We start from the raw sequence: 115,343 nt of genomic DNA on the forward strand, positions 1-115,343 counted from the left end.
ATGCTTAATTAAACTGCCTAAATTCATATGGGTGACTGGTGCATATTCACACCAACCGACGTCATTACTAGGTGCGTAGTCATATTTAAATTGAATATTAAATAATAAGAACACTTGGTTTTTGAATAAAAAGATCAAGAAAATACAGCTGCCTGCTTGACCGGAACTTTCTAATAGGTGACCCTTTTTGTTCTGCAAGTGGAGAAATTAACGGCGATAGGTTTAATTTTCGATTTGGTATGTTTTCTAATACACAAAAAAGGTATACCTCTTGCGATGTTAAAATTGATTTCAAGAAAAGAATTATAGAATCTCCTGTTAAAGCACGTAAACAGGTGACAGAGGCTCTTTCCTATATTCGGTCTATAAAAATCTAAAACTATTCGAGTTTGGTCAAAATAGCAGCTTAACAATTGAATTGTTATCAATTAATTATCTTTATGGGCTTTAGGCTGTTCGCTATCTGCCATCGAAATCTTAAATATATTAAACATTACAGATATAATTTCTATTAATGCGAGCATAGATATAACGATTATTATTAATTCGGCAGTAGTGTATATAGAATCCGATGAGGGTATATATTCCCCTGTAGGCATTATAATAAAAGGGATGCCTACAACTCGTAAATACGGTAAAAGAATAGATAAAGTAAGACAGCCAATTAAAATCATTACATCAGATTTGAGGTTGTCGATAAACGTTATAAATCTAGCGTTATTATTAGAGATGTTAGGGGTAGTCCCCTTTAAACTGGTTAAGGCTGCGAATATGATTGAAATACCAGCCGTAATACCGCCTAGAACACTTCCAATAATTCCTGATGTTGTATTTTCAATTAATTTAATTGCTTGAGGGTCATCCGTTGCAAGCGAAAAACAGAGAATAGCAATTAGTGATAAATAGAGTATTACTTTAATCATCATCGGTATTATCTTTGTATGTATATTCATTTTGGTAATGACTAATCAAGTGGGCAAGTTCTGTACTATCATACCCTTGAAGATCAGCCTCCGATAATTGTCCATTTATAAACGTAATCTTAGCAGATTTATAACTTGATACGTCTGTAACGGGGCTATTTGCAACTTTTCTTCCCCACATTTTCCAATCGCCACCTCCTTTTTTTATCCATCGCACTGCATTATTAACCCAGCCTTTTGATGAAAGTTTTAATTTACCGCTCACATTTTCAAAGGTTGTTTTAATATGGTTTGCATTTGTTTGTTCAGTTATATCATTCAAAGCATCTTTCATAGATTGCTCTGTTTCTCCGAATAGATTAGGAGGAATTAATTCGAACTCAATTTTTTCAACAAACTCAAAATTATCATATTCAGACCAAAAGTCGCATTTAGCGTCATCAAGAACAGGTTTTAATTCTACCCGTAAGCCTATTTCAGCTAAAATAATATTATTAGCTAGTTTTTCAAAACATTTACATACAGCATTAGGAGTGCGAAATACGTTAGCTTTTTTCTCAACCAATAACACTTGCTCTACACGATCCCAAATCCAAATTAAAGGAGGATAGTTATCAATATCATACTCTTCAAACCCCGCATCATGACCATGAAACTTATTTGCTTTTGAAACAACTCCAGCCATAACATTATTAGAATCAGGTTTTACAGAAATTTTTAAAGAATATTTTGGTTCGTTTTTTTCATTGACTGGTATTGAGTTGCTATTTTTGACTTGTGTTGCGGCTTCTAATAAAGCTTTTTCAAACCAAGTGATTTCTTTAGGGATACTGCCTTGATCAAATAATTCCTTATCTTGCGCTAATAAAGAAACTCTCAGCGTATACATATTCATACTTACTGTCCCTATAATACTAATTAGAGTCATTCGCCTAAGTTAGTGTTTAATACGTAATATTTATAAAATCAAAAATAGAAGATTATCGCTTTTTGATAACTCCGTCTTTCAAAAAAGAGTGAGTAATAGAACTATAACTAGAAAGGCTTTCAAAAACGCTTTTATTAATAGTCTATCTAATTAGAAATTAGGATGATACCCATCTAAATTATTCTGGGATATTACTTTATTACACGAAGTAAACTCGCGCCTAAAGGTTTGCCATTATGCTTGTAGACGCCGATTTATACCGTGTTTTTGGTTTATGGGGAGATTAGGATGACACCCACCTAAATCATTTTCTATTACATCAAATTATATTAAATGATTTATCAAAAAGTCCTTTTCATATCTTTAGCTTGTATCCTATACCACCTTTACAAACTCCATTAAAATAACATTATAACGGATGCCTTGCCCCAGCAAATTTATTACCACAAATGCATTCGTATCTATTCCCTGTACCTTCAATTGGTTTTGCATGTTCACCGCACCTACGACAACTGAGGCTGAACTTTCTAATATCCTCGGAGTGACTTTGTAAATTTCTTTCATGTCCGGAACCGGAACCACTTAAAGCTTTAAACGCAAGACCTGCAGCTATACCCCAAAAACCCATAATTATTCTCCGCAAAATTTTAACTATATATTTATTTACGATATTAAATAACAAACAACAACCTTTGTAAATAGTCCACTATATTTGCTATGAAAAAAATACATGACTTTAAGGATGATATACTTAATTTAAAAGTCACTACAACGTAAAATAGATGCTTGTTATAGATGATGATTCATGCATTGATTGCCTACACTTTAGTTAAATTTAGATATTTAATAGGCCTAAAACAGTAATTTTAACGCTGCACCTCTTGGCGTTATATTTTTAGGTGTGGCTTTATGCCGCATTTTTGCTTTCATTGCGCGCGAGGTAAACTCGCGCCTACAAAAGAATAACAATTAATTAGTCGATTAACTCCCTAAAAAAAGGCGCTTCCTTTACGGTAAGCGCCCTTCTCTAATCTCACTAATTACTTATTTTACGATTGTCATTTCGTCTAACAAGTTTTGTGCATTATCTACTTTATCCATTACCCACAGCATGTAGCGTGAATCAACATGGATTGAGCGATTAAGCTCAGGGTTGTAATCCCAGTCACCAATGATACTTTCGTAAACACCGTCGAACAGTAAGCCTACAAGCTCTGCTTTACCGTTAAGTGTTGGCGAACCTGAATTACCACCGGTAGTGTCTACATTTGATAAAAAGTTAACGGGTACTGTATTCATGCCGCCCGTGTAATCACCATAAAGCTTGGCTTTAATTTGCTCTTGTAACTTTTTAGGTGCATTAAATGGGTCAACATCGGTGTTTTTAGCTAGTAATCCTTCAAGCGATGTAAACGGTGTTGCTACCAAGCCGTCTTGAGGTGAGTAGCCGCCTACAGTGCCATAGGTTACTCGTAGTGTGCTGTTGGCATCGGCGTATACAGGTTTGTTTTTAGCTTTGTTAAACGCAATTATTGCGCTCATTAACTCTGGGCGAGCTGCTTGTAATTTACCTGCAAGTGCTTTTGATTTATCTTCCTGTGCTTTCATTACTTTAAAGATTGCTTTAGCGTACTGCACAAATGGGTCTTGGCTTTGATTTAGCTGGCTAAACGATTGCTCAAATAATGAATTGCGAACAGTGGCATTATCGAGTCTTGACTGCTCATACATGCTATCAAGTAACGCGCTTAGGGTTGCTTTATCAAACCCATTTTGTACTTTAAATACGTTATCAACGTCGCTAAAACGTTCTTCTTTTGGAAGTGCTGCATACAGTTCTAAAAAGTGCAGTAAAATAGCTTTGTCTACTTTGCTATCATAACGGCGCGTCATGCGCTCAAGCCCTGCTTTAATGCGAGGTAAGTCACGTTCTTGATAACCAGATTCACGTTCGCTATTTGGCTGTTGTTTTTCATAAGCTAGGCGGTATAAACGTCGTGCTGTACTGATCATTTGTGAGCGATGTACATAACCTAACATGCGGTCGCGTTCACTGTGCTCTTGTGATTGCGCAATTAGCTCAGATAGCTCACCTAATACGCTTCCGTATTGTTCTTTACGCTCACCATCACTATTGATCCATTGTGTTAACTCTTGCTCAAACTGTTTTTTGCGCTCAAGCATAGTGCCTTTATTGAAGCTTTCGATCATCGAACCATAGTTTTTAATATAGTTGTTATAACCTGCAATGGTGCTTTCGTAAGCAATACGCGCTTTACTGCCGTCTTCTGAATTTTCTTCAATAAGCGACACGTATTTTGAGTTATGAACGCGTGCTTTAGGGTAACTGTCGTTAAATACGTTATCTACCTCTGTTGCTATACGGTAGCGGTTAGTACGCCCTGGGTAGCCTGTAACCATTACAAAGTCGCCTTCTTGCACGCCTTTGGCACTTACTTTTAGGTAAGAGTCAGGTACGTAAGGTACGTTGTCTTCGCTGTACTCTGCTGGTTTTCCATCTTTGCCTACATAAGCGCGGTAAAAACCAAAGTCGCCTGTGTGGCGCGGCCACATCCAGTTATCTATATCGCCGCCGTATTTACCTACGCCCATTGCCGGTGCATAAGTTAAGCGTACGTCTTTAATTTCAAGTGACTTAATTAGGTAAAACTCTAAACCACCATGAAACGAATACACATTACAACGATAGCTTTCGTCGGCTTCACACTGGGCTACTAGCGCTTTTTCATTTTTTTCGAGTGCGTCGTAGCGTGCTTTTGCTGTTAACTCGTTAGTACCTTTAATTACTTCATCTGTTACGTTGGTAACCGTTTTTGTTACATAGACGCGTGAGCCCGGCGCTGCAGGTAAATCTTCTGTAGGACTTTTAGCTAAAAAGCCATTTTCTAAAATATTGTTTTCAGGTGTTGAGTTGTATTGTACCGAGCCATAAACACAGTGATGGTTTGACACAACTAAACCCTTAGGCGATACAAACGATGCTGTACAGCCACCTAGGCTAATTACCGCATTCATTGGGAATTCGGTTAATTTAGAAATAGATTCAACATCAATTTCAAGCCCTTTGGCTTTTAAAATTGATTCTAACTCTGGAAGTTGGTGCGGTTGCCACATGCCTTCGTCGGCTATGGCACTACTTGAAAGTGATAAAGAAAATGTGGCTACTAATGTAGCTACAAGAGGTTTTAAACGCATTATAGAATCCTTTTTATTTGTTTCTATAACAGGTTACTCGCGATGGGACAATAAGGTCAATAGCCGTGCAATGAATTGTTACAATCGAGTGTTTAATCTTACTTTTTATCAAAATTCATCGAAAAATCAAGAAACTGTTTTGCTGGTATTGGTTTACTAAAATAGAAGCCTTGCATAAAATCACAACCCAATTCGTTCAATAAAGTATGCTGCTCTTTTGTTTCTACACCTTCGGCTACCACTGTCAGTCCTAAGCTGTGCGACATGGCAATAATTGCCTTTACGAGATTACAGTCTTCATTGTTTAGTACAATACCGTCAATAAAACTTCTATCTATTTTGAGTACATTAAAAGGGTATTCTCTCAAATAACTTAATGATGAATAACCTGTACCAAAGTCATCCATTGATAAGTTAATGCCTAATGCAGTAATTTCAGTCAGTATATCTACAACATTAGTGTGGCAACTCATCAATACACCTTCAGTTATTTCAAGCTCTAAACTTTCGGGATTTACGTTTGCTTCACTCAATGAGTTTTGAATGAAACTGAGCAACCCTACGTCTCTAAATTGGCGAGGAGATAAGTTAACAGCCATTGTATATTTTTGTTGGCGTTTACAGGTACTTTGCCATGTGTTTAAAAAGTGTAATGCTTGGCTAATTACAAACTTGCCAATAGGTACAATTAATCCTGTATTTTCGGCAATAGGTATAAACTCATCGGGTGTTACATTACCTAGCACAGGGTTATGCCAGCGTAATAACGCTTCTGCACCAATGATGTGTTTATTTTTGGCGTCAAATTGGGGCTGGTAGAATAACTCAAATTCATTACGCTCAAGGGCGCCACGCATCTGCTCTTCTATTACGAGTCGGCGCTGAATAATTACGTTCATCTTTTTAGTAAAAAATGAATAAGTATTACGACCATATGATTTTGCTTGATACATTGCAGTGTCAGCATTTCGTAATAAATCAGCAACGGTTGTACCATTTTCTGGGTATATGGCTACACCAATACTCGCTGTTAGTATGTGTTCCCGGCCCTCAATTTTAAAAGGGGCTCTAAAGTTATTGACCAGTTTTTCAGTGATTTTTAGCGCTGCATGGTGATCAGTTATACCTCGTAGTAATACGATAAACTCATCTCCACCTAGGCGCCCTACCGTGTCGTCTTTTCGCAGTGCCTCTTGCAGCCTTTGCGCTGATTCAATTAAAAGTTTGTCTCCTGTTTCATGGCCTAAAGAATCATTTATTTTTTTAAAATCATCTAAATCCAAAAACAGTACCGCCGCTTTCTCGTTATTTCTTTGTGCTTCAATAAGTAATTGCGACAAACGATCAAGTGCTAAAAAACGATTTGGGAGTAAAGTTAGACTATCGTAATACGCTTGATGTCTAATTATTTCATCTGATTTATGCTGTTCTGTAATATCTCGAATAATAACCATTAACTGGTTATGTTCTGTTATTTTATTTATTCTTGCTTCAAAAAAAACGAGCCCATGGGGCAAAGCTAGCTCGTATTTAAAGCTCATCATCTGCTCTTTTTCTAATACAAGGCTGATATAGGTTTCAAATTTTTTGGCTACATCTTGAGGGAGTACATCACCCATTTTTTTACCAATAAATTGCTTTGGCTTGGTGTAGAGATCGGTCTCATTACTGGCATGATACTCAATAATAGTTCCATCGTTTTCCATCAAGAAAAATAAGTCAGGAATTGCTCCAAAAATAGTTTTTAGCATATGCTCATTAAATGACGCATCTGCTTGTGCCTTTTTAACCTCAGATAAATCAATATCAATACAGTACATTTGTTTTGTATTATATTGATTTGTAAACATAACATGGCTGGAAAAAACCGATACATTGTTTCCATCTTTGTCTTGTAAGATAATTTCAGATGCTGGAATTTCTATATCTTTTTTTACCCAGTCACTATGTGCGTTAATAACTAATTCACACATTGGCTCTGGAATTATAAGGTCTTCTATTTTTTGTCCTATGGCTTCTTCTTTGGTATATCCATAAAGTCGCTCACTGCCTTCATTCCAATAAATAACACGACGTTCATTGTCATAACCTTGAACAGAAATAACATTTACCGCATCAAATAACTGATGCAAATAGTCGTTAATTACAAATTGATGGGTTAAGTTTGAAGTCGGGTTATCTAATTTCATTTGAGGCTATATCCATAAATAATTTTATTTAATAATAGAGAAATACTAAATAATAATTAAATTTAATTTTAATATTAAATTTAATTTCCATGTACATTATATACGCCATTATACAAAACAAAAAAAGAGCCGAAGCTCTTTTTTAATAATTGTTAACTATATTTAAACGCTATAAAAACTGAATTTATTTTTTTGTCACATCATTTGGATGTTCCACGCCAATCCATGCTTTGAATAGTGCTTTTTGCTCAGGCGTTGCCTCTTTATCAGCAACTACTTTTTTAGGCTTATCAAAATCTTCTGATAATACTAATGTTAAGCTTTCAAGAGCATCGCGACGAAGATAGTCAATGGTTACTTTATCGCCTTTTTTAAACGTTTCTAAGCTGGTTTTTAAATCTTTACCTACGTGATGTTTATTTATAGCGACAATTTTATCATCGGTAGTTAAACCTGCTTTCCACGCACTGCCACCACGGCGAACGTAACTTAACGTAAGTAACTCGCCTGTGTTTTTAGCGGTAGCATCAATGCTTGCAAGGGCTTTTGCTTTTTCAGGGCGCTCAAATTTCAAGCCTACTTTAGTAAGTAAGTCGTCAAAGTTGATACTTGCAGGTGATTCTACATTTTCCTGCCACCAGCTTGAGTAATCACGCCCTGTTAAATCTTTTAAGATATTAAGTACATCTACATCTGTAAAACCAGCTGGCATTTTATGATTGTTATAAAGTGCTTTGTGTACGTCTCGGTAGCTTATTTTACCTTGGCTTTTTTCTAGCAAGTCGATATCTAAAACTAATGAAAGTAATGAACCTTCTGAATAAATATTAGTGCTGTAGTTACGTGCATGATCGCCACCTTGGTTAATCCATTTATCAAAGCTTGTTTCGCTTGCGCTTTGCACTTCACGGCCCGGTGTTTGTAAATGACGATTAATGGTTTTACTCATCACTTTAAAAAATTCATCTGTGGTTTCAATACCAGAGCGAACCATTAAATGATCTTCAAAATAACTTGTTGAACCCTCTGCAATCCAAAGCAGTTTAGAGTAATTCATATTAGTGTAATCGTACGGCACTAAACCTTGAGGGCGGTATGCTTTAACATTCCACGTATGAACAAACTCATGCGCAGCGGTGCTAATAAAGGCTAGGTAATCTTCGCGGCTACCAAATCTATCGCGTGGACGTTGAATAATTGTTGAGTTTAAATGCTCTGTTGCACCACCAGCACCCGACGTAGCATGAACCATAAATACATAACGTTCATACGGATAGCCATCCCAAATTACATTACCAGTAGCAACTAATTTTTTAAGATCGGTAAGCATTTGCTCTACATCGTAGTTACCGTCGCCCCATATAACTAAATCGTATTCACGGCCATCTACTTCAAATGTGTGTAGTTGGTTAATACCCGTTTCGATTGGTGAATCAACAAGTACGTCGTAATCTGCTGCTTTAAATGAATTTTTGCCTTTTAAATTATCCATACCCGATACAGAGCGCCACTTTTTAGGCACCTCTAAGTTAACGGTTACTGGCTCTTGGCGAAATGATTCACTAAACATAAAAAAGCCTGATGCATCTATAAATGCATGGCTGTCGTCAATGTGGCGAGCGCGCTTACCAAGCTCATTTGCATACACCTGGTAGTCAATATTAACTTCGGTTGGCTCATTAAGGTGTACACGCCATGTACTGTGATCAATTTTTTCCCATTTTAACTCTTTGCCATCTTCATCTTTAGCTTTGAAGTAACGAATGCCATTGGCAAGGTTTAGCATTTCATAGCGACCCGTTCGCCATGCAGGAAGTTTTATATCAAGATGTGCTTGCGCTGTTTTTGGAAACTCAACACTTACATCGCCTAAATGATGTTGTGGTTGCGAAATTTCTAAAGAATAATTTACGTCGGCAAATACAGGTGCTGAACATGCAGCTAAAATAGATAGGGCTAATAACTTTTTCATAGAAACTCTTAGTGGAAACTTAATTGCCTGCAAGACTAGCAAGCCCCTATTTAAAAGTGAATTAAATACGACAAATTGCCCCGTATACGAGTTTATACGTAGTAGCTTATTAAAATTTCTAAGTTTTTTACTAGATAACTACACATAATAAAAATTTGTTGTAAACTGAAGATAATAAAATTAATTTGATGGCGGTACGCTTAGGTGTCTGAAAGATCTAATCCAACAGATAAAAAACTCAAACAAGCAATTGATGCTCGTATGGCTATTGAGAGTGCACGCAAACATCAAGTGGATATTTTGTGCGACTTTGCAGCTAAACTTTCGCTAAGCTGTAAAGGGCTTGATATTGAGTTAGATAATCGCCTTGCTAAATTTAGAAGTGCACTCAATAAAGGTATGAGCTTTGAAGACCTCTCTCCCCTTGTTAGTGAAACTTTGATATTACTTAAAAATCAAGAATCGATTCAGCAAGCTCAGCAACGTGATTTATTCAACAGTGTACAAAATGCAGGTAAACAGTTACAAAAAACTAAAGGTTTACCTGACGATACTCGCAGAGCCCTGAGAAATTTACTCGATCAAGAGATTAATAACGTTCAGTCAACCCATGGGTACATTCCGCTACTTGATCAACTTATTAGCTTTTATCATGAAGCATTACTTACCAAGCAAGACCCTCAAGTAGATCAGCAGCGCCCAGTAAAACAAGCTCGTGCAAAAAAACTGCTTGAGCTAGCTAACGAACTTATACTTGAAGAAGAAGCTACACTACAAATTAATAGTATAAAAAATAATATTACGGAAAGTGACACAATCGATGCATTACTCGATGTTGCGATTAACATAATTGAAGTCGTAGTAAAAAACATTAGCAAAGAGCGTAAATCTGCACAAAGCTTTTTAGTTTCATTAAATCAAACCCTCGAAGATCTACATAATTCTATTGTCTCTACTAGTAGACACTCAGAATCGATGAGTATTGAGTTTGATTCGTTGAATAAAAGTATTGAACTAAAAATTAAAAACCTCAACGAACAAACACAAAAAGCAACGTCAATCTCATCTTTAAAAGAACTCGTAGATAACGAATTAAAATCACTAAGCGAAGATTTTCTAGCAAAAGAGAAGTTAGAGCGAAAAGACAGAGAAATGCTTAGCACTAGCTTTAGTGAAATAAATAAACGAATTGTTACTTTAGAAGATAAGTTAACAACGTATAAAAAACGCTTAAACGAACAGCGCTTTAAAAGTTTACTTGATGGGCTCACAAAACTGCCTAACCGAGCTGCATTTGATGAACGTTACAATCACGAAATGCATTTGTTTAATGTGCAGCCATCAGATGTTACGCTTGCGGTTATTGATGTTGACCACTTTAAATCTATCAATGATAGATTTGGCCATACCGCAGGTGACATTACCTTACAGGTTATATCAAAAGCGTTGCAAAAATCGGTAAGAAAGTCCGATTTTATAGCGCGTTACGGCGGTGAAGAATTTGTATTGTTAATGCCAGGTGTGTCGCTTGAAAACGCAACATTACCTCTGGATAAAGTAAGAAAGGTAATTAAAAATATACCTTTTAAATTTAGAGAAAAACAAATTGAGATCACTATCTCGGTAGGTGCAACTCAGTTTAAAAAAGGCGATACTCTGTTAAAGGCATTTGATAGAGCAGATGATGCTCTTTACGAGGCCAAAAATTCAGGACGAGATAGACTTTGTACCAGTAAATAATGTCATAGCCATTATAAATTTTATGACAAGTAGTTTTTTACGATTTAGCAGTAAGGAGAACGTCTATGTTAATACAGTTAAACCCAACTGGGGTTTTAGATTTACTGTCGCAATTAGAAGTTGATTTATTAGAGCAATCTTCTGCTAGTGAGCGTTATAAGTTATTTAGAAACTGCGTACTAGCAGTGCTTAATGTAGGTAGCCATACCGACGAAAGTAGCGATATATACGACAAATACAAAGATTTTGATATTCGTTTAGTAAGCCGCGAACGAGGCATTAAAATTGAGCTTGAAAACCCACCCGAAACCGCATTTATTGATGGCGAAATAATTACCGGAATTCACGAGCATATATTTTCTGTTATTCGCGATATTTTGTTTATTTGTCAAAAATACGAAAAAGATTTAAAAGAGCAAAAAGCCATTACTCATATGGTATTCGATATGCTCAGAAATGCAGGTGCTTTGCGTGTTAATAGCGAGCCAAGTATGGTTGTATGCTGGGGCGGACACTCAATAAACGAAGTTGAATATAAATACACAAAACAAGTAGGTTACGAACTGGGCTTACGTGGATTAAATATTTGTACTGGTTGTGGCCCTGGTGCCATGAAAGGCCCAATGAAAGGTGCCACTATTGGCCATGCAAAACAGCGCAATACCAATAACCGTTACTTAGGCCTAACAGAGCCAAGCATTATTGCTGCAGAGCCACCAAACCCTATTGTTAACGAATTAGTTATTTTACCTGACATTGAAAAGCGCCTTGAAGCTTTTATAAGAACAGCTCACGCTATTATCATTTTTCCTGGTGGCGCAGGTACTGCTGAAGAATTGCTATATTTATTAGGCATATTACTTCATCCAGATAACACCAAACAATGTTTGCCTGTGATTTTAACTGGCCCTAAAGAAAGTGAAGCGTACTTTAAAGAGCTGTGTGAATTTGTTGAAATGACGCTTGGTAAAGAAGCATTAGATAAGTTTGAAGTTATTATTGATAATCCTGAGTTAGTTGGACAAAAGCTAAGATCGGCTATGGCCAATGTTCGTGATTACCGTAAAAGTGAAGGCGATGCCTACTACTTTAACTGGACGTTAAAAATCGATAACGATTTTCAACAACCTTTTGCACCAACACACGAAAATATGGCAAGTCTTGATTTACATCTTGATCAACCAAAGCAGTTATTAGCGGCTAATTTACGCAGAGCTTTTTCAGGTATTGTAGCTGGAAATGTAAAAGACGAAGGCGTTAAAGCCATTAAGCAAAACGGTCCATACATTTTAAGTGGCGAGCCTGCCCTTATGGAAAATATGGATACGTTATTACAAGCATTTGTTGATCAAGGCCGTATGAAACTCCCTGGCAGCAAATACATTCCGTGTTACAAAATAAAAGCATGAGTTTTATAGTTTGAAACCCCATTTACTTCTTATTGATGCGCTTAATTTAATTAGGCGCATTTACGCCGTTGACGCTAATCAAAAACATCACAGCGATGAACAAATGATACAAACGTGCTGTGCACGTGTAGCTCATGCGTGTAAAAAGCTTTTAGATACAAGTAATGCAACCCATGCGATTGCGGTATTTGATGGTGACAAAAGCTGGCGTTATCATTTTTATAAAGACTACAAACACTCCCGTGCCCCAATGCCTCAAGTGCTAAAAGATGCCTTAGAGCACTTTAAAACCGCAATAGAAGAAACCGGTATTGTTGTATTTGAGCCTATTAACGATGAAGCCGATGACATTATTGCAACGCTTGCGTTTAAGGCATCAAATAATCAAATAGCTAATACTGTTGTTTCTACTGATAAAGGCTTTTTACCCTACTTAGGCCCCTACATTACAGTTTATGATTACTTTAAAAAACTCTATTTAGATGAGACAAGTATAAAAGAGCGTTTTGGTGTTGAGCAAAATAAGCTCGTTGATTTTTGGGCTTTGGCTGGTGATAAAACAAATGATATTCCGGGAGTAAAAGGAATAGGTACTAAGTCTGCGCAGCAAATAGTTAATAACTATAATTCAATTGAGCATGCCGCAGAAGATGAGTCTCTAAGCCCGAGTATTAAAGCAAAGTTAGCCGCTAATATGGATATGTACGTAATCTCAAAGCACTTGGTTAGTTTACGCACCGATATAAATTTAGGCTTTAGTTTAAAGCAGTTAAGACTTAATTAGTCGCAAGTTAATAGCCTCTAAACATTACAAAACGTATACTATTATTAGTTACCGGAGTCAGAGTAAACCATATTGAAAAAATTTATCCGATATTTAATCTTAGGTTTAGGGCTATATGCACTGATAGCAGCGTTGGTGATCACTTTTTATAAAGACGATCCTCAGGCTATGATCTGGCAAGACCGAGAAGCTTTTAATAAACGTTATATCGAAAAACTATCACTTGAGCAGCCAACAACACTAAATACTGTGCTTGATTATTTAGGCAGCCCCGACCTTACTTATGCCAAACGAGATGGTGAACAGGTATTTCAGATTGTTTTTTACCGTACACAGCATAAAACATCTGACGGTATAACCACTATGGATGAATGTACTGGGTTATTATTTAAAAATGGGCAGCTATTTTTATGGGGTCCTAGTGCATATAATAAATATCAAGAACAAAATTAGGTGAAGGTTTAATGGATGAAGCTGTTTCAACTACTTTAGAGCAGCTGCTTAATAATACGCAGCTGTTTTTAAGCTATTATAACAATAAACAAAAATGGACAGCCTTATACCCCATGGCAAGTAAGCTAGCTGAGCAATATAGAGTGCTCTATAGCGAACAGCCATTCGCATTACAAGCTCGTTTAACACTTTATAATCCTAATTATTCTTATGCCACCAACTTAGTTGTTAGTCAGAGTGTAATAACCGCTGCACTTTGTAAATCTCAACACTATAACAATGCCCTAAGCGAGCTATACATAACGGCTTCACTCATTGAGCATTTATGTGTTGGAGCGCAATTAAACAAGCTCTGTGAGCAAACACCTTTTCAAGACTCTGATAAAAACATATGGAAAATGCGTCATCAGTTAGCTGCAAAAGTAATGTTATCCAGTGGCGATTCTGCCAAACCCGTTACGCAATTATTAGCTAAGTTAAGTAAATATAAACAAGCATTGGTAAGTGCTCCTAAAATAATGCTTTACGATGGGGGCATAACACTAATTGCTTTAGCAAATATTATTAGTATGAACATTACTAGTAATACGGCTAATAAACACATGAGTTTATTTAAAGCACTTACTGACTTGTACATTCGCACACCAAATTTGTTTGCACTGCAGCTAATCAAATCACTTATAGCCCATTTGGGGCCACTGTTACCGGGAAGCCGCGTTTTTTATGCCGAGCAAACCATGATTTATTTAGCGACTGATGCGCAGCAAAAACATATTTTAATTAGTACCGCTAATCCAAATAAATTGGCTTGGTTTAGCGTTAAAGCAACCCTTAACGACAACCCAAAACAATGGCATTGCGCTGATAAAACCATTAGCTTCAAAGTGTTTAACAGTGAACATGTTAAGTCAAAAAGTGTGGTTGGCGTTGATAAAGCACAGTCTTTACTTGAACTAATAAGTAATATTAAGTCACAGCACGAATATAGCTATAAAGGGCTAAGCCAGCTAATGGCGGCTCACCCTCAGGTAGTTGCTAATTTATGTGAGGCAGTAAAACCTTATAATAAGGAGCATCAGGCCGCTAAAGACTTAAAGCATAGTTTATCGATGGTCGGTTATTATAATGCGCCCGCGATAATTCAAAGAGTTGTTTTTGAGCAATTAGTTAATGTTACCCCACACCCTCTACAAGCCTACGTTACTAACAGATTAAATGGTTTAGTGAAAATAATGGCCTTATTAGTCAGTAAAAATAAACACGACCAGTTTGAACACATTACATTACCTTTATATGCTTATGCTCATTTTTTATTAACGCAATGCAGTACACAGCTTTCTCGTAAAACGCTGATTGACGACACACCAAATAAAACATTGAGTGCCCCTATTTGCTCATTTTTTGGTGTGGATTCAATTAATAACGAGCAACTAACGCAACAGCTTACTCATTTATTAAGTGACAACCCATGGACAACGGCACTTTTAGAAGCAGAGCAAACACCTAAAAAACACTTAACTGATTCTCATAAACTCTGGATCACACTTAAAATTGTTGCACAGAGTGTTTTTAAACCAGAACTTGCGCTAACAGCGTGGCAACTGCAAACATTAAACGAACAGCTGAAAATACTAAATTGGCAAAACCCAACTGATTTTAATCAAAAATTAGAATCTCTCGCGTTATTTAATAGTATTTAATTTATGGAAACCTATTTAACGTCTTTATACCCATTATAACTTTGGTGTATACCCAGTATTTCTTGTATAAACTAGCAAAATGGGTGATAAGTTGATATAAATGCGCCCTTAAATTTTCAAGCACGTTCACATAAATGATCTAACAAGCGATTATCCTCTCAGGGTAATAATTTATGTGCAAATCAAACTCTTTAAAGGAAAAGTCAATGGCCAAACAAACCATCACAGTGATCAAAGGCGACGGCATCGGTCCGAGCATTATAGACTCAGCACTTGAAATATTAAAAGCCGCAGGTTGCGACTTTGATTATGAATTTGTTGATGCTGGCCTAGCTGCACTTGAAAAAACAGGTGAGTTACTTCCACAAGACACGGTTGATACAATAGCTAGAAACAAAATCACTCTTAAAGGCCCATTAACAACGCCTGTAGGTGAAGGTTTTACGTCTATTAACGTAACACTTCGTAAGCAATTTGGTTTATACGCTAACGTACGCCCTGTTAAATCATTTGTTGGCACTAAAGCGCGTTACGACGATATTGATATCATTACTATTCGTGAAAATACGCAAGGTATGTACTCAGGTGCAGGCCAAATAGTAAGTGAAGACGGTAATGAAGCAGAAGCAAAATCGATAATTACGCGTGAAGGCGCAGAAAAAATCGTAACTTTTGCATATGAGCTAGCGGTACGTGAAGGTCGTAAAAAAGTAACTGCTGTTCATAAAGCTAACATTTTAAAATCAACATCTGGTTTGTTTTTAAAAGTAGCACGTGAAGTAGCTGAGCGTTACCCACAAATTGAATCAAATGAAATGATTGTTGATGCAACGTGTATGAAACTGGTAATGACACCTGAAGAGTTTGACGTAATTGTTACGACTAACTTATTTGGTGATATTTTATCTGACCTTTGTGCTGGTTTAGTTGGCGGTTTAGGTATGGCTCCAGGTGCTAACATTGGTGAAGACGCTGCAATTTTTGAAGCTGTACACGGTAGTGCACCAGATATTGCTGGCAAAAACCTAGCTAACCCAACATCTGTAATTTTAGCGTCTATCCAAATGCTTGAGCATTTAGATATGGGCGATACAGCAGAGCGTATTCGTAGTGCTGTTGCTGATGTAATTAAATCAGGCGACCGTACAACTCGCGATTTAGGCGGCAGCCACGGTACAACTGATTTCACTCAATCAGTAATTGACCGTTTATAATTAATATTTGTTATTAATTTAAAAAGCCCGCTAATTTAGCGGGCTTTTTTTTATTTGCTAGCTGCGCTTTATCCTAGGTAAGCATAAAAGTAATAACACTAATAAACCTGCCAATGATCCGCCACTTGAACCCGAACTACTTTGTTGCTTTTGCACTGTAAGAGATAACTCTTTAGCAAAAGTGTCATTTGTTTGAGTGTCAGTAACATTCAACGTTACACTAAATGCCCCGCCAGTCTGATAAGTATGCCTTGGGTTTTGTAAGTTTGATACCGCACTGCCATCACCAAAATCCCAACTGTAATTATAACTATTAAAGCCGCCGGTTACTTGCGCATTAAATTGAGCGCTTAAATCATTTACTGTAACGTTTGCGTCTATGCTAAGCGGAACAGTTGCCGTTACATCAACCGCTTTAGTTTGCTCCGTGCCTTCGTTATCTGTCACTGTAAGCGTTACTTGGTAATCACCAGAGTATAAATAATTATAAGTGAGCGATTGCGTCGTTAAAGTACTTCCATCCCCTAGCTGCCAATTATAAGTATAAGGTGCGACTCCACCTGTAAACGAAGCTTGAGCTGTTAATATTCCTTGGATTATTTCATATTCAATTTCATTTACAGATAATGGCTCAACTAATGTAACTTGAGCTACAGCTACTTGCTGTGAAGTATCATTACTTGCCATAAACTCAACGCTATAGGTGCCATAGTCTTGATATTCATGAGTAGGCGTTAACTCTGTGCTTGAGCTACCATCGTCAAAATTCCACGTGAATTTATCCGCTGGCGTGAGTGCAAAACCTTCTACATTAAAATTAACGATTAAACCTGTTTTGGTAAAACTAATACCCTTAGTAACATCGTAATTAAGCTCTACTTCTATATCTTCACTATCAGCTGACTGGCTTATAATATTAAACCCAAAGCCAACCTGTGGAAGCACAACGCCCGATGGCTGTTGCGCTGAAAAACTATAGTCGGTTTTATCAGTAAACTCTGTAATAGCTGATAAATCATCATCACCTAATCCAGCTCGCTGTGGATATAAACTAAAAGCAGCATCACGAATTTGAATTGCTGAAGCAGCCGGAGTTTGCGTACTGCCTTTATTTATCGAGCGCTGATCAGCATCTACCACTAATGCAAAACCACTACCTGGATGCTCTGTCGTGTTGTTATCTGCTTGAGATTCATTGCTATACCACAATAATAATCCCGGTGAGTACTGCTCTGCTTGCAAACTACTATCAACGCCTGTGTATGAACGCAATTGTAAATAGTAATGTGATGGCGATGCATATGTGTAACTACCTATTTTTTCAAAGCCATTAAACTCGGTGTTAATTTGATCTTGTGCATTATTTTGCCAAATTAAAGTATCACTTTGCACAATACGCATATCATCCACAACAAAACCATAATAATGTGTGTTCGCATCTGTTATGTATTCAATTTTTAGATCAATGATTTGCCCAGAATAAGCAGATAAATCAAACTCATGAGTTAAATAGCCGTTAGGCTGCTTAGCATCACTATTAAAAAATGAATCACCTGATATATACGGACCAATGTCACCATAGTATGGGTTAATTGCTTGGGTATAATTACTAGCAATAGGCTCCCCATTTACTTTTACCTGTACTAAATCATAGTCGCGCTCAATACTATAATAAGCAATAAAGCTTAAAGTAAGTGCCTCAGTTGTGTTTGGTAGCGTTACTGTATTAACTAGGCTGTTACTAACATTGTCGCCCGTATTTGAATAGTATTGAAAATCGCCTTCTACTGGCGTTTTAAATTTTTCGAGTCGAGATGGCAGTGTTATTTTTATTTGGCTTTGTAGTTGTGAAGTACTCGCAGTATTAATTAATGTTTGCTGTGCGTTAGCATCTATCTCATCCATATCAAGCGTGAGCTGATTAGCCCAATTACCCTGGTATCGATTTTGTAAATATTCAAGCGCATAAGGACTAAACATAACAGGCTCTGAACCTCGTGGCGAACCTGCCCAACTTCCTGTCGACATAACTGACCAAGACGCAACAGGCTCACCTACCGTGTTAGATTGTAAGTCGTATTCATCTAATAATCCCAAGTCATGCCCAAACTCATGTACCACCACGCCAATCCCAGCATCAATTGGATTAATTGTGTAACCAAAGAGTTTAATACTGCTGCCTGTAATCTCGCTCGGCCCGCTATTTTCATCAAATACATAGTAGCGGTGCGACCAAATAGCGTCGGTGCTTAGGTAGCCACCACCCGCTTCCTCGCCAATACTTGAATGAAAAATCATTACATGGTCAATAATGCCGTTGGGTTCATTAATAATTCCGTCGCCATCAACATCATCTAAATCAGTTAAATCATAGTCCGCTAAATTAATATTAAACTTTGCAACCGCCTTCTCCACAGCCTCTTTGACTAAAGCGGGCGCATTTTTATCACGCGTACTGCCTTGGCGTTCACCATATATTTTTGCATTACTATCAGCAGTTACCCAGCCATATACCTGCCCGTTAAAGTTTAAGCTATTACCAGACGCTGCTTTATAATAATCTGCAGCCGTTGATAAGCTTTGTCCATCAGGGCCCGCATAACCTTGAGTATTAAAAAGCATTTGCTGATAGTGTTCAGTTGAATAATCAGCGTAAAACATATCTGTGTCTTGCTCTACAAGTCGATTATCGTCATGTTTGAGGTCAGGAAAATCAATTAAGATAGCTAACACTTTTACATCATTAACGCTTTGATCAGGCACTAGCGACGTTGAAAAAGCGGCTTGTTGTTTATTTGTGTTTGAAAAATCCGTAGAGGAAGATTTAAATCGCCTAAAGCCATTTTTAATTGAGTGATTGGCAACGTCTTTGTTACTCATATATGACTTAAATGAACTATCTAACTCACTAGAGGATATTTGGTCTCTTTTTTTAAGCCAATATAAAATACGTTCTTCGTTAGTTATACCAACATCATGCGGGCTTAAATTATTAGCCGCTACTATAGGGCTTAATAGCGTAGTTAAAAGCGCAATTAACGTCACTTTTTTCACTGTGTTTTCCTCAAACATAATTATGTAGTAATCATACCTAATAATAGAAATTTAAACATGCGATAAAAACATATAGTTAACATGTGCAATAAAAGTTAATGGTCTTTCACACTCTTTTATAACTAAAATCAAACACACAACCTAAAACGCATAATTTCTGCTAGTTAACTCAGTTAAATACAGTATTTCCGCAGATTTAAATTAAAAAAAGCTACAAAACGAATTTAAAATGCAAAAAACCACTTTCAAGGTTGACATAAGAGTTCAAAACCCTTAAAAATAAACCTATACAGAATTTTTAATTTAAAAGCAGTGTTTTGCTAAGTAGAGTAAAAACTATGAACACACAAATTAACCTTTTAGTCGTACTCGTACTGGTCTTAGTTATAAGCCCAGCGGGGATGTATTAAAAGGTGATACTGCTTTTTAAAAACCCTCGCACTACGCGGGGGTTTTTTTATGCATAAAAAAGCGCACAGAGGAATGAGGATGAGCAAACAAGAATATAATGGCTCTGAACTAGTAGTTCAGGCATTAAAAGAGTTAAAGGTAAAATACATATTTGGCTACCCCGGTGGTTCGGTTTTAGACTTATATGATGCACTTTTTCAGCAAGATGATATTGAGCATATATTAGTACGTCATGAACAAGCTGCCACACATATGGCTGATGGTTATGCTCGTGCTACTGGAGACGTCGGTGTTGTACTTGCAACCTCAGGCCCTGGCGCTACAAACTGTATAACGGGTATTGCAACGGCCTACATGGATTCAATTCCTATGGTTGTATTATCAGGCCAAGTGCCTACAAGTTTGATTGGCGATGATGCATTCCAAGAAACTGATATTGTTGGCTGTTCTCGCCCTATAGTTAAACACAGCTTTAACTGTAGAAGTGCTAAAGAAATCCCAACAATCTTAGCTAAAGCCTTTTATATAGCCAGTACAGGTCGTCCTGGACCTGTTGTAGTTGAGCTTCCTAAAGATATGCTTAACCCTGCTATAAAGTTTGAATACGAATTTCCTAAAACAACAGAGCTAAGAACATACAGCCCTAATACTAAAGGGCATTCAAAACAAATTCGTAAAGCGGTAACAACTATTCTAGAGGCCAAAAAACTGGTTATCTATTCTGGCGGTGGTATTGTTATTTCAAATACGTCAGAGCAATTAACGCATTTAGTTGAATCGTTAAATGCGCCCATTACCAATACACTAATGGGGCTTGGCGGCATATCAGGTGTACATCCAAACTTTGTAGGTATGCTAGGCATGCACGGCACGCTTGAGGCTAACAAAGCAATGGCAAACGCCGATGTGATTTTAGCGCTTGGTGCACGATTTGATGACAGGGTAACTAATAACGTTAAAAAGTTTTGTCCAAATGCCACAATTGTACATGTAGATGTTGACCCAACTTCAATTTCAAAAACAATCAAAGCACACATACCAGTTGTAGGTTGTTTAGCAACCGTACTTGAACAACTACAAACGGGTATTGATAAAAGCCCAATTAAAATAGATCGCAGCGCGCAAGAAGATTGGTGGCGCCAGATTATCAGCTGGCGTGAACAAAAATGTTTAAGCTACAACACAGATGGCGACAAAATTAAGCCACAAGCCGTTATTGAAGCTGTTTATAAAGCCACTAATGGCGATGCTTACGTAAGTTCTGACGTTGGTCAGCACCAAATGTTTGCAGCGCAATATTACCCATTTAAGCATCCTCGTCAGTGGATAAATTCTGGCGGCCTAGGCACTATGGGCTTTGGCTTACCTGCTGCTATGGGCGTAAAATTAGCCTTTCCTGATAAAGAGTCTGTATGTATTACGGGTGATGGCTCTATTCAAATGAATATTCAAGAGCTATCTACCTGCTTGCAGTACAACCTAGCTGTAAAAGTTGTATCACTCAATAACCGCTCTTTAGGTATGGTACGCCAATGGCAAGATATGGTTTACGGCGGTCGTCATTCATCATCTTACATGGACTCACTGCCTGATTTTGTTAAGTTGGTTGAAAGCTACGGGCATGTGGGTATTAAAGTAAACACACTTGATGAGTTACAACCTGCAATCGATAAAGCTATGAGCATAAACGATCGTTTAGTCTTTTTAGATATTCTTGTAGACGAAAAAGAACATGTATACCCAATGCAAATCAAGTTAGGTGGCATTGATGAGATGTGGTTACGTAAAGGAGTGAAAGCATAATGCGTCGTATTTTATCTATTTTATTAGAAAACGAACCAGGTGCACTGTCGCGTATTGTTGGGCTTTTTTCACAACGTGCATACAACATTGACAGCCTAACTGTTGGCACAACTGATGATCAGTCGTTATCACGTATTACCATTACCACCATGGGTGATGACAGAGTGGTTGAACAGATCACAAAACAAGTTAACAAATTAGTCGACGTGCTTAAAATTATCGATTTAACAGAAATGAGTCACATTGAGCGAGAGTTATTGCTTGTTAAGGTATTTGCTCAAGACGAGACGACTCGTGCAGCGGTTACCCGCGTAGTTGATGTGTTTCAGGGTGTTATTTTAGATATGGGCCGACAAAGCTATAGCCTGCAACTAGTGAGCAGTACAGACAAAATAGAATCGTTTTTAGACACACTTCGCCATGAAACCGATATTATTGAAGTTGTACGTTCTGGTGCTGTTGGCATTGGCCGAGGCGATAAAGCCTTAAAAGCATAAATTTATAATATAAAGGCATCAATTGATGTCTTTATTAAACATAAAAAAAAAGAGCTAAATAGCTCTTTTTTTATTTTAATTCGTTAAACCTATTAAGGGTTTACTTGGTCTTTAAGACCTTTACCTGCTTTAAAGCTTGGGATAGTTGCCGCTGCGATTTGGATCTCAGCACCCGTTTGTGGGTTACGGCCAGTGCGAGCTGCACGTTCTTTTACTGAGAAAGTACCAAAACCAACTAATGCTACTGAATCACCTTCTTTTAAAGAAGAAGTTACAGCACCTGTAAACGCGTCAAGAGCACGAGTAGCAGCGGCTTTAGAGATTTCTGCATCAGTAGCAATTTTTTCAACTAATTGAGCTTTATTCATTGTTAGATTCCTATTCGTTATTATTTTGCCTTCGCAAAACCTATCTTTATGCATTTTTAAAGAGTTAGCAACAGCAAATTGCATTTTTTGCTTAAATTCTTAAAAAATGAGTAAAATTTAAATAATTCTCGGTAGAATACAGCGTGTTGGGTTAACAAAGACTTAATTTGAGTACAATTTTGGCGCAAGTTAAGCAACTGGGTAAATAAGCTATATTTTTTCGATAACTAAGGTCACTTCCCCGACCTCGACTCCAAACTTAACAATAGATGTGCGGTTTATCAAGCGCGATTGTGTAACCAGGTACATCCAATCGTCAAAATTCACTTCTAAAGTACTGCCATCGTATGGAAGCTCTACATCATAATTCCAATGAAATACGCTGCCGTCACTTTTGCCTTTTGCTGTACCTATAACATCAGCTGCTGTCCCCGTTAAACTATTGTCTTCATTTAACGTTATTTTCCAGATTCGCTTTTGGGTTTCGCCATCATCATAAACAAAGTCTTCTTCAATAACGCCCTGGTTACCGTCCCAAGTCGCATTCATATCTACGACAAGCTTTCGGGTCAATTCGCCTTTAAAGTCTTGTACAACACCATAGGCTTTCAAATTTCCGCTAAAAAACGTTTTAAAGTCGAAATTTGGCGATGTATTTTTATAATGTTCAACATTTGGTGCCGAACAGCTAATTAAAAGTAGAGCCGAGAGGCTCATAACAGCTGCTTTTAACGTGTTTAATATGTTCATATTAATTCCCTAATAATTGCTTTCGTAATTTTGGTTCAGAGGTTTTTTCATCAAGCCAAATAGCTAAAAAGTCACTCGAAAATTGAGGTTCATCAATTTCACCCATTTTTTCATCATTATGATAAAAAGTGCTCATACCTTGCTCATTTGTCACTAATGTTAGTGAGTCACCCTTTTTTATATCAGGCCAAATAGACAACAATTTACTGTCGTATTTATCTGCCAGCCCTGTTTTTCCAAGATGTTCCCACTGCTCATTTGTTGCTTTTACTATTTCTTTAGCGTCAAAGTCACGTAAATAGGTAAGCTTAAACTTAACAGGATGTGTTTCTGCGCTGTAATTACCTGAAGGGGTAAATAGCACAGCGTCATATACATCCCAAAATAAATACTCCATTCGTGCTTCGCCTACTTTATTAAATTGTGTGTTAGCTAAAACAATTGAAGTGGTAAGCAAATAAAAAGTAACTGCCTTTAGTAAAAATTTCAAAATAAGCTCCCTTTGAGTCAATGGGTAATGTTACGAAATAGAAATTGTGGAAGATCAGCGATTGATGAATAACTTGATTTTTTGGTTTATAAAAAGAATAACAGTAAACACTGTAGACCAAAGCGCCCCGTAAACGAGCCAGAATTGCCATAAAGGTAAACCTAAACTTATTACTTCAAAGCGCGCTCCAGCCCAATAACTTGCTGGCGCAAATGCCATACATACCAAAAAGGCCTGCCAAAGCTTTAATTTACTCAAAAAAAACATTGAGGTATTTAAAGAAAGTAGTAATGCAGCCCATAAAAACACGAGCCATAGAGGGAAGGGATAAACTTTAAATTCTAACAAGCCTAACTTTACCGCTATAAATTCTAACAATAGTGCTAAAGGTAGGGCTTTAATTAATAGTAAGGAGTCTTGTTTTTTCTGCTTTGACAAACAAAACATTAAAACAATAATCAAGCCACTAAAAAGTAGCAAATTGGCTTCAAGCAGCAGTGATAAAAACCACACTGCTTGAAATAAAACAAAATTAGTAACCGAGCGCAATATCATCGTTATCACTAGTAAAACGAGGTTTACGCGCCATTAAATGTACCGTACTTGTTGCTCTGGCTCTAAACGCACCTTCACAATAAGCAAAATAAAATAACCATAAACGATAAAAGCGTTCATCAAATTTAGAGCGGTCTAAATCAGGCCAGCTTTTTATAAAACGAGTTCGCCAGTCTGCTAATGTTCGTGCGTAGTGAGCGCCAATATCATTAACAGTATGAATAACCATATCGGTATTATTTTTAATCTGCTCACTCATTTCGTTAAGCGATGGCAAACATCCGCCCGGAAAAATATACTGCTGAATAAAGTCAGAGTTTTTTAAGTAGTGCTTATAACGCTGATCGCCAATAGTAATTGCTTGAATAAGCATGGCGCCATCGTCTTTTAGGAGCTCACCACACTGAGTGAAAAAGCTAGGTAAATAGTCGTGACCAACCGCTTCTATCATTTCAATAGAAACAAGCTTGTCGTATTTACCTTTTAGTAGTCTGTAGTCGAGCTTAAGTAATGTTATTTTACTTTCAAGACCAAGTTCAACAATCTTGTTAGCTACATAATCATGTTGCTCATCAGATATGGTTGTTGTTGTTACATGGCAATCGTAATGTGTGGCTGCATATATAGCAAATGCCCCCCACCCTGTACCAATTTCAATTACTGAATCATTTTTTTGAAGCTCAACTTGCTCACAAATGCGTTTAAGCTTGTATTGCTGAGCCTCTTCAAGTGTGGCTTCTTTTGTAGGATATACAGCACTTGAATAAAGCATTTCTTTACTTAAAAATGATTCGTACAAATCATTACCTAAGTCGTAATGAGCAACAATATTTTTCTTAGAACCCGATTCTGAATTTTTGTTTTTTATGTGATTAAATCGGTGTGCGATATTACTAAAAAATGCGAATTTTTTTTCAAACTCATCGAGTTGCTTTTCGTTTATAGCAAATATCTCAATGAATGAAGTTAAGTTGTCACAAGACCAATGTCCCAAAATATACGCTTCACCAGCGCCAACGCTCCCAGATAACGCAAACGCTTTATACATAGCTTTATCATTAACTGTTACTGTTGCTTTTAACGCAGACGATACATCACCAAAAACTGTGCGCTCATTTCCTTCAATTAAAACAACTTGACCTGTTTCAATTGACGAAAAGGCTTTAGTCACTAATTTTTTATATATATTAGTTAACCAACTAGTGCTTTGTTCGCAATTTAAGCTCGACACTTTATCCATTAAAATACCTATTAATTGTCCTGACTACCTATGTGCTTTATGGCTTACCTGAGTGACCTAGAAAAGGTACTCGCTTTATAAACAACTTTAATGCTTGATAATAAATACCTTTGAAAATAGACCATGTCATGGCCGGAAAACGTTTAAACAACTTATTAATCTCTTCGTTAGTGAGTTCTTTACGTTTCAAGCGAAGTGTTGCATCAAATAATAACTCTTCATTTCGCTTATTTTCAATGTGTATCAATGTTTTATCAGGCGATTGTTTAACATGCCAATGATAGTTCATATCTAGATTCATAAAAGGTGATACGGAAAAAACCTTCTTAAAGTTCACTTTTTTTTCTAAAGGGACTAAATAATAATGACGTTCGTTCCATGGTGTATTACTCACTTCAGCTATCATGTACTTAAAACGGGTGTCGTTGTGGCCAAAAAAGTAAAAATTAACAGGGCTAAAATACACACCAAAACAACGAAGCTGCCCTAACATGTAAATATGAGAAAAGGTTTCAGTAATACCTAAATTGGCAAGTTGATCATGCGCACGCTCAATAAGAGGTCGTTTAGCAAGTTCTGAGGTGTCTTTAAGATAATCAGCTTCATTAAATTTTAACGCTTTTAAGCCTGACGTACCTATGTGCTTATGCACACCATTTAGTTGTTGAGGATTATTTAAATCTACCCACATCATATACAAAGGGTAACTAAAACGATGTTCTTTAACAGCAAAACGGCGATGTTTTACATCGCCTAAATACACTGCACTAGTCAAATTCGACCCCAAGTTGCTTGGCTACATCTACACCACTGTGTACGCCATCTTCATGAAAACCATTGTACCAATAAGCACCACAAAAATAACTATTGTTTTGTCCATCAATACTGTGTTTAAGCTTTTGAGCAGCAATTGACTCTTGGTTAAATACAGGGTGATGATAAGTAAACTCGCGCAAAATTTTACTTTGGCTTATTCCTTCAAGGTGATTAAGCGTTACACAAAACTGTGTATCCGATTGTATACCTTGCAAAATATTCATTTGGTAAGTAACAACAGCTGCTTTATCAGTGTTGTTATTAAGTAGGTAGTTCCAACTTGCCCATGCCGCTTTTCTATCAGGTAAAAGGTTTGTATCGGTGTGCAGCACAACTGAATTCTCAGTGTAAGCTATTGCACCCAATACTGACTTTTCTTGCTCAGTCGCATCACCAAGTAGTGCAAGCGCCTGATCTGAATGACAAGCAAATATTACTTTATCAAACTTACTTAATTCACCATTGGCAAACTCTATTGTTACTTCATCATTTTGACGCGTAACAGATTTAATATCTGTATTAAGTTTAATTTTATCAGCAAAGCCTCTGATCAGTGGCTTAATATACTGACGAGAGCCACCTGGTACTACATACCACTGTGGTCTATTTGTTACATCTAAAAGGCCATGATTAAAGAAGAACTTAACAAAAAATTCAACGCCTACATTTTCCATTTCTTTAATACTGGTAGACCAAATAGCTGCGCCCATCGGAAGAATATAATGGTATTTAAAAAAGTCATTAAAGTGATTGTCACTAAGCAATTGCCCTAATGATTGATCAGACTGGTAATCATCTTTTTCATGTAGTGCTTTACACAATTTGTTAAACCTAACAATGTCGTACAATAATCGCCAAAACTTAGGTCTAAAAATATTACGACGCTGTGCAAACAGGCTTGTAAACGTATGGCCATTGTATTCAAAGCCAGTGGCTTCGTTATGAACACTAAAGCTCATCTGCGTTGTTTGTTTATCTACACCAATACGCGATAGTAACTTTTCAAAGTATGGGTAAGTTCTGTCATTAAATACAATAAAACCAGTATCTATTGCGTATTTTATGCCGCACACATCAACATCAACCGTTGCAGTGTGGCCACCTATATAATCATTTTTTTCAAATACGGTTACATCGTAATGTTTATGAAGCAAATGCCCACATGTTAAACCAGATACACCAGTTCCTATTATTGCTATTTTTTTCAACGGGCTAATCCTTTTGCGATTTTAAGCCAAATTGGGAGTGGCAAAATACGTAATGCTTTTAATATAAGAGTAAAACGGTACGGAAAGTGAACATCTTTTCGGCGCTTATGTATTCCCTTAATCATATAGTCTGCGGCTTTTTCAGCGGTAACAGCCATAGGCATCGGGAAATCATTTTTATTAGTAAGCGGAGTTTTCACAAAGCCAGGGTGAACTAAAGTCACATCAACATCATCTAAATCAACAGCTAAGCTTTTTGCTAAGTAACTTACACCCGCTTTTGATGCACCATAAGCTTCTGAACGAGGTAGCGCAAGATAGGTAACACTTGAGCTGACCAAAACAAGCTGACCACCTGAATTTATTTTAGGAAGTAGCGCCTCAAGGCAATACCCCATAGAGAGTAAATTTACGTTTATTACACGCTCAAACAATGCACTATCAAAATTTCGCGCGTCATCTATGTATTCACAATTACCGGCGTTTAAAATAACACGGTCAAAATGAGGAAAGCCAATAGTAGACTCTTTAATGTCTTGTAGATTAGTTGCATCAAATTTACACGCTTGAATATTGTCGTATTTAGCAAGCTCAGCGAGCTTTTCACTATTACGGCCACAAGCTATAACAGTGTCTCCCAATTGCGCATATTTAATTGCTAACTGCTCACCAATACCAGAAGTAGCACCCGTTATAAGTGTGATCATAATTAACCTGCCCTTTTATCAATTAGCTTTATAACACTACCAAGTAAAGGAATATGTTTGTACAGCAACTCGCCCACATTCAAGTAGTCTCTGTGCTTGATAATTTTGCCATTTTCAAAAATAAGCTTGCTATGACCTTCTACCGATATAGTTTTACCTGATGAAAGCTTTGGATGTGCATAGTGCATAGTCCAATAGATAAAAGCATTGTTGCCGCTATCAAACGAATCGCTAATATCAAACTGACAATGCTTAACATTGCTATATAAGTTAGCAAAGTACCTGCGCAATTCTACAATGCCATTAATTTCATGCATCGGGTCTATAAACTGTATGTTGTCACAGTAAATATCACTCAATAAATCAAGATTAGTGCTATCAAGCTGTTGGTATATTTCAACAAATTTATCTACTGGTAACTGGTTATCCATATCACACCTTAAATGCAGCAAGTGCACGTTCTCGTGCCGCTTTATGATCAACTATTGCTGGCCAGTAACATTCCTTATCTTTACCTATTGCGGCTAAATAAGTGTGTGGAAAATGAATGTGTTTATCTGGCACGTTTTCAAGCTCTGGCAAATACTTACGGATAAACTTGCCAGTTGGATCAAAGCGCTCGCTTTGTCTGATAGGGTTAAAAACTCTAAAGTAAGGCTGAGCATCACACCCAGTACTTGCAGCCCACTGCCAGCCACCATTATTAGAGGCTAAATCGCCATCAATTAGGTGCTGCATAAAAAAGCGCTCACCTTCGCGCCAGTCTATTAATAAATGCTTAGTTAAAAAGCTCGCAACAACCATACGTAAACGATTGTGCATCCAACCGGTTTGCTTTAGTTGTAGCATTGCAGCATCCACTAACGGGTAACCTGTACGCCCTTCACACCATGCTGTAAATTCATTTTCGCTTTTACGCCACACTACGGCGTTATACTTTTCGTTAAAGTTATCACCGCGCGAAAGCTTCGGAAATTCAGCAATTAAATGCCTGTAAAATTCGCGCCAAACAAGCTCGTTAATCCACGTAAACGTTTTACTTTTTGACGTAGTTAAAATATCAGGATAACGCTGCTGAATATTAATAAGCAGCTGTTTTGTGCTCACAATACCAAGTGCTAAATACGGGCTTAAACCTGATGTGCCTTTTACGCTGGGTATATCACGCTGATCGTCGTAGCTTGTAAGTTTGTCACATATAAAATTATCAACTACGGTTGAGAGTGTTTCGTCGTCAACCGGCCACTTATCCGAGCATCCATCACTTTTTAGTAAGTCGCTTTCATCAAATTTTATTGGATCAGAAGTTAGAGGCCATTGAGGCAAACTAAAATGTGTATCTTGATACTGCTTTAGCCATGCTCGCTTAAATGGAGTAAACACTTTATACATTTCATTACTTTGATTTTTAACCGTTCCAACAGGTGCAATTAAATCACCTTCGTACAAAGTAAAAGTAATTGAAAGCTCATCGCATTCGTGCAAAATTGCTTTATCGCGGTTTACTTCATTAAGCTCATATTCTGTATTAGCAATTACGTGTTTTACATCGTTTGATTTACAAAAATTAATAAGCTCACGCGTACAATCACAAAAGCTTGGCGCTTCAATAACATGTAAAGTAATGCCGTAATCAGCAAGCTGAGATTGAAGATAAGTAACTCGGCGCTTGAGTAAGTCAATCTGAATAGGCGCAGTTTGGTGCTGTTGCCACTGTTTTTCAGACACAAAAAAAATGGCGTGTTTAGCGCCATTATTTAGCGCTTGAATTAACGCTTCGTTAGAAAAAAGGCGCAAATCGCGCCTAAACCAAAATAATGTATCCATTAAATACCAAATCGTAGTTTTAAATCGTGAGGGTAAGGGTTAAAAAACACTTGTTTTTCAAGGTACTCATTTGGGTGAACCTTCAAATGATGTTTTAACAAGGTAAGTGGTACATACAATGGCACCAACCCTTCGCGGTATTCATCTATCGCATCACGAAGTTCTTGTTTTTCAACCTTCGATAAATCAGTTTTAAAGTAACCTTGTAAATGCATTAGCGTGTTGCAATTATTTCTGCGAGAAGCCGGTTTTTTAAGACCCGTCATCAAACCTAGAATATATTCATCAGCAACTGCATTTATATCATCACCTACATAAGTCCCCAGCAGGTTACCCAAATCACGATAAGCTTGATAGTTATGAGCCATTAACAAGTACTTATACTGAGAGTGAAATTGAGTAAGCTTGTGAACCGTAAGCGGCTCTTGTGCTAATTTTTGCCAGTTTTTAAATACGTAAATTCTCATTACAAAGTTTTCACGTAAATGCATGTCGTTTAAACGTCCGTTTTCTTCACATGGCAATAATGGGTTGTGCTTCATTATTTGCTCAGCAAAAAAACCAACGCCTTCTGAGGTATTACCTGTTCCTGCTTCATTGTATATTTTAATGCGCTCCATACCGCAGCTTGGGCTTTTTGCACAAAATACAAACCCGCTTAATTCTTTAGCTTGTTCAGTTGCAACTTTTTTACCATATTCAGTAAGTTGTTGGCCTACTTCGCCGGTGCCATCTGGGCGGCATACTTTAATAGTATCGCCCACTTTAACTTGGCGAATAGTTGGACGAGGTATCGGTAAACCAACAGCTACTTCCGGACAAAACCGTGTGTATTCAACGTGTTTGCCTAGTTCATCCATACAAAAATTTGACTTTTTATGTCCTGTGTCAAATCTAACTTTTTCGCCTGCTAAGCAGGCGCTTATACCTATTTTTATTATATCTGTGTGCATATATTCTCTTAGTAAATCAAATTACCTATTGGATTTAGTAACTTGCTGAAGCCCTTATTAAAATGTAGCGCACTACTGACAACTGTAAAGCATAAACATCCATCTTTCGTTAAAGGTGTATGTTGATGACTACCATCTTGCCAAATAAAATCGCCTGGTACGTAATTACCATCTTCATCACTAAACTCACCGTCTAGTAGTAAAGTAACTTCAAATCCGGTATGTGTATGCTCAGGAATTTCGCCACCAGCATCAATATGTAGCAAGCTAGAACGCAGCGCACCATCATCAAGCGAAACGCGAGATCGTGCCAACTTACCAACTTGTGTAAATTTGCTATGAGAAATACGTGTTAAAGCACGTGGAAGCTGATAGTTATGCTCATTCACTTTAATAGATACAGGCTCTACTTTGTAAACTTCATCAATAGAATCATCAGACATGATCATATCAAGTACGTTTAATTCAAATTCTTCAAGTAAATCAGATTTCTCAGTTTGAGGTTTCTCAAATTGAGCAGGCTCTTCATTAAATAATGCATTTGCATTACTTGCTTCAATTTTAGCTACTTTAGCTTGGCACACAGGGCACATGTCTACGTGAATAGAAACGGCTAAACTCAATGATGTAGCAAGTGATGCATCGCAATACTGTGTCAGTAAAGTTTCACTCGGGTGATGTTTAATCATGCTGATCTCCCATTTCATTACGTAATTTTTGCAAGGCCAAACGTAACCGTGATTTTACCGTGCCTACTGGAATATTAAGTTGATGTGCAAGTTGCTCTTGCGACATATCTTGAAAATAAACGCCTCTTACCACTTCGCGTTGAGCAATTGGTAATTTGTCTAAATAGCGCTTAATTTGTTTATCTTCTAAATGATCACTGTATTCGTGATGCGTATCTTGTGAGTCGTTTAGTAACGGCCAAATATCTTCGCTTATATTTTCTTCTTTATTACTTTTCATTTTACGAAGCATATCGAACGAAGCATTACGCATAACGGTATAAACCCACGTAGTCGCAGCGCCTTTTTCACTATGATACAAATGTGCTTTACGCCAAACAGACGTTAATGTCTCTTGCACAAGCTCCATGGCTTGGGCTTCAACACCAAACTGCTTAATTCCAAAGCGTTTAATTTTTGGCGCAAAGTATTCAAATAAATATGAAAACGCTTTTTTATCGCGTGATTGCGCAACATCTATAAGCGCTTGCATGAGCTCTTTACTCGGCGTTTCTGGCATGGCAGTGTACTTACCTGTATTAGGTTCACAACGTGGTGACTGTTGTTGACTTACCATAATAATTTATCCCGTTATTGCTTTTGTATTAAGTAATACGGGCAATAATTAATTTAGGATCATAAAATTTAGGCAAATTCGTTATTAATCACAGTATGGAGGAAATTCAGTAAGTTATCAAAATTCGTTTCAAACGCAAGTTGCTGTTTTTTCTCAATAGAAACAGGTAGGAGTTCAAGCCAACGTGCTGCAATCCATGGAAGCTTGTCAAAATGAGTTTTCTTGTACAACAAATTAAGTTCCGGATTACCTTGAAACACGTTTTTAAGCGCATCGTGTAGTAGGTAATGTTCACCAATTTGGTTGTTAGAATCTTTGTACCAATACGGCGTATTACAAGGCGATACCAAGCCATGACGTAATTCGTCTTCGTCTTGATAAACATCATTAATTTGCACATTTTGCGATGCAAATACATCAATTAATAATACATCGTTATCGTCTTGGTCAAAATCAATAATATCAACAAGGCAACCTTGCGCGCTTATATTAAAAGGCGTGTCATGCTCAAACGTACAAAGCACAAACCCTGTATTATTTTTTAATGCGGTTTTAACCATATTTAAGTAGCGAGGCTCAAATATGCGTAATCGCGTATAACCTTCAGGTAACATAAAAATGGGTAATGGAAAAATCGCACGTTTCATAAAGTCTACTTATTTCAAACACTCTGCCTTTATTTACGTGCGCTTTTGCTAAGTCGATCAGCTTTGTATGAATCGAATTAATTACCAGCTATATAATTGGCTAAAGATTAAACCAACCTCCCATAGCTTTAAACACTTGAACCGAGTAATAAGCGCTAATCATACTGACTACGGGTGCTAACATTAATGCAAATAATCCAAGTTCACTGCTCATCGTTTTAATCCTTTAAATGATTTATTTTACGTTTTTTATACTAGTGTCAGTATTTTTAAGCGTTGTGCTATCTGTTAAAACGGGCTCATCTAATAACCCCTCTAAAACAGTTTTAGCATCAAAATAAAGCGTTTCCTTTAGTGATTTTTCAAGCTCGATTGTGGTTTGCTTAACATAGCTTGCTACACTTTGAGTTAATATATCAGTTACATCTAGGTCCACCTCTGTTGCGTGTACTTGCGCAGAACCTAATACTAATAAACTTGCCATAGCGATTTTAATTGAATGTTTCATAATGGTATTCCTTGTTTGTGTATTGTTTAGACGTAGTTATATACTCAAGGGTTGTGCCAACATAAAAACAAATCTTAACCAGTTGTAATTAAACAACTTTACACGCATCACTTTAATTTGAAAAATTCATACCTCGTTAATTTAACCATTTAATTTAATTTTTTGACTACTTTTTAGTTAATAAATAAAAGGGTTTTAATGTATTAATACCGTCACACTAAATACATTTAGCGTTTATAAAAACGTCATATCTAATCGTTAAAATACGCACCACTATAAATAATTTAAAAAGTGCAGTATGACTCTTTCATCACGTCGAAATTTTTTAAAAACCTCAGCAGCAAGCATATTTACCGTCGCAGTATCGAGTGCCATTACAGGTTGTGCTCAAACATTAATAAACAAACCTCTATCGGCTATTGAATTTAAACACGGTGTAGCGAGTGGCGACCCGCTTAGTCATGCTTTAATAATTTGGACACGTGCAACCACTTCTCAATCAAATTTTGAAGTTACTGTTGCTTGGGAACTGGCAAGTGATTCTCAATTTAAAAACATCATTCGCAGCGGGCAAGAACAAACAGATAAAAGCCGAGACTTTACAATAAAAATAGATGTGCAAGAACTTGCTCCAAACACAGAGTACTTTTATCGTTTTATGGGTGTGAATACACAAAGCCCAATTGGCCGGGCTAAAACACTACCAATTAACAATGTTGAACAAATTAAAATGGCTGTTGTGTCGTGCTCAAACTACCCTGCTGGGTACTTTAATGCCTACACAGATGCCGCTAAGCAAAAAGATTTAGATGTGGTCCTGCATTTGGGGGATTACATTTACGAATACCCAATGGGCGGATACGCTACCGAAAATGCTGAAAAAATTGGCCGCCAATTAGCAGCCGATAACAGCGGTGAAATTATTACCCTTAGCGACTATCGTAAACGTTATGCTATTTACAGAACAGACCAAGGCCTTCAAGCACTTCACGCTGCAGCGCCTTTTATCGCAATATGGGATGATCACGAAGTTACTAACGATACCTATAAAAGTGGTGCTGAAAATCATACCCCTGATGAAGGTGATTTTTTTAAGCGTCGCGCAGCAGCTATTCAAGCCTATTACGAATGGCTGCCAATTAGGCCACCTATGGGCGAACAAAGCCCGCAAATATATCGCACCTTCGATTTTGGTAATTTAATAAGCTTACATATGCTAGATACGCGCGTAATAGCACGCGATAAACAACTCGCTTACAGCGACTACAAAAACCCCGAGACTAAGCAAATGGATGTTGCGCGCTTTGTCAGTGATTTAAATAATCCAAAAAGGCATTTACTAGGTAACACACAACTAAACTGGCTCACCAGTGCAATAACAAAATCAAATGCAAAATGGCAAGTATTGGGCCAGCAAGTATTGATGACTAAAATGTGGCTACCTACTGAAATATTCTCGCAATCCGATCGCACTAAAATACCTCAGGTGTTAAAAGAGCTTGTTACCATTAAAAAAGCAGTGTTAGCTCATAAAGCGGTAACACCCGAGCAACTCGCACGCGTAAATACTTTAATGCCTTATAATTTAGATGCGTGGGATGGTTACCCAAGCGAGCGCGAAGCATTATACAAAAGCATTACCGCATTAAATAAAAAGTTAGTCGTGGTTGCAGGTGATACGCACAATGCGTGGCATGGCACATTAAAAAATGCAAAAGGCGAAAGCGTAGGAGTAGAGTTTGCAACACCTGGTGTTACATCCCCGGGTATGGAGCATTATTTAGCGCTTAATACAGCACAAGCAAAGCAAATGGCTGACTCGCTTACATTGCTAATAAACGACTTAAATTATTGTGACTTATCACACCGTGGATATATGTTACTGACTATTACTAAAGAGCAAATCACAACCGATTGGCGCTATATAGATAACATAAACTCTCCAAGCTACAACATTGCTGCTCAACACCAAAGTGTCTATAAGGGCTAACATTTTGTATAAAAAGAGAAGGTAAACACATTATTTACCTTCTCGTTTATTTTATTAAACGCGCTTAATTACAAGTATAAAGAAGCGTCCACGAAGCATCACTTCCTGGAAGGCTGTTTGTATACCAATTTGCGCTGTATGCATTGCCTTGATATTGCATTTTATCGTCAGTGTTATTGTGAGTAAACGGACCACCTGAGTAATCTTTGTTCACCCAATTAGGGTATGCATTAATACCATTACAATCTGTTGAACTTACAACACTGCATCCGTTTGTATCAACACTTGTACCAGCGGGTGTATCTGGGCACTGATCAATATCATCATTCACACCATCGTTATCCGCATCGCTTTGTGGCTCAACTACTTCAACAACACAACCTGTATTATTAACAGTTTCACCTGCAGGTGTATTAGGGCATTGATCAACATTATCGCTAATACCATCGGCATCGCTGTCAGTTACTGCACAACCAATACTATCAACCGTTGTACCTGCGGGAGTATTATTGCACTGATCAAGGCTGTCACTTACGCCATCCCCGTCGCTATCTAAATCAACATTGCTACTACCACCACCCCAACCTTGAATGATCTCTTTAACTTTAGAGCCTGACGATGTTAGTGAATTCCAACTACCGCCTGGAGTAAATAACGATGCACCTTCGTTTTTATCGTTTAAAGCCCAGTTAGCGTGGCTAATATTGTTTGTTTTAAAAAATGCCATCCATGCATCGGTTTCATTGATATTAACACCACCATTACCATCAGCATTGACTGTTCCCCACTCTGTAGCAAATAGTGCAATGCCGTTATCGAGTGCTGTTTGTGCTTTATTTCGATACGATTGACCATGCGTGCCAGCATAAAAATGCAGAGTGTAAGCAATATTGGCGCGATCAATTGGGTTTTGTGATGCCACATCAACATCTTGCGACCACGTAGGCGTTCCAACCACAATTAAGTTATCAGGGTCGATTGCTCTAATTTTATCAATAACTGTTTCTGCGTAAGGCTTAATATCGTTAACCCATGAGATTTGTAACGGCTCGTTATAAATTTCATAAATAACATTGTCGTACTGCCCATATTTGGTAGCTACGTCTTCAAAAAAGCGAACTGCAGTTGCTTGATCGGTATGTGCTTCATGGCTATGAAAATCAATAATAACGTACATATCTTCGCTAATAGCTGCGTTTACAACAGTATCAAGACGGCTCATATTGCCCTCCCAATCAAAGTTCAAACTACCACCAGTACTCGTACCATGGCCAATAGCGGCACGAATTAATGTTGCATTAAATTCAGTTTTTGCCTTTGCTACTGTTTCTGCTGTATAAAATTTTTCAGCGCCCCACCCCGTGTTACTCCAAAATAGGCTAGGTCCTGCAAAGCTTGTGTTTTCTCCGCCCGCAAGAATTTGATTCCCACTCACCGTTAACTTCTCAACAGCGGCATTGGCCATTGTTGAGCATCCTAATAATAAAGCTAACGATAAGCTCGCCACTTTAAAATCCTTTCTTTTGTGATTATTTGAACTGTTATTCATCGTATTTCCTTAAATTGAAATTATCAGTCGTCATTGCTTGACGTAATAAATTGATAGCAAACCAATACTTAATAGCTAAACAAAGTTAATTTGGCGAGCAGAAAGTATCATTTATTTATTAACATTAAATGAATAAAAAGGTACAAGGAGAAGGATTTCAATTAACTAAATATCAACAAGTGAGCGATTTAACGAGGTTTGAGGATTTTACTGGGTATATACAGGCATTTACACGATATTTACATGGTGCTGGCAAAAAATCTCGGTTACAAAAAATATGTATAAAAATGAAAAGGCGGTAATAATAATTATTACCGCCATCAATAATAGCTAAATATCAGGGTGAAATATTAATAAGCCAACCAAACCGAGTTCTGATTAAGTGGCTTATTTTTTAGTGGGTAGCGCTTTTCTGCCCAAACGGTATGCATCCATCATGCTCAGCACCCAAATTATAATCATTAAAGGTACATACTTATATTCAGCGAGTTGAGCGCAAGCGTCAGATGGTTGTTGCGCGGCTTTTAAAATGGCCGTAACCGACATGGGGATTTTTCCGTGTACAATTTCATTTGCAGTACACTGTGCAATCGCAAATATATCTTGAAGGGTTAAAATTAAAAGAACAGAAAATACACCCGCAAAAATAGCGCCTATAAGGTGTTTTTTTAAAGAAAAATGCCCCGCTCCAGGATAAACAATGGCGGTAAGTAAAGCAGCTTTTAGATCTTGTTTCATTTTTACCTAATATAAATTCACTTTAACGTGATCACATAAAAAAGCCACTTTGCAGTGGCTCAATTAAAATATCAAGTAGTTAAATGTATTATTGTCCACCAAACCCGAGAGTTAACTCAATACCAACAAAGCGAGGTGCTCCTGCAACAAATGTTGGGTTGCCAAATCCCCCTCCAGTATTACCTGCATCAACTAAATACTCTTTATCTAATAAGTTACTAGCAAATACACTAACAGCCCAGTCATCACCATTTGCGATACCTAAGCGCGCACTGACTAATCCAAGCCCAGGTTGGCTAATATCTAAGCCTGATATTGGCGCATTTGCTGGCTCAAAAAACACTTCAGAGCGGTAGCTATATATTAAAGAGCTCGTTAAATTAAGTGAGTTCGACAATTCTGTTGAATAAAACAGCCCCGTACTAAACGTCCACTCTGGTTGTAGTCTAAATTTATTGCCTGCGAGGTTACCGTTATTACTATCATCATCTATTTCAGCATCGAGGTAAGCCGCATTGGCAAAAACCTCAAACTCATTATTAATTAACGCCCTTACCTCAGCCTCTGCGCCAACATTAGTGGCAGAGCCCGCATCAGCAGAAAACGCAACGCCTTCATCATCCTGTAACGTAACCTGAAAGTTAGAATAATCTTGATAAAATACAGCTACAGAGTAATCTAAACGCCCGTCAAGCGCTTTGCCTTTAATACCGGTTTCGTAGTTCCAAATAATTTCCGCTGGGACTTCTGATATAGAGGCTTCGACATTTCCTTGTTCGTTGTTAGCCGAACTCACTTCTAGTACTTCCGAACGACGCCCTTTTGAAATAGTCGCATACATATTTGTAGTAGGGTTTATTATATAAAGCGCATTAAAACGTGGCAGCCAATCATCATAATCAGCATCGCCATAAAATGTTTCACCATTTGTATCAACCGTAAACAATGGCGCTTGTGTTAAAACACTATTGGGTGCAGCAGAGCTATAGCCACTGCGCTTTTCTTCTTTTATATAACGAAGTCCCACTGTTAACTCTAATGCTTCAGTAGTAGCATAAGTTACATCAGCAAACGCTGAGTACGCTTTGTTTTCACCATAGTTTGTAAACTCTAGTGAATATGGCAACTCGTTTACTACACCACCTGTTAATGCTGGCGTTAAAATATTAACGCTACCATCATTATTAATACAAGGAACACCAGAACCCAATACGCCTAAGCAATTTAAAAATATAGACTCCTCTGTACTAAATGGAATACGCTGGCTACCATCTTCTTCAAAGTAACTCACACCAAAAATACTAGTGAACTTATTCTGCGTATAAACAGCGCGTAATTCTTGGCTAAATTGATCGCCCTCAGCAGCTTCTGCAAATTCTAAAAACCATGCTTGCGTACCATCAGCATCAAACACTTCTAAAGAATCAAAATTACGCCCTGCAGTAATTGAGGTGATTGTTAAATCGTTACTTACATCCCAATTTACAGTCAAATTTAAATCGTTAACTGTGCGCTCCACACCTAAGTCTTTTTTTCCAAACACAGACTCTGCATACGGACTACCTGGCATTTCAACAAAGCTATATGGACTTGTATCACCACCGGTTGGTGCATAAAGCCCATTTTTAAAAGATGTACCCGAGTCATCATTTTTTTCATACGTATACACCAAATCAATCGTTACATCGTCACTAGGTGTAATACGTAAAGACGGACGATAAGAAAAACGCTCAATAGCATGCATATCATCTTGCTTAAACCCAGCCGGATTTTGGGAGTTACTATTTCCTGCAATATTTTTTATAAACCCATCACGTTCACGATAAGTAAAAGCAACACGGCCTTGCATTAAATCATTACCACCCGTTACAAAACCACTAACACCTTTGGCCGAGTAATTACCAACGGATGCTTTTAATTGAGCCGAAAAATCTTTTTCTGGTTTACGTGTTGCTACACTAATAGCCCCCACAGAAGCTGCTGTTCCAAACAGTGTTGCTTGTGGTCCCTTAACAACTTCAATCCCTTCTACATCAAAAAGCTCAAAGTATGAACCACGAGAGCGTGATACATCTGCTCCGTTATAATAAATAGACACACGAGGTGATGATTGAGACGATCCACTATCAGACGTAATACCACGAATTACAAAGCCTGGGTTATTAGGGCTTTGCTCTTGAATAACAAGCCCTGGTGTTATTTCAGATAAAGTGTCGAGTTCGCCAATACCTAAGCTCTCTAAAAAGTCGCCATCGTAGGCACTTATTGTTACAGGCACATCTTGTATTGATTGCGCACGCTTTTGAGCAACAACCACTATTTCATCAAGTTCTTTATTTATGGTTTGATCTGCAAAACTATTTGTTGATGTAACGCAAATCATCGCAACAGACAATTTAGTAAGTTTAAGAAAAGGCCGTGTCGTTAATTGATTTTTCATGTTTTTCACTGTTCGTCCGATTAATTGTTTTTAGGAATTACCAATAATCTAACGAACTATTACGACTTTTTTACGTCTTATTAATTACGCATTGGTTAAATTGATGTTTCAACTTTATGAAAAATAATAAATTATTGTATTCATATAAAAATTATAATATTGAAAAACTCAGCGTACACTTGTACACTAAAATTCATTCAAATAGTGGTAGGATCTGTCATGTCGTTAGAAGCGCCCTATTCTAAAAAAGAAGAACAACTAAACGTAATTAGCCATGCACTTGGTATTGTATTTGCCGCATTTGTTATGTGGGATTTATTTAGCCAAGCCACCAGCACTAAAGCGTATGTAAGTACTGTAATTTATGGCAGCAGTCTATTTGTGCTGTTTTTGTCGTCCACTTTGTACCACGCCAGTATTCAACCGCGCTTAAGAGCCTTTTATAAAAAGTGCGATCACTGCGCCATATACTTATTAATTGCTGGCACCTACACTCCCTTTTTATTAATCTCATTAACCGGTGCTTGGTCATGGGCAACACTTACATTTATTTGGGCGGTGGCACTGGCGGGCGTTGCGTACAAAGTATGTGTAAAAAACGGTAATAAAAAAATATCACTCGCCACCTACTTGCTCATGGGTTGGTTTGCACTGGCTATTGTATATCCGCTCTACTCTAGTGTTGATGTAAAAGCACTTTACTGGCTACTTGCCGGCGGTATTTTTTATAGTTTAGGCACTTTTTTTTACAGCGCTAAAAGCACACAATTTAGCCACGCAATTTGGCACTTATTCGTTATTGCTGGGTGTATTTGTCATTATATTTCAATTAGTAATTATGTTTATTGATAACGACTTAAAGTGTACAACAAGCAGCACATCGAAATGTTTAGAGGATCACATATGTAAAATCGATATAAAGTCAGGCTCTATATCGATTTAAAATACACTAAATTATATAAATTCAAAAATAATGAGGTCTTTACCCAGCATTATCAACTTTTAAAACCAAAGCAAATCGACCGTCTTTATGTGTAAAACCCCAAACAGAGTTATTGTTATAATTATAACCCCACAAATAAGTCCCACAACTGCTGCTTACATCACTTGGCGCACTACCAGCACCCGATTGGAACATAACACTAAAGTCATCCGAGTAAGAGGTAGCAGTAAAGCAGTTTTCATCTAAAAACGCGTCCCAAACACCCGTTTCTTCATTGTATCGACCAATAGTTAAAGTAGATAAATCAACGCCTTCGGGAGCTGTTATTGCAATCGCCATTGCATCAGCGTCATCTTCAGCGGTGATCACACCATCTCGAATAACATTTGTTGGATTATCGGTTTCCACTGCATCTTTATCAAAAAACAACTCTGAAGGAGAGCTGGTTTGCACAAATCCGTTTGTGTTTTTATATGAGCCATCTTGGTTTAAATTACCATTAATGTACAAAATATCAGATACAGTTGTAGCATCCTCGTCAGTAAACCAGCTTAATGACAACAATTCATTCATTGCTTGCTCTTCTCGAGGAATACTATAAGCATCAGCAAAGATTGTATATTCACCTTTACCTGTCCCTAAATCATCTTGATAGTTTGCATCAACGCCCACCTGCTTTTTATCTTGGGTATCGGTAGTTAACACTTCAACACTGTTATACGTTAAATTAAAACCATCTAAAATAGCCGCTTGCGTACCAATATAACCGGCTTCATCAGGTGTTTTTGTTGTTGCCCAATAAGATTCGTAAGGAGAAACAACACGCTGTAGCGCATCGCTCGTATAGCTTGCACTATCACCTACATTCCATTCAATAGGGATAATTTCTTCAATGGTTTTACCAGTAGAATCAACATCATATTGCACCCAAGAATTTTGAGGTTCATCCCAGTATGTCCCCATGTTCATATCTGCTTCTGAGAAATTAACCGGTGCATAATAGTTCTTAAACGTAATTTGACGACCATTAACTTCAACAATCACGAATGATATTTTGTTTGATTTTTCATACTTAGTTAAATCTTTAGTGTACTGACTATTTGTTCCTTCATAGTCACCTACTTGAGCAAAATTATCCTGCGCTAAACCCGTTTCATATTTATCATGAATACCATAACGATTGTTATACGCTTTCCAAGATGCATTACCGGCAACAATTTGCGTAAAGCCAACGGATGGATTCGAATTATCTGGATGAATTAAGCTACGAGAGTATTGATGATCGTGCCCAGCAATATAGTTAACTTTATATTCACTCAATAAATTAAGGACGTTATCCATTAAGCCAGGTGAAGACTCATCTTGCAGCTGTAAATAACCTAATTGACCAGTATCAAGCCCTAATATACCTGGCTCAGTTTCATCCTCATCTCCACTTGTACCATCGCTTTTTAACGAACTAATATAATCAAAATATTCATCATAATTATAAACAGACGGACGCTTTTTGGTTGATAAAGCTTCATGACCAAACATAACGATATGATCAACCGTAGTCCCTTTTGTTTCTAAAACATTTTTTAACCAATCGTAAATAAGAAGCCAAGTACCTTCATAGTTAACAGACACTAAATCACTGGCATAAAAGTCTATAGCAATAAATAGGGTATTGTTTTGAACGGTATAGTACATAAGATCTTCAATACCTTCGTAACCCACTATTTCGCCGCTTTCTAACCCTTTGCTTAATAGTTTTCCTGGGTATTGTTGATACAAATTGTACCCTTGATCGAATTCCTGTGAATCTGCATCGGTATATGCATCAATACCATTATCCATATTATTAACAGAGCGATTGTCTGTCGTATCCACTGAAGTAGTAAACCAACTTAGCCAATCATAACCATCTACAATTTCGTGATTACCACGCACAGGTAAAACAGTCATTCCGGCTTCAGTTAAAGGCGTGCCAACCTTATTCATCCATTCAACATATTCATTTTCTGTGCGTACATCGGTCATATCACCTACTGCGAGTACAACTGAAACCCCCTCTTCTTTTATCTTAGAAACAATAGGGTCAACTAATAAAGCAGGAAGGTGTTTAAAATCATAAGGCGTATCTGAACGTTCGCTACTTGCAATTTCGACCGGCACGCCGCCAGCAACAAGCGGATCTCCATTTTCATCAACAAAAATAGCATTATAAGGGTCAGACACGTCAATCTTCCAACCTTCACCATCAAAAATGTCATCATTATTAACGTCATAACCAATATCGACAGATAACGTTATACCATCGTAGGTATGTGTAATTGTTTGTTTATAATCATCATCATCTCGGCCTTGAGTATCGGGTATAACAGCAAAGCGCCAAACATTATCGCTATTATTTTCTGCAAGTTTATTAGCCCCTTGCGTCACCGTAGTACTTACAGTAGTACTTACCGTACTTTCATTTTCAACTTGATCAGAATTTTCTGTTGAATCTAAATTATCAGAACCACATGCAAAAAGAGCATTGGAAATAACAACTATTAAAGCGGTTTTGCTTAAAGCCTTCATTAGGGTATTTACCTATTATTTAATTATAATTTTATGGCAACTTAGCTTCACAGCAGCCAAATAGAAATAAAGTAAATAAGGTACAGGGGAAATATTACAATTTTATAGAAATTAACGTGATATAGACCTGAAATGAAAATTATTAATTTGGGGACAATAAGGAATACGCAAACAAATTAAACAACAATTAAGCAAGACAACCACACCAAAATTTAGGATAGGTGTCATTGTTAATTTGCCGGCACCTACCCCCCTTGTTATTAATATCATTAGCTGGTGCTTGGTCATGGGCAACACTTACATTTATTTGGACTGTGGCACTGGCAGGCGTGGCGTACAAAGTATTTGTAAAAAACGGTAATAAAAAAATATCACTCGCCACCTACTTGCTCATGGGTTGGTTTGCACCGGCTATAGTGTATCCACTTTATTCTAGTGTTGATGTAAAAGCACTTTACTGGCTACTTGCCGGCGGTATTTTTTATAGTTTAGGCACTTTTTTTTACAGCGCTAAAAGCACCCAATTTAGCCACGCAATTTGGCACTTATTCGTTATTGCTGGGTGTGTTTGCCATTATATTTCAATTAGTAATTACGTTTATTAGGCTGGTTAAGCCATTTAAAATGGTCAGGTTTGAGCGATAACCGGTCATTGAGATTGGCTAAATATCGTCGTTAATTGATTGGTTAAACTGCTCTTTGCGCATATATTCATGAAAATAAGCGACGCGAGCATATTGTTCTATTAAACTTTACTTTAAAGCTTTAAAAAGCTTAGTGGTAGTAATGCTTTAGGTTATTTGTTAAAACTATATAATGTAGGAAAATGAGCGTAGCGTCGGCAGAAGTATATGCGATGAGCGCACTATTAAATAGTTATACGAACTGGTTACCAGAACCAAAAAATATTAAGGAACAATCATGTCTTATGAAGCAAAAGTGTTTCGCATTCTCATCGCCTCTCCATCTGACGTTGATGAAGAACGAGAGATTGCCGTAAAGACAATCCAAGAATGGAATGATCTGAATTCAGCTGAACGGCAAATAGTCTTGTTGCCTTTGAGGTGGGAAACACATACTGCCCCTGAGTATGGTAAACGTCCACAGGAAGTTATTAATAGGCAGATGGTAGATCATTGTGATCTCGTGATAGGAGTTTTTTGGACAAGAATAGGTAGCCCAACTGGTGCTGCTGATAGCGGAACTCTTGAGGAAATTGAGCGGGTTGCAGGCCAAGGGAAACCCGTTATGTTGTATTTTTCTCAGGTAAAAAAAGATCCAAATCAAATTGATTTAGAACAGTTTGCCAAGCTTAAAGAATTTAAAGAAAAGACCTTCCCAAAAGCGCTGGTGGAGAGTTTTAATACTCAAATTGAATACAGAGACAAGTTGGCAAAGCAAATCGAGATTCAGCTTCGAAACTTAATAGTGACCGACGGTAAAACTTCGGAAGAAGACTCTGAGCCTGGTTCGTCGAATATTTCATTGGAATTTTGTGATCTGGAAACTGGTGATAATCTAGGTCAAGAAATCAACCTTGAAACTACATATTTTGATGTAACTGGACTTGAAGATGTCCCTGATTACAAGCCTAATTTACCTGAAGAGTCCTCCAATAAATCCATCAGTAGAATTCTTAATAGATCTAATAGTGATTACTATAGAGAATACGTAAGGTACTTGGTTAATTATTCCATGTTTAAGCCCGTTAAATTTTGGCTAAGAAATAATGGAATTATTGGCGCCCGCGATATCTATATTGATATGCGAATTTCTACAGATATGGAAGATCTCCGAATAGAAAGTTCATCGTCATTCAAAATACAAAAGCCGGTGAGAGACGAAGATCGTTCTTTTTCCGTTAATTTCGGTGATATTTTAAATGGAGAAGGTTTAGAGGTTTCCCAAAGTGGGGATGTCTGGGATACCAATATGGAAATAAGAGCCCTACAACCAAAGAGGGAAGTTAAGTCACGACAAACTATGATAGTCGGCGGTAAGTCTTCTGGCTCTATCGACTTTCAAGTAAGGGTATATGCCGACACTTTGTCCGAGCCTATATTGCAATCACTAAAAATTAATATGGAGGTAGAAACGGTTGAAATCTTAGCCAAAGACTTGCTGATTGATAGTGGCATATTAATTTCAGACGAGCTTGATGAAAAAGCATCTTAAATTGTATACAAGGCGCTTTACGCGTTATTCTTGATATTTTTCACTACATGCTGGAAATAATATTTTACCTTGGCTATTCACTACCCTGTGCCAAGGTATAACCGAGTCGTTTGAGATCACTTTTGATAAGCGCCTGACCAATCGTGAGTTTTATGGGTAACGCGGTAAGTTGGGTTGTTTCTGGTGAACTCATCATTTTTGTCGGATGGCGTGGCTTCGCCACTTATCCGACCTACGTCAAAATGTAGGTTGGTTAAGCCGAAGGCGCCACCCAACAGAGTATCAATTCACGCCTTGAAGGCCAGCTATGGCACTTACCTGCCAATAATAGTCACATCACTCCCACCGACACTCGCGCATATTCACTTTGTCGTTTTTAAACAGTACACCTTCTGATAAAAGCTTTTCGCGCTGTTCTTGGTATTTTTCGCTACCTGCAGGAAACGATATTTTACCTTGGCCATTCACTACCCTGTGCCAAGGTATAACTGAGTCGTTTGGCATCACTTTTAATAAGCGCCCGACCAACCGTGAGTTTTGCGGATAACCAGCAAGAGCTGCAACTTGCCCGTAACTTGCTACTTTGCCTACTGGTATGCCTGCGATAACAGTATAAATAAGTGTTTCTTTATCAATATCCATTGTTGTTAGAATATTCCTTACTTAATTGTTTAAATTGCTCCCAAATAGTACGCGCTACAGGGCCATGGTGCACTGCATGCTGCCTAAAGGCTCTAATTTGCGCACTAAATTTATGCTCTCGATCAGTAATATGTATTTCTTGAAGTAAGCCTGCTTTTATTTCAGGGTCGCAGTGCTCTAGGCTCATCATTGCCCAACCCGCGCCTGAGAGTAAAAACGATTTTAGGGTCGATACATCATCAATTTTCATCATGGCGGAGCCTTTTGAGTACGATAGCCTGTCGCTGTCGATACTCAAGTCACTTTCAAACATGGCTAAACACGGATACGTTTGCAGTTCGCTATAGGTGAGTTTTTGAGGAAGTACGCCTTTAGCGCTCACAATGCCAATATCGAGCCTGCCTATGGGCACACTTTCTAAATCGCCTGTCGCATGAAATAAATCAAACCACGGGCCAATACCTAATTCGGCTTGCCCACTGTTTACTTGCTCTAACGAAATAAAGCGCTTCCCGCTTGTTAAGCTAAACTCTGTGCTGGTAAACAACCTAAAAGTATTACTTATGATCTCGTTATAACTCTGCATATGACAAAGTTGCTCGTAACAAACTCTAAATTGGGGTTCATTACCTAATGCCAATTCTTTAGCGAGCTGTGCTAGCTCGTCGTTGGCATGCAGTAGTTGCTGCGCTTCGCGGTGAAAAACACGTCCTTTTTCAGTAAGCTGTAATCGATACTTACTTCTGTCTAGTAACTCAAATCCTATTTTGGCTTCTAAGTTTTTAATGGCGAGTGTAAGCGCTGGCTGCGTTTTATGTAGCTTTAGTGCTGCTCCGCTTAGGCTTGCGCTTTGCACTATGGCATCTAAAATTATTAATTGATTCAGCTTCATATACCGCTCTGCAACATCATAAATAAAACTTATTGAGTTTCTAAAATTTAATGATTTTTATTTTATATGTTTGCAGCGTATGCTGCACTTAATTATTTTGCCATCATTGCAACGGAGAAGACATGAAACTCTTTCGTCTATGTTTATTAACAACGACCTTACTTAGCTTAATAGCCTGTTCTGAGCCAGAACAGCAAGTTAAAGAAGAGCCTATTCGCCCTGTTAAATTATTCAACATAGGTCATGATACGCAAATTAACATTCGTAGTTTTCCTGCTGAAGTTGTTGCAAACCAAGGCTCGTACCTTGCTTTTAGGGTAAACGGCGAACTTGTTAAGTTTCCTGTGCTTGCTGGTGAACACGTTGAAAAAGGTGATTTATTAGCAAAACTGGATCCAGAAGATTTTCAATTACAGTTTGACGAACGTAAAGCGCGCTTTGAATTGGCAAAATCACAACTTAGTCGTATTGAGCAATTGTTTGAGAAAAAAATCACCAGCCAGTCAGAATTAGATCAAGCCACTGCTAATATGCAAATTGCTGAATCTGCATTTAGAATTGCACAAACGAACCTTGAATACAGTGAACTACGCGCACCATTTTCAGGCACTGTCGCTAAGGTATTTGTTAAAAACTTTGAAAACATTCAAGCCAAACAAAATATATTACGCTTAGAAACACGCGATTTAATGGACGTAGAAATTCAGGTTCCTGAAAAAATAGTCGCTCGCTTTCAAAAAGGCACCGATTACCACCCTACTGTAAAGTTTGATGGCTTTGACGACAAAGAATACATACTTGATATTAAAGAGTGGGATACCCAAGCAGATCCTGCAACACTTACTTATAAAGTTGTGTTTTCGCTACCAGTACCTGAGGACTTTAATTTACTAGCCGGTATGACGGGTAGCGTGCTTATTGATTTAAGTAAAGTAACGCGCTCGCAAGTTGCCTACACAATACTACCTATCGAGTCGGTGTTTTCTGAGCCGCAAGAATCAATTGAAGATAACGCCTACGTATGGCTTTTTGATTCAAAAACTAGCCAAGTGCATAAACAAGCTGTAAAGGTTGGCCAGTTGCACCGCGATGGTATTGAAGTATTAAGCGGTATTAAAGAGGGCCAAATTGTGGTTTCTGCCGGTGTGCATTCACTAAAAGAAGGCATGAAAGTAAGAGCATGGAATAAAGAGCGAGGCTTATAATTATGAGCTTTGCACAACTCTCCATAGAGAAAAAAGTAATCAGTTGGATGTTTACGCTGCTGCTATTAATTGGCGGTAGTGTGTCGTACTTTGATTTAGGGCAACTAGAAGACCCTGAGTTTACGCTTAAAAAAGCCATGGTTATTACCATGTACCCTGGCGCTTCGCCGCAGCAAGTTGAAGAAGAAGTTACTTTTCCGATTGAAAACGCGATTCAGCAATTGCCTTATGTTGATTACGTTACGTCTATTTCATCTAACGGTAAATCACAAATTTCAGTAGAAATGAAAAGCAATTATCGTAAAGAGCAGCTTCGCCAAATTTGGGATGAAATGCGTCGTAAAATTAACGACCTTTCTCCGTCATTACCCAGTGGTGTTTACCCAAGCACTATTTTGGACGACTTTGCCGATGTTTACGGTGTTATGTATTCGGTAACCGGCGATGGTTATTCGTATGATGAGCTTAAAGATTACGTCGATTTTTTAAAGCGCGAACTGGTATTGGTTAAAGGTGTTAGTAAAGTAACCGTTGCGGGCCAACAACAAGCGCAAGTAATGGTTGAAGTTTCTACGCGTAAACTCGCTCAATTAGGTATTGCGCCAAGCCATATATTCCAGTTATTGCAATCGCAAAATACGGTATCTAACGCGGGTAAAATTCGCGTGGGCGATGAATCAATTCGCTTGCATCCTACTGGCGAATTTAAAGATGTAAAAGAGCTCGAAACCTTATTAATTTCAAAATCAGGTGCCAATGAGCTTATTTACTTAGGCGATGTAGCAAAGGTTTACAGAGAGTACGCAGAAGTACCAAATAACATTATTCGTTATAACTCTCAGCAAGCTTTACTTATTGGCGTGTCGTTTATGTCGGGTGTTAACGTGGTTGATGTGGGTAAAAACATAGACGAGCATTTAGCATCACTTGAATATCAACGCCCTCATGGTATTCACATAAATTCTGTATACAACCAACCACAAGAGGTTCAAAAATCGGTTGATGGTTTTATTATCAGCTTACTTGAAGCCATTGCGATTGTTATTGTTGTACTGCTGTTATTTATGGGTTTAAAAAGCGGCATTTTAATTGGTGGTATTTTACTGCTTACTGTACTGGGTACGTTTATATTTATGAAGTTGTTTGCTATCGACTTGCAACGTATATCGCTTGGGGCACTTATTATTGCTCTTGGTATGCTGGTTGATAACGCAATAGTCGTCACTGAAGGCATACTGATAAACCTTAAACGTGGCCAAACAAAACTCAAAGCGGCTGTTAATATTGTTGAGCAAACAAAATGGCCTTTACTAGGTGCAACAGTAATTGCAGTCACTGCCTTTGCGCCAATTGGTTTAAGCTCTGATGCCAGTGGTGAATTTGCCGGTAGCTTGTTTTGGGTGTTGTTTATTTCGCTTTTATTAAGCTGGATAACAGCCATTACGCTAACGCCATTTTTTGCCAATTTAATGTTTAAAGAAAACGAATTTAAAAACGAAGAAGGCCAAGAAGATGAAGACCCATACAAAGGTTTTATTTTTAACGGTTACAAAGCGATTTTAGATTTAGCGCTGCACTTTAGAAAAACCACGCTTATATTAATGGTTGTTTTACTGTGTACGGCGGTTGTTGGTTTTGGCTCTGTAAAACAGTCGTTTTTTCCTGCCTCTAATACACCTATGTTTTATGTAGATTATTGGCAAGAGCAAGGCTCTGATATTCGATCAACTCTTGAGGGCGTTAAAAAGCTCGAAGAGTTTTTGCAAAAAGAAGACCTTGTTGAAGAAGTAACAAGTACAACAGGCCAAGGTGCACCGCGCTTTATGCTTACCTACGCGCCAGAAAAATCATATCCCGCGTACGGGCAATTAATTATTCGTGTTGCCGACAGAGAAGCCGTAGCAACTGTAATGCAAACAGTGCGTGATTACTCAAGCAATCATGCACTCTCTGCACAGCTTAAAATTAAACCGATGGAAATTGGCCCCTCTACTGATGCAAAAATAGAAGCACGTTTTTCGGGCCCTGATCCTGTTATTTTAAGACAACTCGCTGCTACAGCCGAAGAATTGATTGGTAGCGACGATGGTGCATATAATATTCGTGATGACTGGCGCGCACGTACCAAAATGATTCGCCCGCAATTTAACGAGCAAAAAGCACGTCGATTAGGTATTAGTAAATCAGACTTAGACAATGTATTACTAACGAGCTTATCGGGTAAACAAGTGGGCGTATATCGCGATGGTACGCAATTGCTACCCATTATTGCTCGCTCTCCTGCTAACGAGCGCTTAAACGTAGAAAGCGTACACGACCTTCAAATATACAGCCCAGTTCTTGGTGTATTTGTACCAGTGACTCAAGTTGTAGACGAATTTGATGTGCAGTGGGAAGACAGCCTAATAATGCGCCGCGATCGCAAACGTACTATTACAGTAATGGCCGATCACAATGTATTAGGAGACGAAACGCCCGCTAAATTATTTGCGCGTATTCGCGGTCCGATAGAGAACATGGAACTACCACGTGGTTACCAACTAGAATGGGGCGGCGAGTTTGAGTCATCAAGCAAAGCTCAAAAAGCAATATTTGGCTCATTACCGCTGGGTTATTTAGCGATGTTTGCAGTAACCGTACTACTTTTCAACTCACTCAAACAGCCGCTTGTAATTTGGGCAACTGTACCCTTGGCTATTATTGGTGTAAGCGCGGGCTTACTAGCGATGAATGCTCCGTTTAGCTTTATGGGGCTGCTTGGTTTGTTAAGTTTAAGCGGTATGCTAATTAAGAACGGTATTGTATTAGTTGATCAAATAAATCTTGAATTAAGGGAAGGTAAATCGCCCTATGAAGCCGTGTTTGACTCTGGTGTGAGCCGTGTACGACCAGTTGCAATGGCAGCTATAACTACTATTTTGGGTATGATCCCGCTGCTATTTGACGTGTTCTTCCAGTCAATGGCGGTAACAATTATGTTTGGTTTGGGCTTTGCTACAATTTTGACTCTAATTGTAGTGCCGGTACTGTACACCGTGATATTTAGAATTGATTACGAGCCACGTAAGTAGTTAACATATAATCGGTTAACATTAAAAAATGCCACAGGTTCAAAATCCTGTGGCATTTTTATTTAATACCGATAAAAAAAGAAAGGCTACATATTTAGTTGTTAAGAAACTAACCGCAACACTTTTTATATTTTTTGCCACTACCACATACACAAGGTGCGTTACGCTCTGGTACTTTATCAAATACTTGTGGTGTTGATTTACTAAGCGCAAAATCTAGTTCGCGAATATCTTCTGGTACGTCTGCTTTAACTTCAATTGAAGCAAACAGCGAATGCTCTTCTAGTATTGCTTCTATTTCTGATTGTCGTTCAGCTGAGTTTACAATTAGCGTTAACGGGTGCAACTCTGTGCCTACCTTTGCAGTACGATTTGGCGCAAATCCATTACTGTTATTTTTACCCATTATGTCGGGCTTACCCATAAAGAAAAATTTTGACATGTTACTTCTATAACCTTTCTACATTATTAAGACGGCGCATCTTAACAGCTTACCCAAAATATAACTAAGGTGTACTTGCTAATGCACAATATAAATCAGGCTTTAGCGTATATACGCCTAATATAGCGACATAATAAGGCCATTTAATGGATTTAGGCAAAATTTAAATTCGAAATATAGTAAAATTATAATGACTCAACTTAGTGGCGTTTTAGTATCTAACTCAATATTATGGAAAAGCATTGGAAAACTTTAAAATTGCAGTACTAATAGCAGGCAGTCTTTTTATAATTTTTGGTTATTTACGCTTTATAACTGACGATAATGGTAACGTGAACTTAAACAACTACCGTTTTACAGGGGGCATATACTGGTTATTTCCGGTATGGTTGATGGCACACACGACCTTGTTAAGCGCCTGCGCTCTAAAAAAGCATTATCGGCGATTACAATTTATTTAGGTATACTCTTATTTTACATTGGCTTTAGCATTCAATAGCTAAACATTAAGCGCTAATTTGGGCTTTATACAAGCAGCATTTTATAAGTGAATCCCCTGTGACCTTTAAACAACTATTCAACAGCGCCTTATTACTTTTAGTAACAGCACCTCCGCTGGTTTTACTTGCATGGGATGAACAAGCCGATCCCGCTTTTATCCCCAACGGTATGTATGACACTTTAACGTTTACGTTATTTCCTATAATGGCGATAGTACTGTCGGTAGTCTTATTTAGGCACTTATATAAAAAATATAATAATAACTTTGAATTTAAACATACGGTTAAAGATTATATTGTTGAACACGGGAAGTTCCGCTCAGTATTTATACCAATTGGTTTACCTATTTTAATTTACTTATGGTTGTGGACGTCAGTATGTATTTCAGTAAAGTTACTGGCTAATAAATACGGCGATAATATATGGCAGCAAGAATATCAGTTACTCGAAGTAGGCACTTGCCCAACTGATTATGAATACAGTTGCGCAAAACTGACTGTACTAGATTTAAAAAGCTATAAAAAGCATACTTTTAGATGGTATTTAGATAAGAGTAAGTTGGTGAGCTTGCAAAATAACAACGTAAATTTAGTGGGCGTTACAAGCCCACTTGGTAATATAGTACAAGAAATACAGTGGTAGTAGAATACCACTTAGCTGCACATTATTTTTTTAGACTGAGAATACGGTCCGAGCTTGGTTTTGAGTCTGATTTAGCATTAGACGACTTGTTCTCTTTAATGCTTTTTGGCTTACCCACATACGTTGTAGAACGCTTTTGGTAAGGAGTATTACTGCGCTCATTTTTGCGCTCTCCGTTAGCGTTGCTGCGCTCAGAGTTACGATTTGTATTTCGCTCAGTACTACGCTCATTATTTCGATCACCATTATTAAAGCGTCGTGGGTTTTCGCCCTGAAAATCGCGTTTTTTAGGTGCTAAAGGTACATTATTTTCTGATTGCTTATTAGTATCAAGCGAATGCTCTTGGGTTTTACCAGAATCAGAAATTGAATCGTTTATTTGCGCCATTTCAATATCTGATAGATGACGCCATTGCCCTACTTTTAAACCTTTAAGTGTTACGTTCATTATGCGCGTACGTTTTAAGGTTACAACTTCGTAGCCTAAGTATTCACACATGCGGCGTATTTGACGGTTTAAACCTTGAGTAAGTACTATTTTAAATTCTTTGGGGCCACTTTGCGTTACTTTACATTCTTTAGTAACGGTATCTAAAATAGGCACACCATTCGCCATTTTTGTAACAAACTGACGATTAAGCGGTTTATCAACCGTAACAACGTATTCTTTTTCGTGATTATTGCCCGCACGCAAAATTTTATTAACGATGTCGCCTTCGTTGGTTAAAAATATAAGCCCTTCAGACGGTCTATCTAAGCGCCCTATTGGGAATATACGCGTAGGATAATTTACCGCGCGTATAATATTACTTTGAATTTTACTTTCGGTAGTACACGTGATGCCAACGGGTTTATTGTAGGCAATGTAAACGCGCTTCGGCGTGGCTTTAAGAGGCTTACCATCAATTAATACAACATCGGTAGCGGCTACTTTTACGCCCATTTCTGGTGAGTAGCCATTAACGCTGACACGACCTTGCTCAATATATTTATCGGCTTCGCGGCGTGAACAAAATCCTGTTTCACTAATAAATTTATTTAAACGTTTTAATTCGGTCATGGCACTTATAGCGTAGTAATTTTTAAGGCGAGTAGTGTAAACCACCCACACTATTTTTTCGCCCCTAATTTACTATTTATAGGTGTTTAAGCATTAATTTTTGCTTTCGTTAATTTACGCCATACAAATTCAAGCGGACCTTGATTAAAATAGCGGCTGTATAAAAAGGTAAATATGAGCTGCAGCGCAACTAATGCCGTTGCAACTAACCAATAGTCAATACGATCAAAACTGAGCACCCAGTGGGTAAATAGCACTTTATATAACAACAGTTGTATGAGTGTTTGGCTAATATATAAAGTAAATGCTAAGCGCCCTGCTTGTTGAATAAGCTTGCCTACGTGTGCGCTGTTATTGCAAAATTTAACAATTAAATGAATATACAGCGTAGCCATACCTAGGGCCGCAAACATATTTACAAATTCTTGCACCCCATATCCTAAACTGCCATTAAGCTGTGATGCATAAAGCCTGATTCCACAAAAAATAAGGGTCATTACACCGCAAACTATTAATTGCTGAGTAGTTAAGCCTTTACTAAAAACGTCTTGTTTATATAAATAAATGCCAATGAGCATAAGGCCCACGCACATCCACATTGTCATTATTGGCACCATAACAAGCATCAATGTGTTCATAGCGAGGTTACTAATAAAGTAATCAATATAGTGTGGGTTATATAAATCTATAAACTGTGCTGAATCGCGGTAAATCACCTCATCGGGTACGCTAGATACAATAAGCACAGTAGCTACACCCGATAACAAAATAAACTCAAGTCCTCTTTTTAAAAGAACAGTGCTATCACTCTCTAAATATTTAATAACAAACCAGCCAGATACACCGTAAACAAATAAAATATCACCTGCCCAAAGTAAAAAACCATGCGCTAAACCAAAGAGGATTAACCAATAGAGCCTGCTTTTTAACTGCACCTCAGACTTATAACGTTGCCACTGAATATAAAGCCCGGCACCAAAAAGCAAACTAAACAGTGTTCTAAAACGCCCGTCTACAAACAAACTGCTAAAGGTGTGAATAATTGAGTCGCTAACAGGAGGATTAGTTAAAGAGGTGTACCCGTATTCAAAAAGGCCGAAGGCGTAAGCATTCATGTAAACTAGGCCAAGTACGGCAACGCCGCGAATAAAGTCCATATTATAATTGCGCATTAAAGCTATTATCCGTTAAATATTATTCTTATAACTGTCAGCCCAATCGACTGACTGCTGGTAAAGTGGAGGAAGTATAGCACTGTCTATATTTAGCAAAAGTACAGCTTGTTCAAGTGCCCACCAGCTTCCTGTTTCGTATGCTTTAACAACGTTTAAAATATAATAAAGTGTGTTTTTATCCCCTAATAATGCCGTTTTTATTTCATCAGGGAAAGGTAGCTTTTCAACAAGTAAGCTCATTGGTTGATCAAGGATTGCATCTAGCAGTGAAAATAACCCAGTTAAAAATGCTTCGCCTGACTGGCTCTTATTAACCTTTTTTGCTAACAACTCACAAAAACGAGCACGTACAACACACACTTGCATTAGCTCTGCAGGCTTTTTACCCGCTGTATGAGCAGTAACAATAAGGCTCACAAACTTTTTAAGGCGTTCATGGCCTAAATACACAAGCGCTTGCTTTAATGACGATATTTGGCTTTGTATAGGAAAAACACCGCTGTTAATTAAACGCAGTAATTTATATGCAAGTGCAGCATCAAGCTCAAACAGTCCAGATATAGCTTTTATATCTGGACAGTTTTTCATTATTTCGGCGTAAATAGCGACGACTAAACCATAATTATAATCAATGTCATTTTGTTTGATCATGGTAGGTTTTGCAAAAAAATAGCCTTGAAAATAATCAAACCCCATATCAAAGGCGAGCTTATAGTCTTCTTGTGTTTCTATTTTTTCGGCTAGTATTTTTATTTGTTTATGCGCTTGTAACTTATTAATTATGGGCTGTATTTCGCTAAGAGGTGTAATTGCAATATCAAATTTAATGAGCTTCACAAGCTTTAAAAAACGATCCCACTGTGGTTTATATACAAAGTCATCGAGTGCGAGTTTGTAGTTACTATGAAATAAACCTCGGCATAGTTCATAGTTATCGTCGGTGGGTTCTATGGTTTCGAGTAACTCAATCACAACGTCTTGGCATGGTAGGAAAGCACATAAATCGAGTTTTAATGATTCAGGTCCTATATTAATAAGCGCTTTTTTGCCTGATGTAATATGGCGTGTACCTAAATTTAATTGATTTTCCATAATAAGCCTTGCTGTTGCTTGGCCTTCTGCAATATCTGGAAAATAATTTTTTGGACTATCACGAAAAAGTAGCTCATAGGCTACTACTTTTTTACTTCGATTGAATATTGCTTGCCTTGCAACAAATACAGACACATTACCTACTTCTTAGTTTTTATATAATACTAAGTAATTAAACCCTAAGCAGGTACATTTGTCACTAAACTTTAAAGTACAGCAACGATTTACCGGTATAAGGTTGTTATATAATCAGCTGCCACTTGCGGCCACGAAAAACGCATTTGCTCTGCGCTGTGCTTAATTTTATGCCACTTTTTAGGATTCTGCTTTTTAATTAAGAGAGTTTCGTCTAAACAGCTAATTAAATTACTCGTTTGTGTTGCTAACGTGTCGCCATTAAAGCTAAAACCATTTTCATGATGTTTAACTGTATCTTTTAATCCGCCAACACTGTGTACTAAACAGGGTTGCCCGGCACGCATTGCTAGCATTTGGCTAATCCCACAAGGTTCAAACGAGCTTGGCATTAAAAATAAGTCACCTAGCTGATACATTAAATCGCCAACACCTTGACCATAACCCTTCAAAAATAAAAGATTAGAATTACGCGCCATTGCTTTGGTAAATATGCTTTCGAGCTCTTTGTCGCCCGAACCTAAAACAATGAGTCTGCCGTTATATTCATTAATAACTTGGCACACTTTATCAATAGCTAATACTCCATTAACCTGCTGGCACAATAACAACACTTTTTGCTCTGTAAGTCGGCCAACGCTTGTGACTAATGGGCCATTATTAATCGTTGCTTTAAATTGCTGTAGTCGTTGGTGGGCAATATAGTAACCGCTTTGTAACTGCTCGCTATTTGCCATCCAAGTAAATAAAGTGTTCTCGGCTTGGCTATAAAAATCGGCGAGAGTTGCCCCTTCAAGTACATTGCTTGGATATTCGCAGCCATTTAAAATACCGACAAGCTTACCTTGGCTTGCTGCATTTTGCAGATCTTGCTCAAGCCCTTCGCCACCAAAAAAACCATGCTCGTAATTACTAGGTTCAAGAACCTCTTGGCTGTAGGTTGGTGATACAACATGTATTTTATCGCAAAGATTTATTGCACTGCGCATAGGATTAAAGCAATGAGGGTAACGCGGGTCGCATAGTTGCTGGCCATTATAACTAAGTGACGGAAACCATGCCTCTAAGCTTGAGTCGTCGTGTTTAAAAGGTCTTATACCTTGCAGTGCAATATTATGCACTGTGTAGGCAATGGGTAAGGTATTAAGTGAGCTATAACGTGGCTCAAACTTAAGTAAAACTGCAACGCAGGCGCTGTGCCAATCATGTAAATGTAGCGCTGTAGGGCGCTTTAATACACCTTGTAATAATGCTTCGCAGACAGCTGCATTAAATAAAGCAAATTTTGTCGCATCAGTTGCAAAAGGCCTCCCCGGTGCATCGTTACAATATACACCGCCTGATTCACTAAATAGCGGGTGGCTAATAACAATTTGGCTTACGTTATTTTGGGCTTGTTGTACTTGAAAAACTGTTAATACATGGGGTTGAGCATTAAATGCAACGGTTACTTCACCTATATAAATACGCTCAAGCGGCTCAAACCCGTAGTCAGGAATAACAACGTCAACAGTTATACCTTGTTTTGCGAGTGCCCTTGGGGCATCGCGTACTACATCTGCCACACCACCTACTTTTGCGCCTGGTAACGCGTCATTCTCTGCTGCAACCATTAATACATGCATTAATTTACTACTTCCTTTAACCTGTGTGGGCTTGCTCATAAATGAGCAAGCTTTGTTGTCGTGCTTAATATTTAACGTGTTTTACGCTAGCTTTTTATTCTCACGCGCTTGGCGCTCTAACTTTTTTGCAAGCTCAGTGAGCATATCACGAGTAACAAGAACGATGCCTTTCTTAGATACCCTAAAGCCGTTTTCTTCATCTGTTTTTTTGTCAAAACCGATTTCGAGACCTGCCGGTATTTCACAGCTTCTATCTATAATCGCACGCTTAATTTTACAACCTCGATTTATAACCGCACCGGGTAAAATTACCGACTGCTCAATGGTACAAAATGAGCGAACGTGGACATTAGAAAACAAGAGTGACTTTCTAACCGCAGAGCCCGAAATAATACACCCACCCGACACGGTTGAGTCCAAGGCCATACCGCGTCTATCATCGTCATCAAAAATAAACTTAGCAGGTGGTAGCTGCTCTTGATATGTCCATATTGGCCACGTTGGGTCATATAAATCAAGTTGTGGCTCTGGCATTACTAATTCCATATTAGCCTCCCAGAACGAATCTAGGGTACCTACATCACGCCAATAAGGTTGCCCCTCTTGGTTTGGATCTCTAAATGGGAAAGCAAATACATTATGCTCTTCTATAATTGCTGGAATAATATCGTGACCAAAATCTCGGCCAGAGCCTTCATTCTCAGAATCTTTTTTAAGTTGCTCAAACAAAAATTCAGTATTAAAAATGTAATTACCCATTGATGCTAAACATGTACCTGGCTTGCCGGGTACGGAGCTCGGCATTGCTGGTTTTTCATCAAAACGACACACTCTGTTTTCTTCATCAACGGTCATTACACCAAACGTATCTGCGGCTTCCTCTACGGGCACTTCAATACAACACACTGTCATATCTGCGCCCTTTTGCACATGTTCAGCTAATAAAGCGCCATAGTCCATGCGATACACATGATCTCCAGACAAAATCATCACATATTTAGGAAGCTCGTGGCGAATAATATCTATGTTTTGAAAAACAGCATCTGCGGTTCCACAGTACCAATCATCACCTTGGCGCTGAGATGCAGGTAGTATTTCAACCGACTCACCAAGCTCTTTTTTAAAGTGGCCCCACGCGCGGTTTACATGGCGAATTAATGAATGTGATTTATATTGTGTGGCAATACCAACACGTCTCACACCCGAGTTAATGCAGTTTGATAGTGGAAAATCGATAATTCGATGCTTACCACCAAAGTAAACTGCTGGCTTTGCTCGCCAATCGGTTAACTCATGCAGGCGAGAACCGCGACCACCTGCCAGTATTAACGCGTAAGTTTCTCTGGTTAGGCTACTTATGTAGCGATTTGCATAATTAGGCATAATACTCTCTCCATTTAGTCTAGGCTGTTAGTGGCATGGCTTTTAGTTGTCGTTAAGTCTGTTTCACTAATATTGAGGGGTTCTAAATGCCAAATGTCTTCACTGTATTGGCTTATGGTTCTATCACTTGAAAACATGCCACTGGCTGCCGTATTTAAAATACTCATTTGTGTCCAGTAGGTTTGATCTGCGTAAGCTTTATCAACTTCTTTTTGAGCTGCTACATAACTTTCAAAATCGTGCGCAACAAGCCATGGATCGTGTGGGCTTTTAATTGCATTTGTTATATCGTCAAATAAGCATGGTTCAAACAAGTTAAAATGGCCGCTTTCGAGTAGTTGCATTACATTATTTAAATCGCTATTTTGTGCGATTAAGTGCTCAGGATTGTAACGCGATTTAATATCATCAATTTGATGAGCTTGTGCCCCAAACAAAAAGAAGTTATCAGCGCCGACAGCATCTCTAATTTCAATGTTTGCACCATCCAGCGTGCCTATCGTCAATGCACCATTCATCATAAACTTCATGTTGCCAGTACCCGACGCTTCTTTGCCTGCGGTAGATACTTGTTCTGACAAATCGGTTGCAGGACAAATCACTTCCATAGCGGTTACATTGTAATTAGGTAAAAAGGCGACGCGTAAATACGGGGCCGCTAACGGATCTTTATTTATAACCTCTGCCACGTTATTAATAAGCTTAATAATTTTTTTAGCCATGTAATAACCCGGTGCTGCTTTACCGCCTAATAACACACAGCGAGGAACAAGCCCTTGGGTATCACCACGGCGAATACGGTCATATAAATGAATCACATGAAGTATGTTTAATAGCTGACGTTTGTATTCGTGAATACGTTTTACTTGTACGTCAAACATCATCGATACGTCAAAATCAACATCGCAGCGCGCTTTAACTAAATCAACTAAACGCTGTTTGTTTTCGCGTTTAGCATTTTGCCATTGCCCATGAAATGCTTTGTCATCGTAAAAACGACGTAGATCGCTAATTGTTGAAAAGTTTTTAACCCAGTCATGACCAATTTTTTCGCTGATTAATTTACTTAAAACGGGATTACAATGTGCAAGCCAACGTCTTGGTGTAACACCATTTGTTTTGTTATTAAACTTATCTGGCCACAGTGCGTAAAACTCTTTAAATAAGCCCGCTTTTAACAGTTCGGTATGCAGTGCTGCTACGCCATTTACCGAGTAACTACCTACAATGGCTAAGTAAGCCATACGAATTTGCGGCTCATCGCCCTCTTCAATCAACGACAATGCACGCTGTTTATTAACATCACCCGGCCATTGCTGTGCAACTTGTGCTAAAAAGCGTGCGTTTATCTCGTAAACTATTTCTAAAATGCGTGGTAATAATTTTGAAAACAACGAAACAGACCACTTTTCAAGCGCTTCAGGAAGTAGCGTATGGTTTGTGTAGGCCATTGTTTTAGTAGTGATTTGCCAAGCATCGTTCCAATCAAGTTCGTAATCATCAATTAAAATACGCATCAGCTCTGCAACAGCAATACTTGGGTGTGTATCGTTTAACTGAAAAACATGAAAATCAGCAAAGTCGCTAAAGCTCTCGCCATGTTGGGAAACCCACTGATCAACTACGTCTTGAATACTCGCAGATGATAAAAAGTATTGTTGGCGCAATCTAAGTTCTTTACCATTTTCGCTGCTGTCGTTTGGATATAGCACCATGGTAATTTGTTCAGCTAGGTTTTTTTGAGCGACGGCTTCTGAGTAACTGCCTGCATTAAATTCGGTCAAATTAAATTCATCTGTCGCTTCTGATTTCCATAAGCGTAGCGTATTTACAATATTGTTTTTATAACCTGGGACTGGGACATCGTAAGGTACAGCTAATACATCTTGTGAACTCATCCATTGACGATGCTCTCGGCCAAATTTATCCGTGTAAGTTTGCACGTAGCCGCCAAATTTCACACGTTTTGCATGCTCTGGCGCGCTTAGCTCCCATGGGTGGCCTTCGCGCAGCCAGTTATCTGGTTGCTCAATTTGGTTACCATCTTTAATGGATTGGTTAAACATGCCGTATTCGTAACGAAGGCCATAACCAATGACAGGTAACGCTAGACTTGCACAACTATCTAAAAAACAAGCAGCTAGGCGGCCTAAACCACCGTTACCTAAGCCTGCGTCGTGCTCGGCATCTTCAAGCGTTTCTACTGTTGTGCAGTATTCTTGTAATGCAGCAGCAACTTGGTCGTCTAAATCTAGGTTTAGTATTGCATTACCTAGCGCACGTCCCATTAAAAATTCAAGAGAAAGGTAAGCCGTTTTGCGGCGTTTCTCTTGCTTAATTTGTTGATTAGTTTCTCTGCAGCGGGCAACAAGTCTGTCGCGAATAGTCAGCGCTAAAGCATGGTATAAATACAGTCTTGATTCGCCGACCTTATCGCGACCTAGGGTATAATAAAAATGCCGTGTTAAGTCATCTTTAAGCGTACTTTCATCTATAACAGGACCTTCTTGCCAGCCCTTTACTACACACACTTGTTCACTTTGCTTAGCCATGACTTACATCCTCTAAATTAGCACTAAAAACCCAACTACTTTGTGCTGAAATTTCAACCATCGCATCTTCATTACTACTCACAGATGCATTATTTACACTTGATAAAACCATTTGCCACGGCGCATTAATAGGCGAAGGCGGCATTTGGCAAAAAACTGTTTTTTTACTGGCATTAAATACCATCAGTAATGCATGATTGTTTTGCTTATCAAGTAAGCTATACATTAAAAACTGTCTGGTATCTTCATGCCAATGAGCGTCGGTCATGGTTTTACCTTGTTCAGTAAACCACTTAACGGTAAAACGCTCGTCTATATCATCTAAAAATACACTGTGTTTGAACGCACTGTGCGCGCGTCTAATTTTTAAAGCATCATCAATAAATCGTGTTAGCGAATGATTAAGTTGAGAATCTTTCCAGGCAAGCCAGCTAGTGCGATTATTTTGGCAATAAGCATTGTTATTACCCCCTTGAGAGTGCGCCATTTCGCTGCCAGCGGCAATCATGGGTACACCTTTTGAGAATATCAAAGTAAGTAAAAAGTTCTTTTGTTGTTGCAAACGCAGTGCGTTTATTTTTGAGTCACTGGTAAAGCCTTCTACTCCACAGTTGAACGAGTGATTTGCACTGTGCCCATCTCTGTTTTGCTCACCATTAGCTTCGTTATGCTTTTCTTCATAACTCACTAAATCGGCAAGCGTGAAACCATCATGACTCGTTATAAAGTTAATGCTATTAAGTGGTCCACGTTGGCTGTGCTCAAAAATATCAAACGATCCATGCAAACGTTTTGCAACGTTGGCAATTATGCCCGTTTCACTTTGCCAAAAACGTCTAATTACATCGCGGTATTGATCGTTCCATTCTCGCCATGGCGGCGGAAACGCCCCAAGTTGATAGCCGCCAGGACCTATATCCCAAGGTTCACTTATTAGCTTAACCTTATTAAGCACAGGGTCTTGGGCTACTGCTTGTAAAAAAGTATGTGCAGAGCTAAAGCCTGCTTTTGAGCGCCCTAAAATGGTCGCTAAATCAAACCTAAATCCATCAACTCCCATTACCTCAACCCAATAACGAAGGCTATCAAGTACAAGTTGCAGTGTTTTAGGGTGATCAATATTTATTGTATTCCCACAGCCGGTATCGTTTATATATACATTAGGCTGACCCTCTACTGTGCGGTAATACGCTAAGTTATCAAAGCCTCTTAGCGATAATATAGGGCCATCGGCCCCCGCCTCTGCGGTATGGTTATAAACAACATCTAAAATAACTTCTATGTCGGCAGCATGAAGCTCGCGCACCATTTGCTTAAACTCGTTTATATCGTCGTTTACTAAATAGTCTTTATGAGGGGTAAAAAAGTTAAGCGTGTTATAACCCCAATAGTTTTGCAGCCCTTTTCCTGTTAAAAATTGCTCACTAATAAAAGAATGAACAGGTAAAAGCTCAACTGCTGTAACGCCAAAGCTTTGTAAGTGCTCAATAAAGCTTGGGTGACTTAACCCTAAAAACTTTCCTTGTAGAGATTTAGGTATTTTAGGATGACGACACGTTGTGCCTTTAACATGGCACTCGTAAATAACCGTGTTTGACCAACGGTGGTTTGGCTTTTTATGCGCATACAACGTAGGGGGTGCTACTTTTGACTTAGGTATATCAATCGCATTATTTACGGTGCTTTTAGTGCCAATTGGCATTTGCCCATAATGGCGTTCGCTCCATGTAAACTCACCAAACAAGTCTTTTGCGTATGGGTCTATCAGTAGTTTATTTTCGTTAAATAGTTGACCATTTTTAGGGTTATATTCACCCTCAACTCTAAAGCCATAAAGTGCGCCGGCGCTTAATGGCGAAATATGAATACTCCAAATACCCCCTTCGTTAATATTCATCGCCATTTTTAGAATTTCTGAATGGCCACTTTTATCAAACAAACACACATAGGCTTGGCTTGCACCTGGCGCATAAAGCGCGAAGTTAACCCCATTATTAATAACACTAGAACCTAGCGGTTCTACATTACCGGGGGCTACATCAAATTGGTTACTCATCATCAACCTTTTGTAAGTAAATAGTTGTTAAGCCACCAATGGCAATTGAAATACTGTGTTTAAAGCCATGATTTGATTCATTTATTGCCTGAACTATCTGCGATGAATCTTTAGTTACTTCAACGCCAGAGCCAAAAAACTGAGTATCGTCTGTATTTAAAACAACTTTATAACGCCCTTTACTCGGTACGCCAATAACGTAGTTTTCATATGACGCGGGGGTAAAATTAGCAATAACAACCACAAAGTCTTTTGCGTTTTTAGCATAGCGAACAAAGCTTAAAATGCTCTGCTGATTATTATTGTTATCTATCCAGGTAAAACCAGCCGCGCTCGAATCTAACTCATACAACGCGGGTTGGTTTTTATAAACGGTATTGAGCGCTTTTACGGTGTGCTTTATACCGTTATGGCTTTGGTGCTCAAGTAAATGCCAATCGATAGAATGATCGTGTCCCCACTCTTTTCGCTGTGCAATTTCACCGCCCATAAACAAGAGTTTTTTACCCGGGTGTGCCCACATAAATGCGTAGTAAGCGCGTAAATTTGCAAATTTCTGCCAATCATCGCCTGGCATTTTTTCAATTAACGATCCTTTACCGTGTACTACTTCATCGTGGCTTAATGGCAATATATAGTTTTCACTAAAAGCGTATACCATCGAAAAAGTCATTTCGTGATGATGATGCTGACGGTATAAAGGGTCGTGCTGCATGTAATGCAAACTATCGTTCATCCAACCCATATTCCACTTATAGCCAAAGCCTAAGCCGTTGTGCTCAACACTTTGGGTGACGCCCGGCCACGCTGTTGACTCCTCAGCCACCATCATAATGCCTGGGTTGTTTTTATAGCTGCGCATATTGACTTGCTTTAGGCACTCAATCGCACCTAAGTTTTCGCGCCCGCCGTAACAATTAGCAATCCACTCGCCTTCTTTTCGGCTGTAATCTAAATACAACATAGAGGCTACGGCATCTACACGCAGACCATCTAAACCAAATTGATGTAACCAATACATAGCATTTGAAATCAAAAAGCTTTTAACTTCAGGGCGGTCGTAGTTATAAATGTAGGTATTCCAATCAGGATGAAAACCCTGGCGCTTATCGGCATGCTCATATAAATGAGTGCCATCGAATCGATGTAAGCCATGCGGATCGCTGGGAAAATGCCCAGGCACCCAATCAAGTAAAATACCTAAATTAGCTTTGTGGCATTGCTCTACAAAGTATTTAAAGCTGTTGTAATCGCCAAAACGGCTGGTAGGTGCAAATAAACCAACAGGCTGATAACCCCACGAACCATCAAACGGGTATTCACTTATTGGCATAAGTTGAAGGTGGGTAAAACTCATTTCAAGGGCGTAGCTAACCAGTTTGTCAGCAAGCTCTGTGTAACTTAAATAGCGGTTGTTTTCAGCGCGTTGCCATGAGCCTAAATGCACTTCATAAATACTAATTGGCGCATCAATATGATTACGCTTTTGTCTGTTTTGAAGTGCCTGAGCGCCGAGCGTTATAGGCTCTGGTTTATACTGCAGTACACTTGCAGTACCCGGTGCTTGTTGCATTTTAAATGCATAGGGGTCGGCTTTCTCGAGTACTTCTCCACTTTGGGCGGTAATTGCAAATTTGTAGCACATGTCGGCTTTAAGGCCTGGTACGAATAGCTCCCATACACCACTTGCAGGATGAAAACGCATAAAGTGGCGATTAGCTTGCCAAAAATTAAACTCACCAATAATAGAGACACTTGCAGCATTAGGCGCCCATACACAAAAGCGCACACCCTCTACATTTTGTTGAGTGCTAAAATGTGCACCAAAATGAGAGTACGCATGTTCAAGGCTGCCTTCGTTAAATAAATACATTGCCTCTGCATCAAGTGTGCTTTCAAAGCTGTATTCATCATAAAAGGTAGTCCTGCTATTTGTGTACTGAGCAATGCATTGATAAGGCGCAGTGGGCAGCGCATCAACTTTGACTATAAATAAGTCACTTTGTTGGTAGCGCTGCGCCTTAATACTTTTATTGTTTAATGTAACACTCACACTTATTGCACAAGGTAAGTAAAAACGAATTTCAACCTCAGCATCCGTTTTATGTGCCCCTAAAAAGCTAAATGGGTCTTTAAATCGTCCTGTATTTAATGCATGCACCTGTGCATCGTAACTATTTTCATTAGTTGTACTGCTCATTTAACCTTTCCTTATTGAATCGATAGCAGCTAAAAGTGAGGCATTTTTGATAAAAATTTCTTCACTGGTATGCGTTAATACACGTCGCCAATTAGGATATTCTTTGTCTGTCCCGGGGATATTAACCGGATACTTCTGCTCATCTAAATCATCTATTTGTATTGCAAATAAACGCGATTGAGAACCCGCCAAACATAATGCTAGTGCGTTATATACTTCGACTGAATTACTATGTAATAGAAGCTCGGTTGTATTGGTATGGCGATTAATAAATCGTAGTATCCTATGTTGCTCTTCTATTCGTTGTTGCTTTAATTGCTCGTATTCATTGCAAGTAATAAGCTTGTATTGTTGCTTAATATTTAAATCAGCATGCTGCCACCAACCTGTAAAAGGCGGTACATCATGATTGGCTATCATTAACAAACACTGTGTTGCTAGCTCATCAGTCGATAAAAACTCACCACTGTGTTGTTTTTCAAAATAAAATAAGCTGTTAGAAAAAATACCGCTAGATGCCAAAGCCTGCCTTACCTCTGGCGGCACAACGCCTAAATCTTCTCCAATAACAATACTCTGATTAATATGTGATTCAATTTTTAAGATGGCGAGTAATTGCTCAAACGGGTAGTAAACATAACAGCCATCTTGTTCACTATTGCTTTCAAAGCACCACCATAGGCGCCTAATAGCCATTACGTGGTCAATTCTAAGTCCACCTACATTTTGCATGTTTGCGCGAATGAGCGAGCGATAAAATTGGTAGTGATTATTACTAAGACTTTGAGGATTTAGTGCTGGAAGCCCCCAGTTTTGGCCAGCTTCGGCCCATGGATCGGGTGGAGCACCTACACTTGCACCTTGGCTAAACAGTGGCTTTTGATTTTTAAACTCGGCCCCATCACCCGCACAACCAACAGCTAAATCATTTATTAAGCCAATAGCCATACCTCGCTCTGCACAACTTTGTTGACACAGTGCCAATTGCGTATGCGCTTGCCACTGCAGGTAATAATCAAATGTTAAGTTATCTGATTCGAGGGTATTTAACGTAGTTGAATGAGTATTACAAAAATCAGTAAACGCTTGGCGACGCTCATCACTTGCCGTTAATTCAAACTGATTATAAAGCGCTTCAAATAACGCATACTTTATACGGCTTACATTTTCATAATCTATAAATTGATCATTACTTTTTATAAGTGTAATTACGTCGTCTTGTTGCATGAGGTCATGTAGAACTGCGTTATTTTGTGCGTCTTCGCTTAATACTATAGAAATATAAAGAGGGTTTAATAAAGCCCGACTACTAGGGCTATAAGGGCTTGCACGCTCTGGCATATCAGCGAATAACAAATGCAGTGGATTAAGTAATATGTAATCCATATTTTGCGAGCTGCATAATTTTGTAAGCGTTAGTAAATCGTCAAAGTCGCCAATACCTAAATGCGCTTTATTTTTTAATGTGTAAAGCTGAATAGATAACCCTGTGCGCTTTGTGTCCTCCACTTGATAAACTTGCTCAGGTACACACCAAAGTTGCGTAATTGCATGCTGTTCACCTACTTGAACACTAGCGTCATGATAGCCAATTGGCATAGTTTCTATGGGTAGTGCTAGCTCAATATAGCGAACGCCATGTAAGTAATATTCACCTGTAACTACCAAATTATAAAGGTTCTCAACCGCTATATTCATCCCAAGAGAAGGGACATTAATGTTGGCGGCTAAATACTGCTGACGTTCGTCTATACGAAGCTTTAAAGCGCATTTTTTTTGGTCAACCAAACTCACACTGGGTACTAAATCCAGCCAAAGCGATGCATCTAAATCATAAGTTAGTTGAGTTATTTCGGCTTCGTTATTTGTATCAACACCGCAACATTGCAAAGCACGTTTACGCGTGTCTTCGCTAAAAAACACCTGTTCACCTGTATACTTAGTGAATTCAAAGCCAATACCATGCAGGTAAAACAACTGCGAAAGAGCATCCATTGAATCGCCTTAATTAATGCGTTGAGTATTTACTATGCTGTTTTCTGTGCCAAATGTATTGCCAATATAACCATCAGCTTGGTGGTCGTTATCCCAAATGTCTCCATTTATTAAATAACGAAAGTGAAATTGTTGATCGATAGGTAAGCGTTGCTTAAATCTAAACACACCTTGTTTTTTATTAAGCTTCATTGGCACAGGTTGCCAATCATTGAATTCGCCTAATAAGCAAACTTCTTCTGCCTCTGGATGAGAAAATTCAAAGGTTACTTCAGCTTCATCTTTTGTTTTAAAAAAACGTTTATTCAACATAGCAGGCTCCAACTAAACCAAAAAGGGTACTTAATCTTTGCCACAGGCCATACAGCTAAACAAAAAGGCGATGTGGATTCCATTCAAAATCATTAAACACGTTGTAAGTTAACCAAAACTTTATTTACGCATTATTACAGTGCAACAATTCATTTTTTCTGCACTTAAAAAGTGCGGTTAGTATATAAACAATCTTTTTTAAAAAGCTCAGTAGTACAGAGCAATATTTGAACCAACTAAGCGTACATCACATATTATTTATTTAATCGAATTTAAAGTTAAATAATCCAAAAGTATTGCCTAAATTTATAAAATTCTTTTGTTCTGTACTTTCATCAGCGATAATACACAGCATCTTAATACTCTGAAATATCATAATTTTCATGTTGAAAAAAAGCATTTTAATAACTATAGCCATCATCTTTTTAATAATAGCCACACTTGTTGGTTCTTCAATCTATACCCTTTATAGTAAAAAAGAAATCTCAGTTGATCCTAAATTAAAAGAAATCTCAGGTATTGAATTTGATAAACAAAAACGTCTATGGGCTATTAACGACGGAGGCAACGAACCCAAGCTTTACCGCCTTAACAAAGATGGTTCTATTGCCAAAGAAATTTTGGTTGAAAACGCTAAAAACATTGATTGGGAAGACATGACCCAAAACAAATTTGGGCACTTTTTTTTAGGGGATTTTGGTAATAACAAAAATGATCGTAGATGGCTCACTATTTATAAAATAGAAAACCCTATAGATATAAAAACAAACACAACCCAAGCCGAAATAATTAAGTTTACCTACCCTGAAATGGATGGCAGTCCAATAAAACCCAACGACCGAAATTTTGATTTAGAAGCATTTGTAGCACTAGGTCGTCATTTATATTTATTTACTAAAAACCGCACAGAACCTTTCGATGGTATTACTAAAGTGTATAAAGTGGGCGATCATGCAGCAAATTTTGATGCTGAGCTAATTGACTCTTTTAAAACGTGTACCACGCTTGAAAAACTATGCTGGATAACCTCTGCGGCGCTCAGCCCCGATCGTAAAAAATTAGTCTTACTTGATTCAACAAGTCTTTGGTTATTTGAAAACTTTGAAGGTGATAAGTTTTTCTCTGGTGATGTATCAAAAATAGATTTAGGGATTGTTACTCAAAAAGAAGCAGTCACCTTTTTTGATGACAACACGATTGTATTTACAGATGAAGAGTTTAAAGGCATAGGCGGTAATGCTTATTTTATAAAGCTTGATAAAGCCAAAAAAGAAGTTATAAGAAAAAAACCTATTTCAGAAAAAACACTTCCATAGCATCTAGTTAGCTAAGCTAAAGCATTAAAGCTTAGCTAACTTATGTGAAAGGTAATGAGTTAATTACTCTTTTCATTTGACGAATGAAGTGCTTTTTCTACATCAACACCTAAAATCAACACTCCAATATGACTATTATTATCATCTAAAACAGGAAAACTTAGCTGAACTTGAAAATGATGTGTTGATGCATCATATGTGACGCTATCAAAGTTAAAATCTTTTGACTGTTTAAATGTTTTAGTAAACTTATTTTCATCTCCTTGCCAGTAGTCACTGGTTAGCTTACTAATAGCGATGTTTTTTCCTTGGTTATCAGTCAATATTAGCTCAGTAACAACACCTTTGAATTGAGATTGCCATTTTTTAAATACTTTAGATAACGGTAAATTAAGCATAGCTAATCCATCAGGGTGCTTTACTTGTTTACTTTCTTTTATCCATAGCTGGTCTAGTCTTTTAATTTCAGATTCACTTAAGGGAAACTCATTACTTATTTGAACTTGTTCTACTAAACTAGGTAAGTTTAGTAAGGTTTTAGCACTACTGGACAACCTATCAAGTATTTGCTTTTCTTCACTTTTTGATAGTGAAAATGGAGCCTGCGCGCAAGTATTTATATTTTCATCAAACTGCTGCATAAATTTTGGGAAGCGTTTAATAAGTGAATGCGAAGCAAATAATCCCAAAGGTACATACCTAAAAAATTCTCTTTGATACTCATCTTCATTAATGCCTAGCTTTGAGGCTGCTAATTCAAAATCGTCTAAATCAAGTAGAATTCTATCAATCCGCTTATGGTGCATAACATTTACTATTTCTTCTAATGAATTTACTTCTACCTCAGCAATAATATTCTGAGTTTTAAACCAATTAGCCTGATAACTCCCTCTTACTGCACCATAACGCATTTTATTTTTTGGTTTATTAATGCTCTCTGGATGAGTAAACCAGTACCAGCTTTCTAAAAAGATGGGGGATGATATGCGCCCATAGGCCTTCATTTCAGGCATTAAATGAGTTGTGAAATAACCGTCTAAGCGGTCTAACTTTACTTCTCGACGTGCGCGTAACCATGGCAAGGTTTGTAGCTGAAAAGGGGCTCCCATTTCAAATAAAATACACTCAACTTGGTTGACTGCATTATCAGGTGCAGTGGTGGGTAAGTTTGTTCCAAACTGAAGAGGCTCAGTTAAACCCAATAAGAGGGTAAAAAAATATGCAGGCATAATCCATTACTAAATATTGTACAAATTAAAATGAGTATAGTCATGCATATTAAAAAAGCATAAATTCTCCTTACAAAATTTTGTATCTTATCAATGGCTTCAATATTTAAATCTATGCTCTACTGCTATTAGCTTATAAAAAGTACACTTAAATATTTAAATTAATGCATTTATATCTAGGGTCTGTTGACCTTTGAGGATTAAAATTCGTTCAAACTAGGCGCTATTTAATCGCGGCGCGAGATTTGTAACCTAGTGGGCTCGATAACTGTTCCTGCGTTGTTCTAATAGCTTACATCTATGTAGGCAACCAAGAGTAAATAGCGCCTAGGAAGAACCCTATGGGGAGTAACCACACTGCATAGGCTCTGCCTTGCCTGAATACTAAACAGGCTACTGAAAATTCAACCTTGAAAGATCAACAAACCCTAGCCTTTCTATTACTTACCTAAAGTATACCGAGTGTTCACTTAACGACTAAAACAAAAAACTCACTGACTCTAGCGCTTAAATTTAGTTTCTAAAATAACAGAAGATGTTGTGCGCTCTACTCCATCCAGATTTCCTATATCGTCTAGTAAATGGCTAAGCTGCTCTAAATTTTGAGCCTGTACTACAGCAATTAAATCAAACTCACCACTTATGGCATAGAGCTGCGAAATTGCATCAATTTGCTTAAGCTCGATATTTGTTTTAGTTGTTAATTTTTGTCTTACTTTTATAGACACATGAGCTGATACCATTTTACTGAGGTAGTCGTCACCATAATCAACGCTATAGCCTTTAATTACGCCCGTTTCTTCTAGTTTGAGCATACGGCTTTGTACCGTTGAACGAGATAAGTCAAGCATGCGAGCAAGATCAGAAATACTCGCTCTAGCGTTTGTTTTTAGTACAGAAAGTAGCTTTTCATCTTGTGGAGTTATCATAATGGTTATTTTCTTCGTTATTTTGTCTTTTATTTTAATCATTTTTCACAAAATAGCACTGCAATTTTAATAGCTAACCTTCGATAATGACCTCTACAAGAAATAATAACGTGTTTGCTGAAGAATAAAGGCTATATTCTTCTTTGAGTTAGCAACTAATCTTTTATCTAAGCCCATTAAATTTAGGTGTAAAAATGCAAGTAACAAGAGACTTATTTAACGACGTAATGGTACCAAACTATAATCCATCAGCAATCATTCCAGTTCGTGGTGAAGGTTCACGCGTTTGGGATCAAAATGATAACGAGTTTATCGATTTTGCTGGTGGTATTGCCGTTAACTGTTTGGGTCACTGTCATCCTGCATTAGTTAAAGCATTAAAAGAGCAAGGCGAAAAAATTTGGCATTTATCGAATGTTATGACTAATGAGCCAGCACTTCGTTTAGCTCAAAAAATGGTTGAAGCAACATTCGCTGATAAAGTTTACTTTGCAAACTCAGGCGCAGAAGCAAACGAAGCAGCCCTTAAGCTAGCGCGTCGTTATGCACTAGATGTATATGGCGCTGAAAAAACGCAAATTATTGCATTTAATAAAGGTTTTCATGGTCGCACATTCTTTACAGTAACTGTGGGCGGGCAAGCTGCATATTCTGACGGCTTTGGTCCTAAACCCGCTGACATAGTACATTGTGATTTTAACGATATAGCAGCATTTGAAGCGCTAATCAGCGATACAACATGTGCTGTTATGATGGAACCATTACAAGGTGAAGGCGGTATTATTTCACCAACAGATGAATTTGCTAAAAAAGTACGTGAACTTTGTACTAAACATAACGCGTTACTTATTTTTGATGAAGTACAAACGGGTGTTGGTCGCACAGGCGATTTATACGCTTATGAAGGTTTAGGGGTTGTTCCTGACATTTTAACAACGGCAAAAGCATTGGGTGGTGGTTTTCCAATTGGCGCTATGATCACTCGTACACCAATTGCTGAGCATTTAAAAATTGGTACTCACGGTTCTACTTATGGCGGAAACGCACTTGCTTGTGCTGTAGCCGAAGCGGCATTTGATACAGTAAATACACCAGCCGTACTAAACGGTGTTAAAGAGCGCGAGCAATTATTCCGTGATGGATTAAACGCAATCAACGAAAAATACAACGTATTTAGCGAAGTACGTGGTAAAGGTTTATTAATTGGCGCAGTACTAAATGACAAATTTGAAGGACGTGCACGCGACTTTTTAGTAGCCAGTGCTAATAATGGTTTAATGAACCTTGTAGCTGGCATGAATGTAATTCGCTTTACACCGTCTTTAGTTATCCCGTTTGAAGATATTAAAGAAGGCTTAGCGCGCTTTGAAAAAGCCGTTAGCGATGTAGTAAACGGTTAATATAGTTTAAATTAGCACGCCAAATGGCGTGCTATTGGAGCAAGCAATAAATGCAAGTATTACGTCCTATTACTGCCAATGATTTTGACGCGCTTAAACAAATAGCGATTGAATCCGGTCATGGGTTTACCTCTTTACCTGTGGACGATGCACAGCTTAAAGAAAAAATTGAACGTGCTGAAAAAAGCTTTGCCAAAAACATTAACCAGCCACTTGATGAAAGCTATTTATTTGTTTTAGAAGACAGTGAAACAGGTGACGTTATTGGCACAACCGCTATAGAAGCTGCGGTAGGTTTATCGGTGCCTTTATATCATTATCATTTAGGTAAAACAGTACACCACTCGCCTACTTTAAATGTATATAACACCGTTGATATTTTAAGCATGTGTAACGACTACACAGGCTGCTCTGAAATATGCACATTATTTTTGCGCGAAAATAGCCGTAAAGGTTTAACGGGTCGATTTTTATCGCGTTCACGCTTTTTGTTTATGGCTCAGCATAGCGAGCGTTTTGCCGATACTGTTATCGCTGAAATGCGTGGTGTTAGCGACGAAGACGGCCATTCTCCTTTTTGGCAATGGCTGCAAGAGCACTTTTTTAGTATCGAATTTCCAGAAGCGGATCACTTAGTTGGCTTAGGCGATAAGGTATTTATTAGCGAGTTAATGCCTAAATACCCTATTTATGTGAACTTGCTTAGCAAAAAGGCCCAAGCAGTTATTGGGCATGTGCATGAAAAAACAAAACCTGCGCTAAAATTATTAGAAAAAGAAGGTTTTGAGCACAGAGGCTACGTTGATTTATTTGACGCAGGCCCAACGGTTGAAGCAAAGCTTGGTAATATTCGCAGCATTCGCGACTCTCAAGTTTGCCCTATTACTATTGGTGAGCTTGATCACATATCACAAAATAGCTCTGATACGCTGGCTGTATGTAATCAAGGCGTAAGTGGCTTTAGAGCAACATTTACCAAAGACGCACATTACAATCATGCAAAACATACTCTCGTCATTAGCCAAGATGTGGCTAAAGCACTTAATTTAAGTCAAGGAGATGCAGCGCGATTTTTCCGCCTGTAAATTATTTATGAATACACACCTAATTAATAACCAGTGGCATGTGGGCCTTGGTCCAGCATTTGAGTCAATCAATCCAAGTAATGGCGATGTGGTATGGCAAGGTAATGGCGCAAACGCTGATCAAGTAGATTCAGCTATAAAAGCAGCCAGAGCAGCACAGGTACAATGGGCAGATAAGCCGCTTGAAGAGCGTATAGCCATTCTTGAAAACTTCGCAGCTCAATTAAAAGAACACAGTGAAGAATTTGCGACCATAATTGCACGCGAAACAGGTAAGCCATTATGGGAAACCCGCACCGAAGTGGGCGCAATGACAGGCAAAGTAGCTATATCTGTAAAAGCATACCATGAACGTACCGGTACAACCGAAAACCCAATGCCAGGTGCAAAAGCGTTTATTAGACACAAACCGCATGGCGTTGTGGCTATTTTTGGCCCATATAACTTTCCGGGGCATTTACCAAACGGGCATATTGTTCCTGCAATTTTAGCAGGCAACACCGTGGTATTTAAGCCATCAGAACTGACGCCGCACGTTGCAGAATTTACGCTCTCACTTTGGCTAAAAGCGGGTTTGCCAGCGGGCGTTATTAACCTTGTGCAAGGTGAAACTGAAACAGGTAAAGCACTTGCATCTCACAAAGACATAGATGGATTGTTTTTTACCGGTAGCTCAAACACAGGTCACTTACTACATAAGCAATTTGCAGGACACCCTGGCAAAATTTTAGCACTTGAAATGGGTGGCAATAATCCTCTTATTGTAAAAGATGTGAGTGATGTAAGCGCTGCTGTGCACGATATTATTCAATCAGGCTTTATTACCTCAGGTCAGCGCTGTACGTGTGCACGCCGCTTATTTATTGAAAAATCGCTCAATGGCGATGCTATTTTAGAAAAGCTAATAAGCGCAACTAAAAATATAGTTGTAGACGACAGCTTTGCTACAGAGCAGCCTTTTATGGGTGCAATGATAAGCGAAAAAGCAGCACTGGGTATGGTCGCTGCGCAAAGTGAATTAGTGTCAAAAGGCGCGCAAATCCTTGTTGAACTTAAGCAATTAAAACCAGGCACAGGTTTTGTAAGTCCAGGCATTATTGATGTAACAAACATTACCGACATGCCGGATGAAGAGCATTTTGGACCGCTTATTAAAGTGTATCGTTACAACGACTTTGACAGCGCAATTATTGAAGCTAACAACACAAGCTTTGGCTTATCTGCAGGTTTACTTAGCGACAGTGAAGATGATTACACTCACTTCTTAAAGCGCATTCGTGCAGGTATTGTTAACTGGAACCGCCCTATTACGGGTGCCTCTAGCGCAGCTCCATTTGGCGGTATTGGCGCCAGTGGTAATCACAGAGCAAGTGCCTATTACGCCGCTGATTATTGTGCATACCCTGTAGCATCTGTTGAGTCAGACAAAGTGAGCTTACCGCAAACCCTAGCGCCGGGCTTGGTAATTGAATAAGCAATAAAACCAAAATTTTAGATTTAAGGATTTAACATGCATACTGATGTAAACACATTATTTGAGAGCCTTTGGAAAAACTACTTAAACGTAACACCATCGGCAGACAAAATTCATGACCTTTTAGGGTCAACGCAAAAAGATGACATTATTAACGATCATATTGCTCTGCGTACGTTTAATATTGAAAAAGTGGGTCTTGAAAAGCTCGCTGCTCATTTTTTAGCAATTGGTTACAAAGAATGTGGTGAGTACCATTTTGAAGCTAAAAAACTCTATGCAAAGCACTACGAGCATAGCGATCCTAATCAGCCAAAAGTGTTTATTTCTGAGCTATTAGTTGAAAAATGCTCGCCAGAGTTACAAGCTATCGTAACCGATATGGTAAGCCAAATTAACGAAAGCGCAGTAACAGCAGATAACTTTTTGTATTCAGGCACGCATTGGCAAGTAAGCACCGATACTTATAAGCAGCTGCTAGCTGAAAGCGAGTATGCAGCGTGGATGTCAGCCTGGGGTTACCGCGCCAATCACTTTACCGTAAATATTAATACGCTTGCTAAGTTTGATAACATTCATGATGTTAACCAAGCCCTAAAAGACGCTGGCTTTTCGCTTAATACGTCAGGTGGCGAAGTTAAAGGCTCACCAGAGGTGTTACTAGAGCAATCGTCAACACTTGCTGATGAATACTCTGTTACCTTTAGTGACGGTGATATGAGCATCCCTAGCTGCTTTTATGAGTTTGCTATTCGTTACCCTAAAGCAGACGGCGAGCTTTATACTGGTTTTGTTGCAGCCTCAGCTGACAAAATATTTGAAAGCACCAACGCTCGATAGCAAAACCTAAAGTACTTTATTTTAAAAGCCCGTTATGGGCTTTTTTTATGTCGGTAAGTTATATTGATTAATTATAAAAATAACGGTTTATAATCATTTTCTAATTTTTCAAACGATAAATCGCCAATAAAACGACCGAAGCTCAACCAAGTTGCCAAACCGCGTAAATCTTTAAAATGTGGTGGCACAAATTGTGGACTCTCTATTACACCTAAATCATGAAGCTGCGATATTAATCTAAAATCATCTATCGATATTTTACCTACCAGTAATAAAGGAAGTCTATCGATTCGTCCAAGCTGTATTGCTACGCGTATTAAGTTATAAACCAGTACAAAGCCTTTAATGTAAGCAATATCTTTTGTAAAAGGCAGACCTGTTGGCGTACTGCCTCTAAATACACGCTGCGCTAGTGTGTAACTGTCATCTTTTGATAAACCTTGCGCTACGTAATCACGGTAAATATCTACAAACTCAGCACCGTCAATTACCTTTGTAACGGCTTGAATACGATTCACTAATTTAGATAAACGCCTTGGAGTCGATTTTAAAGTAATAATTTCGGTAAGTACCGCTAAGCCTTCTTGGGTAATAGTAGAGCTAGGCGTGCCTTTACTTAAACATGTTAAATAAGGCTGAGCTAAACCATTTTGAGTGGTACCTACGTGTATCCACCCTTCGTGAACTTCTAAAATATCAAGCTCACGCTGAGAAAACTTAACATCTTGATTAAGCTTTATATTATTAGCACCGGCGGCTGCATCACTGACAATACCATCGCTAAGCATTACCTCTACATTTATGCCTGCCATACTGGCATTTACTTGCTCAGACAAAATACGCACAGCATCAACAGCATCAATATTTTTAGGGTCGTCAGGCAGTATGTCGGCTATAAGTAAATTTTGCAGCGGTTTATCTAGCATATTAGCTAGCTCAGAAAGTGAGGGCTCACCAGCATGGAATAAATCTTTAGGGTGTCCAAATAACTCCACTGATAAGTCATGAAACTCTGGCGTTCCACGATACTCAAGCATACTTAATACCGTTTTATACTCGGTGCACATTTTTCCCATATATTGAGCAATCGGATTTAACTGTCCCAATTGGTTAATAATGTTACGGTGCAAAGTAGAAAATGCTTGGCGCAGCTCGCTAGGTACAAAACCAAGGTCGCGCTGTTGATAATATGCACGATCGATGAGTGGGTTTTTTTGACATTTCTGTCTAAAAAACTCCTCTTTAGTTTGTTTATCCCAATTAATAGCATCGAGTATCCTAATTGGAGTTTGCAATGCAATTAATTGATCCGATAACTCACGAGTTTTTAGTAGTAACGCCTTGTCTATCATGCTCTAAGCTCAACAATAAATGAGCTTTGAGCATAATTTAAAAAAGCGAAATTACAAAGCAATATCACACTTTTTTAGCTATTGTTTTTAAGATGATCGACCCTCATATCTGTATCGTATGAGTTACTAAACGAAGGGCATAAAACATGAAAAACGAAATCGACAATAAACAGATTTTAGCCGTATATGAACGTATAATTCAAAAAGGTGAAATGACTGATGAAGGCAAGCATTATCAAGGTGTTACTGCTTATTCAGACGTAGATGGCTACACAGTATACCTACAAGGTAGCGGCGTTGAACTGCGCTTTGGTTTTCATAATACTTACCACCTTGACTACGAACATGAAAAGCATAAAGACGACTTTTTGAAAAAATTATATAACATTGCAAACGAAAGCTAATGCACCCACGAAAACGCAGACACCGCCCTACCAGTAAGCTCAATACTACTTTTATAAACCAAGTAGTAGAAGAGCTTAGAGCTGATCCAAGCAAAGTCTCAATTATTCAAGAAAATTTAGAACAGTACCGTGCTCAAACTCATTTAAAGCGTGGTTTTTTACTGGCTATAGAGCGCTTTGATTGGGTTTTTGAAGCAAGCAAAGATATAGACTTTATTTGCCAGCAAATTTTAGCTGATGACTATATTGGCAATAGACTAAGACGTTACCCCCTACTTTTTAAAGGCGTTATTAATAATGCCTGACCTTTCAAAACCAAGCGCTTTAAAACGATAAAACCACAAAGTTTACTCTCTATATAAATTTATTAGAGCACTAAGCAATTGCAGGTTTAGTGCGCTTTTGTATTAAATTAATACTATTAGTACTCTAATTATTACTGCACTAATGATTATTGATCATTTTATTCATTTATTGCTGTAAACAAATCATTACTATTATTTAATTTCAAAATAAAATTCACAAGCCTTTGTTTTAAATAAAATAAAACAAAATAAAACCTTATCTTCTTTATCGCATTAGTTGCACTTTTATTAATGATTAATCTACATTTTGGCATCTAGATATTTACTTCAGCCTTGAATTGTTAGAGCTATTACCTTAAGCTTATGTTTATTGAACGTTCAATTAATAAAAATTATGCCTAAAGTCGGAATGGAACCTGTCAGACGTCAGCAGCTAATTGACGCGACTATAGAGTCAGTTGCAACTAATGGACTACAAGGCACAACTATAAACAGCATTAGTAAAAATGCCGGTTTATCGTCAGGCATTATTAGTCATTATTTTGGTGGTAAGCAGGGGTTAATTGAAGCCACTGTTAGATACTTACTAACAAGCTTAAAACAAGGCTTGATAAGTAAAGTAAATAACCAAACGAATGCCATTGAACGTTTAATGATTATTATCGAAGCCAACTTTGCGCTTGTACAACAGCGTAATGATACAACCCGAACGTGGTTAAGTTTTTGGGCGCAATCGATGCATGATGAAGAATTACACAGACTACAAAACGTAAACAGTAAACGCTTGCAAAGTAATTTAGCATTTTCTTTTAAGCAATTAATGCCTATTGAGCAAGCAAAGCAAGCTGCAGAACTTAGCGCCGCAATGATCGATGGCCTATGGTTAAGAGCAGTACTGAGTAAATCAGACAATAATCAGTTTAAACACAGTGAAAAGTTAGCAAAAAGCTACGTACTTTCACTTATCAAGCAATATGGAGCCTAGCGTGACTACACCTGTCTATCAAAATTTTATTAACGGCCATTTTCTTGCAAACCAGAACGGCAAAACATTTGATGTAACAAACCCAGCAACGGGCGAGGTTATTTACGCAGTAGAAATTGCCGACGAATTTATTCAAAACGCAGCCATTGCCAGTGCAAAGCAAGGTTTTGCTCAGTGGTCAGCAATGACACCCATTGAACGTAGCCGCATTTTATTAAAAGCAGTGGCTATTTTACGCGAGCGCAACGATGAGCTGGCACTTGTAGAAGTACTTGACACCGGTAAACCAATGCAAGAAGCAAATTGTGTTGATATTGAAACCGGCGCTGATGTAATTGAATACTTTGCAGGCCTTGCGCCAGCACAAGTAGGCCAACAACAAATGGTTGGTGATGACTTTTACTACACACGTAAAGAGCCATTAGGTATTTGTGCGGGTATTGGTGCATGGAACTACCCACTACAAATTGCGTGTTGGAAGTCGGGCCCTGCCCTTGCAGCTGGTAATGCATTTATATTCAAACCATCTGAAGAAACACCACTTGGCGCACTTAAACTTGCAGAAGTCTTTGTTGAAGCTGGCGTACCTGCAGGTGTGTTTAATGTTGTTCAAGGCGCGGGCGATGTAGGCCAGTGGCTAACGCAGCATAGCGATATTGATAAAGTATCATTTACGGGTGAAGTAGGCACAGGTAAAAAAGTAGTAGCAAGTGCTGCCGGTACTTTAAAAGATGTCACGATGGAACTTGGTGGTAAATCTCCACTATTAGTATTTGATGATGCCAACATTGAGCAAGCGGTTAGCGCTGCTATGTTAGGTAACTTTTATACGCAAGGCGAAATTTGTACTAACTGTACACGTATTTACGTTCATAAAAATGTATATCAGCAGTTTATTGATGAGCTTAAAGCGCGCACTGAGAAAAACATTATTGCTGGCGACCCACAAGATTTAAATACTAACTTTGGCGCACTTATTTCTAAAAAGCACCAAGAACTAGTAATGAGCTACGTTAATAAAGGCATCGAAGAAGGTGCAACGCTATTAACCGGTGGTACAACGCTTTCACCTAAATCTGCACCTAATGGCTATTTTGTAGCACCGACTGTGTTTATTGATTGTAATGACGATATGACTATCGTTAAAGAAGAAATATTTGGCCCTGTAATGAGCGTGCTTGTTTTTGACGACGAAGACGATGTTATTGCACGCGCTAACGGGACTCACCTAGGCTTAGCTGCAGGCGTATTTACTAGCGATATTAAACGTGCGCACCGCGTGATTCATAAGTTACAAGCCGGTATTTGTTGGATTAATGCATACGGTAACTCACCTGCTGAAATGCCGGTTGGCGGTTATAAGCAATCGGGTATTGGCCGTGAAAATGGTATACAAACTCTTGATCAATACACGCAAACTAAGTCTATTTATGTTGGTATGGCCGACATAGAAAGCCCATTTTAAGGCGCCCTACTATGAGTAATCATTACGACTATATTATTGTTGGCGCGGGTTCGGCTGGTTGTGTTTTAGCAAACCGTTTATCTGAAGATTCAAGCAACCGCGTGTTACTACTTGAAACTGGCGGTAGCGATAAAAGTATTTTTATAAAAATGCCAACCGCGTTATCTATTCCTATGAATAGTGACAAATACGCATGGCAGTTTCATACGCAACCTGAGCCTCATTTAGATAACCGTGAAATGCATTGTCCTCGAGGCAAAGTATTAGGCGGCTCGTCATCTATTAATGGCATGGTATACGTACGTGGCCACGCAAAAGATTTTGACGAATGGCAGCAACACGGTGCAAACGGCTGGGATTACCAATCGTGTTTACCGTATTTTCAAAAAGCAGAAAGCTTTTACCTTGGTGAAAATACTTACCGTGGTGGCAAAGGCCCGCTTGGCGTTAATAACGGCAACGAAATGAAAAACCCGCTTTACCGTACCTTTATCAAAGCAGGTGTACAAGCGGGTTACGCTTCTACAGATGATTATAATGCGTCGCAGCAAGAGGGTTTTGGCCCAATGCACATGACCGTAAAAGACGGCGTGCGCAGCTCTGCTTCTCGTGAGTATTTAGACCCTGTTAAATCGCGTAGTAATTTAACAATTATTACCGGTGCACTAGCACAACGCGTGATTTTAGATGGCAAAAAAGCCACTGGCATTGAATACAAAGTAAATGGCGACGTTAAAACTGCACATGCTGCAAAAGACGTTGTACTAAGTGCAGGGCCAATTGGCTCTCCACATATTTTACAACTCTCTGGTATTGGTGATACTCAAGCGCTTGAAAAAGCAGGCGTTGAAGTACAGCATCATCTACCAGGTGTTGGTCAAAACTTACAAGATCATCTTGAGTTTTACTTTCAATACAAGTGTAAGCAACCTATCACGCTTAACGGCAAACTAGGCATTGTTTCAAAAGGGTTGATTGGTGCGCGCTGGTTATTAACGCGTTCGGGTTTAGGTGCAACGAATCATTTTGAATCGTGTGCGTTTATTCGCTCAAAACCAGGTGTTGAATGGCCAGATATTCAGTATCACTTTTTACCTGCGGCTATGCGTTACGATGGTAGAAGTGCATTTGCAGGTCATGGTTTTCAGGTACATGTTGGTCATAACAAACCAAAAAGTCGCGGTAGTGTGACTATTGCTTCTGCGAATCCTGAGCAACCACCAACCATTTTATTTAATTACCTTGAACACCAAGACGATATTGAAGGCTTTAGAGCGTGCGTTCGCTTAACACGCGACATAATCGAACAAAGTGCCTTTGATGAATACCGCGATGAAGAAATTCAACCTGGTAAACATATTCAAACAGATGAAGAAATAGATGCCTTTGTACGCCAAGCCGTAGAAAGTGCCTACCACCCTTCTTGCTCATGCAAAATGGGTGAAGATGATATGGCCGTTGTTAACTCAAATACGCAAGTACATGGTATTGAAGGACTACGTGTTGTTGACTCATCTATATTCCCAACTGTTCCTAACGGAAACTTGAATGCGCCTACTATTATGGTTGCCGAAAAAGCAGCTGACATAATTTTAGGTAAAGACCCATTACAGAAATCGGATGTGAATGTTGCCATAACAAAAAACTGGCAAGAAACACAACGTAGTACGGAGATCTAACTTTAGCCACATGCTTAGGTTTAGTCTCGTCGGGCTAAACCAATGCGTGCCTTGCAGTGGCACACGATGTAAATAGGTTACGTTGTGTTAATGCGAGAATAAAACAATAAAATACGGAGTGCTTATGAATTATTTTTATTCATTACTGGAGGGTAACAATGACTATTTGGCTTAATGCAGGGATCATTTTTACCTTACTCGCCATTATCACTATTTTAATTAAATGGGGTAATGTTCGCGTAGTAGGTGTAACACCAGTTCGAACCTTTACGTTTATAGCAATACTATTTACTTCTGGCCTAGATGTTGGCCTTATCATGTTTCCTTTAACTGAGTTTGCAGGTTATGCAGACATAAAAGCAAGCCCAGAATACGCGTTTGCAAATCCACTGGCTATTGAGTTTGGCTACTGGGGATTTTTGATCTGGGGATTTTACTTTCTTACGTGCTTTTATTTCTGTGTAATAGAACCTAAAGTGAAATTTTTCGAAATTCCTTGGGTTAAATTTATCAATAACGTTGTAATTATTGGTACATGTGCATTTACCGCTTATTTGCTGCTTACAAACCTACCGTGGTATTTACCCGAACTAGGTGATGGAACAAGTATAGTTTCTGAGTTTTACTTGATTGTGTTTGCTGCTATCTGTTTTGCTGTGTACTCAAGTACTGATATTAAATATGTACGTATTTTAAGTATTTCTACTACCTGGTTATTTTTAGCTTTAATCGCCTTTATGTGGGCTGGCGCATTTGTGATTGGTGATAGTCAAATGTCAGCATTTACAGATAACTTAGGCTCTATTGGTACTTACTTTGCGAACATTAATGAATTTGTTTTACCGCTTAATGATTACCATGAGTTCTACTTATTCTGGTGGTTTGCGTGGAGCATAATGATTGGTCAATTTACATCACGCTTTGTTGGTGGACTTAAAACATACCAAGTATTAGGTGCTATGTTGATTTTCCCTTCTATTCCTATTGCGATTTGGTTTAGCGTACTTTATCACTACCATGAAGCGGGCATTCCAACTCAAGGCATTAAAAACTTTGCAATGGTATTTGTAGGTATTGTATTTGTAATTAACTCACTCGATTCGTTAGTGCGTTTATATACAGATAACCTAAACTTTACCGTAAAGCGTTTTGGCAAAATGAAATACATGATCGGAAATGTTGTCGCTTTATCGTTACTTACACTATTGTTTAAATTAGAATTTTTACAAATTCAGTGGGTAGGCGCATTGGTTATTGGATTGTTCTTTATCTGTGCTGGTTTTATCGGATACAGCAAGTTTAAAACAGTTACAAACATAGACAGCTCACCAAAAGCAAACGAAATTGATTACACAAAAATAGACACAGTACACTAGGGATTAATAATGAATAACAAACTAAAACAACTTGTAGTAGCACTACCATTTGCAGTTTTATCAACAACCGCAGCTGCTGATTGGTCAACAACAATCACTGCAGCGTCTGACTACACTTTTAATGGTGTAACACAAACAGATAGCGATCCTGCAATTCAAGGCAGCTTAGACTATGCCTTTGATAGCGGTGTTTACGCCGGTGCATGGGCTTCAAACGTAGATTTTGGTGACGACACTGATTTTGAACTTGATGCTTACGTAGGTAAATATGTACAACTTGATGAGCAATTTAGCGTTGATTACGGTATCGCTTATTACACTTATCAAGGTAATAACAGCGATGGTAACTACGCTGAAGCTTACACTAAATTTGGTTATGCAAGTGAATACGGCCAAACTGAGCTTAACTTTTGGTACAGCTGGGATTACTTTGGTTACGATACAGGCCACGTTATTTCGATGATCGCTCACACTTATGAGCTAGCTCCTAATCATGCACTACGTGCAAGCTTTGATATTTCAAACTCACTTGATGGTGATAAGTTTGAGTGGGATCAAGCTAAGGGAGACAAATCGTATTATCACTACCGTCTAGCATATCAAACAAGCTACGAAGGTTTTGGTATTGAAGTAGCTGCTGAAAACACAAGCTTAGATTACGATTATGCTGATGAGCGTATTGTACTTGCTGTTTCACGCACATTTGATCTTTAATACAATAATTACTGATTAAACAAAAAATGCCACTCTACTTAGAGTGGCATTTTTATTTGTAAACTAACTAACTAACTAACTAACTAACTAACTAACTAACTAACTAACTAACTAACTAACTAACAATATCCCAAGCACTTGTACCCGATGCTGAAAGGTTACTGGTGTTATTGCGTAATACTTTATTACCTACATTAGCTGATGACTCAGGTCGACTTACTAAATAACCCTGAACAGAACTCACACCCATTTTTTTAACAAGTTCAAACTGCCCTATTTCTTCAACGCCTTCAGCTACAATTTTAAGGCCAAGCTTTTGTCCAAGCTCACTAATTGTATTTAATATATCATTATATTTTTGGCTTTTATTAGCTTGAGCTATAAACGAGCGATCAATTTTAATAACATCTATTGGTAAATCCGCTAATGTACTCAACGAGCTAAAACCTGTACCAAAGTCATCAATAGCAATAGTGATGCCCTCTTCTCTTAGCCTACTTAGCTCTTTAATAATTCTTGGACTGGCTTTAATGAATGTTGATTCTGTAATTTCAAGCATTAAAGACGTAGCGGGTAAACCGGTTTTTTTGAGCTTCTTCATTATCCAATCATAAATGTCACGGTGCTTTAATTGAATGCCCGAAACATTTACTGATATTTTTACTTTACGCATACCTGCATTGTGCCATGCAGCCATTTGCCTACATGATTCAAGCATAATCCAATCGCCAAGTTCTAATATTAAATTAGACTCCTCTGCTATTGGAATAAATTCTGAAGGGGGGATCATGCCCTCAACTGGGTGGTCCCATCGGGTAAGTGCTTCGAAATAATCAATCATACAATCTTCAACATGCACAATTGGCTGAAAAGATAAGTAAAAATCTTTACACGCGACTGCTAAACGCAGCTCTTCAAGTAAATAATGGTAACGGCGCATTTTGTTACCCATTTCTGGCGAGTAAACTTTAAATATTCCCTTACCATCACTTTTAGCTCTATACATAGCTACATCGGCTAATTGTAAAAGCGCTTGAGGCGTTGATGCACTTTCTGGGTAAGCCGCAATACCAATACTGGCACTAATTTTTACTATTTTATTGCCAAGCACAAAGTCTTTTTCAAGCTCACTTAGCACATGCTTAGCAATTTCAACGACTCTGTCGCTATCATCAAGTAATTCTATAAAAATGGAGAACTCATCCCCTCCTAACCTTGATAAGTTTTGCTCTAATTGGTTAGCACTATTTATGTTACTTAATTTATGGTGGCGTAATACATTCGCAAGTCGGCTAGCAACTTGAACTAATATTTCATCACCAAAACTGTGACCAAACGAGTCGTTTACTTGTTTAAAGCCATCAAGGTCTATAAACAGGAGCGCACACTTGAGATCTTCTTGATTAGCATGATTAATTTGTCTGTCGATATGTTCAATATATGCATGACGGTCAATTAATAACGTCAGTTTATCTTGGCATATACTGGTTTGAGTTTGTTTTACATAATTAGCCACATGCGTATTTAAACTATTTATTGATTGGCTTAAGCTGCTTACACCCAAAGGGTTCTCTGCCGATTTTACTTGCAAATTAAATGCAGTGAGTAAGCTATTGGCTTGAAGATTAAGCTCCGCTATTTGATTTTTATAATGACGCTTTCTACGCTCTCTGCGTAAGTACAGGCCAGAACCAAATATTAAGATACATAAAAGTAAAAAATTAATAGGTGATGCAAGTGTCATTATAATTAACTTACTTGAATCAGCAGCTACAAACTGGGTGTCAGTGGTTTTAATAAGCAAAAAATCAGCTGTGGGCTGCTCAATTATATAGTGGCCATTTAAGATCGGATTATACCAAGGAGCCATATCAAGAGTGGTATTCGTTATTTCGAAATTTCGTATATCAATACTGGTACTAAATAAATTTATACGATTAATCTGATTCGTTAACTCTATGTTTATGCAAAAACAAAATAGAATTATGATTAGGAAAATAAAACCGAGCGGCTTAAGTTTACTCATAAAAAAAATCCATCTACTTTGCTTCTCCTATCAAACCTATTACCAAAAACGGATTATATCGCTTGCATTTAGTACTACGCAAGCATTGATATAATCCTAAGCCATTAGAATAACAAAAAATTGTAACAATAACGGATTAACTAATTATATTTGATATATAGTATAGGTGGGATTAACAAAAATAAACAAAAAGGTTCTAATTGTTTAAAATTTAATACATACCGTCAATAAGCTCTATAATTTTTTCTTCAGCGTCTATAAACTTATCCAATCCACCACCGGTGCGATAAGATGCTTGTGCTATTTTTTCATTCGTTTCAACGTCTTTAATCCAAATATTTGCGTATGCCATATAGAGCGCTATATCCCAACGCCAATTTGCTACGTAGTAAGCCACTGCATTACATCCTGTCGTATCTGCACCTGGTAATTCGGTCTGGTAGTCTTGGTGTTTCAATACATAATTGGCTGGAATTACCCGAGTTTCAACATCATGCTTTGCAAAACCTTTTTTCATTGCATCTATAACACCAGCTTTAACAGCCTTATGTTCAGCAATACATACTGTTTTAGGTATGTTTGTTTCAAATCGAGTAATGTCTTGCTTTGCAGCACAACCGGCCAAGGTGGCAACCATTGCTGCTGCAACTGTTATTTTTAACGTATTCATATTTATTCCTTTTTTATTTTTAATATTTAAAGCTGCCATGCATAGCTAACTTTTGTAAAAAATGTACGCTGATCTCGCTCAATATTTTTAAGAGAATCGTCTTGGTAACCTCTATCTGAGTAACCCAAATAAAACAGTGTTTGTGCATTAATTTTATATGAGTAAACAAGCTGGCTGCCGTAGTCTTTATTGATTTGACTAACTTGATAAAAGTAGGCGTTTTCGTCTCTATCAATATCTTCAAATTGTAAAATTAATTTAAGAATTGAACGCATGCTAAATTTATAATGAAGTCTAAAGTCGACCAAGTTAGCAGTAAACACCCGCTTCCCTTGCGGGTTGTCTAATTGACTGTAGTTATGCTTTACATCGAGTTGCCAATGGTCGTTAATGTCCCAAACCACTTGGGTTTGAGTGTCAAACGCATCGCCTAATTGCTCATTTGCATAATCAATGCGGCTAGCGTATTCAATATATAACGAAAGCTTTAAATCTTTAGTGGGTTTAAAGCCCGTATAAATAAAACCAATATTTTGATTATAAAAATTGTCGTTATAGTTTTCATAACGGTGCACTAAACCAATTTCAAAAATAGATTGTTTTTGGCCTTTAAAGCTTAAAAAGCCTTCGTATTCGTCTTCAAGTAAGTCGCCGTTTTGCGCCCACGTTTTATCCCAGTCAGCTTCGTATGACCATGAGGTAAGTAAATCAGATTCATCTCTGTACCATGTTTGTCCGCCACCAAAGCCTACTTTTTCATAATCAACTTTAGCTTGATAACCTAAATCGGTGCGGTAGTCCTGCCCAATATTTTCATAAGATGCAAATAATTTGTAATCACGTTTATCGCGGGTAAGTTCCAGGGCATATGCTTCATCTGACTGAGTTTCAGATAAGTTATAATTTTGAATTAAAAATTCAGAGTTACGTGTATCAGCAGATGATACTTGATACAAAAGAGTATCCGATTGATTAAACCAGTAGCTACCATCCACTGATAATACAGTGTTGTGATAGTCATCACTTTCTCTGTGCGTGCTTGAAAGGCCAATAGTACCCTGCTGACCTAGGTCATATTGATAACGCCCTGCGGCTGCATTCGTTTTTTCGTTTAAGCTTGCAAAGCCAGAGCCCTGATTCGTTGGCAGTAAAATATTACTATTGTCGTCATCAGCGAGCATTAGCGCATAACTATGATCACCCGTTTTACCCGTTAATTTTGCACCTAAAGTAGGCTCTGCAATTGTACGTGTATATAAAAGCTCAAATAAGCTGCTTTTAAAGTAAGAAGCTCCATCTAAAAAGAAAGGACGTTTTTCAGCGTAATAAATTGAAAAGGTTGTATTTACATCAAGCTCTAAAGAGTCAGTTTCTACTTGCGAAAAATCAGGATTAATTGTCGCGTTTAAAACAGCATCTTTTGTTAAACCCCAGCGTAAATCTAAGCCCACTTCAGTATCTATATCACCCTTATCCCAATCGCCTGGCAACGCAGATTTATTATCGTTACGAAGTGTGGTTAATGTAGGTGTTAATTGGATATTTTTACTTGATTCAATGTCACTAAATCCAACTAACTTATCAAACTGACAAAGGCTACATTTTATATTTCTATCAAATCCCATATTTGATAGCTGATATAAAACATCACGTTGGTAGTTTCTCATTACTGAAAAACCCCACGTTAGCTCTTTTTTATTTTCAGGAAAGCGCAGTGCCTTAAAAGGAATACGCATTTCAACAACGTAACCTTTCTCGTTAATTTGTCCCGCGCTATCCCAAATAGCATTCCATGAGGTATCTGAGCTCCATCCATCGGTGTCGGTCATTCGTATATCGCCTTGTGCACCAAGGGGATTTACATGAAATTCATAACCACTGCGTTCATCATTAAATGTATCAATAACAAGAATGACTACGTCGTCTTCCCATAGCGTATCGCGATCACGAAGTGATGCACGAATTTGTTCAGGGTTTGGATCCTCTGCAATGAAGGCAACATATAAGTTTGTGCCATCTTCGTAAATAAAGGCATCAGTTTTTACAGGAGGTGTGCCTTTTTCGTTAGGCTCATCTTGGTAGAGTAGAGGTATACGTGTCGCATTTTGCCAGTGCACTTCATCCATAACACCATCAATAGTGATATTTGAATCAATACGAGATAAGGATACTTGCTGTTTACTAGCCGCTACATCAAGGCTTGAGAGTAATAAAACGAAACTTAAAAATAGGAAGGTAAACTTTTTTATTATAATTATAAAGTACTGCATAAACATCCATTTAGACTGTAATTACTCATAGGGAGTAACTTAAGCTGGGGATTGTAATTTATCCAGGTACATTTGTTAATACTTTGAAATAAAAAATTAACTATTTAATGATAAAGGAGTAACTAATTGTTACGTATTATGTTTCGAGTAGTTTAAGTTTATCGTCTATGCCATTCCATACATCAGCGTCCTCTGGTGCAGGTTTAACCTCTGTAATGCGCGGCCAGACCAGTGCAAGTTCAGCATTCAATTCAGTAAACTCTTTTTGAGATTCTGGTAATTCATCTTCTTGGTATATAGCATCAGCTGAACACTCAGGGACACATAAACCACAATCGATACAATCAATCGGGCTAATTGCTAAAAAATTAGGGCCTTCAAAAAATGCATCTGCTGGGCACACTGATACGCAATCGGTGTACTTACATTTTATACAATTTTCGGTGACTACAAACGCCATACTATTTTAATACCTAAGATTTTAAACAACAGTTGTGGATCATACCCATCCACTCCAAAAATACAATAAATAAGTGCCATATCACCCTATTTTAACGTAAAATACGCGCCTTATGTTTGCACACCCGTTGTGCCCTGCATCCCCTTATTGTGAGCGGTAATAATACCCCGCTATGACACCTAAAAGAGATATAAATGATACGTTTAACCGAAATAAAGCTGCCACTTGATCATGACGAAGATGCAATTGGTCAAGCAATTGTAAATAAACTAAAAATCCAACCAGAACAATTGCACAGTTTTAATGTGTTTAAGCGTGGTTATGATGCACGTAAAAAATCAGCTATTTTACTGATTTATACACTCGATATAGAAGTAGATAACGAAGCTGAGCTACTCGCGGCATTTGAAAAAGACCAACATGTAAAAGTAGCGCCAGACACAAACTATAAATTTGTAGCCCAAGCCAGCGAAAATATAACAGAGCGCCCTGTTGTGATTGGTTTTGGCCCTTGTGGTTTATTTGCAGGCTTATTACTTGCTCAAATGGGCTTTAATCCCATTATATTAGAGCGCGGTAAAGAGGTACGTGAACGTACAAAAGACACGTTCGGCTTTTGGCGTAAACGCACACTTAATACCGAATCAAATGTACAATTTGGTGAAGGTGGCGCAGGTACATTCTCAGACGGTAAGTTATACAGCCAAGTAAAGGATCCAAAACATTACGGTCGTAAAGTCATTACTGAATTTGTAGAAGCTGGCGCACCCGATGAAATTTTATACGTAAGTAAGCCACACATTGGTACGTTTAAACTTGTCACCATGATTGAAAAAATGCGCGCTCGTATAATAGAACTCGGCGGCGAAATTCGCTTTAGCACACGTGTTGACGATATTCATTTAGACGACGGGCAAGTAACAGGTTTAACGCTTTCAAATGGCGAGCAACTAAACACTCGCCATGTTGTATTAGCCGTTGGTCACAGCGCACGCGACACGTTTGATATGATCCACAAAAAGGGGATTTATGTTGAAGCAAAGCCATTCTCAGTCGGTTTTAGAATCGAACATAAACAATCAATGATCGATGAATGTCGTTTTGGTACAAATGCAGGAAACCCAATTTTAGGCTCTGCCGATTATAAACTTGTTCATCATTGCGACAATGGCCGCACAGTTTACAGCTTTTGTATGTGCCCAGGTGGCACAGTAGTCGCTGCAACCTCTGAAGAGGGCCGCGTTGTTACCAACGGTATGAGCCAATATTCACGCAGTGAGCGCAACGCTAACAGCGCTATTGTGGTAGGCATATCACCGGAGCAAGATTTCCCAGGTAATCCACTTGCCGGAATAGACTTACAACGTAAACTTGAAGAGCAAGCGTATGAGCTTGGTGGTAGCAACTACGATGCACCAGCCCAGTTAATTGGCGACTTTTTGAAAGGTAAATCATCAGAAAACTTAGGTGAAGTACAACCCTCTTACACACCCGGTATTAAGTTAACCGACTTGAGTAAAGTGCTACCACAATTTGCAATTGATGCTCTTCGCGAAGCGATACCAGCGTTTAATAAACAAATTCGTGGTTTTTCAACTAACGACGGTTTATTAACCGGCGTTGAAACACGTACTTCGTCGCCTATTAGTATTAAGCGTGATAAAACATTCCAAAGTATTAACACCAAAGGGCTTTACCCTGCAGGTGAAGGCGCAGGCTACGCTGGCGGTATTTTATCAGCGGGTATTGATGGTATTAAAGCGGCTGAAGCGGTCGCACTGTCTATGTTAGAAAACGCTTAAACCTCTTTTTTAAGCCGTTTATCGAAAAGCCTCACTTTGTGAGGCTTTTTTGTGCTAAATGTATAGAAAATAATAACACCTCAAGCACCTCAACAATGATCAAAACATTTACCTTTTCGTTGCTTAGTGTATTAGCAATTTTTAACGCTAAAGCACAAGAGCTAAAAACCATCGATGAAATTCACAGTGCATATAAAAATAATTCTATTAATGCACAGCAACTCACCCAAAATTATATAGACCGAATTAATAAACTTAATCCACACTATAATGCGGTTATTAGTTTAGAGCCTACAGCTATTGCTCAAGCTAAAACGTTAGATGAACTTGCCGCCAAAGGCACGTGGGCAGGTCCGTTACACGGCATACCTGTACTTCTTAAAGATAATATAGAAACTAAAGGTACACTTCCCACAACGGCTGGCTCTTTAGCACTTAAAAATAACGTTACTGATAATGATGCTTTTGTTGTTAAACAACTTCGTAATGCGGGCGCTATAATTTTAGGTAAAGCTAATTTAAGTGAGTGGGCAAATTTTCGTTCATCCTATTCATCTTCAGGCTGGAGTGCCGTAGGCGGACAAACACATAATGCGCACGATGTAACACGTAACCCATGTGGTTCTAGCGCAGGTTCTGCTGTTGCGGTAGCACTTAACTTTGCGCCTATAGCATTAGGGACTGAAACAGACGGTTCAATTACGTGCCCTGCCTCAGTAAATGGAGTTTATGCAATAAAACCAAGTATGGGCCAAGTATCACGCTCAGGTGTTGTGCCTCTTTCAAGTAGCCAAGATTCAGTAGGGCCGATGGCGCATTCTCTTAAAGATTCGCTGCTGGTTTTATCTGTTTTGCAAGGTGAAGACTCCCTTGATGCAACAACTACAGGGTTTGAATTAAAAACAGGTAATATAAAACTAAAATCGACACTTATTATTGGTGCACTGCCTAGCGACAAATTTACAGTTGAAACGCAGCGCCTTTATGCCAAGCAGTTACAAGCATTAAAACAGGCTGGACACACTGTTATTAATGTAGATATTACTGATAACTTAGATACGCTATTTGTTGATGAATACTATATTTTACTTTATGACTTCAAAGCCGAAATTAATCATTACCTCGCAAACACTCCAACACAAGTGGCTGTTAAAAGCCTAAAAGCACTTATTAATTTTAATATTCAAAATAAAAAAACAGAAATGCCCCACTTTGAGCAAGACATCCTAGTTCAATCGCAGGCTATTGATTTAACTAACAAACAAAAATACCAGGAGACTAAAGAACGCTATCGCACTTTAGCAACGACAGCCATTGTTAATGTATACAAAAACAACAAGCTTGATATTGTTATAGCGCCTACAGTATCCCCCGCCTGGAAAACTGACTTAGTTAATGGTGATAATTTTAATGGCAGTAGTAGTTCGTTATCTGCTATTGCTGGCACAACGCACATAACCCTACCGGTCGGAAAAGTAAGTGGTTTACCGGTTGGTTTGTCCATAATAGCAAATAAAGAGGACGAGCAAGCGGCTTATTTATACGCAAATATTATTGATGAGGTGTTATCACCAGGCACAAAAAAACCTGAGTAAACTCAGGTTTTTTTTAAACTAAACGGCGTTAACTATGACTTTTTAAGTGACAGTTTTTCGCCTTTTAAGCTTTTACGAACGCTTGAAATACGTGAGCGATTTACTGCTCTCGCTTCACCGGTTGCTTGTCCTGATAACTTGTTAGAACGTGTACGGCGTAAATGCGCTGGCTTTTTACCAATTTTATCAATTAGCACTTCGCGATTACTTACTTCGTAACCTTCTAAATATACACGTTTGATTTTTTGACCGATTAACGTTTCAATTTCAAATAATGTATTTTCTTCTTCGCGGCTAACAAATGAGATTGCTTGGCCTTGGCGACCAGCACGACCTGTACGGCCAATACGGTGAACGTAATCTTCTGCAAGCCATGGTAAATCAATATTAATTACACGAGGTAAGCCATCAATATCAATACCACGAGCAGCCACTTCTGTAGCCACTAATACACGTACCTTGCCTTCTTTAAATTCACGTAAAGCACGACGACGGTTACCTTGAGATTTATCACCGTGGCAAACGCCTGCCGGAATACCATCAAGGTTAAGCTCTTTAACAAGCTCATCAGCTGTTTCTTTCATGTTTACGAAGACAAGCACTTGTTGCCAGTTTTTCTTACCAATCAATTCAGAAAGTAGCTCTTGCTTACGACGTTCTTCAACTGGGTAAACAACATGCTCAACGGTGCTTGCTGTACTGTTAGTTTGATCAACACGCACTATTTCAGCTTGTTTCAATACTTTAGATGCAAATTGTTTAATTGCTGCAGGGAATGTAGCAGAGAAAAGTAAAATCTGGCGCTCTTCTGCACAGCTTTTAATAACGTTTTGCATATCTTCAATAAAGCCCATATCAAGCATACGGTCAGCTTCATCAAGAACAAGGTGCTTAACACTTGCAAGGCTTAAGTTACCTAAACGAATATGATCAAATAAACGACCTGGCGTTGCAACAACAATATCTACACCTTCTTTTAAAGCATTTGCTTGGCCGGCAGTGCTAACACCACCAAATAAGCTAACGACTTTAAGTGATGTATGCTTTGCAAAATCTCTAAAATTATTTGCAATTTGTTCTGCAAGTTCACGCGTTGGAGCAAGTACTAATGCATGAGGTGCATTAGTTGTGCTGAGTTCAGACTCAACCAATTTTTGGATGATAGGTAAAGCAAACGCGGCAGTTTTGCCGGTACCAGTTTGTGCACTGGCTAAAACGTCTTTACCTTTACGGACAGCAGGAATTGCTGCGCGCTGAATGGGCGTAAGGGTGTGATAGTTAAGTTCGTCCAACGCCTGGATGATTTCAGGAGCGAAACTAAAAGATTTAAAATTCATGCTGTATAACCTACGGCCACATTATCAAGGGTCGCAAATTATACAGTAAAAACGAGCTAACAGTTAGTCATAACTTATCTTTTAACGTGTTTAATCTACTTTATAGCGTTTAAATATTAAAGAGGTGTTAATACCACCAAACGCAAAGTTATTACTCATCACGTAATCGGTATTAATCTCACGCCCTTGATGCCTTATGTAATCAAGCTGAGCACATTCGTCATCAACGTTATCTAAATTAATTGTTGGTGCAAACCAGTTATCAGCCATCATATTAATGCTTGCCCATGCTTCTATTGCACCACAAGCACCTAATGTATGCCCCAAATAACTTTTTAACGAGCTAATAGGTTTGCTGCCCAATGCTTTAAACGTTGCGTGAGACTCGGCAATATCACCTTTATCTGTTGATGTACCATGAGCATTAACGTAACCAATTTTTTCTGGTTCTAAATTGGCATCTTGCAGTGCCATTTCTATCGCTAGTTGCATTGTTTTTGATGTTGGTTGAGTAACGTGCTGTCCATCAGAATTACAACCAAAACCAACCACCTCAGCTAATATTGTTGCTCCGCGCGCTTTTGCATGTTCGTATTCTTCTAAAATAAGTGTACCCGCGCCTTCGCCTATCACTAAGCCATCGCGATTTTTATCAAAAGGTCTTGGTGTTTGTTTTGGTGTTTCATTTTTTGTAGATGTTGCATAAAGCGTATCAAATACTGCAGCCTCTGTGATGCATAATTCCTCTGCTCCACCAGCCACCATTATTTTTTGTCGGCCAAACTTAATCGCTTCATAGGCGAAGCCTATTCCTTGAGATCCCGATGTACAAGCAGAGCTTGTTGTTATAACACGCCCTTTTAAACCAAAAAACACACCAACATTTACAGGGGCAGTATGCGCCATCATTTTAATGTAACTCGTGGCTGTTACACCTGACATCGACCCCGTTTCCATCATATTTGCAAAGGCGAGTAATGGCTCAGTAGAGCCAGTAGATGAGCCATACGCTATACCCGTAGAGCCATCTGTTAGACTTTCGTGCTCGAGTAGTTTGGCTTGTTCAAGTGCGCATTCAGTAGCACGAGTTGACATAAGTGACACTCGCCCCATTGAACGGATTTGTTTTCGTTTGTAATGACTTGGTCGCTCAAAGTGTTTAACTGGCGCGGCTAAACGAGTATTGAGGTCGTCAGCTATATCCCACTCTGGCATAGTAACAACAGCATTTTCGCCTTTAATTAAGGCTTGTTTGAATTCAGTCCAATCAGCGCCCAATGCAGTGACCACCGACATCCCTGTTACAACAACGCGTTTAATCAAACCATGCCACCATTAACCGAAATTACTTGGCGTGTTATGTAAGCTGCATCATCAGACATTAAAAAAGCGACTGTTCCCGCAACTTCTTTAACGCTCCCCATGCGTTTAAGGGGTATCATTTTCATCATTTCATCAATAGGTAATTCATCAGTCATCGCGGTTTCTATTAAACCAGGTGCCACACAATTAACTGTGATTTTGCGTTTTGCCAATTCTAATGCAAGTGCTTTAGTGGCCCCAATAATACCGGCTTTTGCTGCACTATAATTTACTTGTCCTCGGTTACCTGCAATACCTGACACCGATGACATTGTAATTATTCGCCCACCTTTACGGCTTTGTACCATAGGCATTACAGTTGGGTGTACTACATTATAAAACCCATCAAGGCCTGTACGTATTACACAATCCCAGTCTTCCCCTTGCATAGCAGGAAATGCCATATCGTTAGTAATACCTGCATTACACACCACGCCATAATAAGCGCCATGCTGAGCTATATCTTCTATTATTTGTGCTTTGGCCTGCTCTCTGTCACATACATCAAATTGTAATAAACTGGTGGCTCTACCTAATGCATTAATTTCATCGCATGTTGCTTGAGCTTGCTCAACACCCGCTCTGCAATGTACTGCAATATCAAACCCTTGCTCAGCAAGTTTTAACGCAATAGCTTTACCAATACCACGGCTTGAACCCGTAACTAAAATTCTTTTTGTCATTGATTTTCTCTTATAAATTCCAACGGGTTTTCAGGCTGAAATACATTAATTTTTGCTTGGCAAAGTAGAGTTTCACACACGAGTATTTGGCATTCAAATACACCTAAACCTGACTCTTCTTGATATAGCTTTTTCACTTCAATAGTCAGCTTACTGCCGTTTTTAAAACACGGTTGATAAGTTTGATACTTTCGCGTGCCAATTAAAAAACCAATTTTTACAGGTTTATTTTCATCATTCGCTAACGCACCAGCGTAAGCGGCAATAGACTGCGCCATGTACTCAACACCAATATAGCTAGGTACGCCGTTAATTGCAGGACTAAAAAAAGGGCTTTGCTCAGAGATAGTAACGCCGCATTGAGCTTCATCTTCGCTGTGTGTTAAAAGGCTATCTATTAAAATCATAGGCGCATCATGCGGGACTACTTGCTCTATAGGGTAATTAGTCAACGTTAACTCCCAATATTAAGCTGGCATTATTACCGCCAAACGCAAATGAATTAGATAAGCAGTATTTAAGAGCGGGCTTAAACGCTTGTTTTATTATTTTTATATCAGCCAAATCACTGCCTTCTTTAATCGCGTTATACGGCAGCATATGTTGGCCGCTGTCTTTTAATAATAACCAACATATACCGGCTTCAATGGCACCTGCAGCACCAAGAGTATGCCCTGTTAAATGCTTACTTGAGCTAAGCGGGGTATTGTTGCCAAACACGCGATTAATTGCAAGTGCTTCCATTTCGTCATTTTTTACAGTAGCCGTACCGTGAGCGTTAATATAATCAATATCACCACAGGATAACTTTGCGCTTTTTAGTGCTTTTTCCATTGAGGCTTGGGCGCCCATCCCATTAGGATCGGGGGCTGACATATGATGCGCATCTGAGCTTTCGCCACTGCCTAGTAACATAACGCCGTTATTTGCTATTGGCTTATTTTTAGTCATTACAAATAAAGCGGCCCCTTCACCAATATTAATGCCGTCTCTGGTGCTAGAAAAAGGCTGGCATAAACCCGAGCTTAAAGAAGCGAGCGAGTCAAAGCCATTAATTGTTAATTGGCACAAACTATCCGCACCACCACAAATTACCACATCGGCTAAATCAGCATTTAGCAAAGCTCGGGCGCTAATTAACGCTTTGCTACTCGACGTGCACGCAGTAGAAATACTGTAACAAGGCCCTAGAGCCCCTATTTTATGTGCAATATAATGAGCGGGTGTTGCTAGCTCTTGATCACTGTAACTAAAGTCATCAGGCCAGAGTTTTGTACTTTCATAGCTTTTACGCGCTCTTTCGCCATCATGAATACCTGATGTACTAGTACCCATTACAATTGCGATACGCGACTTATCAATATGCGAAAGTTTATCTAAGGTTGGCTTAATCTGCTCTAAAGCTAGATCAATAAATGTATTGATACGTTTATTATTTGATAAAGCAATAGACTGAACTTGCCCGACATACAGCGGAGTTTGCTCAGCACTTAAACTTTTATTTAAAGTTAATAAAGGAGTTGCAGGGTTATATTTATTTAAGCTTGTTGTGGTTGCATCTTGGCCTATGCCCATCGCACTCACAATGCCTAAATCATTCAGCCAATATGTCACTGTTCTACCTTTTTAAATGTTATTTGATACTGATGTAAAATATTGTTCAACGTTGTCGACTCATCACTATAGTCAATGGTGATAAATGTACCCTCATCGTTAAATACTTCCCGATTAGAGCCAACCTGCTCTATTAAAGCACCCTCTAACTGCTTTTGTAAAAATGCTACTGGCCAATGTACTAATGCAATATCCGCTAAAATATAATGAGGGTCTATCCCTTCTACCGCCAGCATATTTCGTGTTTTTACTGGGCCATTTAAAGGCTTTTCAAGCTCCATAATTGGAAAGCCTTGCACTGTCATTAACAATAACTTAATTGCACCTTTGTCATTTATAGCTAATTGGGCAAATACAGTGTGTGTGTTTTGCTGATTCGTAATATACAAAACATGCTGCCAAGACTTATCAAACATTTGTGCTGGCACGCTATTAATATTTAATTGAATATTAGGTGATAGATACACTCTATTTTTAGATGCTGTAAAACTCGTACATGCGCTCAATACAGCAAATATAAATACACTACACACCGCATACTTAATTAATTTTGACATAACTGAGCCAACACATTTAAACGGCGTTCACTTTGTGCAACAAATGGGTTATTTGTATCCCATGCGTAGCCCGCTAAAATAGCACTAATCATTTCTCGCACCTGAGTATTTTGTTCAGAGTAAAATATCACATCCTGAAAACGCGTATCGTACCACCCTGTTACAAATGTTCTAAAACAATCGACTCCAGCTTGTAATGGCTGTGCGTAGTGAGCGTCAAAATCGACGACTTCGTTTTTTAAATAGCGATCAACAAGTGGGGCAACTAAATTTGCAGATTTGAGTGCAATTGTTACACCTGATGAAAATACCGGGTCTAAAAATTCCCCCGCATTACCCAATAAAGCAAAGTGCTTACCATATAACTTACTCACATTTGCCGAGTAGCCTTTTATATTTTTTGCTGGAGTTAATAACTCACGCTGTGCTAACAGTGTTTTTAAATAAGGGTCTTGCTCTATAAATTGATTTAGTAAATCGCTAGATTCATCATCATTAAAACGCTCTGACTGCGCCACAACCCCAATACTCGCAGTACCATCACTAAAGGGAATAAGCCAATACCACACGTCAAAATATTGAGGGTGTACGGTAATCAAAATTTTATTTCGATCGAAGCTTGTATCACTAATATTGTCTTTAAAGTGACTAAAATAAGCGCTTCGAACAGGAAAGTTAGAAGGAAGCTCTAAATCTAACAATTTTGGTAATACACGCCCAAAGCCACTTGCGTCCAATACAAATCGGGCATTAACGCGATAAGCTTGCTGCTGCTCATTGTGTACCACTAATGATGCACCATTTGGCTCATCACAGTAGTCAACCACCGTGTGCTTATATCTGATTTCTACGCCTTGTCCTTGTGCTTTGTCTGCTAATAATTTGTCAAAGTCGGCTCTTTTCACTTGATACGTAGTGCCTGGGCCTTTAGTAAATTTTTCAGTGAAATTTATAGTTGTATTTTGCCCTGCCCGATGAAAAGCAGCGCCATCTTTAAACTGAAAACCTAAAGCCGCTGCATTGTTATGTAGTGTATCGATTAAGCCCGCGTCTTCTAAGTACGCCATACATTGCGGCAGTAAGCTTTCACCAATTGAAAAACGTGGAAACGCCTGCTGTTCAAGTACCAGTACCCGCCATCCCTTTTGAACTAAAAGACTACTAGCCAATGCACCAGAAGGCCCAGCGCCAATAACAACAACATCGTACTGCTCAAGGTTATTCAAATTATTGTTCCTTTTGAGGCTTTAAAACACTCAGCGGTGATAAAAAGTAAATAGCTAAAATCCCTACCATTACACTCAGCCCAAAGCTAAAAATAGCCGGTGTATCAGATGCACTCAACATGCCAAATACCCACATTGATGACGCAGCCGATAAGCTAATCGCTAACACATTTTTGGGCTCTAACTTATTTATTTGATAAAAAACGAGGTAATCAATTGCTAAGGCAATAACAAGTAACGCACCGAGTAAATTAAATAACGACAAGCTACCTTGAATCGCATTACATACCCAAAGCATGCTCAACACCACAACAGATAAAATGGTCACCTGCAGCAGCGCTATCTTAATCGTAAATCGCCAACTAAAAAGCAGCCAACTAATAAAACCCGCAAGCACTAGGCTTAATAGTAAATATTCACGGTAATCACTTAATAAAGCACTAATTTGTTTAGGTTTATTATAAAGGTAAATTCCATTGTTTTTTTCAACCTCATTAATTAGTTGATCAGATGAAATACCCGAAATAGACATCCACGTTATCGATTGTTCTGACTCAACAACCATTTGAGAAAGCAGTAATGGTTTAAATGTACTCGTGGCGAGTGTTTCATAAGTTAATAACGGTGCCTTTGTACTTACTAACGCTTGCCCTGTAACGCGCTCTGCAATATCCAAAGTTCCTTTGTTTTTAGCCTGTTCAAACAAGGCTTGGTTATCCCTCTGCTTTTGTAAACTAGGCAACCAATGGCTAATGCTATTATGTTTAAAATTAGGGTTTAGTTGGGTTAAGCGTTTTAAAAACTGTTCTTGCTTTTGTAATAGCGCTTCGTCGCTATCTGCAAACATAAAAACAATTTGGGTGTCCCATTGCCCAAGTAATAACAAATGCTTTTTTTCATTTAGCATTAAATGTTCGGAGCTTGCATTTAATAGCTTTACATCATCATTAAAGCTAATAGGTTTTATTAAAAATAACGCACTTATAAGGACTAATAACGTAATGAGTATTGGTTTTTTTAAACTATTGCAGTATAAAAAAACCTTAATGAGCTTTTGACTCATCAATAAACTCGAAGGCGATAACCTGAGTGTAGATTGCCACAATGGCAAAACTAAAACTGTAAATAGCCAAGCACTCACTAAACCCGCAATAACAAACACACCAACTTGAGATAATAACGTTAGTGGTGCACCTAGTAAGCAGCAATAACCCAACGTAGTCGTAATAAGAGATAGTAAAAGCGCAGATTGAGTCCCTTTGCTGTAGCCTTTTTCATGCTCTTTTTTGGCTAAGTCAGTCATACCATGAAATGCATAATCAATGGCAATACCAATCAAGGTAACTGCAAAAACAAGCGTTAATAAATGAATAGTCTTAAACAGCAACACCATAGCGATAGCGCCGCCAATAAGTGCACTCAGTACGGTAAAGCTTGCTAATAAAATACTGTTTAAACGCCTAAACACCCAAAATACCATAGCAATAAGGGCTAATAAGCTAATGCCACCAAACAGGCTCATCTCGTATTTAGCTTGTTTAGCATTTTCAGCCGTATGAAATAGCACACCAGAGTAAGTAATGCTTAAATCAGGGTAGGTTTTATTAAGTATATTGATCTGTTTAATTATCGAGCCAGCTAAATCAATTGATTTATTAACCCCTAAATTTTCAGGCGCTAAGTTTGCCAAAATGACACGGTATTCAACGCCTTTTAAACGTCGAGTTAAACGACCTTGTTCAAGCGTAAACAATTGGCTTTGTTTTAAGTTATCTTCTATAAATGCCGCTAAGCTCAAACTTGTATCTTTGCTTAAGGTAGCACTTACAAATGGGTTGCCTAACTGATTTAATTGCTCAAGGTAATAATGTTCAAACGTTGTTTTTTTGCTTAATGTTTGCTTGTAAGTATCACTTAATAACGCATGTTTGAAAGGTGAGAATGTTTGCGCTAAATCGTTAACGGACGGAAAGTTAAATGTGCTTTTAATTGCATTATCGTCGAGCCATTTTTGGAAATCATCAAATGCTTTATTTTTATTATTTCCTGCAAACGAGAACATAATACGGTTAGCATTTTGCTGAAAAAAAACATCTTCCGCATGTGCAATTTGGGAGTGCGACTTTGGCAATAAGCTAAACATATCGGCGCTAAACGTTGGTTTAGACAGCCAAAAAGCTGCAGCAAAAAGTAAAATTAAACTGCTAAACCACCCTACAATAACGGTAATTCGTTTTGTCACTGCACTATTCCCTTAATTAACCACTGCATTATTTAAAAACATAATTTTATTTGGAATAAGTAAACTCAATTTTTGTGTTATTTCCTGAGTGCTCATTTAGTGTAATACTGCTCACTTGCTTAGCAGTTTCACATAAAATAAAATCACTAAATAATTGCTTTAGCATAGCTTCTTTTGGTATTAACTGTGTGCAACTGTCTTGCATTTTAGCAATGTCAAAACGTGTTTCCAGCGCACTCATATTTACGCTAAGTAAGTCACTCAGTAATCCTACAAATTGCTCGCTACCGGGTTGTGGTATTAACTCACCATTGACATTTTGTGCAAGCACTTTGCCGTTTTCTATTATGAGCATACTCTCAACAGGCATTTTCACTTGCCAAATTAGCTTTTCGTCAATTAACGAAAAAACACCCGACGAAATAAAAGGCTTAGCAAATCCATTAAATTGCTTATATTGCTTAAACTCACCTTTAATAACTGCTGCATTTACTACAGAGCAAAACAGTAAAAAGCTAATGGCTATGCTCAATGTAAAACATTTTAAAAAATTCATTTAATCGCCTATAAAATAAAAATTTAATTCAAAACCGCTTTTAACTTATTAAATAAAATAGCGGGTGATTCAAATTGCATTTCTTTGGAGCTAACCTCAACCGCAACTTGCGTGGTTGAGGCTTTAGTAAGGCGCTTATTAGTTAGCGAGTCAGTGATTACATAATCAATCCGTAGTCTATTCTCGTATTCTTTTAAATAAGCCGCTACTTTAATTTTTTGAGTAAATACTGCTGAGGCGACATACTTTATTTGCATATCAACAATAGGCCACGCGTAGCCCGATTCATGCATTTGTGGGTAATCATAATCAAATAAACGCAGTAACTCGCAGCGCGCTACTTCTAAGTAACGTGGGTAGTTACCATGCCATACAACATTCATTGGATCGCAGTCATGAAATGGAATTTCAATTTCTACAACATGCGTTAATAATGCACCTTTACTATTCATACAACGCCCAACGTTTAGTTTGAATATACCCTATTGTTTGCCTTAGCACGGCTTCCATTGGTCTATCCTCAGTGAGGTTTTCAAAGTAATCAGTTATATCGGTATACATGTTTTGCATATCTTGCGTTAAAGTCGAAAACTCAAGATCGCCTTGTTTTATACGCAATCTAACACCTTGAATACTGGCTAATAACGTACTTGCTAACACTTGTTCTGTTAGCTGTAAAATACGTAAACAATCGCGAGACGCAATAGTTCCCATACTCACTTTATCTTGATTATGACACTCCGTAGAGCGAGAAAAAACGCTGGCCGGCATGGTTAGCTTTAATGCTTCAGCAGTGTAAGCACTACAGCCAATTTGAACCGCTTTAAAACCATGATTAATATAACGGCGCTCTGGTGCACTATCAGACAAGTTTGAAGGTAGCCCATTGTTGTACTTAGTATCAACCAAAGACGCGATTTGTCTGTCGGCTAAATCAGCAAGATTTGCAACGGCTGTTTTCATGCTATCCATTGCCATTGCAATGTGGCCTCCGTAAAAATGCCCGCCGTGCAATACATGCTCACCTTGACCGTCAATTATTGGGTTATCGTTTGCTGAGTTAAGCTCGTTTTCTATCATGTGCCTAAAAAACGGCAGACTGTCTTGCAGCACACCAATAACATGGGGTGCACAACGGATTGAATACCTATCTTGAAGTCTGTCTGCATTACGAGGGTGATCGTGATGGTTTAAATCTTCTCTTATCCAACGAGCAATTTGTTGCTGCCCAGGATGTGGCTTAACTGAAAATAATATCTCATCAAAATGATGGCTATTTCCTTTAAGCGCTAAGCTTGATAATGCAGTAATACGGCTTGCCAGTTTAGCTAAGTAATTAGCCCTATCAAACGCTAAACACGCTAATGCAGTCATTACCGCTGTGCCATTCATAACGGCAAGACCTTCTTTTGGCCTTAGTGTTAGTGGTTCTAAGCCAACTTCTTTCATAACTGCTGCACTGTTACGTACTTGGTCTTTGTAAAACACGTCACGCTCGCCTACCATCGCACCTGCAACGTAAGATAACGGTGTTAAATCGCCACTGGCACCTACTGACCCTTCTTGTGGGATCACAGGCACTATATCGTTATTTAAGTAATCTTTAAGTAGGTGCAGCATTTCCCAGCTAATACCAGAGTAGCCCTGTGAAAGTGATGTTAAGCGGGTTGCTAAAATTGCACGCCCTTGCACTTTATTAAATACATCCCCGAGTCCACAGCCGTGAAAGCGAGTTAAATGCAGAGGTAATTCATCAACTAAATCAAGGGGTACAGCCACCGTTACAGAATCACCGTAACCAGTAGTAACGCCGTAAATTACGCCATCTTCTTTTAAAAGTGTGTCTAAAAAACGCAAAGCGCTATTAATTTTAACGCTAAAAGTTTCACAGCTATTTAATTGCACTTGTGTTTCATTAAAGGCAACTCGAACAATATCTTCAATTGATAATCGCTGATTGCCAAAAAGCTGTATATTTTGTTCAGTCACACTTGTTCTCCATTGATTGATCGCGCACTACCTGCTGATCACTTTTCCAAAAATCGTAAAAATTAAACCACTGATAAGGATATAAAGCTGCGTAATAACTCAAACGCTGTGCATAGTCAGTAATAATAAGTGTTAGCGCCTGCTGTCGCTCTCGTCGAGGCATTTTTAATGATTGGCTGTAATGTTCAAATATCACTTGATACTTTTTGCTTTTTTTATCTTTTAAACAAAACAAAAAGTAAACAGGGCAATCAAGCAGCGCGGCTAATATAAAAGGCCCCTGTGAAAATGGGGCATTTTTGCCTAAAAATGGTACCTGTACCGACCGAGAAGCCGTTGTTGTGCTTGTTCTGTCGCCAACAATAACGATTATTTCTCCCTGCTCTACTTTTTCTTTTAGTAAAATAGCTAAGTCAGGCCCCATATCAGTCACTTGTATTAAATTAACCGACACATCTGGGTTAATCTTTTTAAGCATTTTATTAAATTCAACAGCGTGATGGGTAAACACCAGTACATTTATTTTTTTACTGCTGCGGTGCTGGCTAAGTGCCCTGCACACCTCTAAATTACCCAAGTGGGAACCTATAAAAATAGCCCCTTGATTTTGCTCATCTAGCTCAGCAAATAAATGCTCATTAGTGTATTTAATATCACGTTGGGTTATTCGCCCAAGCCAAGCATCAATTTTATCTAATGCGCTATCTGCAAAACTACAAAAGTGCGTTAATTGCATTTTAAACGTAACAGGTTGTTTGCGGCCTTGGTAAACATTAACTTGCTCTAAAAACGCTTTAGATGCTACACGCGCTACTTTTCCTGTTAAAAAAAGATAAAAAACGACAGGAAACAAAACAATCCACAGCCCTTTTCTACCCAGTAATTTATGAGCAAATAACAGTATTTGAATACCTAAGAAATTACCGCGCTCTTGCATTTTAGACCAGTGTTTAGCGGCCATAACGCCTCTTTAATTTATGCCAAATTAACACAGGAGAGCGAATCAACATTCCAAAAAACAAGCGGGTGTGTAACCACGAAATACGCACGTTGTCGTGTAATGGCTGAAAATGAGAAAGCCCATTTTCGGGGTAAATTACTTGGCTAGGTAAAAATACAAAAGGCACATTGCGCCAATATAAACGTACTAAAATTTCGGGGTCAAAATCCATGCGTTTTCCAAGCGATACCTCATCAATTAGCTTTGTACTTTGCTCAAGCGGATACACTCTAAAGCCACACATTGAATCTACAATTGTAAAACTTAACGTTTCAATCCATACCCAAACATGCGTTAAATAACGTGCTAAATAACGGTGTTTAGGCACTGAATCGTCATATATTGGGCAACAGCTTATAAGCGCTTTAGGCTGAGCGTTTGAAAGCGCTATTAGTTTTTTAATATCAGATAAGTCATGCTGACCATCAGCATCAACCTGTATCGCATGCGAAAAACCTAGCTTATGCGCCTGCTTTAAGCCTGTCTGTACCGCGCCGCCTTTACCTTGATTATCGTCGTGGGCAACTACACTCAACTGCGCGTATTTTGCATCAAGCTTACTGAACACATTTTTAGCTTCGACGTTGCTTGCGTCATCAACCATAATAATAGGAAGATTAAATGACGATAATTGGCTCAGTACATCATCAATAACCGTAATGTGATTATAATTTGGGATAACAATACAAAAGTTATTCATTTATCAGGCTATCAAAAACAACACGGCCAGATGCATGCTGTCCTTTATTTGAATTATACGAAAAGGTATATTTATTCTCTGCTTTTTGCTCTAGCAATAATTCGATTGTTATACCTGGGGTAATCACTACCTGAAATTTTAATACTTCAACATTTTTAACAGATTGCTGAACATTATAATATTTACAAATTGCAGCCATAGCCCAGTCTAATTGCACAACACCTGCGAGTATTGGGCCATCCGTAAAATGTCCTTTGAAATAATCTAAATCATGAGGAACTAGTAAGCTTAATTTATACTTTTGCTCTGCTTTTTCACAAGATAGTAAATCAGGCTGTGTTTTAGTCAACTTTTGCAAAAAGACTCTCCAATGCTTTTAAATTTAACTTTGCCTGTGAGTTGTATGGTAATTGATCTACAAAACGCCACTTTTTAGGGATACAAATTCGCTCAAAGCGCGCTAATGCATGCGCTTTTAATAAATTATTTGTAGCTAACTTACCGTCACCATTAAAAAATATCTGCCCTTTATGCGTAAGCACAACAATAGCGCCTACAATTAACCGCTCACCAGGCAAGGCGATTACTTTAGCTTCACTTACCCACTCACTAGTACACAAATGTTGTTCTAGCTCATCTAAACTTAATCGTTTTTCTTCTAATTTTATAATTCGATCGAATCGGCCTAATAATCTAAATTGACCATTTTTAAGTACTTCGCCTCTATCATCTAAAGGGTAATTTTTGTCGCGAACGAGCGGTGAGTTTAAAATTAAACGCTGATCGTCCAAAGCCCGTACTTTAATACCCGAAAAAGGCTGCCAAAGGCTAACCTTTTCAAGTGAAGTAACTTGTCGATATGCGATACCACCGGTTTCGGTACTACCAAAAACTTGTGTAACTGGTTTATTTAATTGCGTAAACAACGATACAGCATCTTCGTTTAATAGCGGTCCACCTGATGAGAAAATCCATTGTAAATGAGACTTATCATCCACTAAAACATTATCAATACATAACCGTTTTAACTGCGCTGGGCTTGAAACAAACACTACTTTTTTAAATAACTTGAGCTTTGTAGCTATATGTTCTGGGTAATGCAATAGCTCTGTATTTACAACCTTTCCTGCACGTAATGGCCACAATAATCTAAACAATAAGCCGTATATATGCTGATGCGAAACACTCGCTATAAAAATAGGATTATCAATCAGTGCGTAGCTATTAATTAATGTACTTAATTCTTTATTTATTACCTGCCACGTTTTTACAATTGGCTTTGCTTTACCCGACGAGCCCGACGTGTAAAAAACAATTGTGCCTTCTTGAGGCCATTTAATTGTTTCAATAGATACAAAGTGAGGTTGATTGACTAAGGTGCCTATATCTAAAAAATCAGCCTCTAAATCGGCTACTAATTCAGACTCACCAATAAAAAAAGGTGTTTGTTTAAGCAAGGAGTTTAACGTTGCAGGTTGCCCATTAGGCGGCAAAATCACTGTGTTTCCGTGTAGTGCCAAAGCAAATAAGTACACGGCAAATTTGTAGGTGTCTGTGGTGTATAAAACAACCGATGATTTAGCATTTAACGTTGATAGCTTTGCTAAAACTGCGTTTATATCACTAACAAACTGACGCTCCGAAATATCATTATCAGTATGATTAAAACATGTTCTTATCGCATTACTTTGAAAAGCATTAAACACCGGCGTCCCTTTTTACTTTTTGTCTGACTAGCCACTCTATAGCAAACAATGTGCCCATAGCTAAGTAAGCAATAAAACCATTATAAAAAGCCCAGGTTTCTAGGCTACTAAAAATACTGGTGTACAGGGCAATACCACCGTTTAATACAAAAAAAACACACCACACTAGCGTTACTTTTTTTGTATAAATTACACCGTTTTCATCAAGTGAGGGCTCAGTAATGCGCGCAAAGGTTTCAATAATAGAAGGCCCTTTATACAAAGAATACGCAAACACAACTAACATAACTAAATTAATGATTACGGGATACAAACGCAGCCCTAAGTCGCTATCCATTACCTTGGAAATCAAAATAGTAATGGCTGCTAAAAATGTAGCGGGCTTTAACCACGGCATTTTATCAAACAAGGCTCTGCTTAACCAAAGTCTAAGCCCGAGTAAAAATAGCAGTAATACTGTAATAATCTGACTATTAAAACGCGTAAGGCCTACGTACACAATAATAGGGTAGCAAGCCAAGCAAATCATAATTAACGTTGTTAAAACTACTTTTAACATAGTATTAGTTAACTAACTTTTCTATTTCGGTGACTATGTCTTGCACTGTGCGCACAAGCTTAAAGGCATCAGGCTCAATTTTTTTACCTGTGATTTCTCTTAATTTCACAACTAAGTCAACTGCATCAATACTGTCTAAATCAAGATCTTGGTACAGGTTAGCCTCTAAGCTAATATCTTCTGGGTCTATTTCAAATTCGTTTTCTAAAATGCCGTGTAATACATCATAAATTTCAGCAGCGGTTTTCATCTTTCTTCCTACTTTTATATATTAAGAACGTGCTTGTTCAATAAATTTTGCTAAAGAATTAACTGAGGCAAAGTGCGCTTTAGTTTGATCAGAGTTTGCATCTATTTTTACATCAAATTGCTTCTTTATCGCAAGACCAAGCTCTAATGCATCTATGCTGTCTAGTCCTAGGCCATCTACAAATAAAGCGTCATCATCTTGTATGTCAGCAGTGGTCATGTCTTCAAGGTCAAGGCTTGAGATAATCAGTTGTTTTATTTGTTCTTTTAATTCGCTCATATATTTTTTAGCTCTTGTGTAAAATAATGTTGTAAATCTTTAGTCAATTGGCGTGATTGCATCGCAGGCATATCGCTGTCGTACGTTGCACAATTAAACTGCTGGCTCGCAAGCCCCATTGTAAAATGCGCCTGATATGGCGCGACCTTATACCAAGGTGTGCCTTTGGTTAAAGTGTTTGGCTTCATTTTAATTAAAAAAGTAGTAATGGGCGCATGACATCTAATTGCAATATTTGCAGCGCCCCGCTTAAACTTTAATGTTTTGTGAGGCTCTGTCCGTGTCCCTTCAGGAAATACAATTAAGTTATTACCCTTTTGCAAACTGCGCTCACACTCTCGTAATAGCTCCTGCGGATCGTCATTACTTATATAGCCGGTGCTTTTAATAACGCCGCGCATAAAAGGATTTTTAAATAAATGTGCCTTTACTACGCAATCTGCATTTTTTACTACCGAAATTAAAACAACAACATCAATTAAAGAAGGATGGTTTGCTAATATCAGTTGCCCTTTTAAGCCTTCAATTTTTGCTTTATCGTTAACATGAAATCGAATAACGCCCGTTACATGCATTAAACTAACAAACAATTTGAAGCTGTAATGTACTGTTTTTCGAGCCTTAATCTTTTGTTTAACTGAGTCACTTTGAAATAGGCGCTGAGCAGGAAAAACAATAAAGGCTAATACTAAACCACCAACCCCAAAAACTGAAAAGCAAAATGCAGTAGCAATAATCCGCCAAATCAACCCACATAACCTTTGTACATTTTTAAGCATGGTATGTAAGCTGCCAATCGTGCTCAAGCGTGTTATGAACAAGTAATATATTGCTTCGCTCATACAAAGCTTTAGCGCATTGAATACTCATTGGTAAGTCGCTTTTTTCCATGCCCGTATTAAATACTTTGTTTAAACTAAAATGGGGTTCGCCTTTTTGCGGCGCTCTTATTATTAAACCAATAGAGTGTGCTATTTGCTGTTCATCGGCGTACTGAGCGTAAATATCGGGGAGAGTCTCATCGGTATGAACTATTAACATGTGTTGCTGATCTTTATCAGCAAGTCTTACAAAGCCATCTACGAGTGCATAAATAAAGCTTTCGGCTCCTGCAGCTATAGCATTTGTAGCACTTGTATTACCCTGTATTATCCCAAAAAGTCCCGATGCGGCATTATGCACACTTAACCCAAAACCAGTGGGCGACAGTGGCTGATCATTTACTACATCAATAAGTAAGTTAGACGTTTTGTGAAAATCACCGTGGCGAGAAGAAAAAACACTCGGTAAATTAACATAGTTACCTTGAGTGCTTACTTGATGAGCACTAAAGAGTGCCATTTTAATAAAGGAAGTCATTCGGCGTCGCTGCATAGCAGGCACCCAACTAAGATTTAATACGGAGGAATCAAACCAATTACTCTCTTTTATTTGTCGCTGTTCGGGCTTTATCCATATAGCGAGTTCTTCAACAACAAATTTCACAGCTCTGCATATTTTATAAGATATAAGGGAAAGAATTTTACCGATTTTAGCAATAGAAGTAAATAATCATTAACAAAAAGCACTGAACTAACACTTTGTTCAGTGCTTGCTCATGTTGCTAAGAAAGTAGGGCTATATCGTCCTGTTTTATACACTTAGCTGTGCCGCCAACAACATCGTTGTTATTTAACTCATTAATTAATACTTCGCCTTGAGCTTGCTGCTCATCACTAAGCGGTAAATACGGTAATCTAAATACAGGGTTTACTGCACCTGTCATCATCAACGCGGTATTAATAGCAATCGGGTTTGGTTCACAGAACAACCAGTTCATTAATGGTTGTAACGACGCATTTAGCTCGTTACTTGGCGTATCCATTAACTGACGAAATAACCCAGGTATTAAGTTAGAAGTAACCGAAATAACACCGTGCGCTTTATGTGTGTGGCGCGCATCGTGACTTTCGTCATCGTTACCCGACCAACATGCAATACCTTGTTGTTCATAATGGGCAATACGTTCATTACCGCCACACTCTTTTACACCAATAAAATATTCATGTTTAGCGAGTGGCTCAATAATATCAGGTGTTAGGTCTTGACCTGTTCGCCCTGCTACGTTGTAAATAAAGGCAGGTCCAATATCAAGTACGCGCTTAAAGTGCTCTTTAACACCCGCAATAGACGTACGTCCGTAATATGGATTAATTTGCAGTGCTGCATCCATACCGCTGGCAAAGCCATATTTAGTTGCTTTAATCGCTTCACGGGTGTTGTTACTACCGGTATTACCGACAATAACCAGTTTGTCACCATACTTGTTTGCACTGTGCGCTATAAGCATTAAATGCTCTTCCCAGTTCATTAACTGGCCTTCGCCTGTTGTGCCACCAACTACAATGCCGTCAACGCCTGCTGCAATTTGTATTTCTACGAGTTCATCGTACTTTGCTAGGTCTATTTCACCGTTTGCTAAGTATGGCGTTTTAATAGCTGTAATAAGGCTTGCTTGTTTAATTTGGTCTAGGGTGCGCATAAAAAATCATTATTTATAAAACTTGCGCTATTTGTAACATAATTGCCGGTACTTTTGGAGGTGTAAGCCTACATTTAATTATAAAATTTCTTGTGTTATTAAGTTTGGTAATACAAAATGAATAACTGTATATATGAACAGTATTTTATTTTTAACGATACCAGAGGCTTTATGCGTTTATCTGACTACTTAGCAACTCATTTTTATAACACCGATGAACTGTGCCAAGCATTAAATATAGATGCAGATACACTTTTAGCTTGGCAAGAGCGAAGTGTTTTCCCAAAACCAAGTTACTGTATTAAAAGTCAACTTAGCTGCAGCTCATATTCAGGTTTGTATGAATGCGAAGAGTATGACGACTATTACCCGCGCGGCTGTGTTAATTGGGGTCAAGGTCTTTTAAAACAAAAAATAGAATCATCAAGCCATGCTTTTAATTATTTTGCACAGCAATATACTGCAAGCCTAACTAAGCTCGCTCAGCAAGGATTTACGTTTAGCGAAGAGCTATTTGGCTGCGAAATAGACGAGCACTTGCAGCAAATTTGGCAACAGTTTTTATGCAGTAAGTACGGCGTGCTTACTCAAAATGGATTAATAGACGAAATAGTCTCGGTAGATATTGGCAGGCTATTAGTTGACGACATTACAGAACTGCGCAGTAAAGCGAGCTTAAGCCAAGAAGAAAGAGCGCTACTGCACCCCGCCATGAAGCTTTTAAACAAAGCATTAGGGCATGGCGCCGATCATGAAAAACAACACACATTACGCACCCGCTATATAGATGCACTTATTTTAAAATACGATTTATCTATAAAATAGTTTTGCATTAGTTTGATTATTTATCATTTTAGGATTATTTTACGAAAAACAAGAACTGTTAACTTAATTGTTACGTAAAACATGATTTAAAGGCACTGACTCAATGACAATCAAAACAAAAATAAGTGTAATTTCTGCTGTAATCACTATCCTGTCTTTTAATACGCTAGCTAAAGCTAACAACGAAATAGCAAATGACGACATAATAAAAATGCAGCGTGCAGCACTTGCTAAAAATACTGAGAATAAAGGCTTTGGCCCACAATCTCCACGCAATATTGATAATTATAAAGGCGAAAACACCGTAGTTTTCTCTCATGCTCCAACTTCATCAAATATGAACTTATGTAATATACACTTTCATAAAAATGCTGAACATGCCGGTGGCGAGTTTAGTAAATATGCCGGAAATGGTAATGGAAAAGGCTTTAAAAGTGGCTACTTATATTCAGGCTCTTTAACTAAAAGTGAAAGTAAACCAGCAAAAATTGAAATTTGTCCGAGCGATCACGGCGCGCTTTTAGTTGGCGATACCATTGAGGTTCATAACGTTCATACGTCAGCAATTGTAAAACCAGGCCCTACCTTGGGTAGCTGTTTAAGTGATTCGATTAAAAATCCGCAACTACGTGTTGAAGCCCAAGTATATGTATTAGTAAACGATGCTAACGCACTTGATTTTGCTCAAATAAGCACCGTGTCATCTGTTAATGGTTACTATCAAGCTATTGCTACACCTACAAATACGGGTAAACCGGTTGTTTATAGCGGTTCAACTACTGGTCCTAGTTACAACGAGACAGGCTCTCCTTTTCAAGTAACATGGTCAGTTAAACCAAAAGTAGCAAAGGTTGATATAAACAGTGTTGGCAAATGGTGTGAAAGTAACACCTTTAATGAAGATCATGCTCACGGCGTACGAAATCTCGTAATAAATCCTGCATTACTCTCTAAAATCAATAATTAAAATTTAGCCAAATAAAAAACAACCCGCTAATTAGTGGGTTGTTTTATTATGACCGTTAAAATGTGTATTACGCTTAATGGGATAAAAATGTCACATTAAATGTATTTAAATCTTCATATGTAATACATGTTTGCTCATTGGTATTAAGCTCAACAACACCACAGTAAGAACCAGTTATAAACACTTGCCCTGCTTTTAAATTAATTCCCTTTGCTGATAAGTAATTAACCGCCCAATAAAGTGGAAGCTGCGCAAGCTCTGCAGGATGCACACCCGCCAGGTTTAACTCCAACTCAGTTTGCTTAACGTTAATATTTACAGTACTTGCGTTATACGCTTTGGCTTTATCTATTTGTGGGCCTAAATACACGCCTTGATTAGATAAACCATCGGCCAGCTTTTCAATGTGCGTGCTTGGAGTGTCTTCATCAAACCTTTTTTGGATAAGCTCAAGTGCCAAGTGGGCGCTGGCAAATGCAGTATCCACGTCTTCATTTGTATAGGTCTTATTACTTGGTAAATCGCTTTGCAAAATAAATGCAATTTC

At 38.3% G+C, this 115,343-nt stretch carries 99 protein-coding genes and 1 pseudogene (1 of these 100 only partly in view); 31 read left to right on the plus strand and 69 right to left on the minus strand.

Annotated features, from left to right (window positions below; translation table 11 throughout):
• Window positions 1-428: 428 nt before the first annotated feature.
• The 6 genes from I6E82_RS04995 to I6E82_RS05020 form a co-directional block, all read right to left on the minus strand.
• Complete coding sequence (locus I6E82_RS04995) at window positions 429-926, minus strand: hypothetical protein (protein WP_165742227.1); 498 nt, start codon at window positions 924-926, stop codon at window positions 429-431.
• Window positions 916-1,818 carry a hypothetical protein gene (locus I6E82_RS05000; protein ID WP_197116973.1) on the minus strand — a complete coding sequence of 301 codons (903 nt, stop codon included), beginning with the start codon at window positions 1,816-1,818 and terminating at the stop codon, window positions 916-918. Before I6E82_RS05000 ends, I6E82_RS04995 begins: the two co-directional genes overlap by 11 nt.
• A gap of 408 nt (window positions 1,819-2,226) precedes the next feature.
• The gene (locus I6E82_RS05005; RefSeq protein WP_165742311.1) at window positions 2,227-2,415 is read right to left on the minus strand and encodes a hypothetical protein; all 189 of its coding nucleotides are present in this window, start codon (window positions 2,413-2,415) and stop codon (window positions 2,227-2,229) included.
• A gap of 480 nt (window positions 2,416-2,895) precedes the next feature.
• Window positions 2,896-5,067 (minus strand): S46 family peptidase, encoded by a 2,172-nt coding sequence (locus I6E82_RS05010; RefSeq protein WP_165722959.1) that lies wholly within the window; start codon window positions 5,065-5,067, stop codon window positions 2,896-2,898.
• A gap of 98 nt (window positions 5,068-5,165) precedes the next feature.
• The gene (locus I6E82_RS05015) at window positions 5,166-7,256 is read right to left on the minus strand and encodes a bifunctional diguanylate cyclase/phosphodiesterase (protein WP_007580673.1); all 2,091 of its coding nucleotides are present in this window, start codon (window positions 7,254-7,256) and stop codon (window positions 5,166-5,168) included.
• A gap of 184 nt (window positions 7,257-7,440) precedes the next feature.
• A complete protein-coding gene (locus tag I6E82_RS05020; protein ID WP_197116975.1) occupies window positions 7,441-9,228 on the minus strand; it encodes a M61 family metallopeptidase in 1,788 nt (595 codons plus the stop codon).
• 204 nt (window positions 9,229-9,432) lie between these two features.
• On the opposite strand from I6E82_RS05020, the gene I6E82_RS05025 reads away from it, so the two are divergent.
• The 6 genes from I6E82_RS05025 (at window position 9,433) to I6E82_RS05050 (ending at window position 16,528) form a co-directional block, all read left to right on the plus strand.
• The gene (locus I6E82_RS05025) at window positions 9,433-10,968 is read left to right on the plus strand and encodes a GGDEF domain-containing protein (RefSeq protein ID WP_197116978.1); all 1,536 of its coding nucleotides are present in this window, start codon (window positions 9,433-9,435) and stop codon (window positions 10,966-10,968) included.
• Window positions 10,969-11,033: 65 nt separating this feature from the next.
• Window positions 11,034-12,377 (plus strand): nucleotide 5'-monophosphate nucleosidase PpnN, encoded by a 1,344-nt coding sequence (gene ppnN, locus I6E82_RS05030; RefSeq protein WP_197116980.1) that lies wholly within the window; start codon window positions 11,034-11,036, stop codon window positions 12,375-12,377.
• Window positions 12,378-12,387: 10 nt separating this feature from the next.
• Window positions 12,388-13,161, plus strand: coding sequence for a flap endonuclease Xni (xni, locus tag I6E82_RS05035; protein ID WP_007580680.1), 774 nt, complete (start codon window positions 12,388-12,390; stop codon window positions 13,159-13,161).
• 69 nt (window positions 13,162-13,230) lie between these two features.
• The gene (locus I6E82_RS05040; RefSeq protein WP_024591078.1) at window positions 13,231-13,614 is read left to right on the plus strand and encodes a DUF3192 domain-containing protein; all 384 of its coding nucleotides are present in this window, start codon (window positions 13,231-13,233) and stop codon (window positions 13,612-13,614) included.
• A gap of 11 nt (window positions 13,615-13,625) precedes the next feature.
• Complete coding sequence (locus I6E82_RS05045) at window positions 13,626-15,314, plus strand: hypothetical protein (protein WP_197116982.1); 1,689 nt, start codon at window positions 13,626-13,628, stop codon at window positions 15,312-15,314.
• A 206-nt stretch (window positions 15,315-15,520) separates the two neighbouring features.
• Entirely contained in the window at window positions 15,521-16,528 is a 1,008-nt protein-coding gene (locus I6E82_RS05050) for an isocitrate dehydrogenase (RefSeq protein WP_007580684.1), read from the plus strand.
• A gap of 57 nt (window positions 16,529-16,585) precedes the next feature.
• Here I6E82_RS05050 and I6E82_RS05055 read toward each other — a convergent pair whose 3' ends face one another.
• Window positions 16,586-19,582: an immune inhibitor A domain-containing protein gene (locus I6E82_RS05055; protein ID WP_197116984.1), complete on the minus strand. Its 2,997-nt coding sequence runs from the start codon at window positions 19,580-19,582 to the stop codon at window positions 16,586-16,588.
• 489 nt (window positions 19,583-20,071) lie between these two features.
• Between I6E82_RS05055 and I6E82_RS05060 the strand changes: the two genes are divergently transcribed.
• Both I6E82_RS05060 and ilvN read left to right on the plus strand, forming a co-directional pair.
• Window positions 20,072-21,796 (plus strand): acetolactate synthase 3 large subunit, encoded by a 1,725-nt coding sequence (locus I6E82_RS05060; RefSeq protein WP_010552970.1) that lies wholly within the window; start codon window positions 20,072-20,074, stop codon window positions 21,794-21,796.
• Entirely contained in the window at window positions 21,796-22,293 is a 498-nt protein-coding gene (gene ilvN / locus I6E82_RS05065; RefSeq protein ID WP_007580691.1) for an acetolactate synthase small subunit, read from the plus strand. Before I6E82_RS05060 ends, ilvN begins: the two co-directional genes overlap by 1 nt.
• Before the next feature lie 92 nt (window positions 22,294-22,385).
• Here the strand turns inward: ilvN and I6E82_RS05070 are convergent, their stop codons facing one another.
• The 15 genes from I6E82_RS05070 to I6E82_RS05140 all read right to left on the minus strand — a co-directional run bounded on the left by I6E82_RS05070 (window position 22,386) and on the right by I6E82_RS05140 (window position 33,667).
• On the minus strand, window positions 22,386-22,661 hold the full coding sequence (locus I6E82_RS05070; protein WP_002962474.1) for an HU family DNA-binding protein: 276 nt from the start codon (window positions 22,659-22,661) through the stop codon (window positions 22,386-22,388).
• Between the two features lie 210 nt (window positions 22,662-22,871).
• A complete protein-coding gene (locus I6E82_RS05075; RefSeq protein WP_010552971.1) occupies window positions 22,872-23,411 on the minus strand; it encodes a DUF3833 domain-containing protein in 540 nt (179 codons plus the stop codon).
• Between the two features lies 1 nt (window position 23,412).
• Complete coding sequence (locus I6E82_RS05080) at window positions 23,413-23,901, minus strand: chalcone isomerase family protein (protein ID WP_024609161.1); 489 nt, start codon at window positions 23,899-23,901, stop codon at window positions 23,413-23,415.
• A 54-nt stretch (window positions 23,902-23,955) separates the two neighbouring features.
• Window positions 23,956-24,456, minus strand: a complete 501-nt coding sequence (locus I6E82_RS05085; protein ID WP_197113781.1) for a DUF2878 domain-containing protein — start codon at window positions 24,454-24,456, stop codon at window positions 23,956-23,958.
• Window positions 24,434-25,696, minus strand: a complete 1,263-nt coding sequence (locus I6E82_RS05090; protein ID WP_165735776.1) for an SAM-dependent methyltransferase — start codon at window positions 25,694-25,696, stop codon at window positions 24,434-24,436. The genes I6E82_RS05085 and I6E82_RS05090 overlap by 23 nt, the downstream gene beginning before the upstream one ends.
• Window positions 25,697-25,733: 37 nt before the next feature.
• Complete coding sequence (locus tag I6E82_RS05095; protein WP_007580701.1) at window positions 25,734-26,471, minus strand: DUF1365 domain-containing protein; 738 nt, start codon at window positions 26,469-26,471, stop codon at window positions 25,734-25,736.
• Window positions 26,464-27,720, minus strand: a complete 1,257-nt coding sequence (locus tag I6E82_RS05100; protein ID WP_007580703.1) for an NAD(P)/FAD-dependent oxidoreductase — start codon at window positions 27,718-27,720, stop codon at window positions 26,464-26,466. The genes I6E82_RS05095 and I6E82_RS05100 overlap by 8 nt, the downstream gene beginning before the upstream one ends.
• Window positions 27,717-28,427 (minus strand): SDR family NAD(P)-dependent oxidoreductase, encoded by a 711-nt coding sequence (locus I6E82_RS05105; RefSeq protein WP_024591087.1) that lies wholly within the window; start codon window positions 28,425-28,427, stop codon window positions 27,717-27,719. The genes I6E82_RS05100 and I6E82_RS05105 overlap by 4 nt, the downstream gene beginning before the upstream one ends.
• 2 nt (window positions 28,428-28,429) lie before the next feature.
• Complete coding sequence (locus tag I6E82_RS05110; RefSeq protein ID WP_197113784.1) at window positions 28,430-28,858, minus strand: nuclear transport factor 2 family protein; 429 nt, start codon at window positions 28,856-28,858, stop codon at window positions 28,430-28,432.
• 1 nt (window position 28,859) lies between these two features.
• Window positions 28,860-30,254 carry a deoxyribodipyrimidine photo-lyase gene (gene phrB, locus I6E82_RS05115; RefSeq protein WP_197113787.1) on the minus strand — a complete coding sequence of 465 codons (1,395 nt, stop codon included), beginning with the start codon at window positions 30,252-30,254 and terminating at the stop codon, window positions 28,860-28,862.
• A complete protein-coding gene (locus I6E82_RS05120; protein ID WP_024591090.1) occupies window positions 30,254-31,207 on the minus strand; it encodes a YbgA family protein in 954 nt (317 codons plus the stop codon). The genes phrB and I6E82_RS05120 overlap by 1 nt, the downstream gene beginning before the upstream one ends.
• An 8-nt stretch (window positions 31,208-31,215) precedes the next feature.
• Window positions 31,216-31,896: a ChrR family anti-sigma-E factor gene (locus I6E82_RS05125; protein ID WP_197116987.1), complete on the minus strand. Its 681-nt coding sequence runs from the start codon at window positions 31,894-31,896 to the stop codon at window positions 31,216-31,218.
• A complete protein-coding gene (locus tag I6E82_RS05130) occupies window positions 31,889-32,512 on the minus strand; it encodes a sigma-70 family RNA polymerase sigma factor (protein ID WP_010552978.1) in 624 nt (207 codons plus the stop codon). The genes I6E82_RS05125 and I6E82_RS05130 overlap by 8 nt, the downstream gene beginning before the upstream one ends.
• A gap of 68 nt (window positions 32,513-32,580) precedes the next feature.
• Window positions 32,581-33,159 (minus strand): LON peptidase substrate-binding domain-containing protein, encoded by a 579-nt coding sequence (locus I6E82_RS05135; protein WP_024591092.1) that lies wholly within the window; start codon window positions 33,157-33,159, stop codon window positions 32,581-32,583.
• Between the two features lie 235 nt (window positions 33,160-33,394).
• Window positions 33,395-33,667: a hypothetical protein gene (locus I6E82_RS05140; RefSeq protein WP_007580717.1), complete on the minus strand. Its 273-nt coding sequence runs from the start codon at window positions 33,665-33,667 to the stop codon at window positions 33,395-33,397.
• Window positions 33,668-33,965: 298 nt separating this feature from the next.
• On the opposite strand from I6E82_RS05140, the gene I6E82_RS05145 reads away from it, so the two are divergent.
• On the plus strand, window positions 33,966-35,657 hold the full coding sequence (locus I6E82_RS05145; RefSeq protein WP_197100504.1) for an alkaline phosphatase D family protein: 1,692 nt from the start codon (window positions 33,966-33,968) through the stop codon (window positions 35,655-35,657).
• 64 nt (window positions 35,658-35,721) lie between these two features.
• Here the strand turns inward: I6E82_RS05145 and I6E82_RS05150 are convergent, their stop codons facing one another.
• The 3 genes from I6E82_RS05150 to I6E82_RS05160 all read right to left on the minus strand — a co-directional run bounded on the left by I6E82_RS05150 (window position 35,722) and on the right by I6E82_RS05160 (window position 40,384).
• The gene (locus I6E82_RS05150) at window positions 35,722-37,206 is read right to left on the minus strand and encodes a cellulase family glycosylhydrolase (RefSeq protein WP_197116989.1); all 1,485 of its coding nucleotides are present in this window, start codon (window positions 37,204-37,206) and stop codon (window positions 35,722-35,724) included.
• A 387-nt stretch (window positions 37,207-37,593) separates the two neighbouring features.
• Window positions 37,594-37,944, minus strand: a complete 351-nt coding sequence (locus I6E82_RS05155) for a hypothetical protein (protein WP_010552983.1) — start codon at window positions 37,942-37,944, stop codon at window positions 37,594-37,596.
• An 88-nt stretch (window positions 37,945-38,032) separates the two neighbouring features.
• The gene (locus tag I6E82_RS05160; protein ID WP_197116991.1) at window positions 38,033-40,384 is read right to left on the minus strand and encodes a TonB-dependent receptor; all 2,352 of its coding nucleotides are present in this window, start codon (window positions 40,382-40,384) and stop codon (window positions 38,033-38,035) included.
• A 219-nt stretch (window positions 40,385-40,603) separates the two neighbouring features.
• Here I6E82_RS05160 and trhA (I6E82_RS05165) point away from each other — a divergent pair, with 219 nt between their 5' ends.
• A complete protein-coding gene (gene trhA / locus I6E82_RS05165; RefSeq protein WP_197116993.1) occupies window positions 40,604-41,233 on the plus strand; it encodes a PAQR family membrane homeostasis protein TrhA in 630 nt (209 codons plus the stop codon).
• 133 nt (window positions 41,234-41,366) lie between these two features.
• Here the strand turns inward: trhA (I6E82_RS05165) and I6E82_RS05170 are convergent, their stop codons facing one another.
• On the minus strand, window positions 41,367-43,892 hold the full coding sequence (locus tag I6E82_RS05170) for a metallophosphoesterase family protein (protein ID WP_197116995.1): 2,526 nt from the start codon (window positions 43,890-43,892) through the stop codon (window positions 41,367-41,369).
• A 221-nt stretch (window positions 43,893-44,113) separates the two neighbouring features.
• Here I6E82_RS05170 and trhA (I6E82_RS05175) point away from each other — a divergent pair, with 221 nt between their 5' ends.
• Together trhA (I6E82_RS05175) and I6E82_RS05180 are read left to right on the plus strand one after the other, a co-directional pair.
• Window positions 44,114-44,497, plus strand: a complete 384-nt coding sequence (gene trhA / locus I6E82_RS05175) for a PAQR family membrane homeostasis protein TrhA (RefSeq protein WP_197116997.1) — start codon at window positions 44,114-44,116, stop codon at window positions 44,495-44,497.
• A 316-nt stretch (window positions 44,498-44,813) separates the two neighbouring features.
• Window positions 44,814-46,067 (plus strand): hypothetical protein, encoded by a 1,254-nt coding sequence (locus I6E82_RS05180; protein ID WP_197116999.1) that lies wholly within the window; start codon window positions 44,814-44,816, stop codon window positions 46,065-46,067.
• A gap of 27 nt (window positions 46,068-46,094) precedes the next feature.
• Here the strand turns inward: I6E82_RS05180 and I6E82_RS05185 are convergent.
• The 3 genes and pseudogenes from I6E82_RS05185 to I6E82_RS05195 form a co-directional block, all read right to left on the minus strand.
• Window positions 46,095-46,217, minus strand: a pseudogene (locus I6E82_RS05185) (MGMT family protein); the annotation flags it as partial.
• A gap of 186 nt (window positions 46,218-46,403) precedes the next feature.
• The gene (locus tag I6E82_RS05190) at window positions 46,404-46,709 is read right to left on the minus strand and encodes an MGMT family protein (protein ID WP_024598125.1); all 306 of its coding nucleotides are present in this window, start codon (window positions 46,707-46,709) and stop codon (window positions 46,404-46,406) included.
• Window positions 46,699-47,601: a LysR family transcriptional regulator gene (locus tag I6E82_RS05195; RefSeq protein ID WP_101216968.1), complete on the minus strand. Its 903-nt coding sequence runs from the start codon at window positions 47,599-47,601 to the stop codon at window positions 46,699-46,701. Before I6E82_RS05195 ends, I6E82_RS05190 begins: the two co-directional genes overlap by 11 nt.
• A 122-nt stretch (window positions 47,602-47,723) precedes the next feature.
• Here I6E82_RS05195 and I6E82_RS05200 point away from each other — a divergent pair, with 122 nt between their 5' ends.
• Both I6E82_RS05200 and I6E82_RS05205 read left to right on the plus strand, forming a co-directional pair.
• The gene (locus tag I6E82_RS05200) at window positions 47,724-48,806 is read left to right on the plus strand and encodes an efflux RND transporter periplasmic adaptor subunit (protein WP_197117003.1); all 1,083 of its coding nucleotides are present in this window, start codon (window positions 47,724-47,726) and stop codon (window positions 48,804-48,806) included.
• A gap of 2 nt (window positions 48,807-48,808) precedes the next feature.
• Window positions 48,809-51,877 (plus strand): efflux RND transporter permease subunit, encoded by a 3,069-nt coding sequence (locus I6E82_RS05205; protein WP_169060565.1) that lies wholly within the window; start codon window positions 48,809-48,811, stop codon window positions 51,875-51,877.
• A gap of 109 nt (window positions 51,878-51,986) precedes the next feature.
• Here I6E82_RS05205 and I6E82_RS05210 read toward each other — a convergent pair whose 3' ends face one another.
• Window positions 51,987-52,319 carry a PBPRA1643 family SWIM/SEC-C metal-binding motif protein gene (locus tag I6E82_RS05210; RefSeq protein WP_010552992.1) on the minus strand — a complete coding sequence of 111 codons (333 nt, stop codon included), beginning with the start codon at window positions 52,317-52,319 and terminating at the stop codon, window positions 51,987-51,989.
• A gap of 558 nt (window positions 52,320-52,877) precedes the next feature.
• Here I6E82_RS05210 and I6E82_RS05215 point away from each other — a divergent pair.
• Complete coding sequence (locus I6E82_RS05215; RefSeq protein ID WP_197117005.1) at window positions 52,878-53,462, plus strand: hypothetical protein; 585 nt, start codon at window positions 52,878-52,880, stop codon at window positions 53,460-53,462.
• 22 nt (window positions 53,463-53,484) lie between these two features.
• On the opposite strand, the gene rluF is transcribed toward I6E82_RS05215, so the two are convergent.
• From rluF to I6E82_RS05265, 10 genes are all read right to left on the minus strand, one after another.
• The gene (rluF, locus tag I6E82_RS05220) at window positions 53,485-54,522 is read right to left on the minus strand and encodes a 23S rRNA pseudouridine(2604) synthase RluF (protein WP_197117007.1); all 1,038 of its coding nucleotides are present in this window, start codon (window positions 54,520-54,522) and stop codon (window positions 53,485-53,487) included.
• Between the two features lie 86 nt (window positions 54,523-54,608).
• Window positions 54,609-55,679 carry a DUF418 domain-containing protein gene (locus I6E82_RS05225; RefSeq protein WP_197117308.1) on the minus strand — a complete coding sequence of 357 codons (1,071 nt, stop codon included), beginning with the start codon at window positions 55,677-55,679 and terminating at the stop codon, window positions 54,609-54,611.
• 30 nt (window positions 55,680-55,709) lie between these two features.
• A complete protein-coding gene (locus tag I6E82_RS05230) occupies window positions 55,710-56,924 on the minus strand; it encodes an EAL and HDOD domain-containing protein (protein WP_197117009.1) in 1,215 nt (404 codons plus the stop codon).
• Between the two features lie 89 nt (window positions 56,925-57,013).
• On the minus strand, window positions 57,014-58,549 hold the full coding sequence (locus tag I6E82_RS05235; RefSeq protein WP_197117310.1) for a glycogen synthase: 1,536 nt from the start codon (window positions 58,547-58,549) through the stop codon (window positions 57,014-57,016).
• 81 nt (window positions 58,550-58,630) lie between these two features.
• Window positions 58,631-59,932, minus strand: a complete 1,302-nt coding sequence (gene glgC / locus I6E82_RS05240; RefSeq protein WP_121954773.1) for a glucose-1-phosphate adenylyltransferase — start codon at window positions 59,930-59,932, stop codon at window positions 58,631-58,633.
• Window positions 59,933-59,946: 14 nt separating this feature from the next.
• Window positions 59,947-62,484, minus strand: a complete 2,538-nt coding sequence (locus I6E82_RS05245) for a glycogen/starch/alpha-glucan phosphorylase (protein ID WP_197100530.1) — start codon at window positions 62,482-62,484, stop codon at window positions 59,947-59,949.
• On the minus strand, window positions 62,477-64,540 hold the full coding sequence (gene glgX / locus I6E82_RS05250) for a glycogen debranching protein GlgX (RefSeq protein ID WP_197117011.1): 2,064 nt from the start codon (window positions 64,538-64,540) through the stop codon (window positions 62,477-62,479). The genes I6E82_RS05245 and glgX overlap by 8 nt, the downstream gene beginning before the upstream one ends.
• Window positions 64,533-66,740, minus strand: coding sequence for a 1,4-alpha-glucan branching protein GlgB (gene glgB / locus I6E82_RS05255; RefSeq protein WP_197117013.1), 2,208 nt, complete (start codon window positions 66,738-66,740; stop codon window positions 64,533-64,535). Before glgB ends, glgX begins: the two co-directional genes overlap by 8 nt.
• A complete protein-coding gene (malQ, locus tag I6E82_RS05260) occupies window positions 66,741-68,735 on the minus strand; it encodes a 4-alpha-glucanotransferase (RefSeq protein ID WP_197117015.1) in 1,995 nt (664 codons plus the stop codon).
• Window positions 68,736-68,744: 9 nt separating this feature from the next.
• A complete protein-coding gene (locus I6E82_RS05265) occupies window positions 68,745-69,047 on the minus strand; it encodes an isoamylase early set domain-containing protein (RefSeq protein WP_121954768.1) in 303 nt (100 codons plus the stop codon).
• Window positions 69,048-69,430: 383 nt separating this feature from the next.
• On the opposite strand from I6E82_RS05265, the gene I6E82_RS05270 reads away from it, so the two are divergent.
• Window positions 69,431-70,363, plus strand: a complete 933-nt coding sequence (locus I6E82_RS05270) for a hypothetical protein (RefSeq protein WP_007580756.1) — start codon at window positions 69,431-69,433, stop codon at window positions 70,361-70,363.
• A 59-nt stretch (window positions 70,364-70,422) separates the two neighbouring features.
• On the opposite strand, the gene I6E82_RS05275 is transcribed toward I6E82_RS05270, so the two are convergent.
• Together I6E82_RS05275 and I6E82_RS05280 are read right to left on the minus strand one after the other, a co-directional pair.
• Window positions 70,423-71,592, minus strand: a complete 1,170-nt coding sequence (locus tag I6E82_RS05275) for a cache domain-containing protein (protein ID WP_197117017.1) — start codon at window positions 71,590-71,592, stop codon at window positions 70,423-70,425.
• A gap of 500 nt (window positions 71,593-72,092) precedes the next feature.
• Window positions 72,093-72,521, minus strand: a complete 429-nt coding sequence (locus I6E82_RS05280) for an Lrp/AsnC family transcriptional regulator (RefSeq protein WP_002958609.1) — start codon at window positions 72,519-72,521, stop codon at window positions 72,093-72,095.
• Between the two features lie 194 nt (window positions 72,522-72,715).
• Here I6E82_RS05280 and I6E82_RS05285 point away from each other — a divergent pair, with 194 nt between their 5' ends.
• The 4 genes from I6E82_RS05285 to I6E82_RS05300 are packed head-to-tail and all read left to right on the plus strand — an operon-like array spanning window position 72,716 to window position 77,320.
• Window positions 72,716-73,921 (plus strand): aspartate aminotransferase family protein, encoded by a 1,206-nt coding sequence (locus tag I6E82_RS05285; RefSeq protein WP_197117019.1) that lies wholly within the window; start codon window positions 72,716-72,718, stop codon window positions 73,919-73,921.
• A 50-nt stretch (window positions 73,922-73,971) separates the two neighbouring features.
• Window positions 73,972-75,006, plus strand: a complete 1,035-nt coding sequence (gene astA / locus I6E82_RS05290; protein WP_007580762.1) for an arginine N-succinyltransferase — start codon at window positions 73,972-73,974, stop codon at window positions 75,004-75,006.
• A 7-nt stretch (window positions 75,007-75,013) separates the two neighbouring features.
• Window positions 75,014-76,480 carry a succinylglutamate-semialdehyde dehydrogenase gene (astD, locus tag I6E82_RS05295; protein WP_197117021.1) on the plus strand — a complete coding sequence of 489 codons (1,467 nt, stop codon included), beginning with the start codon at window positions 75,014-75,016 and terminating at the stop codon, window positions 76,478-76,480.
• Between the two features lie 36 nt (window positions 76,481-76,516).
• A complete protein-coding gene (locus tag I6E82_RS05300; protein ID WP_197117023.1) occupies window positions 76,517-77,320 on the plus strand; it encodes a DUF1338 domain-containing protein in 804 nt (267 codons plus the stop codon).
• A gap of 71 nt (window positions 77,321-77,391) precedes the next feature.
• Here I6E82_RS05300 and I6E82_RS05305 read toward each other — a convergent pair whose 3' ends face one another.
• Window positions 77,392-78,672 (minus strand): flavohemoglobin expression-modulating QEGLA motif protein, encoded by a 1,281-nt coding sequence (locus tag I6E82_RS05305; RefSeq protein WP_008169642.1) that lies wholly within the window; start codon window positions 78,670-78,672, stop codon window positions 77,392-77,394.
• A 146-nt stretch (window positions 78,673-78,818) separates the two neighbouring features.
• Here I6E82_RS05305 and I6E82_RS05310 point away from each other — a divergent pair, with 146 nt between their 5' ends.
• The 7 genes from I6E82_RS05310 (at window position 78,819) to I6E82_RS05340 (ending at window position 85,600) form a co-directional block, all read left to right on the plus strand.
• Entirely contained in the window at window positions 78,819-79,076 is a 258-nt protein-coding gene (locus I6E82_RS05310) for a DUF3081 domain-containing protein (protein WP_002958616.1), read from the plus strand.
• Window positions 79,076-79,381 (plus strand): hypothetical protein, encoded by a 306-nt coding sequence (locus I6E82_RS05315; RefSeq protein ID WP_165725464.1) that lies wholly within the window; start codon window positions 79,076-79,078, stop codon window positions 79,379-79,381. The genes I6E82_RS05310 and I6E82_RS05315 overlap by 1 nt, the downstream gene beginning before the upstream one ends.
• A 409-nt stretch (window positions 79,382-79,790) precedes the next feature.
• Window positions 79,791-80,366 (plus strand): transcriptional regulator BetI, encoded by a 576-nt coding sequence (betI, locus tag I6E82_RS05320; RefSeq protein ID WP_010553010.1) that lies wholly within the window; start codon window positions 79,791-79,793, stop codon window positions 80,364-80,366.
• A gap of 1 nt (window position 80,367) precedes the next feature.
• Complete coding sequence (gene betB, locus I6E82_RS05325) at window positions 80,368-81,831, plus strand: betaine-aldehyde dehydrogenase (protein ID WP_024591762.1); 1,464 nt, start codon at window positions 80,368-80,370, stop codon at window positions 81,829-81,831.
• Window positions 81,832-81,842: 11 nt separating this feature from the next.
• Complete coding sequence (betA, locus tag I6E82_RS05330; RefSeq protein WP_024608401.1) at window positions 81,843-83,510, plus strand: choline dehydrogenase; 1,668 nt, start codon at window positions 81,843-81,845, stop codon at window positions 83,508-83,510.
• Between the two features lie 158 nt (window positions 83,511-83,668).
• Window positions 83,669-84,886 carry a BCCT family transporter gene (locus tag I6E82_RS05335; RefSeq protein ID WP_024592192.1) on the plus strand — a complete coding sequence of 406 codons (1,218 nt, stop codon included), beginning with the start codon at window positions 83,669-83,671 and terminating at the stop codon, window positions 84,884-84,886.
• 9 nt (window positions 84,887-84,895) lie between these two features.
• On the plus strand, window positions 84,896-85,600 hold the full coding sequence (locus I6E82_RS05340) for a TorF family putative porin (RefSeq protein ID WP_007580783.1): 705 nt from the start codon (window positions 84,896-84,898) through the stop codon (window positions 85,598-85,600).
• A 115-nt stretch (window positions 85,601-85,715) separates the two neighbouring features.
• Here I6E82_RS05340 and I6E82_RS05345 read toward each other — a convergent pair whose 3' ends face one another.
• The 4 genes from I6E82_RS05345 to fdxA all read right to left on the minus strand — a co-directional run bounded on the left by I6E82_RS05345 (window position 85,716) and on the right by fdxA (window position 91,026).
• Window positions 85,716-87,470, minus strand: coding sequence for a putative bifunctional diguanylate cyclase/phosphodiesterase (locus I6E82_RS05345; protein ID WP_425595331.1), 1,755 nt, complete (start codon window positions 87,468-87,470; stop codon window positions 85,716-85,718).
• Window positions 87,471-87,837: 367 nt separating this feature from the next.
• Window positions 87,838-88,296 carry an Sbal_3080 family lipoprotein gene (locus I6E82_RS05350; protein ID WP_007580787.1) on the minus strand — a complete coding sequence of 153 codons (459 nt, stop codon included), beginning with the start codon at window positions 88,294-88,296 and terminating at the stop codon, window positions 87,838-87,840.
• A gap of 26 nt (window positions 88,297-88,322) precedes the next feature.
• Entirely contained in the window at window positions 88,323-90,566 is a 2,244-nt protein-coding gene (locus tag I6E82_RS05355) for a carbohydrate binding family 9 domain-containing protein (protein WP_197117025.1), read from the minus strand.
• Window positions 90,567-90,702: 136 nt separating this feature from the next.
• Window positions 90,703-91,026, minus strand: coding sequence for a ferredoxin FdxA (gene fdxA / locus I6E82_RS05360; protein WP_002958626.1), 324 nt, complete (start codon window positions 91,024-91,026; stop codon window positions 90,703-90,705).
• 194 nt (window positions 91,027-91,220) lie between these two features.
• Between fdxA and I6E82_RS05365 the strand changes: the two genes are divergently transcribed.
• Window positions 91,221-92,828, plus strand: a complete 1,608-nt coding sequence (locus tag I6E82_RS05365; protein ID WP_197113067.1) for an NAD(P)/FAD-dependent oxidoreductase — start codon at window positions 91,221-91,223, stop codon at window positions 92,826-92,828.
• A gap of 95 nt (window positions 92,829-92,923) precedes the next feature.
• On the plus strand, window positions 92,924-94,423 hold the full coding sequence (locus I6E82_RS05370; RefSeq protein WP_165725458.1) for an amidase family protein: 1,500 nt from the start codon (window positions 92,924-92,926) through the stop codon (window positions 94,421-94,423).
• A 32-nt stretch (window positions 94,424-94,455) separates the two neighbouring features.
• Here the strand turns inward: I6E82_RS05370 and I6E82_RS05375 are convergent, their stop codons facing one another.
• The 21 genes from I6E82_RS05375 to dapA all read right to left on the minus strand — a co-directional run bounded on the left by I6E82_RS05375 (window position 94,456) and on the right by dapA (window position 113,004).
• On the minus strand, window positions 94,456-95,760 hold the full coding sequence (locus I6E82_RS05375; protein WP_002958629.1) for a DEAD/DEAH box helicase: 1,305 nt from the start codon (window positions 95,758-95,760) through the stop codon (window positions 94,456-94,458).
• Window positions 95,761-95,850: 90 nt separating this feature from the next.
• Window positions 95,851-97,080 (minus strand): beta-ketoacyl-ACP synthase, encoded by a 1,230-nt coding sequence (locus I6E82_RS05380; RefSeq protein WP_197117312.1) that lies wholly within the window; start codon window positions 97,078-97,080, stop codon window positions 95,851-95,853.
• On the minus strand, window positions 97,080-97,805 hold the full coding sequence (gene fabG / locus I6E82_RS05385) for a 3-oxoacyl-ACP reductase FabG (RefSeq protein WP_007580797.1): 726 nt from the start codon (window positions 97,803-97,805) through the stop codon (window positions 97,080-97,082). The genes I6E82_RS05380 and fabG overlap by 1 nt, the downstream gene beginning before the upstream one ends.
• A complete protein-coding gene (locus tag I6E82_RS05390) occupies window positions 97,802-98,257 on the minus strand; it encodes an ApeP family dehydratase (RefSeq protein ID WP_197117027.1) in 456 nt (151 codons plus the stop codon). Before I6E82_RS05390 ends, fabG begins: the two co-directional genes overlap by 4 nt.
• Window positions 98,250-99,419 (minus strand): beta-ketoacyl-ACP synthase, encoded by a 1,170-nt coding sequence (locus tag I6E82_RS05395; RefSeq protein ID WP_197117029.1) that lies wholly within the window; start codon window positions 99,417-99,419, stop codon window positions 98,250-98,252. Before I6E82_RS05395 ends, I6E82_RS05390 begins: the two co-directional genes overlap by 8 nt.
• On the minus strand, window positions 99,416-99,976 hold the full coding sequence (locus I6E82_RS05400) for a DUF3261 domain-containing protein (protein ID WP_024593016.1): 561 nt from the start codon (window positions 99,974-99,976) through the stop codon (window positions 99,416-99,418). The genes I6E82_RS05395 and I6E82_RS05400 overlap by 4 nt, the downstream gene beginning before the upstream one ends.
• Window positions 99,964-101,202 carry an NAD(P)/FAD-dependent oxidoreductase gene (locus tag I6E82_RS05405; protein ID WP_197117031.1) on the minus strand — a complete coding sequence of 413 codons (1,239 nt, stop codon included), beginning with the start codon at window positions 101,200-101,202 and terminating at the stop codon, window positions 99,964-99,966. Before I6E82_RS05405 ends, I6E82_RS05400 begins: the two co-directional genes overlap by 13 nt.
• A 1-nt stretch (window position 101,203) precedes the next feature.
• The gene (locus tag I6E82_RS05410) at window positions 101,204-103,444 is read right to left on the minus strand and encodes an MMPL family transporter (protein ID WP_197117033.1); all 2,241 of its coding nucleotides are present in this window, start codon (window positions 103,442-103,444) and stop codon (window positions 101,204-101,206) included.
• A 46-nt stretch (window positions 103,445-103,490) separates the two neighbouring features.
• Window positions 103,491-104,000 (minus strand): outer membrane lipoprotein carrier protein LolA, encoded by a 510-nt coding sequence (locus I6E82_RS05415; RefSeq protein ID WP_197117035.1) that lies wholly within the window; start codon window positions 103,998-104,000, stop codon window positions 103,491-103,493.
• A gap of 23 nt (window positions 104,001-104,023) precedes the next feature.
• The gene (locus I6E82_RS05420) at window positions 104,024-104,452 is read right to left on the minus strand and encodes an acyl-CoA thioesterase (RefSeq protein ID WP_007580812.1); all 429 of its coding nucleotides are present in this window, start codon (window positions 104,450-104,452) and stop codon (window positions 104,024-104,026) included.
• Window positions 104,445-105,989: an HAL/PAL/TAL family ammonia-lyase gene (locus I6E82_RS05425; RefSeq protein WP_197117037.1), complete on the minus strand. Its 1,545-nt coding sequence runs from the start codon at window positions 105,987-105,989 to the stop codon at window positions 104,445-104,447. Before I6E82_RS05425 ends, I6E82_RS05420 begins: the two co-directional genes overlap by 8 nt.
• Window positions 105,982-106,950 (minus strand): LpxL/LpxP family acyltransferase, encoded by a 969-nt coding sequence (locus I6E82_RS05430; RefSeq protein WP_197117039.1) that lies wholly within the window; start codon window positions 106,948-106,950, stop codon window positions 105,982-105,984. Before I6E82_RS05430 ends, I6E82_RS05425 begins: the two co-directional genes overlap by 8 nt.
• Window positions 106,940-107,689 carry a glycosyltransferase family 2 protein gene (locus I6E82_RS05435; protein ID WP_007580819.1) on the minus strand — a complete coding sequence of 250 codons (750 nt, stop codon included), beginning with the start codon at window positions 107,687-107,689 and terminating at the stop codon, window positions 106,940-106,942. Before I6E82_RS05435 ends, I6E82_RS05430 begins: the two co-directional genes overlap by 11 nt.
• The gene (locus tag I6E82_RS05440; protein WP_197117043.1) at window positions 107,682-108,047 is read right to left on the minus strand and encodes an ApeI family dehydratase; all 366 of its coding nucleotides are present in this window, start codon (window positions 108,045-108,047) and stop codon (window positions 107,682-107,684) included. The genes I6E82_RS05435 and I6E82_RS05440 overlap by 8 nt, the downstream gene beginning before the upstream one ends.
• A complete protein-coding gene (locus I6E82_RS05445) occupies window positions 108,031-109,395 on the minus strand; it encodes an AMP-binding protein (protein ID WP_197117045.1) in 1,365 nt (454 codons plus the stop codon). Before I6E82_RS05445 ends, I6E82_RS05440 begins: the two co-directional genes overlap by 17 nt.
• A complete protein-coding gene (locus I6E82_RS05450) occupies window positions 109,388-109,954 on the minus strand; it encodes a hypothetical protein (RefSeq protein WP_197117047.1) in 567 nt (188 codons plus the stop codon). The genes I6E82_RS05445 and I6E82_RS05450 overlap by 8 nt, the downstream gene beginning before the upstream one ends.
• A gap of 4 nt (window positions 109,955-109,958) precedes the next feature.
• Window positions 109,959-110,204: an acyl carrier protein gene (locus tag I6E82_RS05455; protein WP_002958648.1), complete on the minus strand. Its 246-nt coding sequence runs from the start codon at window positions 110,202-110,204 to the stop codon at window positions 109,959-109,961.
• Between the two features lie 21 nt (window positions 110,205-110,225).
• The gene (locus I6E82_RS05460; protein WP_007580830.1) at window positions 110,226-110,483 is read right to left on the minus strand and encodes a phosphopantetheine-binding protein; all 258 of its coding nucleotides are present in this window, start codon (window positions 110,481-110,483) and stop codon (window positions 110,226-110,228) included.
• On the minus strand, window positions 110,480-111,262 hold the full coding sequence (locus I6E82_RS05465) for a lysophospholipid acyltransferase family protein (protein WP_197117314.1): 783 nt from the start codon (window positions 111,260-111,262) through the stop codon (window positions 110,480-110,482). Before I6E82_RS05465 ends, I6E82_RS05460 begins: the two co-directional genes overlap by 4 nt.
• On the minus strand, window positions 111,255-111,968 hold the full coding sequence (locus I6E82_RS05470) for a beta-ketoacyl synthase chain length factor (RefSeq protein ID WP_197117049.1): 714 nt from the start codon (window positions 111,966-111,968) through the stop codon (window positions 111,255-111,257). The genes I6E82_RS05465 and I6E82_RS05470 overlap by 8 nt, the downstream gene beginning before the upstream one ends.
• A gap of 118 nt (window positions 111,969-112,086) precedes the next feature.
• Window positions 112,087-113,004, minus strand: a complete 918-nt coding sequence (gene dapA, locus I6E82_RS05475) for a 4-hydroxy-tetrahydrodipicolinate synthase (protein WP_024591739.1) — start codon at window positions 113,002-113,004, stop codon at window positions 112,087-112,089.
• 171 nt (window positions 113,005-113,175) lie between these two features.
• Here dapA and I6E82_RS05480 point away from each other — a divergent pair, with 171 nt between their 5' ends.
• Both I6E82_RS05480 and I6E82_RS05485 read left to right on the plus strand, forming a co-directional pair.
• Window positions 113,176-113,829: a DUF6058 family natural product biosynthesis protein gene (locus I6E82_RS05480; RefSeq protein ID WP_165735823.1), complete on the plus strand. Its 654-nt coding sequence runs from the start codon at window positions 113,176-113,178 to the stop codon at window positions 113,827-113,829.
• 103 nt (window positions 113,830-113,932) lie between these two features.
• Entirely contained in the window at window positions 113,933-114,796 is an 864-nt protein-coding gene (locus tag I6E82_RS05485) for a delta-class carbonic anhydrase (protein ID WP_197117051.1), read from the plus strand.
• Window positions 114,797-114,869: 73 nt separating this feature from the next.
• Here the strand turns inward: I6E82_RS05485 and I6E82_RS05490 are convergent, their stop codons facing one another.
• Window positions 114,870-115,343, minus strand: partial view of a 2-keto-4-pentenoate hydratase gene (locus I6E82_RS05490; RefSeq protein WP_197100567.1) — the 3' portion only. The gene runs 291 nt beyond the window's last position; 474 of the gene's 765 nt are visible here — the last part of the coding sequence; its start codon lies off the right edge, out of view; the stop codon is at window positions 114,870-114,872.

The organism is Pseudoalteromonas sp. NZS11, assembly GCF_015864765.1.
GTDB lineage: Bacteria > Pseudomonadota > Gammaproteobacteria > Enterobacterales > Alteromonadaceae > Pseudoalteromonas > Pseudoalteromonas arctica.

Excerpts from the sequence above, each read along its gene's own strand:
- I6E82_RS04995 (WP_165742227.1), bottom strand. The coding sequence starts at position 926 with ATGATGATTAAAGTAATACTCTATTTATCACTAATTGCTATTCTCTGT.
- I6E82_RS05000 (WP_197116973.1), bottom strand. The coding sequence starts at position 1,818 with ATGAATATGTATACGCTGAGAGTTTCTTTATTAGCGCAAGATAAGGAA.
- I6E82_RS05005 (WP_165742311.1), bottom strand. The coding sequence starts at position 2,415 with ATGAAAGAAATTTACAAAGTCACTCCGAGGATATTAGAAAGTTCAGCC.
- I6E82_RS05010 (WP_165722959.1), bottom strand. The coding sequence starts at position 5,067 with ATGCGTTTAAAACCTCTTGTAGCTACATTAGTAGCCACATTTTCTTTA.
- I6E82_RS05015 (WP_007580673.1), bottom strand. The coding sequence starts at position 7,256 with ATGAAATTAGATAACCCGACTTCAAACTTAACCCATCAATTTGTAATT.
- I6E82_RS05020 (WP_197116975.1), bottom strand. The coding sequence starts at position 9,228 with ATGAAAAAGTTATTAGCCCTATCTATTTTAGCTGCATGTTCAGCACCT.
- ppnN (WP_197116980.1), top strand. The coding sequence starts at position 11,034 with ATGTTAATACAGTTAAACCCAACTGGGGTTTTAGATTTACTGTCGCAA.
- I6E82_RS05045 (WP_197116982.1), top strand. The coding sequence starts at position 13,626 with ATGGATGAAGCTGTTTCAACTACTTTAGAGCAGCTGCTTAATAATACG.
- I6E82_RS05050 (WP_007580684.1), top strand. The coding sequence starts at position 15,521 with ATGGCCAAACAAACCATCACAGTGATCAAAGGCGACGGCATCGGTCCG.
- I6E82_RS05060 (WP_010552970.1), top strand. The coding sequence starts at position 20,072 with ATGAGCAAACAAGAATATAATGGCTCTGAACTAGTAGTTCAGGCATTA.
- ilvN (WP_007580691.1), top strand. The coding sequence starts at position 21,796 with ATGCGTCGTATTTTATCTATTTTATTAGAAAACGAACCAGGTGCACTG.
- I6E82_RS05070 (WP_002962474.1), bottom strand. The coding sequence starts at position 22,661 with ATGAATAAAGCTCAATTAGTTGAAAAAATTGCTACTGATGCAGAAATC.
- I6E82_RS05075 (WP_010552971.1), bottom strand. The coding sequence starts at position 23,411 with ATGAACATATTAAACACGTTAAAAGCAGCTGTTATGAGCCTCTCGGCT.
- I6E82_RS05085 (WP_197113781.1), bottom strand. The coding sequence starts at position 24,456 with ATGATATTGCGCTCGGTTACTAATTTTGTTTTATTTCAAGCAGTGTGG.
- I6E82_RS05090 (WP_165735776.1), bottom strand. The coding sequence starts at position 25,696 with ATGGATAAAGTGTCGAGCTTAAATTGCGAACAAAGCACTAGTTGGTTA.
- I6E82_RS05105 (WP_024591087.1), bottom strand. The coding sequence starts at position 28,427 with ATGATCACACTTATAACGGGTGCTACTTCTGGTATTGGTGAGCAGTTA.
- I6E82_RS05110 (WP_197113784.1), bottom strand. The coding sequence starts at position 28,858 with ATGGATAACCAGTTACCAGTAGATAAATTTGTTGAAATATACCAACAG.
- phrB (WP_197113787.1), bottom strand. The coding sequence starts at position 30,254 with ATGGATACATTATTTTGGTTTAGGCGCGATTTGCGCCTTTTTTCTAAC.
- I6E82_RS05120 (WP_024591090.1), bottom strand. The coding sequence starts at position 31,207 with ATGCACACAGATATAATAAAAATAGGTATAAGCGCCTGCTTAGCAGGC.
- I6E82_RS05125 (WP_197116987.1), bottom strand. The coding sequence starts at position 31,896 with ATGATTAAACATCACCCGAGTGAAACTTTACTGACACAGTATTGCGAT.
- I6E82_RS05130 (WP_010552978.1), bottom strand. The coding sequence starts at position 32,512 with ATGGTAAGTCAACAACAGTCACCACGTTGTGAACCTAATACAGGTAAG.
- I6E82_RS05135 (WP_024591092.1), bottom strand. The coding sequence starts at position 33,159 with ATGAAACGTGCGATTTTTCCATTACCCATTTTTATGTTACCTGAAGGT.
- I6E82_RS05140 (WP_007580717.1), bottom strand. The coding sequence starts at position 33,667 with ATGAAACATTCAATTAAAATCGCTATGGCAAGTTTATTAGTATTAGGT.
- I6E82_RS05145 (WP_197100504.1), top strand. The coding sequence starts at position 33,966 with ATGACTCTTTCATCACGTCGAAATTTTTTAAAAACCTCAGCAGCAAGC.
- I6E82_RS05150 (WP_197116989.1), bottom strand. The coding sequence starts at position 37,206 with ATGAATAACAGTTCAAATAATCACAAAAGAAAGGATTTTAAAGTGGCG.
- I6E82_RS05155 (WP_010552983.1), bottom strand. The coding sequence starts at position 37,944 with ATGAAACAAGATCTAAAAGCTGCTTTACTTACCGCCATTGTTTATCCT.
- I6E82_RS05160 (WP_197116991.1), bottom strand. The coding sequence starts at position 40,384 with ATGAAAAATCAATTAACGACACGGCCTTTTCTTAAACTTACTAAATTG.
- trhA (WP_197116993.1), top strand. The coding sequence starts at position 40,604 with ATGTCGTTAGAAGCGCCCTATTCTAAAAAAGAAGAACAACTAAACGTA.
- I6E82_RS05170 (WP_197116995.1), bottom strand. The coding sequence starts at position 43,892 with ATGAAGGCTTTAAGCAAAACCGCTTTAATAGTTGTTATTTCCAATGCT.
- I6E82_RS05180 (WP_197116999.1), top strand. The coding sequence starts at position 44,814 with ATGTCTTATGAAGCAAAAGTGTTTCGCATTCTCATCGCCTCTCCATCT.
- I6E82_RS05190 (WP_024598125.1), bottom strand. The coding sequence starts at position 46,709 with ATGGATATTGATAAAGAAACACTTATTTATACTGTTATCGCAGGCATA.
- I6E82_RS05195 (WP_101216968.1), bottom strand. The coding sequence starts at position 47,601 with ATGAAGCTGAATCAATTAATAATTTTAGATGCCATAGTGCAAAGCGCA.
- I6E82_RS05200 (WP_197117003.1), top strand. The coding sequence starts at position 47,724 with ATGAAACTCTTTCGTCTATGTTTATTAACAACGACCTTACTTAGCTTA.
- I6E82_RS05205 (WP_169060565.1), top strand. The coding sequence starts at position 48,809 with ATGAGCTTTGCACAACTCTCCATAGAGAAAAAAGTAATCAGTTGGATG.
- I6E82_RS05210 (WP_010552992.1), bottom strand. The coding sequence starts at position 52,319 with ATGTCAAAATTTTTCTTTATGGGTAAGCCCGACATAATGGGTAAAAAT.
- rluF (WP_197117007.1), bottom strand. The coding sequence starts at position 54,522 with ATGACCGAATTAAAACGTTTAAATAAATTTATTAGTGAAACAGGATTT.
- I6E82_RS05225 (WP_197117308.1), bottom strand. The coding sequence starts at position 55,679 with ATGGACTTTATTCGCGGCGTTGCCGTACTTGGCCTAGTTTACATGAAT.
- I6E82_RS05235 (WP_197117310.1), bottom strand. The coding sequence starts at position 58,549 with ATGCATGTATTAATGGTTGCAGCAGAGAATGACGCGTTACCAGGCGCA.
- glgC (WP_121954773.1), bottom strand. The coding sequence starts at position 59,932 with ATGCCTAATTATGCAAATCGCTACATAAGTAGCCTAACCAGAGAAACT.
- I6E82_RS05245 (WP_197100530.1), bottom strand. The coding sequence starts at position 62,484 with ATGGCTAAGCAAAGTGAACAAGTGTGTGTAGTAAAGGGCTGGCAAGAA.
- glgX (WP_197117011.1), bottom strand. The coding sequence starts at position 64,540 with ATGAGTAACCAATTTGATGTAGCCCCCGGTAATGTAGAACCGCTAGGT.
- glgB (WP_197117013.1), bottom strand. The coding sequence starts at position 66,740 with ATGAGCAGTACAACTAATGAAAATAGTTACGATGCACAGGTGCATGCA.
- malQ (WP_197117015.1), bottom strand. The coding sequence starts at position 68,735 with ATGGATGCTCTTTCGCAGTTGTTTTACCTGCATGGTATTGGCTTTGAA.
- I6E82_RS05265 (WP_121954768.1), bottom strand. The coding sequence starts at position 69,047 with ATGTTGAATAAACGTTTTTTTAAAACAAAAGATGAAGCTGAAGTAACC.
- I6E82_RS05270 (WP_007580756.1), top strand. The coding sequence starts at position 69,431 with ATGTTGAAAAAAAGCATTTTAATAACTATAGCCATCATCTTTTTAATA.
- I6E82_RS05275 (WP_197117017.1), bottom strand. The coding sequence starts at position 71,592 with ATGCCTGCATATTTTTTTACCCTCTTATTGGGTTTAACTGAGCCTCTT.
- I6E82_RS05280 (WP_002958609.1), bottom strand. The coding sequence starts at position 72,521 with ATGATAACTCCACAAGATGAAAAGCTACTTTCTGTACTAAAAACAAAC.
- I6E82_RS05285 (WP_197117019.1), top strand. The coding sequence starts at position 72,716 with ATGCAAGTAACAAGAGACTTATTTAACGACGTAATGGTACCAAACTAT.
- astA (WP_007580762.1), top strand. The coding sequence starts at position 73,972 with ATGCAAGTATTACGTCCTATTACTGCCAATGATTTTGACGCGCTTAAA.
- astD (WP_197117021.1), top strand. The coding sequence starts at position 75,014 with ATGAATACACACCTAATTAATAACCAGTGGCATGTGGGCCTTGGTCCA.
- I6E82_RS05300 (WP_197117023.1), top strand. The coding sequence starts at position 76,517 with ATGCATACTGATGTAAACACATTATTTGAGAGCCTTTGGAAAAACTAC.
- I6E82_RS05305 (WP_008169642.1), bottom strand. The coding sequence starts at position 78,672 with ATGATAGACAAGGCGTTACTACTAAAAACTCGTGAGTTATCGGATCAA.
- I6E82_RS05310 (WP_002958616.1), top strand. The coding sequence starts at position 78,819 with ATGAAAAACGAAATCGACAATAAACAGATTTTAGCCGTATATGAACGT.
- I6E82_RS05315 (WP_165725464.1), top strand. The coding sequence starts at position 79,076 with ATGCACCCACGAAAACGCAGACACCGCCCTACCAGTAAGCTCAATACT.
- betI (WP_010553010.1), top strand. The coding sequence starts at position 79,791 with ATGGAACCTGTCAGACGTCAGCAGCTAATTGACGCGACTATAGAGTCA.
- betA (WP_024608401.1), top strand. The coding sequence starts at position 81,843 with ATGAGTAATCATTACGACTATATTATTGTTGGCGCGGGTTCGGCTGGT.
- I6E82_RS05335 (WP_024592192.1), top strand. The coding sequence starts at position 83,669 with ATGACTATTTGGCTTAATGCAGGGATCATTTTTACCTTACTCGCCATT.
- I6E82_RS05340 (WP_007580783.1), top strand. The coding sequence starts at position 84,896 with ATGAATAACAAACTAAAACAACTTGTAGTAGCACTACCATTTGCAGTT.
- I6E82_RS05345 (WP_425595331.1), bottom strand. The coding sequence starts at position 87,470 with ATGGCTCCTTGGTATAATCCGATCTTAAATGGCCACTATATAATTGAG.
- I6E82_RS05350 (WP_007580787.1), bottom strand. The coding sequence starts at position 88,296 with ATGAATACGTTAAAAATAACAGTTGCAGCAGCAATGGTTGCCACCTTG.
- I6E82_RS05355 (WP_197117025.1), bottom strand. The coding sequence starts at position 90,566 with ATGCAGTACTTTATAATTATAATAAAAAAGTTTACCTTCCTATTTTTA.
- fdxA (WP_002958626.1), bottom strand. The coding sequence starts at position 91,026 with ATGGCGTTTGTAGTCACCGAAAATTGTATAAAATGTAAGTACACCGAT.
- I6E82_RS05365 (WP_197113067.1), top strand. The coding sequence starts at position 91,221 with ATGATACGTTTAACCGAAATAAAGCTGCCACTTGATCATGACGAAGAT.
- I6E82_RS05370 (WP_165725458.1), top strand. The coding sequence starts at position 92,924 with ATGATCAAAACATTTACCTTTTCGTTGCTTAGTGTATTAGCAATTTTT.
- I6E82_RS05375 (WP_002958629.1), bottom strand. The coding sequence starts at position 95,760 with ATGAATTTTAAATCTTTTAGTTTCGCTCCTGAAATCATCCAGGCGTTG.
- fabG (WP_007580797.1), bottom strand. The coding sequence starts at position 97,805 with ATGACAAAAAGAATTTTAGTTACGGGTTCAAGCCGTGGTATTGGTAAA.
- I6E82_RS05400 (WP_024593016.1), bottom strand. The coding sequence starts at position 99,976 with ATGTCAAAATTAATTAAGTATGCGGTGTGTAGTGTATTTATATTTGCT.
- I6E82_RS05415 (WP_197117035.1), bottom strand. The coding sequence starts at position 104,000 with ATGAATTTTTTAAAATGTTTTACATTGAGCATAGCCATTAGCTTTTTA.
- I6E82_RS05420 (WP_007580812.1), bottom strand. The coding sequence starts at position 104,452 with ATGAATAGTAAAGGTGCATTATTAACGCATGTTGTAGAAATTGAAATT.
- I6E82_RS05430 (WP_197117039.1), bottom strand. The coding sequence starts at position 106,950 with ATGGCCGCTAAACACTGGTCTAAAATGCAAGAGCGCGGTAATTTCTTA.
- I6E82_RS05435 (WP_007580819.1), bottom strand. The coding sequence starts at position 107,689 with ATGAATAACTTTTGTATTGTTATCCCAAATTATAATCACATTACGGTT.
- I6E82_RS05450 (WP_197117047.1), bottom strand. The coding sequence starts at position 109,954 with ATGTTAAAAGTAGTTTTAACAACGTTAATTATGATTTGCTTGGCTTGC.
- I6E82_RS05455 (WP_002958648.1), bottom strand. The coding sequence starts at position 110,204 with ATGAAAACCGCTGCTGAAATTTATGATGTATTACACGGCATTTTAGAA.
- I6E82_RS05460 (WP_007580830.1), bottom strand. The coding sequence starts at position 110,483 with ATGAGCGAATTAAAAGAACAAATAAAACAACTGATTATCTCAAGCCTT.
- I6E82_RS05465 (WP_197117314.1), bottom strand. The coding sequence starts at position 111,262 with ATGCTTAAAAATGTACAAAGGTTATGTGGGTTGATTTGGCGGATTATT.
- dapA (WP_024591739.1), bottom strand. The coding sequence starts at position 113,004 with ATGCGCACCCTAGACCAAATTAAACAAGCAAGCCTTATTACAGCTATT.
- I6E82_RS05480 (WP_165735823.1), top strand. The coding sequence starts at position 113,176 with ATGCGTTTATCTGACTACTTAGCAACTCATTTTTATAACACCGATGAA.
- I6E82_RS05485 (WP_197117051.1), top strand. The coding sequence starts at position 113,933 with ATGACAATCAAAACAAAAATAAGTGTAATTTCTGCTGTAATCACTATC.